The organism is Bradyrhizobium sp. MV1.5, assembly GCF_055807615.1.
This window is the reverse complement of sequence record NZ_JBVVPL010000029.1, coordinates 1-108265: the sequence shown is the minus strand read 5'-3', so window position 1 is coordinate 108265 and position 108265 is coordinate 1. Positions and strand designations below refer to the sequence as shown.

Here is a 108265-nt window from a genome sequence, read left to right as displayed (position 1 = left end):
CGCGAGCCAGACGTTCCTTGCGGCCGATGCCGCAATAGACCAGCGGCAGCGCGACGTTCTCGATCGCATTGTGGCGAGCGAGCAGATTGTAGGACTGGAACACGAAGCCGATGCTGCGGGCGCGCAGGGACGACCGGTGGTCTTCCGAGAGATCGGCGACGTCGGCGCCCTCGAGATAGAGCGCGCCCTCGCTCGGCAGGTCGAGCAGCCCGATCATGTTCATCAGCGTCGACTTTCCCGAGCCGGACGGTCCCATCACCGCGACGATCTCGCCTCGTTCGATGTCGAAGCTGACATTGCGCACCGCAGTCACCGCCACTCCATCGGCGCGATAGGTCCTGGAGACCGACTGCAGGCTGATGAGGGGCAGGGAGGCTGTCATGACCCAAACCTGATGCCGAGAAATTCCATGCCGGCGGGCCGAATCGCCTGTCCCACGGCGACCTGGCTACCCTCGACGAGGTCTCCGCTTCTGAGCGCGACCTGCTCGGTGCCGGCGGCGCCGACCGTCACGGGAATACGCCGGAGTGAGCCGCTTGCGGTGCGCGCCCACACCCCGCTGCGCGCCGCGGCATCCGGCTGCGTGCCGGAGGGCTGGAAGCGCAACGCGGCAAGCGGCACTTTCAGCACGTCGTCCTGCCGCTCGATCACGATCTTCACCAGGGCGGTCATGCCCGGCAGCAACGCGCCGTCGAGATTCGAGGTCGCCAGGACGACGGTATAGGTCACGACGTGCTGCTGGTTCTGCGGCGCCTTGCGCACCTGCCGCACCACCGCCTCGAAGCGGCGGTCCGGGTAGGCATCCACCGTGAAATGGGCGCGCTGGTCGGGCGCGATGCGCCCGATATCGGCTTCGTCGACCTGCGCGTGAATTTCCATGTCCTCCAGTCGGTGCGCGACCACGAAGGTGGTGCGCGATTCCAGTCCGACCGCGAGGGTCTGGCCCTCGTTGACGAACCTGCCGACGACGACGCCATCGATCGGCGAGCGGATCACGGTGCGGTCGAGATCGGCCTGGGCCGCAGCGAGAACAGCCGCCTTCTCCGGCACGGCCATTCGTGCCTGCTGCAATTCCGCCTCGATCCGGCGCACGTCGGCCTGCGCGCCGTCGACTGAGTAGGCGTTCAGGGACATGAGGACTTCGGCCTCGCGCTCTTGGGCAAGCCTCGCGGTGAACTCCGTCTGGGCGTCATCCACCGCCGTTACCGCCACGACGTTTTGTGACTGTAGAGCCAGCTTGCGCTGCAAGGTCTTCTGCGCCGACGCCTTGACCGCCTGCGCGCTGTCGAGCTTGGCCACGAGGACGTCTCTGCTGCCCCTGGCGTTTTGCAGATCGATCCTGGCGCGGTCGAGCTTGGCCCGCTCGATGTCGACAAAGGAGTTCGCCACCGCCACGGCCGCCCTGGCTTCGTCGACCTTGGCCGCAAAACTGCGCGGATCGATCAGGGCGAGCGGCTGATCCTTGCTGACCGTGTCGTTGAAATCGACATAGACCCGGGCGAGCTGCCCGGACAGTTGGGAACCGACCTCGATCGTCTTGACCGGCTGCAGGGCGCCGGTGACGGTGATGGTCTGCTCGATGCTGCCGCGCTGGATCGAGGCATAGCGGAATACGGGGGCGTCCGATCCGAAGGTCCGTGTTTCCCGCCCGACAGGTCCGAGCAGCCGCTGGGTCGATTCATAGGCGCGAGCCGCCTTCTGCGCTGCGGCCCCGGCCGCGTCGCTGATCACGGCTGGCCGGACGGCGTAGACCGCGGCGAGGCCACATGCAGTTCCGAGCAAGGCAATAACTGGCACAAATCGCATATCAAAAACCCGCCTCTTGAAATGGCATCGTTGGCGGCACGGAGAAAGATCGCGCTATGGTTGTAAATCTCTCAAAGCGCAGTCCATCGTCAGTGTGTCGCCGCTGCCGGGGCGACGGTCGGGTGCGCCTGATGATCCAGAAGTAAAATCCGCGGGCGCTGATTTTCATGGCTTGCCGGAGATGCATACGGAGCGTATCGATATGACGCGCGCGGTATCGAACTCGACAAGCTGACTTAACGTCCCGTCTGTTCTGGCTGAAGCGGCCAGCGCCTGGCGTTCAAGTCGGCACGTGGGTGGCGACGCCATGACGCAGCGGGCGATACCGAAGTTCCGACGCCAGATTGTCGCATTGTCGATATCGCGCCTCGCTGTGATTCCGCAGCTCCCGAGCGCGAATCCCCGCAATCACGAAACCCGATATGTGAACACCTTCACTCGTCTTGAACGGGTGTTGGCCCTAAGACGTCGAAGCGGCGGATCGCGGCGACTCGCCCGATCCCCGCGAATTCATCCAAGCACCTTGATCTCGCTTGCAAGAAGAATGGATGGCTCGTTGCGTGTTCATCGAGCCCCAAGCCGGGGAGCCCGTTGCCATGAGTTCAGGTCAAGCTACAGTTTATATCATTGATGACGAAATTCAGATTCGAACTGCGATAGGAAGTCTCTGCGAGGAGACCGGGCATCAGGTAAAATTGTTTGCATCGACGGACGAGTTCGTCGCGGGCAGTATTTCCGGCGGACCTTCATGCCTCGTGCTCGACGTCCGCTTTCCCGGCACGGCGCCGACCGGCCTCGAGCTTCAGCGCCGGCTCGCCGAGACGGGCGTGCTCATCCCGATCGTCTTCATCAGCGGCCATTCCGACGTCCGGGTCTCGGTCGAGGCCATGAAGCGCGGCGCAGTCGAGTTCCTTCCAAAACCGTTTCGCGAACAGGAGATCCTCGATGCGATCAGGCATGGCATCGAGCGCGACCGCAGGCGGCTCGAACGCGAAGATAGCGTGCGCGAGGCGCGCCAGCGCGTCGAGACGCTGACGTCAAGGGAGCGCGAGATCATGCTGTTGATGGCCGAAGGTCTCGTCGCCAAGCAGATCGCGGCGAAGCTTGGGGTGAGCGAAGTGACGGCCAAGGTCCATCGCGCCAGGATGATGCGAAAGCTGGAGCTTCGCTCGCCGATCGAGGTGGTGCGGTTGGTCGACAGCATGGGACGCGAAGACGAGACGACACGAACCGGCGCGGGACAACCCTACAGCTAGTACTGCGGGCACCAGGGCGCCGCGCAACGTCTAGTCCGTACCGATTAGCATGAACTGCAGTCTGTCGCACGCAGCACGATCGGTTCAATGTTGTCCTTGCGATGTCGGCCTCCTCCAAGACGGCATCCGAACCCAGTCAGAGATCTTAGCCAGAAAGGATATTCCATGCGCAAATTGTTTCTTGCTTCCGTTGCCGTGCTCGCCCTGTCCTCCGCCGCGCAGGCCGCCAACACCTCGACCACCGTGCAAGTGGGCCTCGTGAACGGTTCCAGCGTCTCGCAGCAGGGCCTCACCAACGACACCTCGTCGACCAGCCAGCTCGGCCTCGTCAACAGCGCGACCACGATGCAGGGCACCAGCGCGGCCTCGCTCAACAACGGCAGCACGGTCAACCAGATCGGCGTGCAGAACTCGGCGACGACCGGCCAGGTGGCGTTCGGCAACAACGGCAGCTCGATCACCCAGAACTCGTTCGGGCCTGCCCCGCTCCAGAACAACGCCGCCGCCGTCGGACAGCTCAGCGTGTTCGGCGTCAACGGCAGCACCGTCTCGCAGACGGCGCACTAAGCCAGCCCCGTTTGGCCGGACGCGCCAATTGCGGCGCGTCCGCGCCATTCTTGAAAGCACCGCCTCGGGCAGGACGACTCGGTGAGAGGTTGTCCGCCGACTTTTGCGGAGGAAATGTCATGCATCAGAAATATCTCGTCGCCACGATCGTCGCGTTCAGCCTGCTGACCGCCGTCGATGCCCAGGCCGGCAACTCTGCCAGCGTGCTGCAATTCGGCACCACCAACAACTCCTTCATCTCGCAGAGTGGCGGCACCAACAACAGCGCCACCACGATGCAATTCGGCGCCACCAATACTGCGACCACCCTGCAGACGGGTTCGCTCCTCACCGTCAACACCTCGGTGATCGGGCAGGGCGGTACGACCGCGACGGCGTCCAACACGGCGCTGGCCGGCCAGGCCGGTGGCTTCAATTCGAGCCTGATCGGCCAGATCGGCGCGAACAACGCGGCTGGCGTCGGACAGCTCGGAATCCTGAACGGCTCGACGATTTTGCAGCAGACTCCGTGATCGCAATCCTTTTCGATAGCGAGGCATTTCATGAGACATTTTTCAGGCGCCGCCTGTGGCGCACTTTTCACCTTGTGTTGCATGGCTGCCGGCTCGGCCAGTGCGCAGACCGCCGATATCAAGACCATCGTGTCGCTCGGCGGCCCGCCGGTGGTGCTGAACCAGAACAGCCAGCTCAACATGGCCGGCGTGTTCATGATCGGCGGCAGCACCAGCGCGACCGTCACTCAGAACGGCACGAACAATGCGACCGGAATCCTGCAATTCGGCGGGACGACGTCGGCATCGGTCGGGCAGGCGGGCGTGAACAATGTCGCGTTTGTCGGCCAGATCGGCCAGTCGACCAGCAGTTTCCTGTCGCAGTTCGGTGCGTTCAACTCGGCGACGGTTGTCCAGAATAGCCATTGAGCTGGGCGACCTCACCGCCATCAGAAATGTGATGGGGGCAAGGCGATGAAATGCGGTAGACTGCTCCTGGCATTGGCGGCATTGATCGCCGCTGTCAGCGTCGCGTCCGAGGCATCCGCCGGATCCGTCCAGCGCGGCGTGACGAACCGGAACGTGAGCATCGAAACGGTCGTGCAGTTCGGCAACGATGTCCAGCCTGTTACGATCGAGGAGAACAGCCGCATCAATATCGCGCGTGTCATCCAGATCGGTGGCACGGGAACGGTCGATGCGACGATCATCCAGAACGGCACGCGAAATTATGTCGACGTGATCCAGGTGGGTGGCACGACCAATTTGGCGATCGGTCAGTCGGGCGTGAGCAACATTGCCGATATCACTCAGGTCGGCACTTCCACCAACGCCCTCCTGCTCCAGATCGGAGATATGAACACGGGAACGGTGCGACAATTCGGGCGCTTCAACTGGCTGTCGATATTTCAGTTCAGCCGGTGATCGAAAAGGTGAGGTGCAATATGAGGTTCATCGCGCTCGCAGCAGGAATGAGCATCATGATGGCAACGACAACCGGGCCGGCCGGAGCCGGCGAGTCAGGTGACGGCCACACCACCGTAGTTCAGGACGAGAACGGCACGTCCGTGATTACCCAGAGCGGCGATCCGGCGCAGGCCGAGGTCAAGATCGAGAAGGAGCCTGGGCGCACCACGGTCTATCGCCGCAGCGGTGGCAACACCGCCATCGTGACGCAGGGCACCGGGAATCCGCAGGATATGCTGGACTGGCTGCGCAAGCAGCAGGGCCGCTGACGCACGAAGGCCCATCGTCCGTGATGGACGATGGGCCGCATCGTGAGCGAGCGTTACCAGCTGCGATAGACGCCGGTCAGGGTGCCGTTGTTGTTGCCCTCCGGGCCGACATCGCCCGTTTTCCCGGAACACGAGCGACATCAGCCGGGGATCCCGGGCGTCTTGCCGCAGCTTGTTCCCCGTTAATCCCGTGCCTTAACCAATAATTAATTATACGTTTGCGGGTGGGCGACAGCCCGGCCTAGCGTGCGGTGGGGAGCCGCTATCCGCGAAGCCAAACGAGTTGGTGCGTATCATGATGTCCAGATCATTTGGGGCGTTGCTCGCCTCGCTCAGCGCAGCCGCGCTGCTCCTTGCTCCCAGCGACAGTTTTGCCAGGCCCGGCGGCACCGTCGCACATGCCGCCACGCCTTCCGGTCCGGTGGCGCGCCCGCCGATTGCGCCAGGTGCCAGGTTCCGTGGACGCAACACGCCCTGGGTCTACTGGCCGGGCGGCGGCGGCTTCTTCTACGACAATGCAGGCTACGGCCAGCCTTTCGTAGAGACCGCCCAACCCGTCACCAGCGACGTGCGCTACACCTATACGTACGACGTTCCCTGGGATTGGACGCATCGCTTCCCGCCGAACGTGGTGCCGTCAGACCGGCCCTACGTGCCGAGCTGTCCGACGGAACAGGTGACTGTGCCCGGCCGCGGCGGCGGCGAGCACACCGTCAACATCATGCGCTGCTACTGAGCTAGCCCAGCTCAAAACTGGTCACGCCGAAGACGCGGTCGATCCGCAGCGGCGCGATCGGCCCCGTGTACATCCGCGCCGTCTCGAACATCGGCTTCAGCCCGAGCTTTTCCGCAAGTGCAATCGCCTCGCGATTGACGGCGGGGACGTCGAGGAAGATTTCACCGCCGTTTGCGCCCGCCAGCAAGGCCTGCACGATTGCGTCCGCCGCCGCGCGATCGTCGGCGACGAGCGGGCCGATCTTGCGGCCGGTCCGGCACGGCCGGATCACACCCCATGCAGCGAGCTTGCCGTCGCGCAGCAGCGCGCGACCGAGATGTCCCGATGTGCCGATCCAGGTACGCAGGAAGGCGCTGCGCGGAGCCGGGAACACCGTTGCATCGTCGGCTTCAACCAACGCGAACGGGATCGTGTCGAGCGCAACCACATCGCCGGGCGGCCTCGATGGCGCGGCGACGATGCCGCCATAGCGGACGTTCGCGTAAGCGAGCTGGAAGCCGGACTTTTTGTAATTGCCCTGCTGCGCCGCGACGCCGTCGAGGCCGATCACGCGAGCGCCTGCATGCGCGATCGCCGCGTTCCAGATGCGCAGGCCGTGGCCTCTGTCGCGAAAATCCGATCGCACGATGTAGAAGCCGAGAAAGGCGAAGCGATCGTCGTAGTTGACGCAGGAAACGGTCGCGACCGGCTCGCCGTCGATCTCGCCGACGAAGAAGCCCTTCGCGTCGGGGATGGCGAAACAGGCGGCGTCGGAGAGGCCCGGATTCCAGCCCTCCGCCGCGGCCCACTCGACGGCGGTGGCGATCTCCTCGGGGCGCAAATTGCGGATCTGCAAATCGCTCATCTTTCCAGTCGCTTTCGACGGTGGACCTTCCGGTCGGTCCGGCGGTAGAAGGCCTCATGATAGGCCGGGCCCGCGGCTCGCCTCAACGATATCACAGGGGATTATCGGTCATGGCAGCAGAGATGGCAGCGGAGAAGGTCGCACTCGTGACCGCCGGCGGCAGCGGCATGGGGGCGGGAGCCGCGCGTCGGCTCGCAGCCGACGGCTTTCGTGTCGCCATTCTGTCCTCCTCCGGCAAGGGCGAGGCGCTGGCAGCCGAGCTCGGCGGATTGGGGATCACCGGTTCCAACAAGTCGAACGACGATCTGAAGCGGCTTGTCGACGGGGCGATGGCCAAATGGGGACGCATCGACGTGCTCGTCAACAGCGCGGGCCATGGGCCCCGGGCGGCGATCACCGAGATCACCGACGAGCAGTGGCACACCGGCCTCGATACCTATCTGCTCAACGTAATCCGTCCGACCCGGCTGGTGATGCCGATCATGCAGACGCAGAAGGGCGGCGCCATCATCAACATCTCGACCGCCTGGGCATTCGAGCCGAGCGCGATGTTTCCGACGTCTGCGGTGTTCCGCGCTGGCCTCGCCGCCTTCACGAAGATCTTCACCGACACCCATGCCGCCGACAACATCCGCATGAACAATGTGCTGCCGGGCTGGATCGACAGCCTGCCGCAGCTAGATGCACGCCGTGACAGCGTGCCGATGCGGCGCTACGGCAAGGTCGAGGAGATCGCCGCGACGATCGCGTTCCTGGCATCCGAAGGTGCGGCCTACATCACGGGACAGAACATCCGTGTCGACGGCGGACTGACGCGTTCGGTCTGAGACGCGGGGGCTCGAATCGCGTTTCGCGCGCTTGTCGCGATGCGACACGGACGTGCGTCGTGCGCCGCGGATGCGTGGCCTCTCGGTCACACCAGTCACGCGTTCGCGTGCCGCACGGCGCGCACTACGTCGCAGTCCCTATGAACTTCGCCGCAGCCCAAGACGGCGAGGGACCGGTAGCCTATGCCCGATCTGCGCCGGACAAATTTCCGCCCGCGCGCATTCGAAACGCGAGATCAATCGCGTGAGGCAAGGAGACTGGAATGAAGAAGTTTTTGCTGGCAGTTGCCGCGGTCGTTTTGGGCTCCGCATCCGTGCAGGCGGCCGACCTCGCGGCGCACTACACCAAGGCGCCGATGATGGCGACGGCCTACAACTGGACCGGCTTTTACGTCGGCGGCAATGTCGGCGGGCAGTGGGGCAGCGCCGATCCGGCCACCTCGACCGCGTTCGATCCCGCTGCCTATTTCGCAAGTTCCAGTGTTTCCGCGATTGCGGCCGTCGGCGCCCAGCGGATCAACAGCTCCAGCGTCACGGGCGGTTTTACCGCCGGCTACAACTGGCAACTCAACAACGCCGTGCTCGGCCTGGAAGGCGACATCAACTATTTCGGCTTCAAGGGCAGTGCGTCCGGGTCGGCGCTCTATCCCTGCTGCGCGCCGACCGGCTTCACGGTGTCGTCGTCGGTCTCGGCCGACTGGCTCGCCACCATCCGCGGCCGCATCGGCTTCCTCGCGGCTCCGACCTGGTTGCTCTACGCCACCGGCGGCGCGGCGATCGCCGAGGTGAAGGGCAATTTCAACTTCACCGACACGTTCGCCGCGGCGACGGAGTCGGCCGCGTTCCGCGATACGCGCGTCGGCTGGACCGCAGGTGTGGGCACTGAATATGCCTTCGGCGGCGGCTGGTCGCTCAAGGCGGAATATCTCTATGTCGATCTCGGCCGCAGCACCGTGACCAGCACCAATCTGCTTGGCGGCGCATTTCCGACCAACGTCTTCACCCACTCGGTCGATCTCAAATCGAACATCGCGCGCGTCGGCGTGAACTACAAGTTCGGCGGACCGGTCGTCGCCAGATACTGAGCTTCATCCCGTTCCTGATCTGGCGTGGAAAGCCCCGGCTCAGCCGGGGCTTTCTCTTTTCAGGGATGTGTTCAGCGCGGGCCCATGAGCTTCGCCAGCGCCGGCAGGATCCTGTAGCGGGCGATCTCGTGCGCGTATTCGCCGCGATTGGCCAGCAACACGATGCCGATCCGCAGCGCCGGCACCAGGCCGATATAGCCGGAGGCGTTGTTGAGGCCGCCGGGCTTGTCGACGACGGTGACCTCGGGAAGATGCACCGTCTCCCAGGCCATGCCTTGGCCGAATTTCTCGTCGACCCGGAAGGCCTCGTGCTGAGTGATCCGGAGGGCCTCGCGCAACTGCGGATCGATCGACCGCCCGTCGACGCAGGCCGCAACGAATGTTGCGAGATCCCGCGGCGAGGAAAACATCTGGCCGGTGCCGGGGAAATCAAAATAACTCTGCTGGTTGCCGATGGGACCGATCGCCATGCCCTGATCCGAATAGCCCTGGACCGCGCGCTGCATCCGGGCCTCGTCCATGACGGCACGGCTGTCCTCGCCGCGTTCGGGCAAGGAGGTCGCATTCATGCCGATCGGCTTGAAGATGCGTTGTTCGAACAGGCGTGCGATCGGAGCGCCGTAGCAGCGCTCGAGCACCAGTTGAAGCAGCACATAGCCGGCATGGCTGTAGACGCGCTGCTTGCCCGGCACTTCGCCGGCTTGCGGTCTCCAGCTGTTGAACATGTCGATGAGTTGCGCGCGAGAAAAAGTGTCGCTCGGCCACGGCGGATGATCGGTCGGCAGCAGCATGCCTGAGGTGTGCGTGACGAGTTCGCCCACGGTGATGCGGCGGACATAGTCGCCGGTGAGCTCGGGGAGATATTTCGCCAGACGATCGTCGAGCTGCAGCTCGCCGTGGAGGGTGCCGAGCGCGACCAGCGTCGCCTCGAACGGCTTGCGCAGGGAACCGAGATTGAACAGGGTGTCCGGCGTGACCGGTCTTTGCGTGGCGTCGTCGGCAAAGCCGTAGTTGAAGAACTCGACATGGCCGCCGGCATAAAGCGCGGCGGCGAGACCGCCCGGCTGGTCCGGCGTCGCGGTCGGCGCCAGTTCGTTCGCGACGATGTCGCGCATCTGCGCGATCATGTCGGAATCCGCGGCGGCGCCGCGCGGCCAGGCAAGCGCGAGGGGAACGAGCGCCGCCCGGGCGAGCGCCCGTCGGGTGAGGTACGATGAGGTGACAACAGACGGCACGGCTCTGGCGCAGGATTCGATGCGCCCCCAGTCTCTTGTAGCGGGAAGGACCGCGCCTCCCTATTCACGATCGCGCGTGGTGGGTTCCGCGCGAGTGGTCCGTAGCCCGGATGGAGCGAAGCGCAATCCGGGAAAGTGCGGCAGGCGAGCGAGCGGCCCTGGATTACGCTTCGCTTCATCCAGACTACCAGTCGGTAAAAATTTAACTTAGCTAATTGGCTAACAATCGTTGACGCGGCACGGCGGCAACCATATAGTTAGCTCCATGGCTAACCAATTATCCCGGCTCGATCAGGTTTTTGCGGCCCTTGCCGATCCCACCCGGCGGGCGATCGTGATGCGGCTCTGCGCCGGCGAGGCGTCGGTCGGCGAGCTTGCCGAACCCTTCGAGATGGCGCTGCCGAGCTTCATGAAACACATCCACGTGCTGGAGACGAGCGGGCTCGTCCTGTCGGAGAAGTCCGGCCGGGTGCGCACCTGCCGTCTCAGTCCCGACGCACTCCTCAGCGCGGAGGACTGGTTCCAGCACCAGCGTGCGATCTGGGAGGCGCGGCTCGATCGCTTCGAAGCCTATGTGATGAAGCTGAAGAAGGAGCGGACGGCTGCCAAGCGGCCAACCAAGACAAGTAGCAAGACGATCAAGACAACCAAACGGAAAGGTTCCTGACGATGACGAATTCTGCCAATCCCGCCTTGTCGCAATGGTCGCTCGACCGCGAGATCGTGATGTCGCGTGTGATCGACGCGCCGCGCGATCTGGTGTTCGAAGCATGGTCCGACCCGAAGCACCTGCCGCAATGGTTCGGGCCGAAGGGTTTCAAGCTCGAGACCTTCGAGATCGACGTGCGCGTCGGCGGCGTCTGGCGCTTCAACATGATCGGCCCGGACGGCACGGTCTACCCGAACCGCATGCGCTTTCGCCGCATCGAGCGGCCGTCGCTGATGGAGATGGATCACGGTACCGACCAGGACGAGGATCCCGGAATGTTCCGTTTCACCGTCACCTTCGCCGAACAGAGCAACGGCAAGACGGTTCTGATGATGCGGCAGCTGGCGTCGAGCACGGCGCAGCGCGACGGCATGATCAGCTTCGGTGCCGTCGAATACGGCTACCAGACGCTCGACAAGCTCGTGGCTTATGTGGGTGGGATGAAGAGATAGGCGAGCAGCCACTTCCTCCCTCATGCCGGGGAGGCCGCGGAGCGGCCGCCTCGAAGCACGAGCACCACCGGTGATGCCTTCAGGCGAGCGCCCCTCAGGACGAGGGGCGCTTCATTCCTTCGCCTCGTCCGTGACGATGTCGCCGATTTTCTGCCAACGCTGGCCGTCGAACTGCACCATCTGGAACTGCTTGTTGACGCGGTAGTCGGTCGGCGTCGTCGTCACCGAGATGCCCGGCAGCGTCAGGTCGAGTGTGATGTTGTTCAGGCGGGCGGCCTGGCGCATCACGTTCTCGCGCGTGAGATCGTCGCCGCATTGCTTCAGCACCTGCACCAGCAGCTGCGCGGTGATATAGCCGTAGACGTTCAGGTTCGAATCCTTGTCGCCCTCTGGGTAGTACTTGGCCATGAAGGCGAGATATCGCTTCATGCCGGGATCGTCCTTCCATTCGGGATCGGCTGAATCCTTGACATAACCGACGCTGACGACGCCCTTGGCGTTGTCGAGTCCGGCGGGTTTCAGCACCGCGCTGACCGAGGAGGCGTTGATGTCGATGATGTGCAGCGGCTTCCAGCCGATCTCGGCGACCTTCTTGATGGCCTGCGCGGCCTGTTTCGGCGTCGTGGCGCTGAACAGCACGTCGGCACCTGCATCCTTCAAACGCAGGATCTGCGAGTCGATGGTCGGCTCGGTGATCTCGTAGGACGTCTCGGCGACGATCATCTTCGCTTTGTCACCGAGGCCTGCCTTGAAGCCGGCGAGGTAATCCTTGCCGAGATCGTCGTTCTGATAGAGCACGCCGATCCTGGCGTTCGGATGGTTCTTCAGAAGATATTGCGCGTAGATCCGGCCCTCGACGAGGTAGGAGGGGTTGAAGCCCATGGTCCAGGGGAAGTTCTTCGGATCGGTGAAACGCGCGGCACCGGTTGCCGCGAAGAGCTGCGGGACCTTCTTGGCGTTGAGATATTTTTGCACGGCGACATTCGGCGCCGTGCCGATGATCTGGAAGGTCAGCAGCACCTCGTCGCTTTCGACCAGCTTGCGGGTCTGCTCAACCGTCTTCGGAGGCGAATAGGCGTCGTCATACTGGATCAAGTCGACCTTGCGGCCGTTGACGCCGCCCTGATCGTTGATCATCTTCATGTAGGCGGCCTGGGTCTTGCCGATCACGGCATAGGCCGAGGCCGGGCCGCTGAGCGGGACGGTCTGGCCGACCTTGATCTCGGTGTCGGAAGCGCCGGGATCGTATTTCTTCTGCGCCTGTGCTCCCGGGATCGATAGCGCGAGAGCGATCGCGGCTGCCGCGACATGTTTGATAAGTATTGTTTTCATTTCCATTCCCTGTTCGTGACTGTCACTCGCCCTTGAGGCCGGCCTCGCGGATCAGCCCGGTCCACTTTTTTGTTTCGTTGTCGATGAACTGGCCGAACTCGGCCGCGGTGCCGGCGCGCACTTCGAGGCCCTGGGCGGTCAGCTTGCCCTTGATCGCCGGCTCGGCCAGCGCGCGCAAGACCTCGGTCTGCAGCTTGTCGACGATGGCGCGCGGCGTCGTCGAAGGCGCCATGAAGCCGTACCAGCCGGCCGCGGCCACGTTGGGAAAACCCTGCTCGCGCAGGGTCGGCGCTTGCGGATAGAGCGCGCTGCGTTCGGCGGAAGCGACGCCGAGCACGATGAACTTGCCGCTCTGGATGTAGGGCAGTGCGGTCGGCAGTGCCGTCAGCGTGGCATCGACGCGGCCGGCGAGCAGCTCGGTGTAGGACGCGGCATCGCCACGGAAGGGAATGTTGAGCCCCTTGACGCCGGCATCCCTGAACAGGAGTTCGCCGGCAAGATGCGGCTGCGAGCCGGCGCCGGGCGAAGCGAAGGTCAGGCCATCCGGCTTCGATTTGCCGTAGGCGATCAATTCGGGGAGCGTCTTGAACGGCGCGTCCGCGCTGATGATCAGGAACAGCGGCGCGATCACAGCCATCGCGACCGGCTGCAGATCCTTGCGCTCATAGGTCAGCTTGCCGAATAGCGCTTCGGCGGTGGCGTAGGGCGCCGCGACATAGAGCAGGGTATAGCCGTCGCCCGGCGCATGCGCGACCGTGTCGTTGGCGATGCGGGTGCCGGCACCCGGCTTGTTCTCGACGATGAACTGCTGGTGCAGGCTGCGGCCGAACTCTTCGGCCAGCAGCCGCAGCGAGATGTCGTTGGAGCCGCCGGGCCCGTAAGGGGAGATCAGCCGCACCATGCGCGACGGCCAGGCGTCCTCAGCGCGTGCGGCGAATGGAAGTCCCGATATCGAAAGGGCGAGGGTGCCCAGGAATGTTCGCCGTGTGACGGTCATGGTGGCCTCCCGGTGGCGGAGCGCCGATTGTCTTGTTCATCGTCTAGCGCTCTTCTTGTTTTGCTTCTGTGTTTCGGTCGCCGGCGCCGCCCCAATCATGGTGCGGATGCTGTCGGCAAGGGCGGCAATGCGCGGGCCGATCTCGCCCTCCAGCTGGCCGGGCTGGAGCCGGAATGCGGGAATGCCGCAATTGATCGAAAAGGCCTGCTTCGCCTCACGCGCAAGAAACAGCGGCGCGGCGACGGCGTGGATCGAGGCGATGTACTCGCCGAAGCAGGTGCAGAAGCCGCGGCTGGCGCATTGTGCGAGGCCGGCGCGGTAGGTCTCGCGGAACGCCGACCACAGCTCGGTGTCCTCGCTTGCAATGCGCTCTTCGAGCTGTGCGGCATCGGCTTGCGGCAAGGTCGCCGCCGCGGCACGGCCCATCGCCGTCATCACCACGGAAATGGGCATGCCGATGTCGGGGACGTGCGGGCCGACGTCGCCGGAGCGCGCGGTCTCGACATAGATCATGGAGGTCGCATCGAGCAGGCCAATCGAGACCGTGCCGCGCACGCTTTGTGCCAGCTCCTGCATCATGGGACGCGCGACCTGGCGGAACTGCATGTCGGCGAGCAGCGGATGCGCCATGCGAAGTGCGCGCGCGCCGACGCGATATTTGGCGCGTTCGGAATCGTAGCGGAGGTAGCCGAGTTCGGCGAGCGTATGCGTCAGCCGCGCCACCGTCGGGCGCGGAATTCCGGTCAGCGTCGACAGCTCCATGTTGCCGAGCTGCGTTGCCCCCGCCTTGAACGCTTCGAGCACCACGAGGCCTTTTGCGAGCGTCGTCGCGAACGCCGCGTCGTCGACGCTGTCCGCCAGCACGGCGGCGGCGGACGAGGAGGCGCGGATCGGTTTGGACGCGGTTCTGGCCATGCAGGCTTAATGAACCGGGCCGGGCTTGTTGTCCAATAGATTCAGAAAAGACCGTCTTATGTCCACTATCCGGACATGTGGCGCCTTTGCCGGCGGGGACAAATGTGCGCGAAGAGCCCCCGCCGCACACAGATTTTCGTCGCGATTCCGTGGCTTGTTGTGACAGGATTATTACGATTGAATGTCAGATCGATTACAGCGGAGCGATTCATGTTGCAGTGGCAGGCGCGGACAAATCCCCTCGCGTGGTGGTGGGGGTCCCTGACGCTGGTCAGTGCTGCCAACATTCTCGTCTGGTTCATGCTGTACCGCGAGTTCTACCCGACGCCTGCCGGCAGCATCGGTGGCGGCTCCGACATCGGGCTGATGTTCGTGCTCTGCGCCGGCTATGTCTTCGGCTGCGCCTTCCGCTCGTTCCTGCCGCGCGCCGACGTGCAGCGCATCTGTCTGTTCGACACCTGGCTCTCCAGCGTCTTCGTCGGCCGCACGGTCGCGACCGTGGCCGAACTGTGCTTCGCCGCGCAATGGGCAGTCATCCTGCATGAGCTCGGGACCATGACGGGCGCCGAGACGGTCGTGAACATCGCGTGGGTGATCGTGCCCATCATCATCATCGCGGAGTGCTTCTCCTGGTATGCGGTGGTGACGACCAACTTCCTCTTCAACGCGATCGAGAACTCGCTGTGGGCGGTGACATTCTTTCTCGCGGGCATCGCGCTGTGCCGGCTGATGCCGGAATTCCAGGGACCGGTGCGTTGGGCGTTGATTGCCGGCATCATCGGCATCGCCTGCTTCCTGGCCTTCCTCGTCACCGTCGACGTGCCGATGTATCTCAGCCGCTGGCGGGCAGGGCATGAAGAGGGCAACAGATTGCTCGGCTTCCTCGAAGGCCTGCATGACGTCTCGACGCGCTGGGTCGTGACCCACGACATCGCGCACTGGAAGGGCGAGCTGACCTGGATGTTCCTGTATTTCACCGCCGCGGTGTGGTCGAGCCTCGCGCTCTGTGCGCTCTACGCGATGGATGGCTATCTCACGCGCTATCTGGCCTGACGGTCGGAGCCCCATGCCGATGAATCGGCACTCACGCTTCGGCGATGACCTTGTTGCGCAAAATGCCGATGCCGGAGATCTCGACCTCGACGGTGTCGCCGGGGCGCATCCATAGCGGCGGCGTGCGCTTGGCGCCGACCCCGCCGGGCGTGCCTGTGATGATGACATCGCCGGGGTCGAGCGGGCAGATCGTGGAGATGTAGGCGATCAATTCGGGGATGGCGGTGATCAGGAGATCGGTCGTGGTGTCCTGCACTACAGTGCCGTTCAGGCGCGTCTGCAGAGAGAGTTTCGACGGATCCGGAATTTCGTCCGCCGTCACCAGCCACGGGCCGAAGCTGCCGCTTTCCGCAAAGGTCTTGCCGGAGAGGAATTGGCTGGTGTGGCGCTGCCAGTCGCGGATGCTGCCTTCGTTGTAGCAGGAATAGCCGGCGATATGGTCGAGCGCGCTGCTCGCAGGGATGTGACGGCCTTGCTTGCCGATGACGAGCGCCAGCTCACCCTCATAGTCGAAATCGTCGCTGACCTTCGGCTTCACGATCGGCTGGAGATGGCCGACCTGGCTGCAAGGGAAGCGCACGAACAAGGCTGGCTTCTCGGTGACGGTCCGGCCGGTTTCGGCGACATGGTCGCGATAGTTGAGGCCGACGCAGATGATTTTGCCGGGATCGGGGATGACGGGGGCAAAACTGATCCGGTCGAGGGCATGATCGGGCGCAGTCGACGCGACCAGCTTTGTCGCTTCTGCAACCCGACCGGCTTCGAGTACCTGTCGCAGCGTGGTGCAGGGCGCCATACGCGTGCCGAGATCGACCACGCCATTGTCCTTGACGGCTCCGAACGAGGGGCGTCCGTCGGCGATGAAAGAGAGCAGCTTCATGAGATATCCTCGAGAGACGTCGGTCAGGCCGCGGACGGCACGTGGGTTGAAGGCGTGATGGCGGCGATGAGACGGGCAAGCTCGCCGGTGTTGCGGGCGGCGCCACGGACGTAACGGTCGGGGCGGACGAGCGCGGCGATGATGCCGTGCTCGCGCAGCCAGCGTCCCACGCCGTTGGACTCGTCGCTGGTCAGGATCTTGATTCCCGGTGGCAGCGCAGCCGCGTTTTCGACGAGGAGAACATCGCCGTAGCCGACCATGTCGTCGCTGCGGCGGCCGTCCTTCAATTCGAATTGCGGCGCGAGATGCCCGGCCAACGGCAGGTCGCCGAGCGCGAGCCCGGGGCCGAGCAGGGGTTTCTTCACCTCCAGCTTGACCGGTGCGTTCTCGCGCGCTTCGCCGGCGGCCAGGCCCGCTTCGATCGCCTTGGTGTTGATGACGCCGCCGAGGCGGATGGCAAGTTCGATGAATTGGCGCACGTGGGGCTGGCGCTCGCTCTGATAGGTGTCGAGCAGATCTGCCTCCGCCCGTCCGTGCAGGACCGCCGCCAGCTTCCAGGCGAGGTTGGCGGCATCGCGGATGCCGGCACACATGCCCTGGCCGAGGAATGGCGGGGTCTGGTGCGCGGAATCGCCCGCCAGCAGCAGCCGTCCGCTGCGCCATTGCTGGGCGATGACGGAATGAAAAGTATAGACCGCGGCGCGCTCCAGCTCGGCATCGTCGGGCGTGATCCAGCGCGACAGCAGCTCCCAGACCTTTGCCGGCTGCGCGACCTCCTGGGAGTCTTCGCCGGGGAGGACCGTGATCTCCCAGCGCCGCCGCGTGCCGGTGCCGCGAACATAGGTCGCCGGCCGGCGCGGATCGCAATGCTGGATACTGTAGTCGCCGAGATCGTTGCGGCTCCGCTTGAGCAGCACGTCGATCACGAGCCAGCGCTCGTGAAAGCCGAGGTCGTCCATGCCGGAGCCGATGAAGCGGCGCACCAGCGAGCGGGCACCGTCGCTACCGATGACATAGCGGGCACGGACTTCGCTGAGCGTCCCGTTGGAAAGGTCCTCGTAGCGAACGCGCACGCCGGTCTCGTCCTGATCCAGCGCGAACACGTCGCAGCGGTTGCGCAAGGCGACGTGCGGCCAGCGCGAAAGGCCGGCGATCAGCACGTCCTCCAGCTCGGGCTGGTGGAAGCGATAGCTGAGATTCCATCCCATCGGCGTCAATGTCTGTGGCCGCGACCAGTCCAGCAGCATTTTGCCGTCGGCGTCGAGAAAGAGCATGCCGGGGCTGAGGATGACGTGCGGCAAGATCGCCTCGGCGAGGCCGATGGTCTGGAACACCCGCATGCATTCGTCGTCGAAATGCACCGCGCGCGGCAGATGATAGGTCCGCGCCTCGCGCTCCAGCACCAGCGTTCGCACGCCGCACAGGCCGAGCAGGTTGGCGAGCGTGGCGCCGACCGGGCCGCGGCCGACGATCACGACGTCGAAGAGCTCGAGGGTGGATTTATCTTGCATGGGATATTTCTTCCCCATGGCGCCGCGTCGCTTCAACACCGCCGCGCCAAGTGTCCGCCCAGCGGACGGATGCCGGCTGGTCGGCCATCCGAGGCAGATGCCGAGCTGTCCGCCAGCCGGACACCTTGGTGATGGCGCTACGCGCGGCGGCGTCGTTTGGCTAGGGACAATGAAAAGGAAGCGCGGGCCGCCCGAGAGCGGCCAAGGGGAGAAATGGTGATGCTGCGATCCGTGCTGAGCGTGTGTGTTGCGCTGCAAATGTTCGCGTCGCCGGCTGTTGCGGCCGATATCAAGGTCGGGATCATCCTGTCCGCCACCGGGCCGGCGGCCGCGATCGGCAATGCCGAACGTAACGGCACCGCTTTTGGCCCCACCGAAATCGCCGGCAAGAAGGTCGACTATCTCTTCCTCGACGAGGCATCCGACAGCACTGCGGCGGTGGCGGCGCTGCGCAAGCTGTTTCAGGAGAGCAGCATCGACATCCTGATTGGCCCGACCACCACGCCGGGCTCGTTCGCCGCCATCGACCCCGCGGTCGAATACAAGCTGCCGGTGATCACGCTCGCCCCCGTCAATGCGCTGGTCGCGCCGGTCGACGCACGGCGTCGCTGGATCTTCAAGACCACGACCAATGACGACCACGAAGCGACGCCGTTGTTTGCGAACATGAAAAAGACCGGAGTCAAGAAGCTGGCGCTGATCGGCTTTGGCGATTCCTATGGCGACGCCTGGAGCAAGGTCAGTGCCCAGATGTCCGCAGCCGCCGGCATCGCGCTCGTCGCCGACGAGAAATATGCGCGAACCGATACCACAGTGGTCGGGCAAATCCTCAAGATCATCGCGGCGGCACCCGATGCTGTGTTGATCGCCGCCTCCGGCGCGCCGGCGGCGCTTCCGCTGCTGCAATTGCGCGAGAAGGGGTTTACTGGGCAGATCTACGGGACGCTCGGCGCGACGTTCGGCGACTTTCGCAAGCTGACCGGCGCGCAGGGCAACGGCCTGTTGGTGCCGCTCAGTCCCGCTGTCGGTGCAGCGTCCTTCCCGGACGAGTATCCCGCGAAGAAGGCTGCGCTCGAATTCATTCGACGGTACGAGAGCAGGTTCGGCGCCGGCAGCCGCAACATTTTCGCCGGCAGTGCCTATGATGCATTGATCCTGATCGAGCAGGCCGCGCCCGCCGCGCTCAAAGTCGCAGAACCGGGCACGGCGGAGTTCCGTGAAGCGCTGCGTGGTGCAATCGAGGGCCTCAAGGGCGTCGCCGGCTCGCGTGGCGTCTACAATTACGGCTCTGACGATCACACCGGTCTGGACCAGACGGCGCTGACGCTGGGCAAGCTCGAGAACGGCGAGTGGATTGCCGTGCGCTGAGGTGACGGTCGCGATTTGGGAGGAGCGCGGAGGATGTCGACCGTAACGAACTGCCCGGCCTATGACGTCGATCTCTACGACGACGACGTGCTTCGCGATCCGTATCCGCACTATCGCGCATTGCGCGAGCTGGGCGCCGTGGTCTGGCTGTCGCGCAACGGCCTCTACGCACTCGGGCGGTTCGAGGATGTTCGCGCGGCATTGCGCAATCCCGGCTCGTTCTCGTCAGCCGAGGGGGTCGCCGCCAACGCGGCGGTCAACGAAATGTCGAAAGGCACCACGCTTGCGAGTGACGCGCCGCTGCACGACCGGTTGCGGGCGATCATCGCCGCGCCGATGCTGCCGCGGGCGCTGGAGGAGATCGGTCCTCAGATTCGTGCCGAGGCGAGGCAGTTGGTCGACGGCCTCGTGAGGCGCGGGCAGTTCGACGCGGTGGCGGATCTGGCGCGGCATCTGCCGCTCACCATCGTCTCGAAGCTGGTTGGGCTCGAGGACCATGGCCGCGGCAGCATGCTGCGTTGGGCGGCCGCGACGTTCAACGTGCTCGGTGCCATGAACGAGCGCGCCTGCGCGGCCATGACGGACGTGCAGGAGATGCGGGGCTATCTCGGCGGCGCTGCGATCCGCGAGCGGTTGCGGCCGGGCAGTTGGGGTGAGCGGATTTTCGAGGCTGGCGATCGCGGCGAGGTCGAGCCGGAACGATGTCCGGTCCTGATGCGCGACTATCTGGGGCCGAGCCTCGACACCACGATCTTCGCCACCGCGAACCTGATCCTGCTGTTTGGGCGGCATCCCGAGCAGTGGGACCTGGTGCGTCAGGACCCCGCGCTCATCCCGAATGCGATTAACGAGGCGTTGCGGCTGGAATCGCCGATCCGCGGCTTCACCCGTTACCTGGCCGCCGATACAAAGATCGGGGAAGCCGTCATTCCCGCCGGAAACCGGGTGCTGCTGCTCTATGCTTCGGCCAATCGCGACGAACGGAAATGGCAGGACCCGGAGCGCTTCGACGTGCGCCGCCGCGCCAGCGATCATCTCGGTTTCGGCAACGGCACGCATATGTGCGCGGGCCTGCACCTGGCCCGGCTGGAAATGACCGCGCTGCTGGAGGTGCTGGTGGAGAAGGTGGCGCGTTTCGACATCGGCGAGCCCGTGCTGGCGCTCAACAACGTGCTGCGCGGGCTCGCCTCGCTGCCGGTTCGCGTGGCCTAAGGGCTGACTGGAATTGCGGAGGCGGTCTCACCCAGCAATGACACGAATTGCGCGATGGCCTCCTCGATCCCCAACGCAGAGCGGATCCAGATGATCGAGATGCAGCCGAACACGGCGCCGTCACGGACGATGGGGACGGCGATCGAGGCCGTCTTCGGATTGTATTCGCCCTCGCTGCGGATCGCGTATCCGCGCACCTGCGTCTCGGCGATCATTCGGCCGAGGCGGCCTTCTTCGAGGAAGGGGCGGTCATCCGCTTCGTCGATCCGGCGCAGATGGTTGACGATCAGGTCGCGCTCGCGCGCGGGGCAGGCGGCGAGATAGGCGCGGCCCGCAGAGGTCCGCAGCATCGGCAGGCGCTTGCCGATCATGCCGCGGTCGATCGAGAGCGGGCTGCGGGAATGCGTGGTCTCCTGGACCACCATCGCGGCGTTCTCATACGTTGAAAGATCGACCGGCCAGACCAGGGTCTTGCTGAGCTCGGCGAGGTAGGGCGCCGCTGCTTGGCAGATCACCACGCCAGGGTCGTAGCCATCGCCGAGGCTGAGTGCGAGGCGAGTGACGCGAAAGCGGTCGTCGCTGGCACTTCGAGCGACATAGCCGAGTTCCTCCAGTGTCTCGAGCAGGCGGTAGACGGTCGGGCGAGGCAGGTCGAGCGCGCGGGCCACGTCGCCGGCGCGAATGCCGCCGGAGCGGTTGACTTCGTGCAGCACGTCCAGCCCGCGCTTGAAGGCGCGGACGCCTTCAGACTGCCGCGGCTGACCGTTCGTCCGCTCCTTGGACACTTCGCATTTCCTCCCTTGTGGCCGGCGGCCCCGCGCTTATCGTCTCTGCGAACGCGAAGCGATCGCGGGACGCCACCGTAGGATCGCGCGCGGCCGGTATCAAGTTCGCCGCAGTGCGGCGGACGCGATGTCCTCGGGAGGAATTCGATGGAAATCACCGCGCTCGGCTATGTCGGGGTCAACTCCTCCCAGCTCGATCAATGGAGCCGGATGGCGACCGAGCTGCTCGGCATGCAGCAGGTCGATCGCGGCGGCAAGATGCGCGCCTTCCGCATGGATGACCACAAGCAGCGCCTGGTCATCGACGGCAGCAGCGATGCCGGGCTCGCGGTGATGGGATGGGAGGTTCCCTCGGCCGCGGACATCGACCGTCTCGCCGGCCGTCTGGAAAGCCATGGCGTGAAGGTGACCCGCGGCTCGCGCGCGCTGGCCGACGAGCGGCATGTGGCCGAGCTGGTCGTGTTCAGCGATCCCGCCGGCAACCGGCTCGAGGCCTTCTGCGAACCGGAGCTTGCGATCGAGCCGTTCAAGCCTGGGCGGCCAATCTCCGGCTTCCGCACCGGTGCGCTCGGCATGGGGCACGTCGTGCTCAACGTCGAGGATGTCGAACTGCTGGTGCCGTTCTATCGCGACGTGCTCGGCTTTCAGGTTTCCGATTTCGGCCTCAAGCCCTACGGGCTCTATTTCTTCCACGTCAACGGCCGTCACCACTCCTTTGCAATGGTTGGCTCAGGGCGGAAAGCGCTGCACCATTTCATGGTCGAACTTGGCAGCCTCGATGATGTCGGGCAGGGCTACGACCTCGCGCAACTGGACGACGGCCGCGTCGCCTACACGCTGGGCCGGCACACCAACGACCACATGACCTCGTTCTACGTGAACACGCCGTCCGGCTTCTTCATCGAATATGGCTGGGGCGCGCGTGTCATCGACCCCGAAACCTGGCAGCCGCACGAGACCTTCGACGGGCCGTCGCTGTGGGGTCATGAGCGGCTCTACATGCCCGAGGAGCAGCGCAAGCGCCTGCGCGACATGAGACTGGATGCAGCGTCGCGCGGCGTCCGTGTGGCCGATCCCCGCGTGCCCCCACTGAATTGTGCGTGGCTGGATTCGGTGGTGGCGCGGGAGTAACCGGAGCGGACACGATCAGGCCTCGCCGAGATCGACCTCCGTCAAGATTCCCTGGCGCAGCGCCAGCCGGACCAGCTCGATGTCCGAGCCGACGCCGAGCTTGTCCTTGATCATGGAATGCAGGTTCGCCACCGTCTTCGGGCTGACATGGAGCGTCTCGGCGATCTCCTCTGTCGTGTTTTCGGCGAGCAGCAGCCGCAGCACCTCGAACTCGCGCGGCGTGAGGACGTCGGCGGCAGAGCTTTCCCCGGCGAGCCGGCTCAACGCGAGCTCATGGTCGATGTCGGGGCTGATCGCGATCTTGCCGGCGAGCACGTCCATCACGGCGCGCACCAGCGTCTCCGGCGGGCTGGTCTTGGTGACGTAGCCCCTGGCGCCGGCGCGGATCGCCTGCACGGCAAAGCCGGCATTCTCGTGCATGGTGAAGACCAGGATCCTCGCGCCCTTGTCCCATTGCCTGATGCGCCTGACCGCCTCGATGCCGCCGATGCCGGGCATGCTCAGGTCCATGATGACGAGGTCGGGTGCCTCCGATTTGTAGAGACGGTAGGCCTCGGCGCCGTCGGCGGCCTCGGCGATGACGCGCAATCCCGGCTGCTTCTGGAGCACGGAGCGATAGCCCTCGCGGACGACCGAATGGTCGTCGACCAGCAGAATGGTCGCGTCGGCCGCGCTCATGCGGCGTGCTCCAGCGGCGGCCGATCGGCGGCTGCGAGCGGAATGACCACGCGCAGTGCGGAGCCGCCGTTCGGCGCGGCCTCGAAGCTCAACTGGCCGCGCAAGGCTGCGACCCGTTCGCGCATGCCGAGCAGGCCCATTCCGGATTTCGCGACGGGATCGCTCGAGCGTCCGTCATCGTCGATCGCAAGCGCGATCTCGCCGGCGCCCATCGTCAATTCCAGGCTGACCCGCGTGGCGACGGCATGCTTGGCGGCGTTGGTGAGCGCCTCCTGCACGATCCGGTAGAGGCTGGCGCTGATCGTGGCCGGCAGGGTCTCGAATGCGCCGTCGAACCGGATCGAGAAACGCGTCTCGCCGCGGCTGCGCCCGTTCCAGCCCGCGACGAGGCCTTCGAGGCTGGCGACGAGCCCGAGCTCCTCGACATCGGGCGGCCGCAGCCGGAACAATGTGCCGCGCAACGTCTCCATCATGCCGGTTGCGGTCCGCGCGATGCCGTCGCATTCGCCAAGCAGGGAAGGGCAGTCCTGCGCGGCGGTCTGGCGGGCGGAGGAGGCGAGCGCGCGGATGGCGGCGAGCGACTGGCCGAACTCGTCATGCAGCTCGCGCGCGAGATGGCGGCGCTCCTCGTCCTGGAGCGCGATCAGCTTCCGCGTCAGCTCGCTGCGTTCGGCAAGCGCGGTCTCGAGGCTTTCGGCGAGATGGTTGAAGCCGTCGCGGATCGCGGAGAGCTCGGCAAGATCGAACGGCGGCAGCCGCGTGGTGAGGTCGTTGGCGGCGATCCGCTCGAGGCCGGTGCGGATCATGCGGGTGGGGCGCAGCGCGCGTGCCAGCGCGGCGTAGACCAGCCCGCAGAGCAGCGGCAGCGCGATCGCCAGCGCCAGCATCAGGCGGCCGGCCTCGTGCCAGGCCTCCGCGGTCTGCACGGCCGGCTCGACCGAGACCACGGCGTCGCCGAGCTTCGCTCCGCGCACGATCACAGGCCGTGCCGCTTCGCGGCCGGGGTCGAACAAGCTGCGATAGAAGGCCGTGAAGGCTTGCGGCGGCGGGTTCGCCGGGGCCGGCGCGCCGCTGCAGAAGCGCTGGAGGATGTCGCCGCTCGTGCCGCGAAACGCCAGGCACAGGCCGGGCGTCATCACATAGGCCGAAACGGGATCGAGGTTGGGAAAGTCCGAGCGCGGGCTGGCGACCCACTGGATCTTGCCCTGCTGCAGCTCCAGCGTCTTGGCCACGATCGCGGCGATATCGTCGAGGCGCGCATGCGCCTCGCGGTCGGACGTAATCAGGAAGTAGGCGGAGATGGCTGCGAAGCAGGCGGCCGATATCGCGGCCACGCGCAACGTCAGACGGACTTTGAGATCGAACCTCGGGCGGTTCCACATCGGCAGGCACCTGTTGCGAACGGGTTGTCGCGCCCGCATTAAACGGCAGAACGCATCCGGCGCAAAGCCGCCAGGCGCGAGTGCGGTGCACCGTCGTGAAATTTTCCCGGCCATCACCGGGACCGGCGCCGCTGCATGGCCTGATGTCGCCGTCCAGATTGGCGCGCCGCTCCGTCACACGAGGCACATTTATGCACCTCCGCCGGTTGATCCTGTCAGTCTGTCTCCTTGTCGTCCTCCCGGCGTCTTATGCGCTTGCCGAAACCGCCATCGGCGTCGCCATGGACGATTTCAGTTATACCGATACGTCGGCTGAACCCGCCAACCAGACCGCCGCCCACGAGCGACGGCTGGCGGCCTTCATGGCCGCGCTCCGGCAAGACATCGGCGAAGACCGGCGCTACCGGCTCGTGCCGTCGGCCCAGGACGGCGCGGCGTTCAAGGTCATCGGCGGCATCCAGAAGACGAGCACGCTGGTACAATGGGCCAAGGTCGCCGTGATCGACGTCGGCGCCAAAAAGGTCGTGATGGACAAGCTCTACACCTTCCGTGGCGACAATGATGAATCATGGCAGCGTGCCGAGATCTTCGTGTCGCGCGAGATCATGGCCGCACTCGGCACACCCGCGCCGATCGCACTCGCGGTGTTCGAATTCGAGCTCGACGACAACACCGCGGCGCCGGCCGCCGGCCTCGCGGCCGCGGATGCATCCTATCTGGCCGAAGTGACCGGGAGTGTCCGCGACGCCCTCGGCCGATCCGGCCGCTACCGCCTCGTCGATGTCGGCAGCACGAACGAGAAGGCGGTGAAGGCACGCGCTTTACGCGACTGCGGCGGCTGCGAGGCGGCGATTGCGCAAGGGCTCGGTGCGGATCAGTCGCTGATCGGGGTGGTGCGGCGGGTCAGCCGTACCGAATATACGCTCGGCTTCCAGGTGCGCGATGCCAGGACCGGCGCGGTGCTCGCACGCGGCGACAGCGGCCTGCGCCTGGGCGCGGACTATTCCTGGAAACGGGGCGCGGTGCGGCTGGTCAGTGATCGCATGATCGAGAACCAGCCGCAGCAATAGGCCTCAGGCGCGGCCTCAGAACGTCAGCTGCACCTTCATCGACTGCGAGCGGTCGCTGGCGAGCTCGAACGCCGCGACCGCGTTCTCGAACGGCATGGTCGCCGTGATCAGCGGCTTGACGTCGATCAGGCATTCGCCCATCAGCCGCACCGCCAGCTCGAACTCGGGATCGAAGCGGAAGGTGCCGCGCAGCTGCAATTCCTTGGCGACGATGGAGTTGATCGGTAGCGTCATCTCGCCGCCGAGGCCGAGCTGCACCAGCGTGGCACCAGGCCTGAGCACGTCGAGGGCGGTGCGGAGTGCGGCCTGGTTGCCCGAGGCTTCGAACAGCGTGTCGAAAACACCCTTGCCGATGCGCCACGGATCAAGCGCCGTGGCATCGGTCGCGACGTTGATGGCGTGAGTGGCGCCGAGCTTTTTGGCGACCGCGAGCGGCGCGTCGGCGACATCGGTCACGACGATCTCGGCGGCGCCGCCGAAGCGCGAGACCAGGATCATCAGCGCGCCGATCGGGCCGCAGCCGGTGATCAGGACGCGCTTGCCGAGCAGGGGGCCGGCCTGCTTGCCGGCATGCAGGCACACCGCGAGCGGTTCGGCGACCGCGGCTTCCGCCAGCGACAGCTTGTCGGCGATCGGAACGGCCTGCGCCGCATCGACCGTGATGAATTCGCGAAAGCCGCCCTGCACATGGGGAAAGCGCATCGCGCTGCCAAGGAAGCGCATGTCGAGGCACTGGTTGCGCATGCCTTCCTGGCAATGCAGGCACTGGCCGCACGGCTTGCTCGGATTGACTGCGACGCGGGTGCCCGGCTTCACGTTGGCGACGCCGTCACCGACGGCCGCGACCACGCCGGCGATCTCGTGCCCCAGCGCCATCGGCTGCTGGATCCGCACGACGCCGAAGCCGCCGTGATGATAATAGTGCAGATCGGACCCGCAGATGCCGCCGTTCGCGATCTTGACGCGGACTTCACCCGGACCGGGCGCTGCATCGGGATAGAGGTCGATCCGCAGATCTTTCGGTGCGTGAATGACGACGGCGCGCATGCTCTCGTTCCCTGTTCGCGATTACATCGCGGCGATCATGCCGCCATCGACATAGATGATCTGGCCGTTGACATAGGTCGAGGCATCCGACGCCAGGAAGATCGCAGCGCCCACCAGCTCGTCCGGTCGGCCCCAGCGCTTGGAGGGAACGCGGCCCATCAGCCAGGTGTTGAAGTCGGTGTTGTTGACCAGCGCCTCGTTCATGTCGGTCAGCATGTAGCCGGGGCCGATCGCGTTGGCCTGGATGCCGTGCTGGGCCCATTCCACCGCCATCGAGCGGGTCAGGTTCTTGATGCCGCCCTTGGCGGCGGTGTAGGGCGCAATCGTGGGACGCGCGAGCTCGCTGCCGAGCGAGCCGATATTGATGATCTTGCCGTGCTTGCGCGGGATCATGCGCTTGGCCGCCTCGCGGCCGATCACGAAGGCACTGGTGAGGTTGGTCTCGATCACCTTGCGCCACTCGTCGGTGGTGAACTCCACCAGCGGCTTGCGGTGCTGGATGCCGGCATTGTTGACGAGGATGTCGATCGCGATGCCCTTGTTGTCGAAGTCGTTGAAGGCGGCGACGATCGCGGGCTCGTCGGTGACGTTGAAAGCAGCACCCTCCGCCTGGTGGCCGGCGGCGCGAAACTCCGCGACGGCCTGCTCGACGCGCTTCGGATCGACGCCGTTGACGATGATCCTGGCGCCGGCCTTGGCCATGCCCTCGGCGATGGCGCGGCCAAGGCCGCGGGAGGAGCCGGTCACGAGCGCGGTGTGGCCGGAAAGGTCGAAGAGGGCGGTGCTCATCTCAAAATATCCTCACACGTTGGAACGGCGCACGGTCAAATCGGAACGGTCGAATACGGCGGGCAGAAGGTCGACGCCGAGGCCGGGGCCTTCCATCGGATAGACGAAACCATCTTTGATCGTGGGCATGGTGGTGACGAGCTCATTGTACCAGCCCTTGTAGAAGGCGCGCACCGATTCCTGGATCAGGGTGTTGGGCTGGCTGAACGACATGTGGATGGCGGCGATGAAGCCGATCGGGCCGATGCAGTCGTGCGGTGCGAAGGGCCGGTGATAGGTCTCGGCCATCGCCGCGATCTTGCGGCCCTCGGTGAGGCCGCCGGTCCAGCACAGATCCGCCATCACCACGTGCATGGCGTCGCGGTCGAGCATGTCCTTGTAGGGGAAGCGCGAGCCGAGCGTCTCGCTGGCGCAGACCCAGACGTCGGTGCAGCGGGCATATTCGGCCAGCGCCTGCGGCGAGTTCATCCGGATCGGGTCTTCGTACCAGGTCGGCTTGTAGGGCTCGAGCGCGCGCGCGATCTGTTTTGCGGTGGGCAGGTTCCACAGCGAATGGAGCTCGACCATGATCTCCATCTTGTCGCCGACGGCCTTGCGGATTTTTTCAAACGGCTCGATCGCGTGCTTCATCTGGGCGGCCGTGATGTACAGGCCCTTGTTCTCCTGCGCCGCCGGATCGAACGGCCAGATCTTCATCGCCGAGATGCCGCTCTCCAGCAGGTTTTCGGCAAGCGCATCGGCGTGGTGCATGAAGCCGTCGAGATCCTCATAGGGCCCCTTGGCAGCGCCAAGATTCCAGTTCGCGACCGGGCTGATATTGGTCGAGCGGACATATTGGGTGCCGGCGCAGGTGTTGTAGATGCGCTGCTTGTCGCGGCAGAGGCCGCCGAGCATCTGGTGCACCGGCTGATTGCAGACCTTTCCGAACAGGTCCCATAGCGCGATGTCGATTGCCGACGCCGCGCGATATTCGACGCCGGTGGACGACTGCGCCATCGGCAGGTTCAGCATGTCGCGGTGGATCGCCTCGATGTGCAGCGGGTTGCGGCCGAGCAGGCGGCCGGCAAAGGTGTCGTGGATCTGGGCCTCGACCGCGCCGGCGCCGTAGAAGGTTTCACCGAGACCGATCATGCCCGTGTCGGTGTGGACGCGCACCCAGATGACGTTGGAGAATTCTTCGGTGCGCAGCGTCTCGATCGACGTGATCTTCACGGCAATACTCCTCCCATCGCAGGCGCGCGCAGCGCCGTCTTGTTGTCATTCCGCACCGCAACATGGTGCGGGCGCATGCCAAGTCTTACGCTCGCTTGTAATATATCACAACATGTTTTAGGGATATCACCAACAAGGCGTCGCCCTGCAACGACGGCGCGGGCTGAGGGGAGAGACGACATGGCAACGCGCAAGCGCGCGCTCGGGGTGGTGAGGAACGACGATGCCGAGGGCAAGCCCTCCCGGCGCAACCGTCTCAACTTCTTCGAGCTGGCCTATCAGAGGATCGAAGAGCTGCTCGTCCATTGCGAGCTCAAGCCCGGCCAGTTCATGACGATGCTTGAATTGCAGCACATCACCGGATTCGGCCGCACGCCGGTTCATCACGCCGTCAATCGTCTCTCCGCCGATACGTTGATCATCATCCGTCCGCGTCACGGTCTTCGCATTGCGCCGATCGATCTGGCACGCGAGCGCATGCTGCTGGCTTTGCGCCGCGACATGGAGCGCTTCGTGATCCGGCTTGCGGCCGACCGCGCCAGCCTTTCGCACCGCAATCAGGCGCTGCACATCGAGCGCCTTCTGCGCGAGCGCCGCGCCAATCTGACCCTCGACGAGTTCAACCACATCGACCGCCGCATCGACGCGCTGGTGCTGGAGGCGGCAGGCGAACCGTTTCTGGTGCACACGCTGCGGCCGCTGCACACGCTGTACCGGCGCATCGGCTACATCCACCACCGTTTCATGCCGGGACAGGCCGAGCTTTCAGGAACAATCGATCATCATCTGGCTATTCTTAATGCGGTCGCCAGCCGCCGCGTCGAGGACGCGGTGAAGGCGAGCGATGCACTGATCGACTACATGGGCGAGATGTTCACCGGCATGGAGGTGGGGATCGACCCGCGCCTGCTCGATTGCAGCATCGAGCCGCTGCTCGGCACGTAAAAGTTCAGGAGGACCAAAGATGTCGACGATGGCGATGCCACAACCGACCGCGAGCGAAGCCGCGGTCCGCTACCTCATCACGAACTACAGCCCCAAGGGCAACAAGGTCGGCTGGCTGATGATGGCCTCGATCCTGGTCGAAGCCTGGGATCTCTATTCGATCGCCTTCGTGCTGATCTTCATCAAGGAGCAGTACAATCCCGATCCGCTGATGCTGGGCCTGGCCGCGGCAGGTACGCAAGGCGGCGCCATGATCGGCGCACTGCTCGGCGGCTGGCTTTCCGACAAGATCGGCCGCCGCGTCATGTTCCTGGTGACGATGGTGATGTTCATCGTGCTGGCGCTGGCGCAGGCCTTCGTGCCCAGCGTCGGCTGGCTCGTCGTGATCCGCTTCCTGCTCGGCATACCGCTCGGTTCGGACATCTCGACCGGCTACACCTACATCATGGAATCCATGGCCAAGGGTGAGCGCGAGGTCATGGGTAACCGCTGGCAGTTCATGTTCGCGGTCGGCGAGGTCTTGACGATCGGCGTCATCGTGATCTTCCTGCTGTTCGACATTCACCACGAGACGCTGTGGCGGGTGACGCTCGGCCTCGGCGCGCTGCCGGCGCTGATTATCCTGATCATGCGGCACGACGTGCCTGAGACGGCGGTGTGGCTGGTGCAGAAGGGACGCTACCGCGAGGCCAAGCAGGTCGCGCGCGAGATGTTCAACGACGATCTCGCCATGCTGCCGGACCGTGACGTGGAGGTGCCCAAGGTCTCCACCCGTGCGTTCCTCGCCGACCTCAAGAAGGATCCGATCCGCTGGCGCGCCACTATCTACGGCTGGATCGCCTGCTTCGCGCAGGCCAGCGAGTTCTCGACCTTCGCGTTCTACCTGCCGGTGCTCTTTGTGATGGTCGGCGTGTCGAGCGTGCTCGGCATCAATCTGGTGACGATGGCGCTATTCTCCTTCGCCGCCGTGTCGGGCTGGGTCGGTCCGCTGCTGACCCCGAAGATCGGCCACCGCGGCATCTCGATCGCGGGCTTCTCGATCGTGCTGGTCTCGCTGTTGGTCGCGGCCTTCGCGCTCTACACCGACAACAAGATCCTGCTGCCGTTCGCGGCCGCCGCGATGCTGTGGGGCCATTATTGGGATGCGTCGAACTGCATGACGATCCCGACCATGGTCGCCAAGCCGAAATATCGCGGCACCGCCAGCGGCTTCGCTTACATGTTCGTGAAGCTGCCGTCGTTCCTGGCGATCTTCCTGTTCCCGACGGTGTTCGCCGCGATTGGGCAGGCGAATGCCACGCTGATGGTCGCGATCTTCCCGCTGATCGGATTGCTCGCCGCAATCTTTATCCTGCCGGAAGTCTACGGCTACGAGAACGATTGACGATGCGTGACCCGGTCGCGGCCGTGGTGGCCGCGATCGGGCTTTTCCCGTGGACGCGCCGGCGCGAACGGCTACGGGCTCAGGAAGATGGAATCGATCCCGGCGCCATGGCTGAGCAGGCCGATCGCCTGAAGCTGTGCGCTGTGCAGGTCGATCTCCACGATGGCGAACAGGGTCAGCAGCACCACGACCGAAAAGACCAATAGCGGGTGGGATGTTTCGCCCCGGCCTTGGTCCGCTGTGGTGAAGCCTTGAAACGTGCGGCGCAGGGAGAAGCTCTGCGGCAATGCTTTCGACTGGATCTGCATGATGAACCTTCCTTGCCGCGCGGTATCAGGCCGCGCGACAAGGTGAAGTATAGGCCCGGCGTCAGCGGCGACATTGATGCGCCGCAAACTGCGCGCGATTACCAGATCGCGGCCGCAAGCGCCGCGATCAAGGCGGGCGGCGTCACCAGCAGTCCGAGCTTCAGGAACGGCCAGGCGCCGACTTCGATCTTCTCCCGCCGCAGCGCCACCAGCCACAGGATGGTGGCGAGCGAACCGGTCACCGACAGATTGGGCCCGAGATCGACGCCGATCAGGATGGCGCTCACGACCGGCGCGGGCAAGTGATCGCTGGCGGCAACCGAGCCGGCAACGAGGCCGACGGGAAGATTGTTCGCGATGTTGTCGGCGACCGCGGTGGCGATGCCGACGCTCCACGCCGCCTTCGTCACGGATTGCCCGACGGCTTCATGCAGCAGCGCGCTGAGCTGCCCGATCACGCCCGTCTTGATCAGCGCTTCCACCATCACGAACAGGCCGCCGACCAGCGGCAGCACGCTCCAGGAGACGCCGCGCAGCACGGGGAGCGGCGATTGCCGGTTGAGCAGCAGCACGATTGCGGCTGTCACCACGCCGCAAACGAAGGTCGGCAGGCCCAACTCCTTGTCCAACGCGGAGGCCGTGACCAGCACGATTCCGATCGCCACGATGCCGATGGCCGTCAGCTTGCCGCCGCGGCCGAGCTTTGGATGCGGCACGCTGCTTGCGATCGTCTCTTCCTTCAGGGCGCGGTGCTGGGTCAGGCGCAGCACGACATAGGTCAGAAGGATCGAGGCCGCCGAGGGCAGGGCGAACAGGCGCAGCCATTCGGTGAGCGCAGGCATGTGGGCCCCGAACACGACCAGATTGGCCGGATTGGAGATCGGCAGCACGAAGCTCGCGGCGTTGGCGATGAAGGCGCAGACGAACAGATACGGCAGCGGCTTGGCGCCGGCCGCGCGCGTCGCTGCATAGACGGCGGGCGTCAGCACGATCGCGGTGGCGTCGTTCGAGAGCAGGACGGTGACGAGCGTGCCGACGATGTAGATCAGCAGGAACAGCCGCTGCGGCGAGCCGCCGGCATATTCCACGGCGAGCGCTGCAAGGTAGTCGAACAGGCCTTCGAGCCGCGCCAGTTCGGCGATCAGCATCATGCCGATCAGGAAGAGATAGACATCCACGCCTTTCTCGATGCCGGTGAGCGCATCCCGCCAAGGCAGCAGGCCGAGCAGCACGAGCGCACCGGCGCCGATGACGGCCCAGATCGCCTCCGGCAGGCGAAAGGGCCGGATAATGACGCCTGCGGTCGCGGCGACGATGATGCTCCAGGCCAGGATGGCGTCAGACGGCACGTTCGATCCCTAGGATGTGTCGGTTCATTCGGCAGCGATAGCGGAAGCCGCCGCCGCTGTCTTCCCCCGCGGGCGCGGACCGCCGTCTGCGATCTGCCGCGTCTCGGTGCCGAGTTTCGGTCTATGATTTTGTTCAAAGCCTGTTGGGTTGGGGCGGCGCGATAGCGTCGTCATTGCGAGCGGAGCGAAGCAATCCAGACTGTCTCCGCGGAGCGAGTTCTGGATTGCTTCGTCGCAAGGGCTCCTCGCAATGACGGAATCTGTGGAGGCGTCTCGCGATGTTCACTCTCACCGCGCCATCGACGGCTTTGCCGTGATCGCCTTGCGCAAGATGCGCGACAGCGATTCGACCGAATACGGCTTCTGGATCAGCTCGAAACCGCGATCGGCGTTCTCGGCGAGAACGTTGCTGTAACCAGAGGTGAGCACGACGGGCAGGCCCGGATAGCGTTCGCGGATGATGCCGGCGAGCTCGACGCCGTTCATGCCGGGCATGATGACGTCGGAGAAGACGAGGTCGACGGCGAACTCGTTCTCGCCGAGGATGGCGAGCGCCGCATTGGCGTTGGCGGCACGGCGGACGACATAGCCGAGGTCTTCCAGCAACTCCGTGGAGAACCGGCCGACCTCGTCGTCGTCTTCCACCACGAGCACGCGATAGCCGCGCCCGGTGGCCGCGGCCTCATAGGTCAGCGCCGCCGCTTCCTGTTCCGTGGCGGGGCTTTGCGCCTGCGGCAGATAGATGGTGAAGGTCGCGCCTTCACCAAGCGTGCTCGTCACGGCGATGTCGCCCTCGGACTGCTTTGCGAAGCCGAAGGCCTGGCTCAGGCCGAGGCCGGTGCCCTTGCCGACCTCCTTGGTGGTGAAGAACGGCTCGAAGATGGCCTCGATGTTTTCCGGCGCGATGCCGCTGCCGGTGTCGGCGACCGAGATCGCGACATAGTCGCCGCCGCGCGCCGATTGCGCTCGCAGGTTGGGGATGCCCTGAACTTTCCGGACCGCTATCGTAAGGCGGCCTTCGCCGTCCATGGCGTCGCGTGCGTTGATCGCGAGGTTGATCAGCGCGGTCTCGAACTGCGCGATATCGGCGACCGTGAAGCAGTCGCCATCGTGAACCTCCACCGCGATGTCGATGCGGCCACCGACCAGCGGCCGCACCAGTTGCGCGACGCCTTCAACCTGGCTGGCGACGTTGAAGATCTGCGGTTTCAGCGGCTGCCGGCGCGCGAAGGCCAGCAGCTGGGCGGTCAGCTTGGAGGCACGCTCGACGGTGTCGGAGATGGCATCGACATAACGGCGGCGGCGCTCCTCCGGCAGCTCGCGGCGGCGCAGGAAATCGGTGGCCGAGCGGATGATGGTGAGCAGATTGTTGAAGTCGTGCGCGACGCCGCCGGTGAGCTGGCCGATCGCCTCCATCTTCTGCGATTGCCGCAACGCTTCCTCGCCGCGGCGGCGTTCGGTGATGTCGACAGCCTCGGGCACCGCGCCGGTGATGTTGCCGTGGCGGTCGAGCACCGGGCGCATGCCGAACTCGAAATCGCGCTCGCCGATGGGAAGGCGCAGGCGCATCTCCAGCCGCACGGCTTCGCCCTTGAGCACGGTGTCGAAGGCCTCGCGCACCAGCGCGCTCATGCCCTCCGTCGCGCTGAACCAGGGCGTCTGCCACAGCGGCTTTCCGATCACGTCCGCGGGGCTCGCCTTGATGCCGTCGAGTGCGTTCTTGTTGGCGTAAAGCAGCTCGCCCCTGAGATTGACGAGGCCCTGATACTGGTTGCTGGTCTCCAGGATCGCGCGCAGCCGCGCCTCGTTGGATTCGAGCTCGGCGGTGCGCTCGACGATGCGTTCTTCCAGCGTCTCGTTGAGCTGCCGGAGCTCGATCTCGGCCTGCTTGGCCACCGTGATGTCATGGGCAACGCCGATGAAGCCGATATGCCTGCCGGTCGGGTCCCAGCGCGGCTGCGATTCCGAACGTAGCCAGCGCCATTCGCCGGCGGCGTTCTTGTAGCGGGCTTCCAGCACGAACGGTTTGAGCGATGCTTCGCCCTGAACGGATTGCTGCAGCACGTGCGGCAGGTCGTCCGGATGCAGCACCTTGCGCCAGTCGAAGGCAATGGCCTGGTCGTAGGGCAGGCCGACGAAATCGACATAGGCCTGGTTGGCAAAGGACCGTGTGCGGTCGAGTTTCGTGACCCAGATCGGCACCGGCGCGCTGTTGGCGATCAGCCGGAAGCGCTCCTCGCTCTCGCGCAGGGTCTCGCGCACCAGCATCTGGTCGGTGACGTCGATATGGGCGCCGACGAGGCGGAGGGCGCGGCCGCCACCGTCGCGCTCGATCTTGGCAACGACTCGGATCCAGCGGGTCTCGCCGTCGCTGGGGCGGATGATGCGGTATTCGGCGGTGTAGTCCTCGCTGGTGCCGGACAGCGCGTCGATGAAATGCTTCACCGTAGCGTCGCGCTCGTCGGGATGAATGCGATTGACCCAGTCCTCGTGCGACTCGTCGGCGGCTTCCGGCGGCAAGCCGTGGAGCATCAGATATTCCGGCGAACGGCGGTTCTTGAAGCCTTCGCGGAAGTCGACTTCGAGACCGCCGACCTTGCCGATGCGCTGGATGCGCGCAAGCTCGGCTTCGCGCTCCTGGAGCGCGCGATAGGCGTTGTCGCGCTCGCGTGCGACGTCTTCCAGGTGCTGGCGCAGCCTTTCGGCGGCGAAGGTCTCGGGCAAAGGATCGTTCAAGGCGGTGGCCGTTGTGATGCGGGAGCGCACGTGGCCGACCGATATTCACACAGACGAAGCGTGATGGCCATTGCTCAAAGGAAATATGGAAAGAAAGACGTCGCCGAATGCAGTGTGGTGGGCATGAACGAACGCCGGGTCTGGCTATTTGTTCCGAACCTTGGAACGATGAGCCTTCCGGGCGCGTATCTCCGGGGCGCTACAACTTTCATTCCCAAAAGCTCCCTTTCCGAAGAGGCTAAATCTTGAAGCTTTTTGTCTGCCAGGCCTGCGGCAACGTCCTCTATTTCGAGAACCGCGCCTGCGAACGCTGCGGCCATCGGGTCGCGTTCCTGCCGGAGAAGGAGACGATGTCGGCGATCGAGCCCGACGGAGAGGCTCAAGGTGGGGCCTGGCGGACGCTGGCTACCAAGGGCGAAAGTCGCATGCTGTGCAGCAATGCCGAGCATGATGCATGCAACTGGCTGACGGATGCGGGCGATACCACCGGCTATTGCCGCGCCTGCCGCCATAACGGCGTCGTGCCGGACCTGTCGGATCCAGCGCAACTCGCTGGCTGGCGCGAGCTGGAGATGGCGAAGCACCGGCTGTTCTATTCCCTGATCCGCTGGAAGCTGCCGCTCCAGACCCGGCAGGACAATCCCGAACATGGCCTGATCTTCAATTTCCTCGCCGACGATCCGCAGAGCGGGCAGAAGGTCCTGACCGGCCACGACAACGGCCTGATCACGATCGCGCTGACCGAGGCGGACGACATCGAGCGCGAGCGGCGCAGGCTGGAGATGGGCGAGCCCTACCGGACGCTGCTCGGGCATTTCCGCCACGAGGTCGGGCACTATTTCTGGGATGTACTGGTGCGCGACGGCGGCAAGCTGGACGAATGCCGCGCCGTGTTCGGCGACGATTCCGCCGATTACGGCCAGGCCTTGCAGCGCCACTATGCCGAAGGCGCCCCGGCTGACTGGCAGCAGAACTACGTTTCAGCCTACGCGACCACGCATCCCTGGGAAGATTTCGCCGAGACCTGGGCGCACTATCTTCACATCGTCGACACCCTGGAGATGGCCAGCGAGTTCGGCATGGAGGTGCGGCCCAAGGTGGACCGCGACGGGGAGTTGACGACGCGCATCCGCTTCAACCCTTACGAGGCGAGGGACGTGGAGGCCATCGTCAACGCATGGCTGCCTTTCACCTTCGCCATGAACAGCGTCAACCGCGCCATGGGCATGCGCGACCTCTATCCATTCATCCTCTCGCCGGTCGTTGTCGACAAGCTCGGCTTCATTCATGGCCTGGTCCGGGACGTGGGCAAGGCCGGGAAGCCGTAGGCCGTCCGGGGCCTGCCAGGCCCGTTTCGGTCTTGCTTCGGTCTTGCGCTGGTACGCCAGAGGGGCCGGATTTTGACCGTTGCCTCCGGCCTATTTTGATGTACCACGGGAGCCACACGGCCCCTCCCATAGGCTCCAACGGCCAGGGAAGGGTCCCGCCCAAGGTCGAGACTCAAGAAAAGCATGTTCAAACGCATTCTGATCGCCAATCGCGGCGAAATCGCCTGCCGGGTCATCAAGACCGCTCGCCGCATGGGAGTTCAGACGGTCGCGGTCTATTCCGAGGCCGACCGCGACGCTCTCCACGTCGAGATGGCCGACGAGGCCGTGCTGATCGGCCCGCCGGCTGCGGCCGAGAGTTATCTGGTGATCGAGAAGATCGTGGAGGCCTGCCGCAAGACCGGCGCCGAGGCCGTGCATCCCGGTTACGGCTTCCTGTCCGAGCGCGAGGCGTTTCCGCGCGCGCTGGAGGCGGCCGGCATCGTCTTCATCGGCCCCAACCCGGGCGCGATCGCGGCGATGGGCGACAAGATCGAATCCAAAAGGGCTGCCGCGAAGGCAAAAGTCTCGACCGTGCCCGGCTATCTCGGCGTCATCGAGGACGCCACGCACGCGGTCAGGATCGCCGACGAGATCGGCTATCCCGTGATGATCAAGGCCTCCGCCGGCGGCGGCGGCAAGGGCATGCGCATCGCGCATTCGACCTCCGAGGTCGCCGAGGGTTTCAACCTCGCCAAGGCCGAGGCCAAGGCCTCGTTCGGCGACGACCGCGTCTTCATCGAGAAGTTCATCGTCGACCCCCGCCACATCGAGATCCAGCTGCTGGGCGACAAGCACGGCAACGTGATCTATCTCGGCGAGCGCGAATGCTCGATCCAGCGCCGCAACCAGAAGGTCATCGAGGAAGCACCGTCGCCGCTGCTCGACGAAGCCACCCGCCGCAAGATGGGCGAGCAGGCGGTCGCACTCGCCAAGGCCGTGAATTACGACTCCGCCGGCACCGTCGAATTCGTCGCGGGGCAGGACAAGAGCTTCTACTTCCTGGAGATGAACACGCGCCTCCAGGTCGAGCATCCCGTCACCGAGCTCGTCACCGGCGTCGACCTCGTCGAGCAGATGCTCCGCGTTGCCGCCGGCGAGAAGCTCGCCATTGCGCAGAAGGACGTCACGCTGACCGGCTGGGCAGTGGAGTCGCGCCTCTACGCGGAGGACCCGTTCCGCAACTTCCTGCCCTCGATCGGTCGCCTGGTGAAATACCGTCCGCCGGCGGAAGCGAGCCAGGACGGCATCACCGTGCGCAACGACACCGGCGTGCAGGAGGGCGGCGAGATCTCGATCCACTACGATCCGATGATCGCCAAGCTCGTCACCCACGCGCCGTCACGCGCGGCCGCGATCGAGGCGCAGGCCACCGCACTGGACTCGTTCTACGTGGACGGTATCCGTCACAACATCCCGTTCCTGTCGGCGCTGATGCATCACCCGCGCTGGCGCGAAGGCCGGCTCTCCACCGGCTTCATCGCCGAGGAATTCCCCAGGGGCTTTGCCGTGCGCGTGCCGGAAGGCGAGGTCGCACGGCGGCTTGCCGCGGTCGGCGCCGCCATCGATCACGTGCTCGGCGAGCGCAAGCGGCAGATTTCCGGTCAGATGGGCGGCCGCATCGTGCAGCGCGAGCGGCGCCGTGCGGTCTGGCTCGAGCGCCAGGAGATCCTGCTGGAGATCGCGCGCGAGGGCGAGGCGGTCGCGGTGCGTTTTGTCGATGCCGACGGCAAGGCTGGCAATGCGCATCTGTTGCAATCGCCGTGGAAGCCGGGCGATCCGGTCTGGCAGGGCACCATCGACGGGCACCTCGTGGCGGTGCAGGTGCGCCCGATCGCGAACGGCATCCGCCTCGCGCATCAGGGCGTCGAGGTGCCGGTCTATGTCTGGACCGAAGCGGAAGCTGCCTCGGCGCGGCTGATGCCGGTGACCACGGCTGCCGACACCGGCAAGAAGCTGCTATGTCCGATGCCCGGTCTCGTGGTCTCGATCGCGGTGACCGAGGGGCAGGAGGTCAAGGCCGGCGAGACGCTCGCGGTGGTCGAAGCCATGAAGATGCAGAACGTGCTGCGCGCCGAGCAGGACGGCACGGTGAAGAAGATCCACGCCAGCGCCGGCGCGACGCTCGCGGTGGATGCGCTGATTTTGGAATTTGCGTAGGGGCCCAATGTCGTCCTGGCGAAAGCCAGGACCCATTACCCCAGGGAGTAGTTGTTGATGGCGATGGTGGCCGTCATTTTCTGCCACCATATCCAATTGTGGTAATGGGTCCTGGCTTTCGCCAGGACGACGGCGGGGACGCAATTCGCACTAACCGAGACATCACCATGGCCTTTCGTTCCCGCCGCGAAAAATTGCGATCGATCCTGTCGGGCGCGACTTGCGTCCATCCCGGCTCGGTCTACGACGCCATCTCGATCCGCATCGCCGAGGATCTCGGTTTCCCGCTCGGCATGTTCGGCGGCTCGGTGGCTTCGCTCGCGGTGCTCGGCGACCCCGACATCACGTTGATCACGCTCACCGAGCTTGCCGAGCAGATGCGGCGGATGTCACGCGCGGCAACGCTTCCGGTGCTGGTCGATGCCGATCACGGCTATGGCAACGCGCTCAACGTGCGCCGCACGGTGCAGGAGCTGGAGATGGCGGGCGCCGCCGGCCTCACCATCGAGGACACGCTGCTGCCGGCTGGGTTCGGCGAGGCGAAGACGCAGCTGATCTCGCTGGAGGAGGGCGTCGGCAAGATGAAGGCGGCACTCGACGGCCGCGGCGATCCTTCGCTCGTCATCATGGGTCGCACCGGTGCGGCCTCGATCACTTCGACGGAGGATGCGATCCGCCGCGCCAGGGCTTATGAGGCTACTGGCGTCGATGCGCTGTTCTTCACCGGCATCAAGTCGCGCGCCGAGCTCGAGGCCGTCGCATCCGCCACGCATCTGCCGATCGTGCTCGGCGGCGCGCCGGAGGAGTTGAACGTGCTCGAATACCTCGCTGGCCAGCGCGTGCGCATCGCGCTTCAGGGCCATGCGCCGATCGCGGCCGCAACACAGGCCGTCTACGAGACACAGAAGGCGCTGCGCGACGGCACTGCGCCGAAGAATCTCAAAGGCCTCCCGTCATCGGACTTGACCAGCCGCATCACGCGGGAGGCCGACGTCAAGGCGCGGAGCGCCGACGTCCTCGGACTGCAACAATGAGCCGGGCGATCCTCCAGGTCATGATCCGCGGCCGCGTGCAGGGCGTCGGCTACCGGGCCTGGCTCGAGTATCAGGCGACGACGTGCGGTCTCGAAGGCTGGGTCCGCAACCGCCGCGACGGCAGCGTCGAAGCGCTGTTCGCAGGGCCGCCGAAGCACGTCGCCGACATGGTGGCGCTGTGCCGCCACGGCCCGCCGTCCTCGCGCGTCGACAGCGTCACCAGCGAGACGGCCGACGCCGATGAGCTGAACTTGCGCCGGGCAGGCGAGGCGTTTTCGGTGTTGCCGACGGTGTAGCTCAAGAATCACCGCGGCAGCTTGGCGATTGCCTCGCTCAATTCGTGGATCTCGTAGGGCTTGCGCAGGATCGGGAAATCGCCGCGCACGCCTGCGGCGACTTCGCTGTAGCCGGTGGCGAGCAGGATCGGCAGGCCGGGGCGGATCTGGCGGAGGTGATGGGCGAGGCTGAGCCCGTCCATCTTGCCGGGCATGACGATATCCGAGAACACGAAGTCGACGCCGTTCTTCTCGATCTCGCTCAAGGCGGCTTCGGCGTCCGCGACGCGACGCACCTGATAACCGAGCTGCTCCAGAAGACCGATGCTGACGGCGGCGACGTCCGGATTGTCCTCGACCAGCAGCACCGTGCCGCTGCCCTGGAACGCCGGTTCTCCCGCCGCCTCGCGCGATGGCTCGTCTTCTCCGCGCGGCAGGAGGATGGTGAAGGTCGTGCCCTTGCCGAGCGCGCTCGCGACCCGGATCGTGCCGCCGGCCTGATGGGCGAAGCCGTGCACCTGGGAGAGACCGAGGCCGGTGCCCTTTCCGATCGGCTTGGTCGTGAAGAACGGCTCGAAGATCTTGTCGAGAACGTCGGAGGGAATGCCGAGGCCGGTATCGCTGACGTCGATCGCGATGAATTCGCCCACGAGGGGATCCTCGTCGAGCACGAGATTGCGCGCTGCGATCGTCACCGTGCCTCCGTCGGGCATCGCGTCGCGGGCATTGATGACGAGGTTGAGCAGCGCGGTCTCGAGCTCGGAAACGTCGGTCCTGATCGGCCAGACGTCGTCGCTGACGTCGAAGGCCAGGCGCACGGAGCTGCCGACGCCGGCATCGAGCACCTCGCGGATCGCCGCGATGCGGTCGGCGAAGTCGATCGCCTGCGGATTGACGCTCTGCCGCCGCGCGAACGTAAGGAGCTGGTTGGTCAGCGCCGCGCCGCGCTTGGTAGCGGTCTCGATCGCCGAGATCGCGCGCTGAAGCTTGGGGTCGTCGTTGGCCCCTCGTTTCAGCATGTGGAGGCTGCCGCTGATGATCATCAGGAGGTTGTTGAAGTCGTGGGCGACCCCGCCGGTGAGCTGGCCGAGCGCATCGAATTTCTGGGATTCGGCGAGCTGCTTCTGCATCGCCTCGAGCTTGAGCTGGGTATTGCGGCGCTCGGTGATGTCGCGCGTGATCTTCGCGAAGCCGACCAGCTCGCCGGCCTCGTAGATCGGATCGATCACGACGCTGGCCCAGAAGAAGGTGCCGTCCTTGCGGACGCGCCAGCCTTCCTCCTCGTAGCGGCCCTTTTCCCGCGCAATCCCGAGCGCCCGGGCGGGCTTGCCGTTGGCGCGGTCGGTCTCGGTGTAGAAACGCGAAAAGTGCTGGCCGAGGATCTCCCCGGGCGAATAGCCCTTGATGCGCTCTCCGCCGATGTTCCAGCTGGTGATTCTCCCGGTGGGATCCAGCATGTACAGGGCGTAGTCCGCGACCCCTTCAACCAACAGGCGGAAACTGCGTTCGCTTTCGAACAAATCCCTCTGCTGACTAGACTTCTCGATCATTCCCGGACCCTGCCTTAACCGGGGCAAACGCGGTAGGTGGCGGATTGTTCCGAAGATTTGGAACCTTTTTAGGCAATATTGCGGGCCCGTATGCAGGGCGCAAGCTAGCGGACGCTCGCAGCGTTAGGCGATCTTGTAAACCGGTCTGGCGTCAGACCGCCGCCGCGCTCCGGAACGTCGCCGCCACCGCGCGCAGCGCCGCAAGCTTTGCGGGATCGCTGATCTTCGAATGCAGCATCACCTTGGAGCTGCCGAGTTTTGGCAGCTTCTGGACTGGCCCGATGTCGACCAGCCCAGGAGGTGCGATCCGTCGCGCCAGCGGCGCGATTGCAAGTCCGGCGAGCGCGGCTGCCACCACGGCGGTGACGCCACCGCCGACAAAACGCTCACGCCATTTGAGGCCGGCCTTGTCGAGCGCGCGTACGGCGATGGCACGGACGCCGCAGGGCGGAGCGAGGGTTGCGAGCGGCAAAGGCTGCCCCTTTGGCACGGTGAAGCGTCTTGACGCGAACCAGCCGAACTCGTCCTCGGCCAGCCTCTCGCCGCCGCGCCGGCTGCCTTCCTGGCGCACGATCACCGCATCCAGTTGGCCGGAATCATAGGCCTCCTGCATCTCGCGTGAGAAGCCGATGGTGACGGCGAGGGTGAGGTTCGACGACATCGCATGCAGGCGTTCGAGCAGCGGTACCAGCTCCGGCCCCGCGGCATGGTCGGAGATGCCGAGCGAGAGCGACTGCGCGAGCGAGGCCTCGCCCGACAGCGCGCGGTCATGTGCCGCGATCAGCGCGCGGGCGCGATCGAGGAACGTCGCGCCGTCTGCCGTGAGCCGGACCGCGCGCGGCGAGCGCTCGACGAGGCGCCTGCCGAGCAGCGTTTCCAGCCGTTGCAGCTTGAGGCTGACGGCCGCCTGGGTCGTGCCAAGGACCTCGGCAGTACGCGTAAAGCTCTGGAGGTCGGCGACCAGCAGGAAGGCCTGGACAGTGGCGATGTCGAGCGTTGCTGTCATTACGATATCTTATCACTGGTATCAACAGAGATAAGATACCAAAATGTAGAGGGCGGGTCTAGCTTCTCATCAACGCCGCGCAATACCTGCGCGACATCCGAGGAGAACGACCATGCCGCTGATCACCGTGTCCTACACCACCTCCCGCCAGTCGCCTTCGCTGAAGGCCGACATTGCGAGCGCCGTGTCCGAGCTCACCGCAAAGATCCTGCACAAGGATCCTGAGGTCACCGCCATCATCGTGAAGTCGGTGGAGGCGGGCGACTGGTTCGCCGGCGGCAAGTCGCTCGCAGAGCAGAAGCTCGCGAGCTACTGGATCGACATCCACGTCAGCGAAGGCACCAACACCAAGGACGAGAAGGCCGCCTATCTCGCCGCGATGTTCCAGCGCATGGCCGGGATCCTGGGCCCGCTGCATCACGAGACCTATCTGCATGTCGATGAGGTCAAGGGCGACGCCTACGGCTTTGGCGGCCTGACCCAGGAGCGGCGCTATATCGCCGGCAAGCTCGAGGTTTCCCCGAGAAGGCGTGAGGAGGGAGGCCGCGGGTGAACGATCTCACCCGCGGCCTGAACCGGTTGGGCCTCCTGATCGTCAGCTCGCTATGCGAAGCTGAACTTCGTCCTTGTTCAGGAAACAGGTCTTGTCGAACAGCTTCAAATCAAGCGGGTTCGGCAGCCTGACATCGTCCAGGTCAGGGCAGGGTTTGAGCGAGGGATCATAGGAGCGGTCGATCTGCGAGATGAAGACGACGATCAATCCCTTGTCGCGCGCGAATGATTTCAACGCGCGCACCTGAACGGTGAGATCGGGATTTTCCCGCCGCTGATCGAGCAGTTGCAGATAGTCGATCACCACGACCGTGCCGCGCGGTGCTGCGGCCATCTGCTTGACGACGTAATCGGCACTGATGGCGTCGGAGCAATCGACCTCGAGGAGTTTTTCGAATTGCGCCGGGTCTACGCCGACGCTCCGAAGGCGATCCAGAACGTCTTTCTCGGTGTATTCGAGCGAGAAGAACGCGGCGCGGTGGCCCGACCGCATCGCCTCCACCGCAAGCTCGAGGCTCATCAGGGTCTTGCCCTGGCCGGGGCGCGCCCCGACCAGCACCAGGTCACCCGGTTGGAATTGCGGGAAAAACCTGTTGGCCGGGCTCGCTGCGGCCGCTTTCGCCGCGAGCATGCTCCAGGCGGAAAAGCCTTCCGTCGCGGCGATGCGATCGAGCGCATCGTGCAGCGGGATGCCTTCCTCGCGGGACAGACGCTTCGCTTTCCGTTTCAGTTGATAAATGGGCGCAGACAGTTTCATCATGAGAACCTCCCATTGCGAGCATGATCGCAACCCCTCCTTATGCTTGGCGCTCGAACAGTCGGTCCGATGATCAATTCGCCCGGCATGACATCTACTTTCCCGGCGGAGGGGGGAGGCGTGGGCGACACCGGGATCAAGCGTAGCTGATTCCGGGTTTGCGGAGAATGAGGGAGACCGGAAGTTAGGCCGCTGCTTCCGGCATCAGCGCCCGGGTCGGCCCGAACAGCTCCTCGAAGGCCTGCCGGAGCGCGACGTCGACATCGGACATCGTCACGAGCTGGCCGAGATCGACCAGCGAGGTGACGCCGTAGCGGGGATCGGCGACGCCGCAGGGCACGATGCCGGCGAAATGCGACAGCTCCGGCTCGACATTGATGGCGATGCCGTGAAACGAGACCCAGCGCTTCAGTCGGACGCCGATCGCCGCGATCTTGTCCTCGTGCTCGGGTCCCTTGTCGGGCCGCTTCACCCAGACGCCGACCCGGTCCTCGCGCCGCTCGCCACGGATGTTGAAGGCGGCGAGCGTCCGCAGGATCAATTCCTCCAGGCTCGCGACATAGGCCCGGACATCCGGCCGGCGGCGCTTCAGGTCGAGCATGACATAGGCCACCCGCTGGCCGGGCCCGTGATAGGTGAGCTGGCCGCCGCGCCCGGTGGCAAAGGTCGGGAATCGGGCATCGAGCAGGTCGGTGGCCTTGCCCGAGGTGCCGGAGGTGTAGAGCGGGGGATGTTCCAGCAGCCAGACCAGCTCCGGAGCTTCACCCGCTGCGATCGCCGCGACGCGCGCCTCCATTTCGGCCACGGCCTCCGGATAGGGCACGGGCGCGTCCGAAATCCGCCACTCCACGGGCTCGCCGGAGGAGGCGGAAAACGCCGTCAAATCGAGCTCTTGACGCTGGTTTTGGCGGGGGTTTTGGGGTGAATTAACCATTGGCTAACCATAACCGGGTGATGATCCCAGGTGCAAATATCAAGTCCCTAGTCCTAGTCCCAAGTTGCGGTGGTGCTGCAGTGCCTACTCTCGACAAAGTCACCGTGGATCTCATGGTCGTCCTCGGGACGACCACCATGCCGATCCATCAGGTATTACGTCTTTCCCGCGGCGCCATCATCGAGCTGGACGCAACCGAGGCCGACGAGGTCAAGGTTCTGGCCAATAATTTGCCGGTCGCCTCCGGCGTCGTGCTGGTCGACCGCAACCGGATCGCGGTCGAGGTCAAGCAGATGCTGCCACGTATCCCGGGCACGCGGTAGCGGCCTGGGCATACGGTAGCGGCCCGGGCAGGCGGAAAAGGCCGATCCCGGCGCGAGGAGCCGGAACTTTCCTGCCAAGCTTGTGGAATTCAGGGCCTTTGGAGGCTTGTACCCCTCTGACGGATTTGTTAGATCGGCGCCGTTGATCCGGTTGGCCTTCAAGCCTCAAGCCGGCATCCCCAAAAGCGCTCGTGGCGGAATTGGTAGACGCGCTGCCTTGAGGTGGCAGTGAGTAAAATCGTGGGGGTTCGAGTCCCTCCGAGCGCACCATTTGGCCACCTCGGTATTGATATTCCTTGGTTATTGATGCCCTCCGGGGGCGTTGCTGCGCAGGGCCCGAATGGCGCTGCCGACGTGAGCCGGGGTCCCGAGCACCGTTCCGATAAAGCGATGATCGTCCTCATTCCATGGCTCCGGCATTGTTCGATTCGGCGCTGCGGCTGGATCGCGCGTGATGGGGAACGATGATCGTCGGGATCGCATTTGCAGTCGGTGAGGTCGCTGCGCAAATGCCGGCTGCGGCGCGTGGCTATGGTTCGACGGTGAAGGACGATGAGAGACAGCGCGTCGGAAGTGACCGACATCGGCGACGCCGTTCACTTGTGCATCGACATGCAGAACATCTTCGCTCCGGGCGGTCTCTGGGAGACGCCATGGATGGCGCGAGTGTTGCCGACGATCGCCTCGATCGTTTCGCGCCATCAGGCCAGAACGATCTTCACGCGATTTATCACGCCCGAGAACCCGGAGGATCGGCCCGGACAGTGGCAGCGCTATTTTCGTCGCTGGCAAGAGGCGACCCGCAAGCATCTGCCGCCATCCGGTCTCGAGCTTGTGCCGGCCCTGGGCCGCTTCGTTCCGCCGGCTGCCGTCATCGACAAGCCGGCCTATTCGGCGTTCAGCAATCCCGGCCTCGCCGGTCTGTTGATCGACAAGAATGTCGGCACAGTCGTGATCACGGGCGCAGAGACGGACGTCTGCGTGCTCTCGACGGTCTTGAGCGCCGTCGATCTCGGCTTTCGGGTCGTCATCGTCGAGGATGCGCTGTGCAGCTCGTCCGACGTCGGCCATGATGCACTGATGACGATGTACCGCACCCGCTTTCACGGTCAGGTCGATCTGATGACCGCCGAGGAATTGGCCGAGTTCTGGCGCGAGTAGGGGACGATCCGCTCAATTGACATTGTCGCCGAGCATGTTGCGGAAGGCGGTGGCGACGACGGCAATGCCGCTGGCGCCGTGCATCAGCGCGATCTCGCCCTGCTGCTCGTGGCGGATGGCGTGGGCCATCACACGCAGGCGCAGATCGCCGCCGCTATGCCACATCTGGTCGGCCATCCTGACCGCGCCGGCGTGATGCTTGCTCATGGTCTCGACGAACAGCGTGTCGAATTGGTCCGCCGGCGCGGCCTTGACCTGTCGCATCTCGGCCTGTGTCAGGAAGCCCGGCATGGCGGCACGTTCGTCCGAGCTGCAATCGGGCATCTCGGTGTCGAACCAGCTCAGCCACCAGGTCTCGAAAATCCGGTTCTCGCCGGTCTGGCTTGCGACCATCAGCATCGCCAGCTTTCGCAGATGCGGGTCCTGCGCGCGCTCCGCGGCGATCCGCGCCAGGTCGATGCCCTGGGCGTGATGCGCGGTCATATGACGGATGTAAGTCTGGTCCGCGTCCCTGTCGCGGCCCATCCATGGCGGCTCGTAACCATGGCTGCCGAACAACGCGGCCGCGCCGAGCAGTACGATCAAAGCCATCGCGCCGGTGGTCCAGGCATTGGTGAAGCGAACATCGCGCGCGGGTGCCGCGCCTCGTCTCCAGCGCAACCGGGCGAACAGGGGATACATCACGGCGGAGGAGCCATGGACGAGCAGGCCGATCCAGTACGGCTGCTGCAGCGTGAACAGCGGCTGCCAGAACGGAAACAGCGGCACCAGCACGAACCATTCCATGCTTGACGAGAACACGGCCCAGGGCAGGGCGAGCAGCAGGATCGCCAGCGGCCGCAGGTCGGCGGTCCAGCGCCCGAGCACGCCGAAGAACACCAGCGCCCAGGAGAAGTCCGCCCATTGGTGGAAGGCGATCCCGGCAAGGATCGCGCTCCACGACGGCTCTGCGCTGATCGCCCAATCGCGCGCGGGGATGGCGGCGACCGTCATCCAGTCGACGGCGGCATCGCGTCCGATGCGTGCGGCGAAGAGCTGGCTGACGATGGTCGAGATGGTGCTGCTGATCAGGCCGAGTTCGGCAGCGGCGATCCAGCGAGAGCGTCGCCGTGAGGCGGCTTCATCACCGGGACGAATTGAACTGGAAATGGTTGACGGCGCGGCGGCGTTCACGTCAGCTGATTGAGTTTCTTCAACGGATTGAGTTCGCTCGGCTTGCTCTGTTCGTCCCGGCCGCGCTCCGCTTGCTCCTTGCCTTCCTCATGGAGATCCTGATCGCCGACGATCTCGCCGACCGCCTGTTTCGCCTTGCCAGCGATCCGCTGACCGAGGCCCTTGGTCCTGCTCATGGTCTGCCTCCAGGCTCACGCCGCGGCGCCGGCGCTTGAAGGGGATGAGCGCCGGGGCCGCGGTTTCCTCTATTCAGCCTCCGGCAGGGGGGACGTCGGAAGCGTTGATGAGACGCGCTGACCCGCGGATGGTTCCTCGGCCGTCATCTTGGCTCGAGTTCGATGATCACGCCTTCATTGCCGCGGAGCAGGATGGTGGCGCCCGGCAACGGCTCGGACGGCAGGTCGAGATGCGTCGACATCAGCAGGCGGCCGCGACCTTGCCAATGCCATTTCCGCGGCTCGGCGGCGATGTTGAGCGCGACCAGAATTTCCTTGCCGCCATCCGTCCGCCTGTAGGCAAGAACGTCGTTCTGCGAGCGAGCGGCTCGTAGCCGCCGTGGCGCAGGCACGCGTGCTCGCGCCGCAGCGTCATGAGCGCGCGAAACAGCGCCAGGATCGAACGCGCATCGCGCTGCTGCGTGGCCACGTTGGCCGCGCCGTCGGGCGGCTCGAGCGGCAGCCATGGATTGCCGGTCGTAAAGCCGCCGTTGCTGCTGTCATCCCATCGCATCGGCGCGCGTTCGGGATCACGGCAAAGGCCATAGCCCGGCACGAGCTTCTCGAAGGGATCGCGGACGCGGTCGGCCGGAATGGGAACGCGCTTGCGGCCGATCTCGTCGCCCATGAAGAAGAACGGCGTTCCCCGCAGCGTCAGCAGCAGCATCGCCAGCACGCGCATTTGCGGCTCGCCGATCTTGCTCGCGATCCGTTGCTTGTCGTGACCACCGATCACCCAGACCGGCCATGCATGATCCGGGATGGCGTTGAAATAGGCATCGATCGTTGCCTGCAGGGACAGCGCGTCCCATTGCGAGTCCAGCAGTGCGAAATTGAGCGGCAGATGCAGGCGCGGACGGTCGTTGCCGTAGAAGTGGCCGATGCGGTCGGTCTTGCCCTGGACTTCACCGCACAACATCCGCCCAGGATAACCGTCGATCATCTCGCGGATGAATTCGATGCAGTCCATCGTCTCCGGCCGATCGTCGGTAAAGACGGGCGTCTGGCGCTGCGGCGGCGGCTTGCCTTTCGCTTGCGGGTTATGCGGATTGTCGCGCAGCAGCGCGTCCTTGATCAGCACCGCGCTGGCATCGACGCGAAATCCGTCGACGCCGCGATCGAGCCAGAAGCGCATGGCATCGGCAATCGCGGCGCGCAGCTGCGGGTTGCGCCAGTTCAGATCGGGCTGCTCAACCAGGAATGAATGGTAGTAATATTGCCGCCGCGCTTCGCACCATTCCCAGCCGCTGCCGCCGAAGCGGCTCAGCCAGTTGTTGGGCGGGCCGCCATTCTCGGCCGCGTCGGCCCAGATGTACCAATCGGCCTTCGCGCTGTTTCGTGAGCTGCTGCTCTCGACGAACCATGCGTGATCGTTCGCGGTATGGTTGGGCACGAGATCGAGGATCACGCGGATCTCCGCGGCGTGCAGGGCCTTGAGCAGGCGGTCGAAGGCCTCGAGGCTGCCGAACGCAGGGTCGATGGAGCAGTAGTCGGAGATGTCGTAGCCGAGGTCGCGGAACGGACTCTTGTAGACCGGCGTCAGCCACACCGCGTCGACGCCGAGCCATTTCAGATAGTCGATCCGCGACGTCAGGCCCGCAAGGTCACCCTTGCCGTCGCCATCCGAGTCCTGGAACGAGATCAGTGCGATTTCGTAGATGACGGCGGATTCCCACCACGCACCTTCGTCACGGGACGCCTCGCTCATTGTCTTGCATCACCTCGTCGTGCGTCCTCAGGTCCGTCCCGCCGTGGCGTGCGCCGCGATCTGCTTGGCCGCGGTTCTGGCGCTCTCGATGCCATTGGGAAAGCCGCTGCGGTTCGGATACAGCTTGCGTCGGGCATCGCGCGGCGGCCGTTGCGGCTTGGTGTCCTGCGCGGCGCGGTAGTCGAGCATCGCGATTCCGCCGACCATCAGCAGCGCCAGCGCAATATTGCCCTTTTTGGGATTGTCCGCGGTCATGCCCGAGAGCAGCGCGGCGGCATCGAGGCCGTCGCCGCCGACGCGGGCCCACAGGCCGGCGTTCTTCTCGACCGAGAGGGTCATGACCCCGGCAAGGATTTCCCGCACGCCGAAGGCACGGACCAGCGTCTCGCTACCTTCCATGCCCAGCGTTTCCGTGACGCGCCGCGGCGCGAAGAATTCGACGACGCCGAGACCGATGCTGAACCAGCCGAGCGCACGGGCGAGCTGGTCTTCGGGCCGCTTCAGGCTCGGGCCACCCTCGACGATTTTCGGATCGCCCTTGGTGCGAACGATGTTGGAGAAATGAAACATGGGCCTTGCTCCTCAGGGCTTCAGCACGACCTTGACGCAGGAGTCGCGCTTGTCGCGAAACACCTGATACATCTCGGGGCCTTGGCTGAGCGGGACGGTGTGGGTGATGACGAAGGACGGATCGATCTGGCCTTCTTCGATGCGATGGAGCAGGTCGTCGGTCCAGCGGTTGACGTGGGTCTGGCCGGTGCGCATCTGCAGGCCCTTGTTCATGAAGGCGCCCATCGGAAGCATGTCGGAGAATCCGCTGTACACGCCCGGCACCGAAATGATGCCGCCGGGGCGGCAAACATAGATCATCTCGCGCAGCACATGCGGCCGGTCGCTCTCCACCATGACCATCTGCTTGGCGCGATCGAGCAGCGTGTCGGGCAGGGAGGCCATCACATGCGACTCCATCCCGACGCAGTCGATACATTTTTCGGGGCCTCTGCCGTCGGTGAGCTCCTCGAGCCGCTCCAGGACGCTTTCGGTTTCGAAGTTGATGGTGGTGGCGCCGCCGGCTTCGGCCATGCTGAGACGTTCGGGCAGGCAGTCGATCGCGATCACCTGGTTGGCGCCGAGCAGGATGGCGCTGCGGATCGCCATCTGTCCCACGGGACCGCAGCCCCAGATCGCGACCGTATCGGTCGGCTCGATGTCGCATTGCGCGGCGGCCTGCCAGCCGGTCGGGAAGATGTCGCTGAGAAACAGCAGCTTCTCGTCGGGAATGCCGTCGGGCACCTTGATGTGGGTGGCGTCGGCGAACGGCACGCGCAGATATTCGGCCTGGCCGCCGGGATAGCCGCCGGTCAGATGGGTGTAGCCGAACAGGCCGGCCGTCGTGTGTCCGAACGCCTTGTCCGCCAGATGGCGCTTGCGATTGGTGGTTTCGCAGACCGAGAAATTGCCACGCTTGCACTGGTCGCATTCGCCGCAAATGATCGTGAAGGGAACGACGACGCGGTCGCCCTTCTTCAGCTTGCCGTCGACGCCTGAGCCGACCTCGACCACTTCGCCCATGGTCTCGTGGCCCATGATGTCGCCGGGCAGCATGCCCGGAATGTAGTTGTGAAAGAGGTGCAGGTCGGAGCCGCAGATGGCGCAGCTCGTGACTTTAATGATCGCGTCGCGCGGATCCTGAATCTCAGGATCGGTGACGGTGTCGCAGCGAATATCTTCCTTGCCGTGCCAGACCAGCGCCTTCATCTCTGTCCTCCCGCGAGCTACGAGGCATCCAAGTCGAACAACGAACGATGGTTGCTATCGCACGGTGCAAAATCTTTGCGCCGCACCGGCGTGCGTCCCGATAGGAACGAGCGGCCATTGCGGTGATTGGAGCGTCATCAATCCCATCTCAAGGACTAGCGAAGGATACGCTCATGGCCGCCAATCAACTCGCCGTCGTCACCGGCGCCTCCACCGGCATCGGCCTGGAACTCGCCAGATGTTGCGCCCAAGGAGGCTTCAACCTTGTCATCGCGGCGGACGAGCCCGAGATCGAGAGGGTGGCCGTCGATCTCCGCAGGCTCGGCGGCGGCGTCGAGGCGGTCGAGGCCGACCTCGCCACCACCGAAGGCGTCGACAAGCTTTGCGCCGCGGTCGGCGACCGGCCGATCGACGCGCTTCTGGCCAATGCCGGGGTCGGCCTCGGCAAGGCCTTCCTCGATCAGGATTTTGCCAGGATCAAGCACCTCGTCGACACCAACATCACCGGCACGCTGTATCTGATCCATCGCGCCGGCAACGAGATGCTCCGCCGCAATTCGGGGCGCATCCTGATCACGGGCTCGATCGCCGGATTCACGCCGGGCAGTTTTCAGGCGGTCTACAACGCCAGCAAGGCCTTCCTCGATTCATTCTCGTTTGCACTGCGCGAGGAGCTGCGCGACAGCGGCGTCACCGTCACCTGCCTGATGCCGGGCGCCACCGAGACGGAGTTCTTCCGCCGCGCCGACATGATGGACACCAAGGTCGGCACCGAGCCGAAGGACAGTGCCTACGACGTCGCGAAGGCCGGCTTCGACGCCATGTTGCGCGGCGAATCCGACATCGTGACCGGAATGAAGAACAAGCTTCAGACCACCATCGCCAACGTCACGCCGAACGAGATGCTGGCCAAGCAGCATCGCAAGATGGCGGAACCGGGCACGGCGAACTCGTAGAACGACGCCGTCGCAATCTAAGCTGAGGGCCCGGCCGCTCCCGCGGACCGACAAAGGAGCACGCCGATTCACATAGCCTAATGCGCAAGGCTCCCCGAGCGCTCAGACTGGTCCGGCTGGAGTGAGGGGGCTGTGTTACCGATGGATCGCGTTGAACAGGCCTTTGTCGCAACGGCAATCACAGGTTTCCTCGTGATGATGGCGGCGATCGTCTGGATGATGATGGGCTGATGGCCGGGAGGGTTGCTGATTGCGGATCGCGTTGCCGTATGCTGCAGTGCTCCTGTGCCTGGCGGTCACCGCCTGGCTCGCTTTCGCGCATCTGCTCTGATCGCCGTCCGGCTCAACCGTGCTGATCGGCGATCAGCGCGGCCAGCCTGTGGGCCATCGCCGGCATATCGATCGGTTTCTCCAGGATTGGCACGTCGTGGAATTCCGGACTGATGCTGATCTTGTCGTAACCGGTCGTGAACAGGAAGGGTATGCTGCGGGCCTTCAGTTCGCGCGCGACGGGGAAGATCATCTCGCTGTGGAGATTCACGTCAAGCACGGCGGCATCCAGGATGCCGCCATCTTGCAGGATCCTGAGTGCTTCATTGAGATCGCCGACTGGCCCCGCGACCTCGGCACCGAGCGCCTGACATGCCTTGCCAATGTCATCGGCGAGAAAATATTCGTCCTCGACAATGAATATCCGCCGCCCCGTGAGCGGCGACTGCGGATCTGACGATGTGGGCGCTATCGCCATGGCGCTTCCGTGGCTTCCTTCCGGTCCGTAGGAACATCGGGCGGTGACTGGCCTTGGTATAACCATACAACCGAAAGCGGGTTCCATGAGCAACCGCGATATCATCGTCATAGGTGGCTCGGCCGGCGCGACCGCACCGTTGAAGCAGATCCTCGGCCGGCTGCCGCCGGATCTGCCCGCGGCGGTGTTCATCGTGCTGCACATCCCGGCGCAGGGCATCGGCATCCTCTCGACGGTCGCCAGCAGCGCCGGTCCGCTCCCGGTCCGGCAGGCCGAAAACGGCATGAAGATCGAGCCCGGCCAGGTTTATCTGGCCGCACCGGACCATCATCTGCTGCTGTCCGGGGATCACCTGTTCCTCGGGCGCGGTCCGCGCGAGAACATGGTCCGGCCGGCCATCGACGCCTTGTTCCGCTCGGCCGCCATCAACTACGGCCCGCGCGTGATCGGTGTGCTCCTCAGCGGGCTGTTGTCCGACGGTGCGGCCGGTCTCAACGCCATCAAGCGTTGCGGCGGAATCTCGGTGGTTCAGGACCCCTCGGATGCCATCGCCGATGAAATGCCAAGGAGCGCCCTGGAGGCGAGCATCATCGATCTTTGCGTCCCCGGTGCCGGAATGGGGGACGTTCTGTCCGATCTCGCCAGGGAAGTTGCGGGTGCCGCGCTGCCGATCCCGCCCGAGATCCGGCTCGAGGTCGAGATCGCGGCGGGCGAACGGATCGGCAGTGACAAGCTCCTCTCGGTGGCTGATCCAGTTGCACTGACCTGTCCGGCCTGCGGGGGCGTGCTATCCGAGATCAAGGAGTCGCACCCGATGCGCTTCCGTTGCCAAGTCGGTCACGCCTACGCCGCCGACATCCTCGCAAAAGAGCAGGAGGGGCAAGTGGATGAAGCCCTGCGGGTCGCACTTCGCATCATCGAGGAGCGGGCTGAGTTGGTGCAGCGCATGGCCGCGGACGGACGGCGCAACGGCCGGCCCGCGGTTGCCGAGATGTACCAGGCGCGGGCTGCCGAATATCGCGAATATGCCGACATGATCCGGCGCGTGGTGCTAAAGTCGCTCGATCCTCCGGTTCGCAAGCGGGAGGCCTGAGGAGGTCGCCATGACCATTTCCCAGTCCGAATGGACCGAGCAGCTCGATACCGAGCGCCGCCATCTGATCAAGGCCGATCGGGATATCGAGGAAGGCTCTGAGCGCATTCGCGATCAGGAGAATCGGATCCGTGAACTCAGTGCCGGTGGTCACGACGCGGGCGAGGCGGAACGGTTGGCCGAGGTGCTGAAGCAGACCCTGACGGAATGGCTCCGGCATCGCGTCCTGATCGAGCAGCGGATTGCCTATCTTCGGCAGCAAGTCGGTCCGGAGTGATCCGGGGGACGTTGGCAGGCCACCTAAGCTCAATGCCGAACACCCAATGCTCGCTGTACGGAACGCAGCGTGACGTTTCCGCCTTGCATCTGTTGGGATAATATCAATTCTGCTATTTGCGGCGAGCGGGCGTCCTCTGGTTCCCGTCACTGAATGAGGCTATCGAGACCATGCATGAAATCGGCGACCAGCCGGTCGAAAGAGAGCGCCAGACCAGGTCTCCGCTGATCATCGGGGTGGGCGCCGCGCCGACAGCTCTGGATAGCGTCGAGCGGTTCTTGTCCAAGCTGACCGTGAGCGCCGACCAGGCCGTCGTGCTGGCGCTGCAACATCACGAGGCGCTCGACGAGCCGCGGCTGCGTCGGATCGTGCAGGATACCACCGGCGGCAAGATCGCCGACATCAGTGACGGCCAGACCGTCGAGGGCGGCACGATCTATCTGTGCCCGCCGGCGATGATCACGACGATCCATGGCGGTCGCTTCGCGGTCCGCCAGGCCGAGCAGGCCCCCGGCGAGCGGGCCACGATCGACAGCTTCCTGGTGTCTCTGGCGGAAGAACGCGCCGAGCAATCGATCGGCGTGATCCTGTCCGGCGTCGGCGGCGATGGCACGCTGGGTACCGCGACTCTGAAGGATCACGGTGGCCTCGCCATCGCCGAGAAGGGCGCGAGCGACGAGGCTGATCATCTGAAAGAAGCCAACACGCCGGCGGCGATCGCCGACTACGTGCTCTCTCCGGAAGAGATCGCCGAGCACATCCAGGTCTATGCCCGTCACCTGCGGCGGCTGGAGGAGAAGCAGGGGTTCGACGAGGTGCTGGCCGCTGCGGCGACCTCGCTGTCGCGCATCGCCGACATCCTGCGCAGCAAGACCGGTAATGATTTTCACGGCTACAAGCAGAACACCTTCCTGCGTCGCGTGCAGCGACGGATGCAGGTGGTCCAGATCGCCGACATCGCCGCCTATGTCGATTTCCTGCGCAACGACCAGGACGAGGCGCAGCATCTGTTCAACGACCTCTTGATCGGCGTCACCGAATTCTTCCGCGACAAGCGCGAATTCGATGTGCTCGAGAGTCAGATCGTCCCGAAGCTCTTCGAAGGCAAGGACGCGCGCCAGCAGGTTCGCGTCTGGGTGCTCGGATGCGCCACCGGAGAGGAGGCCTATTCCATCGCTATCCTCCTGCGCGAGCACATGGCCAAGATGGACTCGCCACCGCAGGTTCAGATCTTCGCGACCGACATTGACGGACGGGCTCTGGCGACCGCTCGCGTCGGCCGCTACCGCACCAATATCGAGGCGGACATGACCAGCGAGCGTCTGGCGCGCTGGTTCGTGCGGGAAGGCGATACCTATTGCGTCGTCAAGGAACTGCGCGAGATGTGCATCTTCTCGCAGCATAACGTGATCAAGGACGCGCCGTTCTCGAAGCTCGATCTCGTCTCCTGCCGCAACCTGCTGATCTATCTCAATGCCGAATTGCAAAATCGGGTGATCCCGCTATTCCACTTCGCGCTTCTGCCGGATCGATTCCTGTTTCTCGGCAATTCCGAGAACGTCACGCGGCATCCAATACTTTTCGTGCCGATCGACCGCCGCGCCCGCATCTTCAAGAAGCTGGAGACCGGAACACGGCTGCCACCGGAATTTCCAATCACGACCGCTGCCGGGAGGGCGCCCGCCGAGGTGCCGCCGCTGCGCTCGTTCCGCCCCGACATCGGCCTGGAGCGCCGCGCACAGCGGATCGCCGAGCGCTACGCGCCCGCCTATGTCATTACCGACAGTAATTTTCAGGTGCTGCACTTTTCCGGGCGCACCGGCCGCTACATCGAGCCGACGGCAGGCGCTGCCACGCTCGATCTGCTCCAGCTCGTCCACCGCGATCTCCGCCTGGACCTGCGCGCGGTGCTCAGCCGCGCGACGGAGACCAACGAGCCGGCCCATGCCGAGCAGGTACAGCTCGGCGCCAACGGTCAGCACATTTCCGTCGACATCATGGTGGAGCCGATCCAGGAGGGCGGCAGCGACAACCGCAATTTCGTCGTCCTGTTCAAGGACGGCCCGGTGCGCGCAGTAGATGCCGGCGAGGGCAAGCCCAATGCGCTGGTCCAGTCCGAGCATGTCGAGCGTATCGAAGGCGAGCTGCGGGCAACACGGGAGCGCCTTCAGGCAACCATCGAAGAGCTCGAAAGCACCAACGAGGAGCTGAAGTCCTCGAACGAGGAATACCAGTCGCTCAATGAAGAGCTTCAGTCCGCGAACGAAGAGCTCGAAACCTCACGCGAGGAATTACAATCGGTCAACGAAGAATTGACCACCGTGAACGGCGAGCTGGCTCACCGCGTCCAGGAATTGACGCGCGCCACCAGCGATCTTCAGAACTTCCTGGAGAGCACGCAGATCGCGACCGTATTCCTCGACAACGATTTGCGCGTCATGAACTTCACGCCGGCGATCACGCAGGTACTGCATCTCGTCGAGACCGACACGGGCCGCCCCATCGCGCACATCAAGGCGCGCATCCCGATCGAGGAGCTCTATGACGACATTCGCGGCGTGTTGCGGACGCTTGCCACCGCCGAGCGCGAGCTCAGGGATCCGGACACCGGCACGCGCTACATCGTGCGCATCCTGCCCTATCGCAGCATCGACAATTTCATCGCGGGGGTCGTGATCACGTTCGTCGACGTCACCGCGATTACCCGCGCCGAGGAGCGGCAGCGCCTGCTGCTGGCCGAGCTCCAGCACCGGGTCCGCAACACGCTGGGCGTGGTGCGCTCGATCGCCCGTCGCACGGCCGATAGCAGTTCGACGGTCGAGGAGTTTGCTTCCCATCTCGATGGCCGGCTCAACGCATTCGCCCGAACCCAGGCGCTGGTGACCCGCGATCCCGAGGGCGGCGTTGATCTCGAATACCTCGCGGTCGAGGAACTGCTGGCCTATAACGCCAGGGAAGGGGAGCAGGTACGGGTCAGCGGCCCCACGGTGCGTTTTCAGTCGAAGGCCGCGGAAACCTTTGCCCTTGCCATTCACGAATTGGCGACCAACGCGCTCAAATACGGCGCCCTGAGCCGGCCGACCGGTCGCATCGAGATTTCCTGGCGCCTTGAGCAGGGCACCGACCCGGCGGAGCTGGTGTTCGAGTGGCGGGAGCGCGGTGGGCCGCCGGTTGCGCCGCCGCCGCACAAGGGATTTGGGACCGAGCTTCTGGAGCGCACACTCGGGTTCGAGTTCAAGGGGCAGACCAGGTTGGCATTCAATCCCAGGGGACTGGAATGCACGATCACCATTCCTCTCAGCAAACGGGCGTTTCATACACCGGCGGTGGCCAACTGATGCCCTTGTCGACGCTCGATCGCAGCCAGGTGGACCCGGTCATTCGCCGGCTGAACGTGCTGAGGCCGTTGTCGATGGAGGCCCGCACCTCGCTCGAATACGCAATGCTCGAAGGAATCCAGCGTGCAGGGGCGGGCGAGGATCTGATCTCGGAGGGAGATCCGGTCGACAGCGTGCGCCTCGTGCTGTCGGGCTGGCTCTGCCGCTACAAGACGCTTGAGGACGGGCGGCGCCAGATCGTCAATTTTCTCTTTCCCGGCGAAAGTTGCGATGCACACGCGTTCCTGCTGTCGGTGATGGATCATTCCATCGCGGCGATGACGCCGGTCGTCTACACCGAAATCAAGCGCGCGCGGTTTGAAAGTCTGGTGGCGGGCGACCGCGCGCTGGCGGAAGCGTTCTGGTGCGAGACGCTCGTCAACAACGCGATCCAGCGCGAATGGGCCATCAATCTCGGCCGCCGGGTGGCCTTTGAACGCGTGGCCCATCTGTTCTGCGAGATCATCGAGCGGCTGCGTCCTGTCGGCATGGTCGAGGGCAATTCCTGCGTGATGCCGGTAACGCAAATGGATCTTGCGGACGCCACCGGCCTGTCGGTGGTCCACCTCAACCGCACGGTTCAGGAGCTGCGCGCCTCCGGCCTGATCGTGCTGCGCGATCGCACGCTGACCATCACCGATCTCGATGCGCTCAAGGACGCGGCGCTGTTCTCGCCGAGCTATTTGCAACTCTATCGGCGGGCCTAAGCGCCTTCTCGGCTGTTCCGAGATACTTGATCCAGGTTAGCGCTCGCGAATGTTTTTGAGCGGATGGCTGGTTTTGAGTAATCGACGTAACTTACGTAAAGGCGGTTTCGTCCCGAATCTTCTATCGTCGTTCCATGAACGACGTCCTGCTTGCCCGCGCTGAGCGCGCGATCGAAGCAAGCCGCGCCCTCCGGGCGCAGCGCAGAGCGGTCGCGGATCAGCTTGATGATGCCACGCGCGAGGTGCGCCGGGTGGTGATGGAAAGCGCGATGCTGCGCTCGGAGCTCAAGGCCCTTCGCGACAACCGGGAAGAGTAGGACCTCCGGCACCGCGTGCCGCCGGACTAGGGGCCGACGACACCAAACTTGCGGTACGCGCCGCGATGGTGCCTCGCTCAGCGCCGCTTCGCTGCTTTGGATCGCCTGTTGTAAGGCGAGCGGTTGACGGGCTTGAGCGAAATGCCTTCGCGTTGCGCCTTGCTGCGAATGGCCGCCACCGGGCGCTGCAGCTTGATGCTCATGACGCCCGTGGGCGTGTTTCCTTTTGCGAGCTGCTTCAGCTTGCTCACGTCCGCAGGTGTCCACCGTTCGCGCGCCCGGCGCTTGTACGCGGGATTGGCCTTGCGCGGGCCTTTGCGGCCGATTGGTGAGCCCGGCCGCTTCCATGCTGCTTTCGCCATGATGATCCTCCTTCAAGTCCTTCGTCAATCAGCGAATCAGCATTTCGGTTCCGGCGCAGACGAGGTGGCGCCGGCGCGCGAAGGGAATGCGCGCATCCGTCGCTGCTCGGCCGCTTCGTTTCGCACCGGCAAAATCACGCACTGTTAACTTATTGAAATGCCGGAACCTGCGGTTGCGGCCGAAGCTGCCAACACTGCCGGGCTGGGCCGCCCCAACCGGCATGAAGTGTGGCCCCGGCGCCGACCTCCCGCCGGGGCCAATTCCTCCCCTCCCAATTCCTTCCATCTGAAGGGCTTTGTGAAAGTACAATGACCGCGAAACGCAACCGCAGGAAACAGACCCAATCGCTCCAGGAGCGGTTGGCGGCATTCGCCCAAACCGCTCGCGAGCGCGCGCGCAGCCTGCCCCCCGGCAAGGAGCGCGACATGCTGCTTCAGCGCGCCATGCAGAACGAGGTGACCTCGAACCTGACGGACTGGTTGAGCGAACCCGTCTACCCGAGGCGAGGACCTTGACGATGCGGAGCATCAAGCACTACCGCGCGTTCCAGATCGATCCGGACGGGCATGTGTTTGGGTGCATCAATTTGGCCTGCGACGATGATGAGCAGGCCAAGCGCGAGGCCGCCTCGCTGGTGCTGGTGCACCGCATCGAACTGTGGCGGCTGGACCAGCGCATCGCGCAGTTCGATGTGCCGCCGGTAATTGTCCGCCAGTAGGGCGACGAGAGGAGAGCGAGAAGGAACCGCGCGCCGCGCCCCGGGTTGGTCGAACTGTACCGACCTCGCGAGGAGCCAGCATGACGGAAGCCGACATTCGCAAGGGGATGCCGCCCGTCAAGCTCTCGCGCGAGGCCTTCGAGCGCCGCTACAGGAGCCGGTTCGTCGATCCCGCCTTTGCACCGCTCCAGCGCGAGCTCGACGCCATCGTTGATGCTGCCTGGGATGCCTACAGCAATTCACGCAAGGCCCCGCTGACGCGAAAGGCGGGCGCGGGTTTCTCCGATCCCGATTACGACATCGCCATCGACTGGCTCGATGCGCGCGCGAAGATCCTGGCGGCGCAGCGACGCCATGACGATGCGGACGAGACGCCGCGTATCCTCATCATCAACGGCTCGGCGCGCAGCGAGCACACCTGTCCCGGCGAGATGTCCAAGACCTGGCGTCTGGTCGAGCTCGCCGAGCCGGTCTTTGCCGAGCTTGGCTTCGCCGTCGACATCCTCGATCTGTCGCGCCTGGCTTCGGAGTTCGGCAAGACGATCCATCCCTGCAAATCCTGCGTCGGAACCGCGATGCCGCTCTGCCACTGGCCGTGCAGCTGCTATCCGAACTATTCGCTGGGGCAGACCGACGACTGGATGAACGATATCTATCCGCTGTGGGTCGCAGCCCACGGCATTCTGATCGTGACGCCGGTGAACTGGTATCACGTGCCCGCCGGCCTTAAGGCGATGATGGATCGCATGGTCTGCGCCGACGGCGGCAATCCCGATCCGACCTCGACCCACGGCAAGAACGCGGACGAAGCCAAGGCGCTGGAGCTGAAGGGCTGGTCTTATCCACGCCATCTCGCCGGCCGTCATTTCGGCCTCGTTGTTCACGGCGATGCGGTCGGTGCCGAGGGCGTGCGCCGCGCCTTGTCGGACTGGTTGACCGACATGCAGTTGATCTCGGCCGGCCGCTTCGCCGAGCTCGATGGCTATGTTGGCTACATGGAGCCATACGCCACCTCGCACCGCGCGCTCGATGACGACAGCGCATTCCAGACAGAGGTGCAGAACGTCGCGCGCGCACTCGGCAATGCGGTCCGGCTGGCGCGGAGCGGACAGCTTCGCACGCCCGGTGCGGGCCTGTCGGATCCAAACCCCAAATGACGGCGAATGATCAGTCGTATGATTGCCTGATCGTCGGCGGCGGCCCCGCCGGGCTGATGGCTGCGATCTACCTCGCGCGATTTCGGCGCCGCGTCTGTGTCGTGGACGCAGGCGCGAGCCGGGCGGCGCTGATCCCGCGCAGTCACAATGTGCCGGGCTTCGTCCACGGCCTTTCCGGTACCGACCTGCTCGCGCGCATGTCCGCGCAACTGGGCGAGCTCGCGATCACGCGCGTTGACGCCGAGGTCACCGCATTGCGCCGACACGAGCGAGGCTTTCAGGCGATCTGGAACGGCGGCGCGCATACCGCCGCCACCGTCATCCTTGCCAGCGGCATCGTCGATGCCCATCCGCCGTTCGATGAATGGCGCGCGGCGGTCGCAGACGGGCTGTTGCGCTACTGTCCCGTCTGCGACGCCTACGAGGCGATCGGCCGTCGCATCGGCATCGTCGGTCCGCTTCAACGCGCCGCCGGCAAGGCGCTCTTCATGCGCGGCTACTCGCGAGACGTGACGTTGCTGGCAACGGGCGAGGATGACGGGAAGGCCGCGGCACCGGAGCTGATGGAAGCGGGTGTCGAGATCGTCGTCGCGCCCGGCCTGCGCCTGAGGCGGAGAGACGACGGCGTCGAAGCCGTTTTCGCCGACGGCCGGACGGCGCAATTCGAGATGGTCTACCCGGTGATGGGAGCGGAGGTGCGCTCGCAACTCGCGATGACACTGGGGGCCGAACATACCGGGGAGGGATACCTGAAAGTCGACGACCATCAGCGCAGCTCGGTCGACGGGCTCTACGGGATCGGCGACGTCGTCACCGACCTGCACCAGATCTCGGTCGCGTTCGGCCACGCCGCGCTCGCCGCCTGCACGATCCACCACAGCCTGCCGCGGCGGCTGGCATGAGGAACGGGGTATCGGACATTGGCAACAGAATCATCCTCGAAGACCGCGGTCTATGCGGCGCTCTTCGGCAATGTCCTGGTCACGGTCACGAAGATCGGCGCCGCCGCCTGGACGGGAAGTTCGGCCATGACGAGCGAAGCGGTGCATTCGCTCGTCGACACGACCAACGAGATCCTGCTGCTCTACGGCTACCGGCGCGCAAGCCGTTCGCCCGACGAATCCCATCCGCTCGGCTATGGGCGCGAGCTGTATTTCTGGAGCTTCATCGTTGCGCTGCTGATCTTCGCGCTGGGCGCCGGTGTCTCGCTTTATCAGGGCATCCTGCATGTCGCCGCACCCGAGCCGATCGAAAGTCCGATCGTCAGCTTCGTGGTGCTCGGGCTGTCGTTCCTGTTTGAAGGCGGCTCTTGGCTGGTTGCCCTGCGGCGCTTCAGTTCGGACGGCCAGCGGTTCGGATATTATCAGGCTTTCGTTCGCAGCAAGGATCCTCCGGCATTCATGGTGCTGCTCGAGGACAGCGCGGCGCTGATCGGCATCGCCATTGCCGCGGCGGCCACTGCAGCGGCCGTATGGCTGCGCCAGCCGGTCTGGGACGGGATCGGTTCGATCCTGATCGGGATATTGCTGGCGATCGTGTCGATCGGCCTCGCGCGCGAGAGCAAGAGCCTGCTGATCGGCGAGCCCGCCGATCCGGAGCTTGCGCGATCGGTCCTCGACATCGCAAGGCGGTCGCCCGGCGTGCTCAGGGCCAACGGCCTCCTGACGGTGCAGCTGTCGCCGGTCGAAATCGTTGCGGCGCTGAGCATCGAATTTGCGGATGACAAGCGCGCCGACGACATCGAGCGATGCGTCGTTGCGATCGAGACCGAGATACGCAAACGCCATCCAAGCGTGGCGGCGCTGTTCATCAAGCCGCAGACCGATGCTCGCTACCGGGCGGTGCGCGCGAGGCGTTACGGCTAGCTTTGCGAGGTTCCCCCTAAGCCACAATCGGCACGACAGCAGGAACGATCACAACATCCCACGGGTTGAGCGGTGCAGGGGCGAGCATTGGAGAAACCGGATGGCTCAATCCGAAGACATGACGCGATGCATCGCGCTATGCATGAGCTGCTATCAGACCTGCCTCGGCACGGCGATGAACCATTGCCTCGAGACCGGCGGCAAGCACGTCGAGCCCAAGCATTTCCGCCTGATGATGGCGTGCGCCGAAATGTGCCGGACGGCGGCGCATTTCATGCTGATCAACACGCCGCGTCACCGGCACACCTGCGGCGAATGCGCCGAAATCTGCAGCGAATGCGCCGAGGATTGCGAGCGGGTCGGCGGCATGGACGAGTGCGTCGCCATGTGCCGCTCCTGCGCACAATCCTGCCGTGCGATGGCGGCCTGAGGACAAGCCCATGCTGGAAGAGAAACTCACGGAAGCCATCGTCGAGGAGCTGAAGCGGCAGGCGGCCAACCGGCCGCAATTGCTGAAGGTCGAACGCGCGGACGATGCGAAAGCCACGGAGGAGCTGATCGTCAACGGCCAGATCGACTTGGCCGCGCTGGTCATGGTGATCGCGGGATCGGTCGCCGGCGGGCCCTAAGTCCGGCCGTCAACGGCGCCCTCAGCCATATTCCTCGCCGATGCCGTATTCCCGGTAGATCTCCAACGGATCGAGGTCGGGAAACAGCCGGCATTTGGCCTGGGCGAGATGCAGGGTCACCGCCGCCGGCTCCTTGCCGTTCGAGAGCATCTTGCGGATGTCGTCCATATGCGCGCTCGGCTGGTGCTTGGTGTCGAGCTGCTCCAGCGCGACCAGCGCAGTCGCCAGCGCCTCGGTCAGAACCCAGTCGTCGTGGCCGGTGATTCCCTTCTTCGGCATCGGCAGACCCCGCATGTGGCGGCCCCATTCTATCGGGACTTCGGCCAAATCTCCAAGGAGCCGTTGCAGCCAGCAGGTCCGCGGAACGGACCGGCGGCCGTGCTCCGGCTTGCATTATGGCCGGGCGTGGCTAAAAGGCGGCATTGCCGGGGCAATAGTATCTTTGTCGAAACAAAGTTGGCGTAGACGGGCCTGCATTGGCATTCAGGCCGGCTGTTCCGGTTTGGGCTCCTGATCCCCGCATTTGCAACACGGTCCGGTTGCGCCACCCTTCAAGGCTTGAGCCCGCATGGTCTTTTTAAGCTTCGTCTATCGCTTCGTGACCAATTTCGCATTCATGGCGATGGTCTATTTCAGCCTGAATTTCATGGAGAAGTACCAGAACCGGGCGATCATCGCGATCCTGGTGCTGATCTATAGCGGCATGCGCGCGGCTTCGACGCTGCGGGCGTTTTACTTCTACCAGAAGATCGAGCGGCTGGAGGCTGAGACCAAGCGGCTACAAGGCCCGATCAATGACGGTGCGGGCGGCACGAACACGCGCAAGCAGGTCGTGGTTGACGTCGCGCGGCTGCGGCGCGACGGCGAGGTCAAGTCCTATATGGACCTGTTCTTCCTGGCGCTGATCGTCTTGCTCTGCGTCGCCAACATCATGCGACAGTAGGGTCTGCTAGGCGCGCTTCTTCAGGCTCGCCACACGGGTCGGGCGCGGCGCGGTGCTCTTTGGCGCGGCGCTCTTGGCTGCAGTGCCTTCGGTCTCTGCGGCATGCTTCGGTGTGCCATGAGCAGCGCGCGCGGTGCGGGGAGCGTGCGACTTGCCGGCTTTGCCCCTGGCCGTACGAGGCGTCTCGGCCGCCATGGCCAGGCGCGGGGGGGGGGGGCCCCCCCCCCCGGGGGGCCCCCCCCCCCGGGGGGCCCCACCCCCTTTCCCTTCCGGTCCGCTTCGATGCGCATGATCCGCGCGCCGACGGATATGTCCGGCAGATCGAACTTCATCGCGAACGTGTCGTGCTGCACCGTGCCGTCCGCGGCATGCGGATGGCGATCAACGTCCGCGTCAGCGACTTCACCGGCGTCGCGCTGCGCGGCAACGACGAGGCCCAGACCCTCGTCCTCGTGCATCGCGATCCCTCGCTCTCCATTCCGCTGCTGGTCAGCGCCGATGGTGACGAACTCGTTGAAGCCTGGGCGATCTGGAGCGAGCTGTTCGCGCTTCCGCAGCTCGACGAAGGCGCACGCAAACCCGCGCCGCGCCGTCGCCGCGCCAACGCGATCCGCGACCGCCGTCCAAAATTTCTGATGCGTCGCCGCACCGGTGTCGCACGGGAGTTGTCGGTGCATCGCGATGAGCACGAGATCATCGCCCGGACTTAAGCCGCCCGTATCACCGCGTCGGCCAGCAAACCCGCAAACAGCAGAAATCCCGCATCTCGGTTCGAATAGAACAGGCGCTTGCAGAGATCGCCGTCGCTGATATTCAGCCGCGCGATCTGCGAGGCCAGATGCACGGCGAAGGCCCCAAGTCCGAGCCAGGCCGGCCAGCGCGCATCGCCCGACGCCAGCGCCACGCCGATCAGCAGCACCGCCAGGCCGTAGAACAGGATCAGCGCCTGGTGCGTATGCGTGCCGAACAGGCGCGCGGTGGACTTGATGCCGATCAGCGCATCGTCCTCGGCGTCCTGATGCGCGTAGATCGTGTCGTAGCCGATCACCCAGGAAATCGCGCCGGCATAGAGCACGAGCGCGGTGACGTCGATCCGTCCGAAGGTGACGGCAAATCCCATCAGGGCGCCCCAGGAGAACGCGAGCCCGAGCACGATCTGCGGCCACCAGGTGATGCGCTTCATGAACGGGTAGATCGCGACGATCAGCAGCGAGGCAATGCCGGTCAGGATCGCAAAGCGGTTGAACTGCAGCAACACCACGAGCCCGATCAGCGCTTGCGCGACCATGAAGGCCAGCGCCTGCTTCGCACTCACCTGGCCCGACGGCAGCGGCCGCGAGCGGGTGCGCTCGACCTTGTCGTCGAGGTCACGGTCGGTGATGTCGTTCCAGGTACAGCCTGCCCCTCGCATCACGAAGGCGCCGATGAAGAAAAGGATGATGGTGAGCGGCAGGCCGCGGACGTCATGCGCCATTCCGGCGGCGAGCGCCGCCGACCACCAGCACGGCATCAACAGAAGCCAGGAGCCGATCGGACGATCGAAGCGGGACAAGCGCAGATAAGGCCGCGCCCATTGCGGTGCGCGCGTATCAACCCAGTTGCCGGTAGAATCGGCAACGCGGGCGGATGTGCTAGTGCCCAGTTTTCGAAGTTCGTATTCCATCGCGGCGTATTCCGGTACGAACTTCGAAAACTACAAGGGCACTAGCAAGAAATTATAATTCACGTGCCGCTTATCGATTTGAAGTTCCTAAGAGGATCTCGCGGCAGGCACCGTAGGAACTTCAAATCGGCGGCACGTGTATCATCGGGTCAGGACGTTGCCGTTGAGTGTATCGAAGGTGCTGCCGCCCTTCTTGCCCGCATTGGCCTCGGGCGCCGAGCCCGAACCCAGCACTTCGCTCAGCGACGGACCGGCCGGACCGCGCGGCTGGTTCTGCATCTGCTGCGCAACATTGCAGACCTTCGCCGCCATGGTTTCGGTGTTCTTGTGGCCGTCCTTCATCTGCGCGCCGACCTGCGCCGGAATCCCGCACTTCGAGGCGTTGGCCTCGATGAACTTGATCATCTTGGTCTCAGCGTGGCTGAAATTGCGGATCAGCTTGCAGGCCTCGTCGGGCGGGGCGTGACGGTCGCTCGCGGCCTTGATCAGCTTGCCGCGCTTTTCGGCATCCTCGCGCAGAGGCATGAAGGCCTTCATGCAGTCCTCGCTGGGACCGGCTTGCGTCGGCGGGGCCGCGCTGAAGGCGCCGGCGCCACCGACCGGTGCGGCGCCGTTCACGGGAAAGGACGATTGCGGCGCGCCGCCGACAGAGGCGACGGGCGCCGAGCCATTCACGGGCGGGAAGGCGGAACTCGTTTGGGCCTGGCTCGGCAGCGGCGCGGGGAAACCCTGCGCATAGGCACCAACGGCGCCCATCGTGACCATGGCGGCAGTGATCGGAACCATCAAATGACGGATCATCAAGGCAGTCTCTCCGGCAGGAGCTTGCGGGGTTCGGCGTCTTCCCAATAGAAGCGCAACCAGCGTGCTCGCGATTTTACGATTCCCGCCGGCCCTTAACAACCCGTTGAATAGGGCGAGAGCGCGGCGCGCCGACGCACCGTTTTGGCAAAATTTACCCCGAAAGTACTGCTTTCGGTTAAGAACGGCGGCAAATCGGACCTTTGACAATGCCTTCCTACGATTTCCGCGGCCCCCGCCTGTTCGTTGATGCCCCCCTGGCCCAGGACGGCAGGGTCGAGCTCGACCGCGACCAGAGCAATTATCTCGGCAATGTACTGCGGCTTACCGCCGGGGCCGAGGTTTTGGCGTTCAACGGCCGCGACGGCGAATGGCAGGCCGCCATTGAAGGCCGCAAGCGGCCGGACGGCCTCGTCATCCTCCAGCAGACCCGGCCGCAGGACCGGCTGCCCGACCTCGCCTACGTCTTCGCCCCGCTCAAGCATGCCCGGCTCGACTACATGGTGCAGAAGGCCATCGAGATGGGCGCCGCCAGCCTTCAGCCGGTGCTGACCCGGTTTACCCAGGCTTCCCGCGTCAATACCGAGCGGATGCGCGCCAATGTCGTCGAGGCGGCCGAGCAATGCGGCATTCTCAGCATCGCCACCGTTGCCGAACCGATGCCGCTGGAGCGCTTCCTCAGCCAGCGCGCCGTCGGCAGGCTGCTGATCTTCTGCGACGAGGCGGCGGAGCTCGAAAACCCCGTTCGAAGCCTGCAAGGCGCAGGCACGGCGGAGGGCATCGACGTGCTGATCGGCCCCGAAGGCGGCTTTGCCGAGGAAGAGCGGGCGCTGCTGCTGCGGCAGCCGAAAATCCTGCGGCTGGCGCTGGGACCCCGGATTATGCGGGCCGACACGGCCGCGGTGGCCGCGCTGGCGCTGGTGCAGGCGGTGCTGGGCGACTGGGGTGGTGAACGCGGCTAAGGCAATATTTGGTTGGCCTTCAGCTGCCGATCATCCGAGCAGCCCAAGGCCACCGAACCAGGTAGAGGGCGACCGCACCTTGCTATTCGCCTCGTAGCGATCGGTTCAGAGTCTCGGAAGGCAACTCTCCGAAAGCCTCTCTGTAGCTGGCTGCGAACTCGCTGAGATGCCAGAAACCATGCGCAAGCGCACAGGACTTCACACTCCGGCCTACTCGACCGGTGCGCAGTTGCTTGCGCACCGACCAGAGGCGTAAGACTCGGCTATAGCGATGTGGGCTCATGCCGCAGATGGCCCGTGTCGCACTCTGGAGAGTCCGGACCGACACGCCCGCCTGTTCCGCCAGTTCGGTCGTCTTGTGCCAGATCATCAGATCGCGCCGGATCAGTTTCTCCATATCGGCTACGATCCGCCGATAATGCTCGGTGGTGGATGACACAGGTCCGCTTGCGACGCTGGACCAGATCGCCGCATCCATCGTGCTGAGCAGTGACTGTTCGACAATCGTTTGCGAAGCCGGCTCGTTCAGGAAGTCTGGGTCATTTGCTGCGGTTTCAAGCGATATCGAGATCAGACGGCGCAGCGAGGCAAGCACGTCCGGCGCCGGATTCAGCAAATGGCATCCATCGCCTAATTCAGGCCATGGCTCACGCCCGGATGGGCTGAAGTAGACGACAGCCAGCAGACGCCCCTCCGGCTCATGCACCAGGCAATCTGAACCTCCTTTTAGAATGATGACAGAGCCGCCGATCGCATGCCCGTTGATGCGGGCAGAGGTCACGTGATCCATCGGGACCACCACTGCGGCAGCATTGGTGAGCTGATAGCCGCGAATGATGCGGGGGAAGGTTTTCAACAGCGACAGGGTCAGGGTCGGCAAGGTGAGCCGGGCACGCATGATCGCGGTCGCCCCGGCCGACAACGGCATGCTCGATGCGCCGGCGTATTTCTCGGTCTCGCCGAAATGATCAATGTCATACGATTTGAGCTCGAGCGCCGAGGACGGCTTGAGATCCTGGAACGACATCAAGCGATCCGCCGCACTCTTTTGCATTCCCTCGCGAGCAGGGACTAGACGGCTTTGATCCATGTTCTACTGCTTACCTAGGCTTCTTCTTGGAAACGGCGACTTAGGGCCACGCAAATCATTCGGCTCGTTGACGCCGGCGCGCCGCAGGTCGCGCGGCATTGAGAGTGGCATGAACGATCAGAAGGTCGAGCGGATCGAATTCGTCGTAGTGCCGGAACGTCTTGCAGATCGAAATCAGCGGCCAGCGCGTGTCACGAGACCGAACGGATAACATCTGTTGCGTTGCGTATGAATCGGAAACCAACTTTCGCATTGTAAACGAAGGTTCCGCGAACGGATCGTCCCCCTACCCAAATTGAGTATGCGACCTGTGGAGCGTTCTCAAACGGGCCGAGCAGCTCGCGGATGAGTTGCGGAGGAGGCGGCCGAGCTTTCCGCCCCAGGCGACCCATGGAAGCGCCCCGGAGACGTCCCTGCCCCGAAATGAATGAGGGTGAGGCCTCCCTGTCCATCTGGGTCGATGCAGCGGGATAATAAGGTATTATATTACCTGAGTTGGCGCGAGACCTAATTTAAGCTTCGCCTCCTGTGATGACTGCGCGTCGCTCCGACACTGTTAAGCGATTGATCCTTTGGAGGTCGAAACCGCTTTCGGGCCATGCTAAGGCCTGCGGCAATTCGCTTCCCTTGCTTGCCCTGCCCGGTTCCACCGGGATGATGGACCCCGAGATGACTCCGACTGCCACCTCAAATGCTGCCGGCTCCGCCGCCTGGGCGGACACGCTGCTGCTGTCGTTCGCGCAGGCCGGCTATGTCAGGGCCGAGCCTGCCATCCTGCAGCCGGCCGAACCGTTCCTTGATCTCTCCGGCGAGGATATCCGCAAGAGCCTGTACCTGACCACGGACCTCTCCGGCGAGGAGCTCTGCCTGCGCCCGGACCTGACCATTCCGGTGGCCCGCGATTACCTCAGCTCTGGCCGTGCCCGCCAGCCGGCCGGGTTCAGTTATCTCGGTCCGGTGTTCCGCTACCGCAATGGCCAGAGCAGCGAATTCCTGCAGGCTGGCATCGAATCGTTCGGCCGCCAGGACCGCGCCGCGGCCGATGCCGAGATGCTGGCACTGGCGCTGGAGGCGACCGCCGCCTTCGGGGTCCGCGACGTCGAGATCCGCACCGGCGACGTGGCGCTGTTCAACGCGCTGCTCGACGCGCTCGACCTCTATCCAGTCTGGCGCCGCCGCCTGGTCAAGGATTTCAACCGCAAGATCAGCCTGGAGCAGGATCTGGAGCGGCTGGCAGCCGCGACCACCGCGACCCGCAGCGAATATGAGGGCGTGCTTGCGGCGCTCGCCGGCTCCGACCGCAAGGCGGCGCTCGCTTTCGTTACCGATCTGATGTCGATCGCCGGCACCACCAATGTCGGCGGCCGCACCACCGCCGAGATTGCCGACCGCTTCCTCGAGCAGTCGACGCTGAAGGGCGGCGCGCTGCCGCGCGAGGCCATCGCCGTGCTCAAGCGTTTCCTGTCGATATCGGGTAACCCCGATGACGCCGTCGCCGAGCTGCGCGCGCTCACCAATGACGCGAAGCTCGACCTCAGTGCTGCGGTCGACCAGTTCGAAAGCCGGGTCGGCTTCATGGCGGCGCGCGGCATCGATGTGAAGGGGACGCGCTTTTCGACCGCGTTCGGACGCGGGCTCGACTACTACACCGGCTTCGAATTCGAGCTGCATCATCGCGGCAACGGCGCCGAGCCGCTGGTCGCCGGCGGCCGCTATGACGGGCTGATGACCCAGCTTGGATCGGCCGAGCCGATTCCCGCGGTCGGTTTCTCGGTCTGGGTGGATGCGCTGACCCGGATCGGCCGCAAGGTGGGAGCTTAAGTCATGAGCGCGCCATTCGTTCTGGCCGTTCCCTCCAAGGGCCGCCTGCAGGAAAACACCGAGGCCTTCTTCGCCCGCGCCGGGCTCAAGCTGGCGAAGGCGGGCGGCGCCCGCGACTATCGCGGCACGCTCGCGGGCCTCGACAATGTCGAGGTCGCCTATCTCTCGGCGAGCGAGATCGCCTCGCAACTGTCCCGCGGCTCGGCGCATCTCGGCGTCACCGGCGAGGATCTGGTGCGCGAGACCATCGCGGACGCCGACAAGCGCGTCTCCCTGATCGAAGGCCTCGGCTTCGGCTGTGCCGACGTCGTCGTCGCGGTGCCGCAGGCGTGGATCGACGTCCGCACCATGGCCGACCTCGACGATGTCACCACCGGCTTCCGCGAGCAGCATCACATGCGGATGCGGGTCGCGACCAAGTTCATCAATCTCACCCGCGCCTTCTTCCAGAGCCAGGGCATCACCGATTACCGCATTGTCGAAAGCACGGGCGCGACCGAAGGCGCACCGGCCGCCGGCAGTGCCGAGTTGATCGTCGACATCACCACGACCGGCGCGACACTCGCCGCCAACGGATTGCGGGTGCTCGACGACGGCGTGATCCTGCGCAGCCAGGCCAATCTGGTCGCCTCAAGGGACGCCGATTGGTCGCCGCAGGCGCGGGAGACCGCGCGAATCATCCTCGATCACATCGCGGCGCGGGCGCGGGCCAACAAATACCGGGAAGTCCGCACCCGCTTCCGCCAGTGCGACGCGGCCATGCTCACCGAGGCCCACGAGCGCTTCGGCGTCGAAGCCCCGTTCGGCGGGCCGACCTCGTCAGGCATGCTCACGCTGCACTGCCCGCCGGGCCAGCTCTATGCACTCGCGAGCTTCCTGCGCGGGCATGGCGCCGAGACCGTCTCGGTGGTTTCGCTGGATTACGTGTTCGACCGGGAGAACCCGCTGTTCGCCAGGCTCGAGGCGTTCCTGCGACAGTGAGCCCAAAGTTTGTTGAGCAATTCCGTTCAGCGTAGCGACAGCAAACGGCAGCTACCATATGCTGTCGAGATGACCTTGCAAGAGAACCTGATCGCCTCTGGAACCTTGATCGATGACGCTGGGCTCTGACGTTTCCGGCATGACGACCACCGCGGCAAGCGCCGCCGCGAAGGGACTGTCGATTGTCGTCCCGCTCTACAACGAAGCGGCCGGTCTCGCCGCCTTGCACCAGCGCATCTGCGATCTCGCAAAGACCTTGCGGCAACGCTATCGCTTGGCTTGCGAGATCGTCTATGTCGACGACGGCAGTGCGGACGCGACGCTGTCGATCGCCCGCTCACTGCCGGCCGACGCGGTCGACGTCCAGGTGGTGTCGCTATCGCGTAATTTCGGCAAGGAGGCCGCGCTGATGGCCGGCCTCGACCATGCCAAGCTCGGCGCGGTGCTGTTCATGGACGGCGACGGCCAGCATCCGCCGTCGCTGGTCGAGCGACTGGTGCGGCACTGGATCGAGGACGGCTACGACGTCGTCTATACTGCCAAGGCGCATCGCGACAACGAACCGTTCCTGCGGCGGCTTGCCGGTCGCGGCTTCTATGCGCTGATCAATTGGGGCGCGCGCCAGAAGATTCCCGAAGACGCCGGCGACTTCCGCCTGCTGTCGCCGCGCGCGGTCGCAGCGCTGAGGCAGTTGCCGGAGCGCAACCGCTTCTTCAAGGGCCTCGCGAGCTGGATCGGCTTCCGCCAGATCCGCGTCGATTACGAGCCCGCGCCGCGCACCCATGGCGTGACGACCTTCAGCGCCGCGCGTCTGCTTGGTCTTTCGATCGAAGGCGTCACCTCGTTCTCGGTGGCCCCGCTGCGCTTCGCCAGCCTGCTCGGCGTGATCCTCGCAGGCGGAGCGTTCCTGTTTGGTCTGTCGATCCTGTGGGAGGTCTTGACCACCGGCAAGCAGGTGCCCGGCTATCCCTCACTCGTGATCGGCCTGATGACGATCGGCGGCGTGCAGCTCATCATGATCGGCATCGTCGGCGAATATATCGGCAAGATCCTGTCCGAGCTGAAGGCGCGGCCGATCTACTTCGTCGCCGAGCACAGTGAAAAGCATTTCGAGACCGACAAGGCCCAGGATGCTTCAAGCCAGGACGCTTCAAGCCTGGACGCCTCGAAGAGGACGGCGGCCGAATGAGCGCGGCCGCGCCGCCGCGGCGGATCTGGCTCTGCGCCGACGATTACGGCATCAGCCCGGGCGTCAATCGCGCCATCCGCGACCTGATCGAACGCGGCCGTCTCAACGCCACCTCGGTGATGATGGTGGGACCTGCGGTCGAGCGCAGCGAGATCGAGGCGCTCCAGACGGCGGCGCAAGCGAGCCCGCGCTGCGCGATCGGATTGCACGTGACGTTGTCGGCACCGTTCCGGCCGCTCACCATGCATTTCCGTCCGCTCGACGGCGACATGTTTCTCCCGTTTCCGAAGCTGCTGCGCGCGGGTCTTGCGCGAAGGCTCGACCGCGAATTCTTTCGCAACGAGGTCAAGGCGCAGCTGGCAGCCTTCGCGAAAGCGTTCGGACGCGCGCCTGACTTCGTCGACGGTCATCAGCATGTGCAGCTCTACCCGCAGGTGCGCGACGGCTTTGTCGAGGCAGTCGCCGAAGCCGCGCCAAAAGCCTGGGTGCGCCAGGGCGGCCGCGACCTGCCGCTGATGCAGCGGCTGGCCTCACCGAAAGCCATGGTGCTCGATATCCTCAGCGCGCAATTCCGCCGCCGCGCCGGCAGCGCGGGCCTCCGCTTCAATCCCGGTTTCGCCGGCGCCTATGATTTCACGCAGGCGGCCGATTTCGGCGCGCTGATGCGGCAATTCCTCGAAGGCCTGCCGGATGGCGGCCTCATCATGTGCCATCCCGGCTTCGTCGACGACATCCTCACCGGGCTCGACCCGATGACGGATGTCCGCGAACGCGAGCACGCCTATCTCGCCGGCGATGCCTTCGCGCGCCTGCTGACGGACAGCGGCGTCACGCTGGGGTGAACCGGCGAAAGTTTGCGAGAAAGCCGCCGGCGAGCCAGCTTGTCGCATACCGAAATTTAATCCAGCCGGCACTGTTGGGGCCACAATGGAACCCTACATCTGCCTCGCGCTTGTTTTGCGCGAGGGAGACTGACCATGACGCCGCAGGAACGCCAACTCGTCGACGAGCTTTTCGACCGGCTTTCGAAACTGGAAAATGCACCGCGCGATCCCGACGCGATCGCCGCGATCTCCGACGGCCTGCGCAAGGCGCCCGGCGCGATCTATGCGCTGGTGCAGACCACGCTGTTGCAGGACGAGGCGCTGAAGCGTGCTCACAATCGCATCCAGGAGCTGGAGGCGGCGCAGGCGCCCGAGCAGGCGCAGTCTGGTGGTTTCCTGGACACCATGCGCGACACGCTATTCGGCGGGGGCCCGTCGCGCGGCTCGGTTCCGAACGTGCCGCCGCGTGATTCGCGGCCGGTGTGGAACAGCGGCCAGGCGATGCAGCAGACCCAGCCCGGTTACGGCCAGCCGCCTTATGGGCAGGCATACGGTCAGGGCCCAGGCCAGGGCTATGGCGCGCCGCCGGTCGGCGGTGGCGGCGGCTCGTTCCTCGGCACGGCGGCGGCAGCCGCGGCCGGCGTCGTCGGCGGCTCGCTGCTGCTCTCCAGCATCCGCGGCATGATGGGCGGATCGCATCAGCAGGCCTTCGGCGACACCAATGCTCTGGGCGATCGCAGCGCTGGTGGAGGTCCCTGGAGCGGCAGCGATCAGTCCGGCGGCTCGCTCGCGCGCGATGCCGGCCTCGACGACATCGGGTCGAACCGCGACCGTGGTGATGCGTCCCGGCAGGGCTTCGCCGACCACGCTTCGAACGACGACCAGAATTACAACGATCAGAACGACAATGGCGACGATAATATCGACCTCGCCGACGACAGCGATTTCGGCGGCGGAGATGATGGCGGCAGCGATTACGCCTGACGCTTTTTATCCTTGCTCCAAAGCGAAACGGCCGCCCATCGAGCGGCCGTCTTGTTTCAAAGGGTAATTGAGGTCAGCCGCCCCAGTGCTGGCTTTGGTAAGGATCGCTGTATCCGCCCGATGACGAGTACGGGGCCGCGTAGGGAACATAGGCAAAGCCCGCAGCCGCACGCGGCGTGACATGGGGGGCGAAACTTTGTGTGGCAGGCGCGACATGCCGCTTATGATTTGCCGTCCCGGCACTGGCCGAGGCGGTCAGGGCGACAAGGATACCCAACGCCAAGATCGTACGCATCGCAATTGCTCCTATTGAGTTGCCATGCGTAGCTAGGCTTCGGCCCTTGCCGCACCAGTCCGCCATCCCTTCACGATCGTTCACTTCCCCGGCATCAAAGCATGCCGTCAGGTCTCACATCACCACGACCTTGGTGCCGACATTGACGCGGCCGTAGAGGTCGATGACGTCCTCGTTGCGCATGCGGATGCAGCCTGAGGAGACGTTGGTGCCGATGGTCCAGGGCTCGTTGGAGCCGTGGATGCGGTAGAGCGTGGAGCCCAGATACATCGCGCGCGCGCCAAGCGGATTTTCCGGGCCGCCTTCCATGTGCCTCGGCAGGTCAGGACGGCGCGCGATCATTTCCGCCGGCGGGGTCCACGCCGGCCATTCGCGCTTCGCCGTGATCGACTTCACGCCGGACCAGGTGAAGCCGGGGCGGCCGACGCCGATGCCGTAGCGCATCGCGCGGCCATTGCCCTCGACCAGATAGAGGAATTTGTTCGGCGTATCGACCACGACCGTGCCGGCGCTTTCGTTGCCGCTATAGTCAACGAGTTGTTTCTCGAATCTCGGGTCGAACTGACGCTGCCGCGGATCCACCGCCTCCTGCTGGAGACCTGCGCCCTGCATCTGCGGCTCGCCCATCGGCGGCAGGCGACGCTGGTCATAGTAACCTGGCTGCTGCTGATACACCGGCTGCTGCGGAGCGTAGGCCGGACCGCGACCGGGCCCGTCGCCGAAGATGAACTCGATGAAGCCGCCGCCCATGTTCGAATTGGAGGCGACGCGCACCGGCGCAGGCGGCACCTGCGGCTGGTAGAGCACCGTGGGCGGATCGTTCGGCACGCTATTGTCGAAGGCGCTGGCGCTGTTGGCGCCGGCAATGAAGGTGCAAGCGCTGCCAAGCAGCGCAACAGACATTTTCTTGAACATCGACGTACTCTGTACTGTTTCGTCTAGATCACACGCGTCGTGGCGAGGTGATGGCTGATCCGCACCCGCGACGTGGTCAATAAAGAGCAAAAGCCGTTTTGTTTGGTAAACGGAAACGCCGTTTCGATTCACCACGTCGTCGGCAGCGGTGCAATTTGGCGATCAGCGTTTATTTTCGATGAACGCCGCGCACGCATGGTTAATCGCTCGTTTGCAAGCTGTCGCGCACAACCGGGACGATAGTTCCGGCTGTGAACTTCGTGTTAAATCGCTTCTGCCTACAAAGACGCGTGAGTGAGGTGGGGGGAGTTCTTGATGGCTATTCACCGCAAACGTTTTCGTGTCGAGGAGGCTATTGTCGGCGAGATGCCCAGCCCCGAAATGATTGAGGAGGCTGCGCCGATGCATAGCGAGATCATGGCCGAGTTGCGTGCGATCCGTGCACAGATGGCGAAGGGCACCGCGCCCTTGTCCGGCAGCGCCGCCATGGCGGCGATCGACGCCTCCACGGCCCACGAGCTCTCCGAAGCCCGCACCATGCTCGATACCTACCGGGCGCAGATCGAGCAGTGCGAGAAGCTGAAGGTCGAGCTCGACCTCATCCACGACGCCATCGACCGTACCAAGCGCGAGATCGCGACACTGCATGGCAAGAGCTTCGACGGCGGCGAAATGGCCAAGGTCAATGGCGAGCTCGGCGCGGTCGTCGGCGGCACCGAACAGGCAACCCAGCAGATCCTCGAAGCCGCCGAGTCGATCGACCAGGCGGCCAGCGCGATGGCCAAGGTGCAATCGGCCGATCAGCAGAAGCGGCTCGCCGACGATATCCAGGAACGCGTCATCTCGATCTTCGAAGCCTGCAACTTCCAGGACCTGACCGGCCAGCGCATCAGCAAGGTCATGAGCACGATGAAGTTCATCGAGCAGCACATCAATTCCATGATGGAGATCTGGGGCGGCGTCGACGCGATCAAGTCCCACGTCGTGCCGCAGGTCGACACCCGCAGCGATGACGACAAGCTTCTCAACGGCCCGAAGCTCGCCGGCGACGTCGGCCACGCCTCGCAGGACGACATCGACGCGCTGTTCGACTGAGCGGACGCGGCACTCTGAAAAAACAAAACGCCGGCGCAAGCCGGCGTTTTTTTCGTCATTGCGGGCGAAGCGAAGCAATCCAGACTGTATCCGCGGAGGCAGCCTGGATTGCTTCGTCGCTTCGCTTCTCGCAATGACGAGTGGCTAGGCCGGCGCCGCGATCACGCCCTCGGCGCGCAGCGGACGTAGACCATGTTGCCGTAGCGGGTGGCGGCGTCCTTGTCGATGAAGCGGGTGATGAGGACGCGGCCGTCGAAGGAGACGATCTCGCGGTCCTGCTCGCCGGGCGTCGGACCCGCCGGCCCGATATAGTTCTTGCCGCTGGGCGAACCCTTCAGCCGCAGCTCCTGCGGTGTTGCCTGGTCCGCCAGATGCATGATCACGCCGCCGGAGGAGCCGGCGGTGATCACGTAAGGATTTTTGCATTGGGCCCGGGCGGCAGCCTCGGTGCGGGCGCGGTCGGCCGGGTTCTGGAACGAGGCGAGGCCCCAGCGCCCGACGATCTCGTCGGCGCGGATCGACGCGGGCATTTCCGGACCGGTGCCGGGCTCGGCCTCGGGGGGCGGTGAGGACGAAGAAAAGGACGGCAGGCTCATGCCGCCCCCGCAGGCGCCAAGCAGCAGCGCCAGGCAAGAAGCCGCCGCCAGATTGGCGACCGTGCGCGCGTGAGCCGAACTGATCATGGCATTCCCCCGGACAAAACCATGGCCGCACCCCTGACGCAGCCAAGCGCAAAACCGCTGCCGGAGCAATGACGTCCTTTAATACGCCGGCGCCCCGAACAAGTTTCCAATGTCACCATCCTATATCCGTCTCACCAATCGCTTAACCACCTTTGCTTGACAGGATCGCGGCCAAGCCATATTCCCGGACGCACCATTAGCACTCTGAAAGATGGATTGCTAACGCGCGCCGATCGATCCTCGGGAAGGGTGGACGGAAGCGCCGCCCGCCCACTTTCACTCCTTCCGAAGCGAGCCTCCAAAGGGAAACGTCATGACTAAATCCAAATTTCGTCCGCTGCATGACCGTGTCGTGGTCAAACGTATCGACGCCGAGTCAAAGACCAAGGGCGGCATCATCATTCCGGACACGGCCAAGGAAAAGCCGTCCCAGGGCGAAGTCGTCGCCGTCGGCCCCGGTGGCCGCGACGAGGCTGGCAAGCTGATCCCGATCGACCTCAAGGTCGGCGACCGTGTGCTGTTTGGCAAGTGGTCGGGCACCGAGGTCAAGATCGACAACGATGAGCTCCTGATCATGAAGGAGTCGGACATTATGGGCGTGATGGCCTAAGGCCAGACGCCTGAACGGCCGCTGAATGCATGCCCGGGTCACTCGATCCGGGCATGCATCATTCCGCCGGGTTCGATCGCGGACCCCGGAATGAGGCGACCCAATAAGCAAGACACATCACGAAAAAAGAAGAGGAATTGCAGACCATGGCTGCCAAAGACGTCAAGTTTTCCGGAGACGCGCGCGATCGCATGCTGCGCGGCGTCGACATTCTCGCCAATGCCGTCAAGGTGACGCTCGGCCCGAAGGGCCGCAACGTGCTCATCGAGAAGTCGTTCGGCGCGCCCCGCATCACCAAGGACGGCGTCACCGTCGCCAAGGAGATCGAGCTCGAGGACAAGTTCGAGAACATGGGCGCCCAGATGGTGCGTGAGGTCGCTTCCAAGACCAACGACCTGGCCGGCGACGGCACCACCACCGCGACCGTGCTGGCCCAGTCCATCGTACGCGAAGGCGCCAAGTCGGTTGCCGCCGGCATGAACCCGATGGACCTCAAGCGCGGCATCGACATCGCGGTTGCGGCCGTCGTCAAGGACATCGAGAAGCGCGCCAAGCCGGTCGCCGCCTCTTCCGAGGTCGCCCAGGTCGGCACCATCTCGGCCAACGGCGACGCCGCCATCGGCAAGATGATCGCGCAGGCGATGCAGAAGGTCGGCAACGAGGGCGTCATCACCGTCGAGGAGAACAAGTCGCTCGACACCGAGGTGGACATCGTCGAGGGCATGAAGTTCGACCGCGGCTATCTGTCACCCTATTTCGTCACCAACCCCGAGAAGATGACCGCCGAGCTCGAGGACGCCTACATCCTCCTGCACGAGAAGAAGCTGTCCGGCCTGCAGGCCATGCTGCCGGTGCTGGAAGCCGTGGTGCAGTCGGGCAAGCCGCTCGTCATCATCGCCGAGGACGTCGAGGGCGAGGCGCTGGCCACCCTGGTCGTCAACCGCCTCCGTGGCGGCCTGAAGGTCGCCGCCGTCAAGGCGCCGGGCTTCGGGGACCGCCGCAAGGCCATGCTCGAGGACCTCGCGATCCTCACCGGCGGCCAGCTGATCTCCGAAGATCTCGGCATGAAGCTCGAGAACGTCACGGTGAAGATGCTTGGGCGCGCGGGCAAGGTGGTGATCGACAAGGAGAACACCACGATCGTCAAGGGCGCCGGCAAGAAGCCGGAGATCGAGGCCCGCGTCGGCCAGATCAAGGCCCAGATCGAGGAAACCACCTCGGATTACGACCGTGAGAAGCTCCAGGAGCGCCTCGCCAAGCTCGCAGGCGGCGTCGCGGTGATCCGCGTCGGCGGCGCCACCGAGATCGAGGTCAAGGAGAAGAAGGACCGCGTCGAGGACGCGCTGAACGCCACCCGCGCCGCGGTGCAGGAAGGCATCGTCCCCGGCGGCGGCGTCGCGCTGCTCCGCGCCAAGAAGGCGGTCGGTCGTCTGACCAACGCCAATGCCGACGTCCAGGCCGGCATCAACATCGTGCTGAAGGCGCTGGAAGCCCCGATCCGCCAGATCTCCGAGAACGCGGGCGTGGAAGGCTCGATCGTCGTCGGCAAGATCCTGGAGAACAAGTCCGAGACCTTCGGCTTCGACGCCCAGACCGAGGAGTATGTCGACATGGTCGAGAAGGGCATCATCGACCCCGCCAAGGTGGTGCGCACCGCGCTCCAGGATGCCGCCTCGATCGCCGGCCTGCTGGTGACCACCGAGGCCATGGTCGCGGAGTCGCCGAAGAAGGAAGCCAACTCCGGCATGCCGGCCGGTGGCGGTATGGGCGGCTTCTAAGGCCGATCCTTAGCCCACAGTGTTGCGAAGGCCGCCTCCGGGCGGCCTTCTTTTTGCCGATCATGGCCCGTGCTTTCCAATTCAACCGGCGGCCAAAACCCACTACGGTGACGCCCGATTCGAATTGTTTGGGCCTGATCTGATCGGAAAACCGCTTCACATTTTTCCGGATCATGCCCCATTGCCTCGGGGATTTCATCGATGCGCGCGCTTCTGTTTTGCTCCACGGCCGTTCTGGCGGCTCTGCTTGCAGTTTCGCCTGAGGTCGCATCCGCCCAGATGAAGCTGGCGCCGAAGGCCACGGCGCCCGGCGGCGTCGAGACGCGCTATTTCACCTCGATCGACGGGCTGATGGACGGCAATGCCGATGTGATCCTGAAGGAGACACGCCAGGGCAAGACCGTCACCGCAGCCGTGCTCGACGTCTGTTATCCCGTCGCGAAGAATTCCGACCGCAAGGACCGCTTCGTCGTCAATCTCCAGGTCGCGGGCCAGAACCTGACGGGTACGACGCAGAGCCTCGGCGCGAAGGCGCCAGTCACCGTCAAGCTGCTGCGCAAACAGGCCGGAGACACGTTCGAATTCCGCGGCCAGATCAGCATTGGCCAGGCCGTGACCGAGGTCACCTCGCCGGACAATTCCGATCTCAGCGAGAAGGAATTCCTCGACAATCAGACCTCCGACGATGGCATCACGCCGCAGCCGAAGGATTTCACCGACGTCTCGCCGGAAGCGATCGCGGTCAAGGTCAAGCTGGATGCCGCGACCGAGTTCCTGAAGAGCCTGAAGGGCCAGGACGTCGAGGTGACGCTGGCGAGCCTCGCCGTCGGCTGCGACGCGCTGCGCGCGGGCGAGCAGACCATCAACATGTCGGTCGATCCGGAGCGCGCCGGCGGCCTGCTGGCAAAATTCAAGGCGATGCCCGGCGTCACCGCCGCGGGCTGGACCGCGGGCATGACCGAGATGGACCGCACCATCCGCATTCCCGCCGCCGACTGGCGCGACGGCGACAAGATCAACCGCGACAAGCTCGCGGCCGCGGTGGCTGGCGTGCTGAGCAGGACGCTCGCGGCAAAGCCGGTCTCGCAGAGCTTCAACCCGGCGACCGGCAAGCTCAAGCTGGTGTTCAAGCGGCCGAACCAGGACTTTCCCGCGCTCGAGCTCACCGACACGATCGAGGTCGCGGGCCTCGTCTCGCCCGACAAGCCCGGCACGACCGACAAGCTCATGCTCTGGATCGGGAGTCCCGCGACCACGACCGCCGACGAGAGCAGCGGCGCCAAGCTCAATCTCTCGGATGATGCTTCGGCCGACGAGGAAGGCGATCAGCCCGACGACAACGGTTCGGTCGAGGCGCTCGCCAAGGAGCTGAAAGGCCAGCGCTGGGACGCCGACAAGTCGGTGTGGAAGTAGACCCTCGTGCCCCGGACGCAGCGCAGCACGTCAGTGATGCGCTGCTGAGCCGGGGCCCAAAAGCCGCGCACGAGATCGACGACAGATACCTGGGTCCCGGCTCTGCGCAGCAGCGTGCACGCTGCAGCGCGTCCGGGACATGAGAGACCTAATTCCCGTTGACGCGGAAGCGCAGCGGCTTGGGGCCGACGAGCGTGAGCACGTCGCCCTGGCGCTTCCAGGTCTCGACGCTGCCCAGGGCTGCAACGAGATCGTCGTCGGACTGGGCCCTTGCCGGCGGGCAGGATCGGTCCTGGATCTGGCCGGGGACGAAGATCACGGTGTTGCCGGCAACCGAGAACTGGCCCTTGCCGCCCTTGCACCAGAGCTCCAGCACGACCTCGCCATTGTCGCCGATCTCGATGTTCGGAATCCGCTTCGAGCCCGGCTGCGGCAGCGCCTCCAGCGTCATCTCGGTGCCGAACGGAAAACCGTCCTCCGCCCGCGCGAGCGTCGACATCGCGAGCATTGCAACCGCCGCACACACCGTCTGCCTGAACGAAACCATGAGACCTCTCGACCGACCTGATTTGCGGCACCTTCTATAAGACGGCGGCGCCGTTGAGAAGGTTCGCCCATGCACAACGCAAAAATCCCCGCGAGGACCAACCTCGCGGGGATTTGCGTTGAAGCCGGGCGTGGCCTGCTACTTCAGCACCATCGCCGTGAACGGATAGACATAGGCCTGCAGCGTCACGAGCACACCGACGAGACAGGCCAGCACGATCGAGTGCCAGAACACGAAGCGCAGGATGGTGCCCTCGTGGCCGTACCAGTTGGTGGCCGTGGATGCGACCACGATCGATTGCGCGTCGATCATCTTGCCCATCACACCGCCGGACGAGTTCGCCGCGCCCATCAGGATCGGCGACAGGCCGAGTTGCTCGGAGGTGATCTTCTGCAGGTTTCCGAACAGCACGTTGGAGGCGGTGTCCGATCCCGTCAGCGCCACGCCCAACCAGCCGAGCAGCGTGCCGAAGAAGGGATACAGCACGCCGGTTGCAGCGAAGGCGAGGCCGAGCGTCGCGTCGACGCCGGAGAGCCGCGTCAGCGTGCCGATGGCAAGCATCGCCGAGATCGTGATCAGCGAGATCGCGCACAGCCGGATTGTGCGGCCGTACTGGATCAAGAGCTTGCCGGGCCCGACGCCCATCAGGAAGCCGGAGATGATCGCGGCGATCAGCATGCCCGTGCCGGTGAAAGAGAGATAGGTGAAGCCGAACACCGCGCTCTCTTTCGTCGGCCCTGGCGCAACCGGCGGCATCTTGTTGATCATCTGATGCAGCTCGGGAACGGGATAGCTCCAGGTGAAGATCGAGTTCGCCCAGGTCTTGAATCCACCATTGCCCCAGATCAGCATCACGATACAGACGATGATCCACGGCAGCAGCGCGCTGAACAGCTCGCTTTGCGTCAGCGGCGTCTTGTCCATCGGTTTTGCCGCGGCCATGGTGGCGGCCGATTCATCGCGGCCGCGCAGCGCCGGGGACAGCCAGAGCTGCCTGGGTTGCCAGACCTTCAGGAACAGGATCAGCGCCCCCATCGAGATCAGCGACGCACCGATGTCGACGATCCAGGGATTGACGTAGTTGGAGATCACGAATTGTGGGACCGCGAACGACACGCCGGTGACCAGGATGGCCGGCCAGACATCCTTCATGCCCCTCCAGCCCGCGAACGCCCACACCACCCAGAACGGCACGATCAGCGAGAAGAACGGCAATTGCCGGCCGACCATCGCGCCGAGGATGTAGGGATCAAGCCCGGTGACCGAGGCAAGGCCCTGGATCGGCGTACCCAGCGCGCCATAGGCGACCGGCGCGGTGTTGGCGATCAGCGACAGGCCGCTTGCAGCAAGCGGCGAGAAGCCGAGGCCGATCAGGACGGCGCCCGTGATCGCGACCGGCGTGCCGAAGCCCGAGGCGCCTTCGAAGAAGGCGCCGAACGAGAATGCGATCAGCAGCAATTGCAACCGCCGGTCCTCGGTGACGCCGCCGACCGCGCGCTTGAGCAATTCGAAGCGTCCGGTGGTCACCGTCACCTGGTAGAGGAAGATGACGTTGAGAACGATCCAGCCGATCGGGAAGAAGCCGGTGACGATGCCCAGCACCGAGGCGCGGATCGACATGTTCGCCGGCATGGTGAAGACGAAGATCGTGATCAAATTGGCCACGATCACGGCAATGACCGCCGCGATATGAGCCTGGACGCGGCCGCTCGCGATCAGGACCAGCAATGTGACGACAGGGACTGCCGCCGCGATCGTCGACAGCACAGGGCTGTGCAACGGGTCATAAACTTGATTCCACATGATCTTCCTCCCCACGCATGTGTGCTGCAGGCGGCCCGCGTGGACAGCCGATCCTGCTTGACGCTGAAGCGATAACCCCCGAGCTGGACGCGAATTCCTCGCGAATGCAGCGGTTCCCGTCCGCTCACAAGCTCGCGAAATCCCGGAGGCCCCCACCCCGCGCCGATGGGCCCATGCTAGGGTTGCAAGCTGCGACAAGCCAACGCAAATTGCAGGACTTGCGACTTTAGTCTAAGCGCGCCGATTTCCGCCATCGTCCCAGGTCTTTGGCCCGGGCAGTTGTGCACATCCCCTCAGGAGACAGAGCTCTGTGAAGAACATCAGCGCCACGCTCGCGATCGTCTGGCGAATCGCCGCCCCGTATTTCCGGTCGGAGGACAAATGGGCCGGCCGCGGCCTGCTCGCCGCTGTCATCGCAATGGAGCTGGCGCTGGTCGCGATCGACGTCCTGGTCAATCAATGGCAGAACCGGTTCTACAGCTCGCTGCAGGCAAGTGACTGGGATAGCTTCGTCAGGGAGATCTGGATCTTCATCGGCCTCGCCTCCGCCTTCATCGCGCTGGCGGTCTACAAGCTGTACCTGAACCAGTGGCTCCAGATCCGCTGGCGGCAATGGCTGACCCGGCACTATTTGGGCGAATGGCTGCAAGGCGCCACCCACTACCGCATGCAGCTCAAGGGCGATGCGGCCGACAACCCGGACCAGCGCATCACCGAGGACGTCAAGAACTTCGTCGAGCAGACCCTGACCATCGGGCTTGGCCTGCTCTCATCGATCGTGACGCTGTTCTCCTTCGTGATCATCCTCTGGGGGCTTTCCAACGCCGCGCCGTTGCACCTGTTCGGCACCGATCTCATGATCCCCGGCTATCTGTGCTGGGGCGCGTTGGTCTACGCGATCTTCGGCACCGCGCTGACGCATTGGATCGGTGCTCCGCTGGTCAATCTCAATTTCGAGCAGCAGCGCTATGAGGCCGACTTCCGCTTCAACCTCGTCCGCGTCCGCGAGAATTCCGAGCAGATCGCGCTGCTGAAGGGCGAAGGCGCCGAGCGCGGCCGCCTGCTGGATCGCTTCGGCTTCGTGATCGGCAATTGGTACGCCATCATGAGCCGTACCAAGCGCCTCACCGCGTTCACCGCGAGCTATCAGCAGGCCGCCGTGATCTTTCCCTACGTGCTGGTGGCGCCGGCCTTCTTCGCCAAGAAGATCCAGCTCGGCGACATGATGCAAACCGCCTCCGCCTTCTCGAGCGTACAGGGCGCATTGTCGTTCTTCGTGACGGCGTACCGGTCGCTGGCGGAATGGCGCTCGATCGTCGCCCGCCTCGACGGCTTCGAGATGTCGGTCGATGCGGCCGCGAACCTGCCGCCGCACGAGCCTGCGATTGCCCTCAAGGCCGCCGGCGGCAATCGCAATATCGCCCTCGAGCAGCTCTGCGTGAACCTGCCGAGCGGCACGCCGCTGGTCGCCGCCGACGCCTTCTCCGTCCAGACGCCGGAGCGCGTGCTGGTGACCGGACCATCGGGCTCCGGCAAGTCGACGCTGTTCCGGGCCATCGCCGGCATCTGGCCGTTCGGCACCGGCAGCATCTTCGTCCCGGAAAAGGCGAAGCTGATGATGCTGCCCCAGCGCCCCTATTTCCCGGTCGGCGTGCTGCGCGACGCGGTGGTCTACCCGGCCGCGCCGGGCGCGTTCGAAACCTCACGCGTCAGGGATGCGTTGATCGCGGTCGGGCTGCCCGACCTCGCCGAGCGGCTTGAGGAGGACGGTCATTGGAACCGGATGCTGTCGCTCGGCGAGCAGCAGCGCCTCGGGCTCGCCCGCGCGCTGCTGCACGCGCCGGACTATCTGTTCCTGGACGAGGCCACGGCCTCGCTGGACGAGCCGTCCGAGGCCCGCCTGTACCGGTTGCTGGCGGAGAAGCTGCCACAGGCCACCCTCGTCTCGATCGGCCACCGCTCGACGCTGGAAGCCTTCCATACCCGCAAGGTGACGATGGTGAAGCACGGCGCGATCCACGTCCTCGATGACGGTGGTGTGCCGGTCGAGAAGGAGCCGAGCGCGGCACGTTGAGGCGGCTCGAATAGCCTGACGCTATGGCCCTTCGTTGCGGCCATCTTTCGAGACGTCCGCCTTTGGCAGGCTCTCAGGAGGAGGTCTGTCGTCGGGGTGAAATCTGTGAGCCCTCGTGGTGAGGAGCCCGCCGGGCGGGCTTCTCGAACCATGCAGGCCCGTGGCCTGCACCCCAAAGCCCCAAAAACAAAAGGGCGGCAGGTTGCCCTGCCGCCCTCATCAAGTCGCTTCGGGAAGAAGCTTACTTCAGGTTGCTCATTGCCGTCAGGTCGAACGACAGCTTGGCAATGCCGGCCGCGCCGCACCAGTTGGAGCCGACGCCTGACGGATTGATTGCGGTCACGAAGGTGCCGGTCGAAGCGGTCAGGTTGCCGCGAGCCGCGTAGTCGCTGGTGAAGGCGTTGCAATCACCCTTGGAGAGATTGGTGTCGGAATAGCGCAGGTCCAGCGTCGCCACCTTATAGGTGAAGCCGATGCCGAGATTCCAGGTGTTGTAGTCGGCATACTTGATGCCGTTCGGGAACGCGACAGTGCCGTAGAAACTGTCGGAGGTGCCGAGCCATTGACGACCGAACTCACCCGAGACGTACATGCCGACGCCGCTGGGACCGAAGACGGTGGACGGCGCGGTGTACTTGCCGGTGACCGAAGCGTAGTTGCCCCAGGCACCCGAGTTCAGATAGCTCGGGGTGTAGTATTCGGTGATGCCGAACGTCCAGTTGTCGTTCACCGTGTAGGTGGCCTTGCCGTAAACTTCGAAGAAGCTCAGATCCTTCTTGATCACGTTGGTGTTCAGAAGGGCCTTCTCGGCGCAGCCAGCGCCCTGGAACACGCCGGCGTTGTCGATACCGGTGCCGCCGAAGTAGCAGGTGCCACCCGGATATAAGTAGCCCCAGACGCCGATGTCGAAGGCGAAGGCGCCGAAGGTCGGGCGGATACCGCCGTAGATGTCGATTTCGCCGGCAGCACGGTTCGGGAACGAGATGCTCTCACCGGCCACGCCAACGTAGAGCTGGAGGTCCTTGGTCAGGTTGTAGCGCGGCTCGAAATAGGCGGCGACCGACGGCTTGTGATTCGACTGGGTGATGCCGCGGAAGACGTAGTCGCTCATGATCGCGCCACCGAAGGCGACATCCCAGGGGTCAAAGGCGGGCGGCGGCGGCGCCTTCAGTGCCTTCACATGCATGTCTGCCGCGAAAGCCGAGCCCGTCACCATTGCCAGCGCCGTTGCCAACAAAGCCACTTTTTTCATTTCGATCCCCATCACCAGTTCTAAGACCCCAGCCGGATCCCGGAAGCCCCCCGGAACGCACGACCTGATTGCAAATTTCGTAACTGCGGCAATCTGGATGCAGTGGCGTAAACCGAGAAGCAAAAAACGCGGGCATCTGCCGACTTTTTGGGCGTTCTGACGATTCCACGGAAGGTTGTCAGCCTGTGTGTCTTCTCGAACACATTATTTGCATTCCAAAGTGCACTGGGAGGCCCGGGTTAGTACGGGTCCTGCGGTACCGTGCTGCCCCCACCACGAATCAGGCTGCTTCCGGACAAGACCATCCTCCGCCCGCCGGCGCGCCGATGCAAAAAAGGCCGCAGCATCACCGCTGCGGCCTTCCTGTTGTCGATCGTGGTCGTCGGATGGGATCCAGCCTTCGGCCTGACCTTGGGCTTACCCTTGTCCTTCGGCCGGTGTCGTGTCCGCAGAAGACGAAGGCATCGCCCAGCTTGTCTCGGCGGCGGCCTCGGGAGCCGGAGCTGCCGGCGTTGACGGCTTCGGCGCGGGAGCTGCCTTCGCCTTCTTCGGCGTCGCTTTCTTCGCAGCCTTCTTGGCGGCCTTCTTAGGGGCAGCCTGCTTAGCGGCTTTCTTGGCCGACTTCTTGGCGGCCTTCTTCGGCGCGGCCTTCTTGGCAGATTTCTTTGTGGCTTTCTTGGCAGACTTCTTCGCGGACTTCTTGGCTGCCTTCTTTGAGGTCTTCTTCGCCGCTACCGCCTTCTTGGCCTTTTTGGCCTTCTTGCTTTTTTTCTTCTTCGCTTTCGCCATCGTGGTCCTCCTGTTGCCGCCGAACAATGGTCGATCGGGTGTCTTCAACCGTCACCTCCGGACGAAAGCTCAGCCCTCGAAAGCTCAGTCTTCGAAAGCTCAGTCTTGCGCGTTCAATGCCGGCCGCGATCCGCCCGTAGCCCAATCGAGAAGCTCAATCGTGTGTACGACCGGAACTGACGTGCCACTGGCAATCTGCACCATGCAGCCGATATTGCCTGCGGCAATCATGTCCGGCTTGACGCTCGCGATGTTGGCGACCTTGCGATCGCGCAACCGGCCCGCAAGCTCGGGCTGGAGAATGTTGTAAGTCCCCGCCGAACCGCAACACAAATGGCTCTCCGGCACATCTTTCACCACGAATCCATTATTGGAAAGCAATTCTTTCGGAAGGCCCGTGATTTTCTGCCCGTGCTGCAACGAACACGCAGAGTGATAGGCGACGACGATGTTGTCCTGTCGCGCGGTGGCCGCGAGTCCAAGGCCGGCGACGTATTCAGTGATGTCCTTGGCGAGCGCGGAGACCTTCGCCGCATCGGCGGCAAACGCAGCGTCCTCTCGCAGAAGATAGCCGTAGTCCTTGATCACGGTGCCGCAGCCTGACGCCGTCACCAGGATGGCGTCGAGCCCCTCGCCGGCCGCTTCCGCGCGCCACGCCGCGACATTGGCGCGAGCCCGCCCCAATGCGTCCTGGTCGTTGCCGAGGTGATGGGTCAGCGCGCCGCAGCACTGCTCGTCCCTGACGAGGACGACCTCGATGCCGTGGCGCGTGAGGAGACTGATGGCGGCCTGGTTGATGCGCGGCGCCAGCACCTGCTGGGCGCAGCCCTGGAGCAGCGCGACCCGGCCGCGCTTCTTGCCGAGTGCCGCGAACACACTGCCGGCGGCGGGCCCCGGTGGCGGCAGCCGGTCCGGCGCCAGCGCCAGCATCGCCTTGAGGCGCAGGATCAGGCCGGGTGTCGCCGACGGCCGGGGCGTCGGCAGGAACGCGGCCAGCGGGCGGGCCAGCCGCGCCAGCCACATGCTGGCGCGGAAACGCTGCGGGTCCGGCAGGACGAAGGCCAGCACCCGGCGCAGCAACCGCTCGGCAGGCGGCCGCTCGTAACGCTGCTCGATCCTGACCCGGGCCTGATCGACCAGATGCATGTAGTTCACCCCCGAGGGGCAGGTCGTCATACAGGCCAGGCACGACAGGCAGCGGTCGACATGTTTGACAACTTCGGCCGTCGGCGTCTGGTCCTTCTCCAGCATCTCCTTGATCAGATAGATGCGGCCGCGCGGGCTATCGAGCTCATCGCCAAGCAGCACGTAGGTCGGGCAGGTTGCGGTGCAGAAGCCGCAATGGACGCAGGCGCGCAGGATCTTGTCGGCTTCCGCGATGTCGGGATCGGCGAGCTGCGCGAGTGAGAATTCCGTCTTCATACCGCAGCGCCCCGCGTCAGCCGGCCCCGGTTGAGGATGGTCTTCGGATCGAAACTGGCGCGGACCCGCTCGCTCAACGCGGCAAGGCCAGGGGCCTGCGGGGGGAATACATCGATCGTGCGCCTGATGTCCTCGGCCGCCCGGATCAGCGTGGCGTGCCCGCCGGCCGCATTGACACGTTCGCGCACGGCCGGGGCATGCGCGTCCGGCGTCGGTGGCAAAGCCGCCCAGACCAGTCCACCGCCCCAATCGTAGATCAATTCACCACCGGTCTCGCGCGCCAGCAGCGTCCCGAGCGCCGCGCCCGACGCCGGCGGACAGACGATCCGCCAGACCGGCCAGGCCCCCAGCGCGCCGTCAGCCGCGAACGGCAGGACATCGCGGATCGTGGTCCACAGCGCCGCTGACGCGACGTCCTCGACCAGCGTCGCGGTTCCGAACGGCGCCAGCAATTCGCGCAGCGAGCCGGCACGGTGGGCGGCCGAGGCGGTAATGCCCTCGAGCCGCAGCATGGTCAACGCCTCGCTTTGACCTGCGATATCGCCGAGGCCTTCGATCTTGGTCCGGAACGCCGATGTCGGCAGGTGCGCGGCCCCGGAGACGTCGAAGGGCGAGCCGAGCGCCGCCGTCATCGCCTTGTTGGCGGCGGCATCGTCGAGCCCGCGCAGCAACAGCGTCCGCTCGGCCTCCGGCTTCGGCATCACCTTCAGCGTGACCTCGGTCATGACCGACAGCGTGCCCCAGGAACCGGCGAGAAGCTTGCAGAGGTCGTAACCGGTGACGTTCTTCACCACCTTGCCGCCGGTCTTGAAGCTGTCGCCGAAACCGGAGACGGCATGCGCCCCGAGCAGATGGTCGCGCGCTCCGCCCGCCTTGATCCGGCGCGGACCGGCCAGGCCAGCCGCGATCATGCCGCCGATGGTGCCGAGCGCGGGCGTGCCGAGCAGCGGCGCGGTGTTCATCGGCTCGAAGGCGAATTGCTGGTTCTTGGCATCGATCAGCGACAGCACGTCGGCCAGCGGCGCCCCGGCCTGGAGCGTGACAATGAGTTCGTTGGGCTCGTAGGCGGTGATGGCGTTCAGCGCGGAGACGTCGAGCACGGCGTTGGTCGCCATCGCATGACCGATGCCGCGCTTGGAACCATGGCCGATGATCTCGAGCGGCTGCTCATTGGCAATCGCCGCGCGCACCACCTCTTCGACGTCTTTGGCGTCTCGTACCTTGAGCGTATCCACGACTGAGGCGGTAGCGAAATTTGCAGCGAAAATCAAATTTGGCGCGTTGCAGCGAGGCGACGCTAGAATCGCGGGATGTCGGGAAACGCCAGCTTGCCGGCGTGGACGTGCATGCGGCCGAGCTCGGCGCAGCGATGGAGGGTCGGAAACACCTTTCCGGGATTGAGCAGGCCCTGCGCATCGAAGGCGCATTTCAGGCGCTGCTGCTGATTGAGGTCGATCTCGCTGAACATCTCCGGCATCAGATCGCGCTTCTCGATGCCGACGCCGTGCTCGCCGGTGAGCACGCCGCCGAACTCGACGCAGGCGCGCAGGATATCGGCGCCGAAGGCTTCGGCGCGCTCGATCTCGCCGGGCTTGTTGGCGTCATAGAGGATCAGCGGATGCAGATTGCCGTCGCCGGCATGGAACACGTTGGCGCAGCCGAGCTGGTATTTTTCCGATAGCTCGCGGATGCGCGCCAGCGCCTTCGGCAGCGCGCCGCGCGGAATCGTACCGTCCATGCAGAGATAGTCCGGCGAGATGCGGCCGACGGCGGGGAACGCGGCTTTCCGACCGGCCCAGAACAGATTGCGCTCGGCCTCCGAGGTCGAAATCTGGCAGGTGGTCGAGCCGCAAGCGTTCGCAATCGTCTCGACTCGCGTGATCAGCTCGTCGACCTCGATCTTGGGACCATCGAGCTCGATGATGAGGAGGGCTTCGACATCGAGCGGATAGCCGGCATGGACGAAGGCCTCCGCGGCGTGGATCGCGGGCTTGTCCATCATCTCCATCCCGCCGGGAATGATGCCAGCGCCGATGATGCGCGCCACGCATTCGCCGGCCGCCTCGACTTGCGCGAATCCGACCATCAGCGCGCGCGCCGTCTCCGGCTTTTGCAGGATGCGCACCGTGATCTCGGTGATGACGCCGAGCAGGCCTTCCGAGCCGGTGATGACGCCCATCAGGTCGTAGCCGGAATTCTCCGCCGATTTGCCGCCGATGCGCAGGATCTCGCCGCTCATCAGCACGATCTCGCAGCCGAGCACGTTGTTGGTGGTCATGCCGTATTTCAGGCAGTGCACGCCGCCGGAATTCTCCGCGACATTGCCGCCGATCGAGCAGGCGATCTGCGAGGACGGATCCGGCGCGTAGTAGAACCCGGCATGCGCAACCGCCTGGCTGATCGCGAGGTTGGTGACGCCGGGCTCGGTGACGACGGCGCGGTTGTCGAAATCGATCTCGCGGATGCGCTTGAACTTGCCGAGGCCCAGGAGCACGCCGTCTTCCAGCGGTAGCGCGCCGCCGGACAGCGAGGTGCCGGAGCCGCGCGGCACCACCTTGATGCCCTGCCCTGCACAATATTTCAGGACGAGCGAAACCTGCTCGGTCGTGTCGGGCAGCACCACGACCATCGGCGGCTGCCGATAGGCCGTCAATCCGTCGGATTCATAGGCCCGCATCTCGGCAGGCGTATCGATCACGCCTTCGCCCGGCACGATTGCGCGCAATGCAGCCACGATCTCAGCGCGGCGCGCAAGCACGGCCTGGTCGCTCGCGGGCATCATGATGGCCATAACATTTCCTTCATGGCATATCCTTCCGGTCAAGGCCGCACGATCGATTTGTCGCGATAAATCAACCACGTCCGCGGTGGTTTGGGTAGGCCATCCGAAAGTCGGATCGACGATCTTGCGCGAGTTCGCTCTGGGACAAGTAGGAAATCGTGAAACCTGCCATGGTTTGGCGGCTTGTCCAATCCGAGCAGGCCTGCCAAAACCGGCAGGTCCGACCATTGCCGATCAGGCATGCAACTGACCAGCCCCCAGGGAAGAGACGAAGAGCACCCGATGACAAAACTGATTTTTGGCGCCTTGACCATCCTCACCGCGATTGCCACCGCACCTGCCGCGATGGCGCAGGATGCCGCGGCCGGCAAGTCTTCGTTCAACAAATGCCTGGCCTGTCACGCGATCGGCGAAGGCGCCAAGAACAAGGTCGGCCCCGAGCTCAACGGCCTCGACGGCCGCAAGTCCGGCACCGCGCCGGACTACAATTACTCGGATGCGAACAAGAATTCCGGCATCACCTGGAACGAGGCGCAGTTCAAGGAATACATCAAGGACCCCAAGGCCAAGATCCCCGGCACCAAGATGGCATTCGCCGGCATCAAGAACGAAACCGAGATCAACAATCTCTGGGCCTACGTGTCGCAGTTCGACAAGGACGGGAAGGTCAAGCAGTAAGCGCGCGACAAGCGGCGTCCTCGCCGCCAAATCCAGGGGTATTTTCCTGAAAAGAAGCCCCGCCGGCTATGAGCGTTGCCATTGTACCACTATGTGGTACAATGGTTCAACCGGCGGGGCTTGTTGATGATCTCGGGTTTCCGTGACGAATGGCTGCACGCCTTCTTCGTTCACGACGTCAGATCAAGACGGATTCCCGCCGATATCGAGGACAGACTTTTTCGCAAGCTTCAGATGCTCGACGACGCGACGTCGGATCAGGACCTTCGGGTGCCCCCAAGCAATCATTTCGAGAAGCTGCGCGGCAATCTGGCAGGATTGCATTCGATCCGCATCAACAAGCAATGGCGGCTGGTCTTTCGATGGTCCAGCAGCCGGGGCGAGGCCGAAGAAGTCTATTTGGACGATCACAGCTACAGATAGGCAGACCGCATGCTGATGACCAAGCGCAAGCCTGCAACGGTCGGGCAAATTCTAACCGAAGAGTTTATGGACCCATTTGGCCTGACCCAAGGAGCGCTCGCTGAGGCCATGGGCGTGCCGCGCAAGCACGTCAACGAGCTTTGCAACGATCGCCGGAACGTGACCGCGGCAACGGCCCTCATTCTCGCGCGCGTCTTCGGCAATAGTCCCGATTTCTGGCTGAACGTCCAACGCCGCACAGATCTTTGGGAAGCAATGAATTCGCCGCGTGAGCGCAAGCGGATCGAGCGTGCCAGACCTCTCGCGGAGAAGGCTGCTTAGCCGCTTACCGCCTTTATGGAAGCTATTTTCCCGATCATCATCTCGATCTCCGTCTTCACGAGATCCGGCACCGCGTTCTGCACCATGTGGCCGAGATCGGGCAGCACGATCAGCTTGGCATTCTGCACGGCGGCGGCGAACAGGCGCGCGTGAATGTCGGTCTTCACCGTCTTGTCGGGTTCGCCGGCGATGATCGTGACCGGCGCCGATATCTCGCCGTAGCGGACGACCTGCGCGGCGACCGCGTCCTTCAGCGTCACCAGATCATAGGCATTGGCGATGAACTCGCGCGGGCGCAGCAGCAGCGGCGTCGCGGAGTCCTGCACGAAACCATCCGGCATCATTTGCGGCAGGAAGACGTTGCGCGCGCCGGGCTCGCTCAGGAAGTAGCCCAGCGGCAGGGTTATGGTGTAGGCGAGCAGCGGGCCGATTACGGGCGTTGCGATGATCTCGTTGTAGCGCCCGACGCCGCCGCACCAGGGATGGGTGACCGGCGCGAGCATCACAAGGCCCGCGACGCGGCCGGGATGATCGAGCGCCAGCCGCGCGCCGAGCGCGCCGCTCCAGGAATGCACCACGAAGACCGCGCGATCGATCCCGAGCTTGCCAAGCGCCTCATCGATCATCCGCGCCTGCACCTCCGGCGTCGAATCCTGCCGCCGCGCCCGCGTGCTCCAGCCGTGGCCGGGACGGTCGATCAGGATGACGCGATGATCCCTGGCAAGGAGGTCGCCGAGCGGCCGCCGCATCGCTTCGAGGTTGGAGCTCGCGCCGTGCAGCATCACGATCGGCAGGCCCGAATCGTGCGGGCCGATATCGACGAGGTGAAGCACGGCGCCATCGACCTCGATCATCCGGCCCTGCGGTGGAAAGGCGCGTTGCACGGCGAGGACGCCGGCCTGCGTGACCAGCGCCAGCAGAACCAGCGCGGTCACGACTGACATCACGATCATGGATGGAATCCGGGCGATCCAGGGCACAGGGCAGTTACGCGGCTTACGGGCGGCAGTTTCGCCCGGGGAGCCCCCGCGCTCCACTTGAAATGGCGGGGCTGTGGATATGTGCATAATTCAAGCGGGAAAAACGCAACGAAATCAATACCGCTCCCCGAAGCACGCAGGCTTCGAAACAGCTTCATGCCGTCGTCATCGCGGCTTCCTTATAATCGCCACGGTCGGTTCCGCCATTTAGACGCGGGTGGGCGCCGATCGTGCTCGCAACCCTCGGGGATGCGGGAAAGACCGGCAGGATTTATCCTGATTTGAACCGGAGAATTTCGATGAGCCTGAGATCCAAAGACACTGCGATCGACGAGATCGTGGCAAGCTGCCACGGCGACCTGCGCGGTGCCGTGCGCGCGCTGCTGCTGATCAACGAGCACCTCGAGACGGAGCTGGCAAAGGCCTACGCCGCAGCGGTCGATCGCGGCCTCGCCGAGCGTGAAGGCAGCGTTTTGCACTAGGTCGCTGTCGACCTAGTTCGTGGTGTCCTCGTCCTTTTCCTCGTCAGCCGTGGGTGCGGGACAGGCGCGGATGGTCGAACGGGCAAGCTTGGCGTCGGCCTTCGACTTGTAGGGACCGTCCCCGAACCAGACGTCGCCGATGATCACGGGATTGCTGGTCACGATGTTGCATTGTCCGGTGGCGCGGTTGCCGACCACCCAGAACAGTCCGTCGGCAAGGCTCGCCGTGCTCGATGCCAACAGCAACATACCTGCAAAGATCAAACGCTTCATGGCTGTGCTCCCGCGATGAAGGTAGGCCTGCGGCGGGGCCACCCATACCCCTCGTAACGCGGCGCGTGTCATCGTGGTTAATCGGCTAGCGCCGCATTCGCTCGAGCAATGATCGACTTGTCCGCTAAATGTCGCGGCCTTCGACCTTCTCGGTCAGCGCCTTGACCTGATCGGGGATCTTCTCGAGGTGCGGATTGACGGCGAGCGCCTTGCGGTAGGCCTCGAGCGCACGCTTTTCGTCGCCGACTTCCTGCATGATCATGCCGAGGCCTGCGAGCGCGCCGAAATGGCGGGGCTCGCGGATCAACACCTCGCGAATGTCGGCGAGCGAGCGGCCATAATCGTTCTGCATGTAGTAGAGCGTCGCGCGACGATTCCAGGCTTCGATGTAATCGGGCCTGAGCTTCACGACCGAATCCAGCAGCTTGATCGCAACCTCGATCTTCTTTGCGTCGACCGCCGTCTTGGCCCGCGCCATCAGCAGCGCCGCGGTGTCGCTCGGGGTCTGGATCCAGATCGCCCAGATCCGCGCCTCGACGTGCTTGGCGCTGGCCTCGTCGGGCGCAGCTTTCAGCGCGCCGAACAGGAAATCGAGATTCTTGGTGCGATCGACCTTGGGCAGCTTGGCCGGCGCTTCCGGAAGTTTCTTCTGCTTGCCGGGCGGGGCCGGCGGATCAGCCTGCGCCAGCGCCGGACCGAGTCCGGCGGCTCCCAGCACAAGAGCCAGACACAGGGTGCGCGCGACGAGGAATCTCACTGCCATGGTCGAAGTCTAAACGCGCAAAGCCGCCCTTGCAAAGCAGGGCGGCGTCAAACTCGTGTGAGACCGTGGTCTTGCGGGGCGCGCGCGCGGGCGTCCGGCAGGGCAATATCAGCCCTGGCGCGCCTTGAAACGGCGCTGCACCTTGTTGATCACATAGACCCGGCCCTTGCGGCGGACCAGGCGGTTGGCGCGATGGCGACCGCGCAGCGATTTCAGCGAGTTACGGACCTTCATGGCAGAATCCTGAACGTTCGAAAGGCCGTGTTCGGCACTACCGTTTCGGCACGCGCGAATGAGGCATAATGAGATTTTCCCGCTGGCGGACCGACCGCCCGGGACGGGGCGGTTCTTAAGGCATGGGAGGACCGGATGTCAATGTTAACTGGCCCCGATCCCACCCACCAAATTCTGGAAAACAACCCCATGCAAAGTAGAAACGGCCGGATCGGCCCAATCTGGCTCGGACGACGCCGGTCCTACAACGCCTTATCCCACAATACCTTGCCAAGTTCGTTATATCATATAATCAATTCGACAACCCGTCGGGAGGAAACCCATGCCGAAGCTGAAGCTGCCCAATATCGACGACGTCGTCGCCATCGATATCCACACCCACGCCGAGGAGCCCTGCGGCACCCATCCCGACGACGGCTATGACGACTTCCAAGCGCAGATGGCGGACTATTTCAAGTCGCCGCACAAGCATCCGCCGACCGTGCCGGAGACCGCCGCCTACTATCGATCCAAGAACATCGCCGCCGTGATCTTCCCGGTCGATGCCGAACGCGAGACCGGCTTCCGCCGCTACAAGAATGAGGAGATGCTGGAGATCGCCTCCGACCATCTCGACGTCCTCATCCCCTTCGTCTCGATCGATCCGCACAAGGGCAAGCTCGGGGTGCGCGAGGCGCGCAAGCTGATCGAGGAATACGGCGTGCGCGGCTTCAAATTCCACCCGACCATGCAGGGCTTCTACGCCAACGACCGCATGGCCTATCCGCTCTACGAAGAAATCAACAATGGCGGCGCGATCGCGCTATTCCACACCGGCCAGACCGGCGTTGGCTCGGGCATGCCCGGCGGCATGGGCATGCGGCTGAAATATTCCAACCCGATGTACATGGACGACGTCGCGGCCGACTTCCCCGACCTCAAGATCATCCTCGCCCATCCCTCCTTCCCCTGGCAGGAGGAAGCACTGTCGGTCGCGACCCACAAGCCGAACGTCTATATCGACCTCTCGGGCTGGTCTCCGAAATATTTCCCGCCGATCCTGGTGCGCTACATCAACTCGATCCTGCAGGACAAGATGCTGTTCGGCTCGGACTGGCCGGTGATCACACCGGACCGCTGGCTGTCGGATTTCGCCAAGATCGAGATCCGCGACGAGATCCGGCCGAAGGTGCTGAAGGCGAACGCGCGGAAGCTGCTGGGGATCTAGGGGCGATCCCGTCAGCGCATCGAGGGCTTCGACGCTGCTATCGAAGCCCTCACGCTCAGGCCCTCAAGGCCTAAGACTTGAGCGGATGCCGCCGCGCAGGTCTAAATCGCGGATGGCGGCCTTGACGCGCTGAATCCGACGGCCGCGTTATGCGATCAGTTCACGCTTGCCAGATAGCCCGCCAAGATTGTCCGGCTTTCGCTGAGCGTCTCGATACGTTCATCGATCAGGCCGACCTGCTGCGTGAGTATTTTTCGCAGCTCGTTGCATGGCGTGAAAGCTGGATCGTTGTTCCTGACGCAGGGAAGCAAGCGCTTGATGGTTTCGAGTGTCATCCCCGCGCCGCCGAGCATCTTGATGCGCCGTACGGTTTCCTCTTCGGCCGGGCCATAGTCGCGATAGCCGGAGTTCGTCCGCAGCGGCGCAAGCAGTCCTTCGCCTTCGTAGTAGCGCAGCATTCGGACGCTGACCCCCGTCCGCCGGGAGAGTTCGCCGATTTTCATCTGAAGCCTCTTGACCCTGACAGCACTGTCAGACCTTACAGACTTTGCTCGTCCAAGTGAATCCACTTGTGAAGGGAGCCAACGATGAAAGCCTACCATTTGAATGCTGGTGCTGGCCGCCTTGCGCGCGCCGAAATCAGCAAACCTGAACCCGCCAATGGCGAGGTCCGCATGCGGGTCGAAGCGGCAAGTCTGAATTACCGCGACCTCCTGATCCTCGACCGCGCAGGCCAAGGCGAGTTCAACGGCCGCGTGCCACTCTCCGACGGTGCGGGTGTCGTTGACGCCATCGGCGCCGACGTCGCGCAATGGCGGCTCGGAGACCGCGTCGCTGCATCGTTCTTCCGCGACTGGATCTCGGGGCCGTTCAAGTCCAGCTATATTCCGTCATCCCTCGGTGGCAACACGATGGACGGAATGCTGGCTGAGTATGTCGTGCTGCCGGCAACCGCGCTGGTCTCGGTGCCGGCACATTTGTCTGCGGTGGAGGCCGCGACCCTGCCCTGCGCCGGCGTCACGGCTTTCCACGGCCTGATCGCACGCGGCGGGATGCGCAAAGGCGACACGCTGCTGGTCCAGGGAACAGGCGGCGTTGCGCTGTTCGGTCTTCAATTCGCATCCGCGCTGGGAGCGCGTGCGATCGTGATATCCTCCTCGGACGAAAAACTCGCCCGCGCCAAGACGCTGGGCGGCTCGATCCTCATCAACTACCGCGATACGCCTGACTGGGATGTCGCCCTGATGAAGGCAACGGATGGCGCAGGGGCCAGTCATATCCTCGAACTCGGCGGTCCCGGCACTTACGACAGATCGCTGCGATCGGTCGCTTCAGGTGGCAAGATCGTCCAGATCGGGGTTTTGACGGGTTTCGGCCCCAAGCCCGACCTCGCGCGCCTTCAGTGGGAGAATGCCGACATCATCGGCGTCACCGTCGGATCGGTGGAACACTTTGCCGCGATGAATCGCTTCCTGACCGAACATGCGATCCACCCGATCGTCGATCGGATCTACGAATTCGACGACGTCCCCGAAGCATATGCGCACCTGCGGACCGGCTCACATTTCGGCAAGATCGTGATCAGATTCTAGAAAACAGAGGCCCAAGTCGCTATTGCGTCTTGGACCGATTTCGCGGCGCCTTGTATAGTCCGTGGACCGCAACGATCCCGGAGGACAGGTCAATTGAGCCTCAAAGCCGTTGTCTTCGACGCCTACGGAACGCTCTACGACATCCAGTCGGTCGCCGAGACCACCGAGGATGCGTTTCCGGGCTATGGCGAGATCATCACGCAGATCTGGCGGATCAAGCAGCTCGAATACACCTGGTTGCGCTCGCTGATGCGGCGCTACCAGGACTTTGCAGCCATCACCCGCGACTCGCTTGCTTATACGCTGCGCGTGCTCGGGCTCGCTTACGAGAACGAGTCGTTCGAGCGGGTGGTCGAGAAGTACCTGCATCTCGATCTCTATCCGGATGCGACCGCAGCGCTCACGGCTCTGAAACCGCGAAAACTCGCCATCCTCTCCAACGGCAGTCCGGACATGCTGAATGCGCTCGTGCGCAACTCCGGTCTCGACGCCCTGCTCGATGCCACGATCAGCGTCGACGCGAAGAAGATCTTCAAGCCGAGCCCGGAGGCCTATGAGCTGATCGGCGAGGCGCTCGGCACCGCGCCTGACGAGGTGCTGTTCGTCTCCTCCAATCCCTGGGATGTCGCGGGCGCGAAAGCATTCGGACTGAACGTTGCCTGGATCGAACGGGTGACGCCGGAAGCGATGGCGCTGGCTTGCGTCGAGAACGAACTCGTGGCACCGCTGACGATGTTCAAGGCGATCCGCACCCAGATGGACGAGCTCGGCTTTACGCCGGATCATCGTGTCCGGGCGCTCTCGGAGCTGCCAGAGATTGCTTAGGCATCGCCGCCCGCCCATAAGTCTGGAATGAGCCGACCTGAATGAGCCTTCAATCCGTTCGCGATTTCTTCGCCGAAAAAGCCCCCGACATATCAGTCATCGAATCCCCGATCAGCTCCGCCACCGTGGCGCTGGCCGCCGAGGCCTATGGCGTCGAGCCCGGAATGATCGCCAAGACGCTGTCGTTGCGGATCGGCGAGCGCGTCATCCTGATCGTCGCGGCCGGCACCTCGCGCATGGACAACAAGAAGGTGAAGGCGGCGTTCGGCGGCAAGCCGAAGATGCTGGGGCTGGAAGAGGTCGCGGAGGTCACCGGCCACGAGGTCGGCGGTGTCTGCCCGTTCGGACTGAAGGCGCCGCTGCCGGTCTATTGCGACGTCTCGCTGAAAGCCTTCGACGTGGTGGTGCCGGCCGCCGGCTCGACCCATAGCGCGGTGCGCATCACGCCGGAACGGATGGCCGAGCTGACCGCAGCGGAATGGGTCGATGTCTGCGAGGTCAGGCCGTAAGGCAGCTGCGGGATGCCTGATGCATTTGCCGGTCAGGGAGGCTAATGTACGGACCATGCCCGACGATAAGGTCAAACGGCGGCTGACCACCGTGCTATGCGCTGATGTGCACGGCTATTCTCGTCTCATGGAAGCAGACGAGGCGGGAACGCTGGAGACACTCCGCCGCTACCGCACGGCCATCGCGCGATTGGTGGAGCGCCATGACGGCCGGATCGTGAATACCTGGGGCGATGCTGTCATCGCCGAATTCGCTAGCGTCGTCGAAGCCGTGCAGTGTGCGGTCGAGATTCAGCAGGAAATTTCCAACCAGGATGCGGGCCCACCTCCCCCGATGCGGTTTCGCATCGGCATCAATCTCGGCGATGTGATGGTGGATGGTTCCGACCTCTACGGAGACGGGGTCAATATCGCGGCGCGTCTGCAGGAACTTGCCGAGCCCGGCGGCATCGTGATCTCCAGCTCCGCCTATGATCAGGTGCACAACAAATTATCTGTTGGCTTCGACTGCCTCGGCCAGCGTCCAATGAAAAACATTGCGCCCGTGACCAGCTATCGTGTGACCATGAGCGGCCAAACCGCTCAAGCACGGAGCTTTCCGCCTGGCGAACGCCCGACGTCTCAGACCGCAATGGCGGGGTCGCAAACTGACGCCGCGCGCCGCGACAGATCCGAGTCATCCAATTGGATGGGCTTCGTTTCAGACGGGCTGGCGAAGCTGCCCCGCCCGATTGCGGGGGCCCTCACGGTGTCGGCCTTTCTGATTCTGATCAATATTTTCACCGGCATGCACAAGATCTGGTTCCATTGGCCGGTGGCAGCTTTGCTCTTCGGCGCCATCATGCGGACGGCGCTCCGGGATCGACCTGAGTCGGGCGGCAAGGGCGAGCGCTGAACTAGGCGGCACGGCCGCATCTTCGCGCCCACTGCTGTGCGGGCGCCCGGATCATGCCTTGGGCAGCACTAATCGTCGCTATCGTCATAAGGCCGCGGCTGCGCCTGCGGAGGTGGTGGCGGCACATTGTTGTATCGCGGCGCCGGCGCCACGCGGTTGCCCGGAACCTGCTGCTGCGAGGGCATCTGGTTGTTGGACTGGAACACCGCGCGACAACCGCTGGAGAGCTGCGGCGTGTTCTGCCGCAAGCAGGCCGTGATGCGGCTCACGTCAGGAATCTGGTCGCTACACAGCCGCCACACATCCGGCGTGCAGGCCATCTGCTGCTCCATGGTTCCGCGATACTCTTCAGCGGATGCAACGCCCTGCGCGACGATGCCCCCAATCGCAAGCGCCACACCCAGCGCAATCCGCTCTGTTCGCATGTCCGATTCCTTCGCGAGTCTCTCAAATTCTGTTCAATCAATGAGACGCGGAGAGGTTCTGGACCAACAAAAAATTGTGAAAACGGGCCAGGAACCTATTGGACCTTGCCGATCTTCTTGACCGCCGTAATCAGCCGCGCGCTGTCGACCGCCACGAACTCGGCGAACGCCGGCGCGTCCTGATAAGCGACGAGACTGCCCGACGTTTCGAAGGCCTTGAGCACGTCCGGGCTCGTCATCACCTGCGCCATCGCCTCGCGCAGGCGAGTCGCGATCGGTGCAGGAAGAGCATTCTGTGCAAAGAGTCCGGCCCAGATGTACATCTCGACGTCCTTGTAGCCGAGCTCCTGGAACGTCGGCACATCGGGGAAGCTTGCGATTCGCTTGGCGCCGCAATTGCCGAGCACGCGCAGCTTGCCGTCCTCCACTTGCGGCTTCAGCGTTCCCGGTGCGGCGGCGATCGCCTGCACGGTGCCGCCGAGCAGCGCGGTCAGTGCGGGACCTGCGCCGCGAAATGGCACATGCAGCAGCTTGATGTCGGCGCTGTTTGCGAACATCTCCATCGCCACATGCAGCGTGCCGTAAGGCCCCGACGAGCCATAGGTGATCTGGCCGGGGCGCTTCCTGGCGTCCTCGACGAAATCCTGCGCCGTCTTCCACGGCGCCGAGGCCGGCACAGCGAGCAGCGTGGGATCGGCCAGCACCCGTGCGATCGGCATGAACTGCGAGAGCTCGTAGGCGACCGGACGGTCGAACAGCCGGTCGGCCTCGGGCAGCACTGCAAGAGAGGACAGCGTCATCAGCAGCGTGTAGCCGTCAGGCTCGGCGCGCGCCGCCGCGGCATTGCCGACGGATCCACCGCCACCGCCGGCGCGGTTGTCGACGATGACCGCCTTGCCGAGGATTCGCTCCAGCGCCTGTGCGACGGGGCGGGCCGCGAGGTCCGCCTGGCCGCCGGCCGGAAACGGCACGATCATGGTGACGTTGCGAGAGGGATAGGTTTGCGCGAAAGCCGCACTCGACAACACAGGCAACAACGGCAATGCGGCAGCGGCGCGCAGGACATCGCGTCGATCCATGGCAGACTTCCTCCCCCTGTTTTTTCTTGTGTCGCTGCCAGCCTAGCGTGACCGTCCACAAGAACAAGCCGCGCGGCGGGATTAACCAAGCATTAGCCATGTTCCGCCCGGTCAGGAACGCCCCCCGGACTCTACCGTTGCCTCCCAGGGAGTGAAGCGATGAATAGACTTCAGACCATTGACGTGGCGCTGGACGAGATGCTGGTGAATCTCGCCGCTATCGTGTTGCGGCTTTCAAAGCCCGAATTGACGCGAACGCCGGAAGCGCGCCGCGCCTTGGCGCAATCCGTGCATCAATACGCGGTCTGCGCGAAGAGATCGAGCGACCCGCGTGTTCATGAATTGAAGTCGCAACTGGAAGAGACGTTGAAGCCGAGCTTGCGCGTGGTCGCGAAGGATGGCGTGAAGGTGTCTTAGTCGTACTACTGGGCGATATGCCGTAGGGTGGGCAAAGGCGCAAAGCGCCGTGCCCACCAATCATTCGCCGAAGTGTCCTGCGATGTCACGCGCATCCCCTCCCCAATCCATAGGAAGGGCGCCTTGATCAACATAGCGATGGAAGCTGCTGAAAGACCAATCGCGCACACGCGCGACGAGGCCATGCTTCACAGGATTGAAATGTATGTAATCAACGTGCCGCTCCAAGTCAGCATCGTCGCGAATTGCGTGCTCCCAGAACCGGCGTTGCCAAATGCCCTTCTCTCGCTTCCTCGATTTACTGATTGAACGCTCGCCGATCTCCAAGCCTCGCGAAAAGCTGCCCTTGATCAGATTCCATCGCGACGAAAAGTCGGCGTCATCCTCAGGCAACGCCCAGATCGCATGGAGGTGGTCCGGCAAGATACAGATAGCGACGGTCTCGAACGGCCGGCGTTGCACGACCGTTCGGTAAATCTGGCGTAGGCGATCAACCTGGTCGACGAGTAGCGTACTTGACCGATCGGCTAGCACGACGGTGAAGAAGAACATGTTGCCTTGCGCTCGGCGATACTGAGGCACTTGCGGTCCCTCGCATGAATTGGTGGGCACGCTTCGCTTTGCCCACCCTACGGCACCTACGCTGTTCGCTCGCTCTTCTTTGCCCGCTGCTTGCACGTACCGGGCAGCTTCGCCGCAAGAAAATCGCCGAGCGCCTCGACGCGTGCGGGGCGCGGGCCGCCAGGTGGCGTCACCAGATGCACGGCGCCTTCGGCCTGCTTCCAGTCCTTCAGGATCACCTCGACGTCGCCGGAGGAGATGGCGTCACCGACGATGAATTCCGGAAGGTCTGCGATGCCGAAGCCGGCGATCAGCGCCGGCATCACCGCTTCGCCGTTGTTGACGCGGAGCTGGCCGCCTGGGCGTACACTCGCCTGCTCGCCGGCCGCATTGGTGTAGTGCCAGACGTTCGGCGTAGAGAGATAGGTATAGCTGAAGCATTTGTGCGCGGCCAGATGCATCGGATGCGTCGGTCGTCCCTCGCGCTTCAGATAGGACGGCGCAGCTACCGTAAAGCGCGGCATCGTGAAGAGCCGCCGCGCAATCAGCGAGGAGTCCGGCAGCCGTGCGATCCGCACTGCCATGTCAAAGCCCTCGCCGATCAAATCGATGGTCGCATCGCTCAGATGCAGATCGACCGAGACCTCTGGATAAGCCTCGAAGAACTCCGGCAGCAACGGCGCCACCGCCTTGATCCCGAACGACATGGGCACAGCGAGCCGCACTAAGCCCCGCGGCGCGACCGACTGCGCCAGCGCCTCGTTCTCCGCCGCCTCGCCGTCGGACAGCAGTCGCGTCGCACGCTCGGCGAGCTTGTGCCCGGCGTCGGTCAGCGCAAGCCGGCGTGAGGTGCGGTTGAACAGCCGGGCGCCGAGCCGCTCTTCGAGGCGCGTAACCGCCTTGGACACCGTCGCCTTCGACATCGCGAGCTCGCCCGCGGCCCCCGCAAACGACCGTAATTCCACGACTTTTGCGAAAATCGCGAGTGCCTCGAAATCGGGGAGCTTGGCCATGAAAGCGGATCCAATTGGGCTGCTTAAGGAAACAATGTGTTTCGACAGTTTCTATTTCTATACCACAGGCGGAGGCTTATCCAAGGGTCATCAGAAATTCAGGACTGGAGAAATCCAATGACCAAGAAGCTCTCAGGCAAGGTTGCCCTCGTCACCGGCGGCTCGCGCGGTATCGGCGCGGCCTCTGCCCGCGCCCTCGCCGATGAAGGTGCTGATGTCGCCATCAGCTATGTCGCCTCTCCCGAAAAGGCGGAAGCGGTTGTCACCGAGTTGAAGGCCCGGGGCGTCAAGGCCCGCGCCTTCAGGGCGGACCAGGTTTCGGCCAAGGACGTGACGCAGCTCGTCAACGATGTCGCAAAGGAGTTCGGCCATCTCGACATCCTCGTCAACAATGCCGGCGTCGCGAGCGGCGGCGCGATCGACGATGCCAATGCCGACACCGAGGCGCTCGCCCGCCAGGACGCCGTCAACGTGCATGGCGTGATCGCGGCGATCCGTGCCGCTTCGCAATTGATGGGCGAAGGCGGCCGCATCGTCACCGTCGGCTCGATGCTCGCCGACCGCGCCTCGTTCCCCGGCCTTGCGGACTACGTCGCCACCAAGGCGGCCGTGGTCGGTTACACCAAGGGCGCAGCGCGCGACCTCGGCCCGCGCGGCATCACCGTGAATGTGGTGCAGCCCGGCTCGATCGACACCGACATGAACCCGAAGGACGGCGGCGAGTTCGCCGAGACCCAGCGCAAGCAGCACGCGTTGCAGCGCTTCGGCCGCCCCGAGGAAGTCGCCGCCGGAATCGTCTTCCTCGCAAGCCCGGAAGCCTCCTTCGTCACCGGCACGGTGCTCAACGTCGACGGCGGTTTCGGCGCCTGATCAAGCCGCCACCCGCTCAAACAAGGAATTACGCAGATGATCGAACTCAGACCTTTCGCAAAGCTCGGCGGCGCCGATCACGGTTGGCTCAACGCCAAGCATCATTTCTCCTTCGCAAGCCATTATGACCCTGACAACATGGGTCACGGCGCCTTGCGGGTGTGGAACGACGACGAGATCGCGCCGAACACCGGCTTTCCAGCCCATCCCCACGCCAACATGGAAATCATCACCTATGTGCGCGAGGGCGCGATCACCCATCAGGACAGCCTCGGCAACGAGGGACGCACCGAAGCGGGCGACGTGCAAGTGATGAGCGCCGGCAGCGGCATCCGCCACTCCGAGTACAATCTCGAGCCGACCAAGACACGCATCTTCCAGATCTGGATCGAGCCGACCGCACGCGGGGGACAGCCAACCTGGGGCTCGAAGCCTTTTCCGAAAGGAGATCGCTCGGGCAAGCTCGTCACCATCGCGAGCGGCTTCGAGCATGACACGGACGCGCTGCCGATCCGCGCCGATGCGCGGGTGCTCGCCACCACGCTGAAGGCCGGTGAGAGTGCGGAGTACGTGCCGCACAAGTCGCGACACCTCTATCTGGTGCCCGCGGCGGGATCAGTCGAGATCAACGGTGTGCGCGTCAACGCCCGCGACGGCGCCGCGATCCGCGACGAGGACAGGTTGAAGATCACGGCACTGGAAGATTCCGAGATCGTGCTCGTCGACGCGGCTTAGCACCACCTTCGTCATGGCGGGCTTGCCCCGGCATGACGCTCCCGACACCGACGAATCAAATCTGGATCCAACGGAGACCATCATGACCAAAGTTCTCGTCTTGTATTATTCCGCGTATGGCCACATCGAAGCGATGGCCAATGCCGTTGCCGAAGGCGCCCGCGAAGCCGGTGCCACCGTCGACATCAAGCGCGTGCCCGAACTGGTGCCGGCCGAGGTCGCCAAGGCGTCCTATTACAAGCTCGACCAGGCCGCCCCCGTCGCCAAGATCGAGGACCTCGCAAACTACGACGCGATCATCGTCGGCACCGGCACCCGCTTCGGCCGCATGGCCTCGCAGATGGCGAACTTCCTCGACCAGGCCGGCGGGCTCTGGGCCAAGGGCGCGCTGCACGGCAAGGTGGGCGGCGCCTTCACGGCGACCGCGACCCAGCATGGCGGCCAGGAGACGACGCTGTTCTCGATCATCACCAACCTGTTGCATTTCGGCATGGTCGTGGTCGGCCTGAACTACGGCTTTGCCGGCCAGATGAAGCTCGACGAGGTCACCGGCGGCGCGCCTTACGGCGCCACCACGATCACCGGAGGCGACGGCAGCCGGCAGCCCAGCGCCAACGAGCTCGCCGGTGCGCGCTATCAGGGCCGCCAGATCGCGGAGACAGCCAAGAAGCTGCACGGCTGAGCGCGGTTAAGCTTTACGTCCGAACCACTGCATGGCAGGTGCGATCTGGGCGGCATTCTCTTCTGGGGATGCCGCCCCATCTCTGTGGTCAGGATATTTCACGACAAGCGATATGAATGGCTTTCGAACTCTTGTTGATCGCGCAGATGATCCGCAGGCCCGCTCAGGCGCTGGCGCGGCGCTGGTATTGCCGCAGCCTGTTCAGGGCCTCACGCGGCCGCTTTCACTGTGCCGGCTGCGCGAAGTCATGATGGCTCTAGCCACTAGGCCTGCGTGATGTCCGCGTTGGGCTTGATGGGCGCAGTCGCGACAGGCGCCGGTGCCGTCGACAGCCACCAGCCTTCACCGGCGAACCAGCACGTCTCGTCGGGAGCGCCCTCTCTCCTCAACGACTGCATGCCCTCCCATCCCCCTGCGAACGCCTCGGCCAGTCGCCGGGCGGCATCGGCATCCTGCAGTCCCGCGCAGCCGATGAATTGGGCACGCCCGAGGAATTTGGCGGGCCAGACCGCACCGTCGTCCGGGCGCGTGATCATCAGCATGCCGCCGAGCATGCCTTCGGGCGCGAGCGGAAACACCAGCCGCCCGCCGGGCCGGAGCGCATCGAGCCATTCGGTGGCCGGCTGCGCCGCGCCCGCGCAGACATAGACCACGTCGGCTTTGGGCAGATCGGACGCCACGCCCGAACGTTCCCGCACATCCACATGGACGATCTCCTTCAGATTCTCGCGCGCGAGTCCCGCCAGACGTTCGTCGATCTCGTAGGCATGGACGTGGCCGCCGGGGCCGACGAGATGCGCGAGGATCGCGGTGTAATAGCCGCTCCCCGCGCCGATCTGGATCACGGTCTCGCCTTCCTTTACCGCGCAACCGCTGAGCCAATAGGCGTGCGCGCCGGGCATCCCGATGTTGAGACTCCGCGTGCTGTCGAGCGCAAGCAGCGTGTTCTGATAGAGGTAGGCGGGATCATCATCGGGCGTCACGACATAGGGGTGACCGCCGAGAGAGATCGACCACGGTCCAGGTCCGACGAACGGCTCGCGCCTGACGGTGCGAAAGGCTTCCTCGATACGGGGGT

General features: G+C 64.6%; 115 protein-coding genes, 1 tRNA gene and 3 pseudogenes (1 of these 119 cut by a window edge). 66 read left to right on the top strand and 53 right to left on the bottom strand.

Annotated features, from left to right (window positions below; genetic code table 11):
• Positions 1 to 382, bottom strand: the 5' portion of a protein-coding gene (locus AC0L2J_RS24895; protein WP_063995970.1) for an ABC transporter ATP-binding protein. 344 nt of this gene lie to the left of the window's left edge; 382 of the gene's 726 nt are visible here — the first part of the coding sequence; it begins with the start codon at positions 380 to 382; its stop codon lies beyond the left edge, outside the window.
• On the bottom strand, positions 379 to 1806 hold the full coding sequence (locus AC0L2J_RS24890) for an efflux RND transporter periplasmic adaptor subunit (protein ID WP_063995971.1): 1428 nt from the start codon (positions 1804 to 1806) through the stop codon (positions 379 to 381). The genes AC0L2J_RS24895 and AC0L2J_RS24890 overlap by 4 nt, the downstream gene beginning before the upstream one ends.
• Positions 1807 to 2402: 596 nt before the next feature.
• On the opposite strand from AC0L2J_RS24890, the gene AC0L2J_RS24885 reads away from it, so the two are divergent.
• From AC0L2J_RS24885 to AC0L2J_RS24855, 7 genes are all read left to right on the top strand, one after another.
• Positions 2403 to 3062, top strand: coding sequence for a response regulator transcription factor (locus tag AC0L2J_RS24885; protein ID WP_063996925.1), 660 nt, complete (start codon positions 2403 to 2405; stop codon positions 3060 to 3062).
• A gap of 165 nt (positions 3063 to 3227) precedes the next feature.
• The gene (locus AC0L2J_RS24880) at positions 3228 to 3629 is read left to right on the top strand and encodes a hypothetical protein (protein ID WP_063995972.1); all 402 of its coding nucleotides are present in this window, start codon (positions 3228 to 3230) and stop codon (positions 3627 to 3629) included.
• A 119-nt stretch (positions 3630 to 3748) separates the two neighbouring features.
• On the top strand, positions 3749 to 4141 hold the full coding sequence (locus tag AC0L2J_RS24875) for a hypothetical protein (RefSeq protein WP_007611483.1): 393 nt from the start codon (positions 3749 to 3751) through the stop codon (positions 4139 to 4141).
• Between the two features lie 30 nt (positions 4142 to 4171).
• Positions 4172 to 4549 (top strand): curlin, encoded by a 378-nt coding sequence (locus AC0L2J_RS24870; RefSeq protein WP_063995973.1) that lies wholly within the window; start codon positions 4172 to 4174, stop codon positions 4547 to 4549.
• 72 nt (positions 4550 to 4621) lie between these two features.
• On the top strand, positions 4622 to 5044 hold the full coding sequence (locus AC0L2J_RS24865) for a curlin (RefSeq protein WP_305764335.1): 423 nt from the start codon (positions 4622 to 4624) through the stop codon (positions 5042 to 5044).
• Between the two features lie 20 nt (positions 5045 to 5064).
• The gene (locus AC0L2J_RS24860) at positions 5065 to 5355 is read left to right on the top strand and encodes a hypothetical protein (protein ID WP_007611480.1); all 291 of its coding nucleotides are present in this window, start codon (positions 5065 to 5067) and stop codon (positions 5353 to 5355) included.
• 295 nt (positions 5356 to 5650) lie between these two features.
• Positions 5651 to 6091: a hypothetical protein gene (locus tag AC0L2J_RS24855; protein ID WP_063995976.1), complete on the top strand. Its 441-nt coding sequence runs from the start codon at positions 5651 to 5653 to the stop codon at positions 6089 to 6091.
• A 1-nt stretch (position 6092) separates the two neighbouring features.
• Here the strand turns inward: AC0L2J_RS24855 and AC0L2J_RS24850 are convergent, their stop codons facing one another.
• Positions 6093 to 6935, bottom strand: coding sequence for a GNAT family N-acetyltransferase (locus tag AC0L2J_RS24850; RefSeq protein WP_063995977.1), 843 nt, complete (start codon positions 6933 to 6935; stop codon positions 6093 to 6095).
• A gap of 122 nt (positions 6936 to 7057) precedes the next feature.
• Between AC0L2J_RS24850 and AC0L2J_RS24845 the strand changes: the two genes are divergently transcribed.
• Positions 7058 to 7762 (top strand): SDR family oxidoreductase, encoded by a 705-nt coding sequence (locus tag AC0L2J_RS24845; protein ID WP_473394826.1) that lies wholly within the window; start codon positions 7058 to 7060, stop codon positions 7760 to 7762.
• Between the two features lie 263 nt (positions 7763 to 8025).
• The gene (locus AC0L2J_RS24840) at positions 8026 to 8847 is read left to right on the top strand and encodes an outer membrane protein (protein ID WP_473394823.1); all 822 of its coding nucleotides are present in this window, start codon (positions 8026 to 8028) and stop codon (positions 8845 to 8847) included.
• A 71-nt stretch (positions 8848 to 8918) separates the two neighbouring features.
• On the opposite strand, the gene AC0L2J_RS24835 is transcribed toward AC0L2J_RS24840, so the two are convergent.
• Positions 8919 to 10082, bottom strand: coding sequence for a serine hydrolase (locus AC0L2J_RS24835; protein ID WP_473394822.1), 1164 nt, complete (start codon positions 10080 to 10082; stop codon positions 8919 to 8921).
• Positions 10083 to 10347: 265 nt separating this feature from the next.
• Here AC0L2J_RS24835 and AC0L2J_RS24830 point away from each other — a divergent pair, with 265 nt between their 5' ends.
• A complete protein-coding gene (locus AC0L2J_RS24830; RefSeq protein WP_473394821.1) occupies positions 10348 to 10749 on the top strand; it encodes an ArsR/SmtB family transcription factor in 402 nt (133 codons plus the stop codon).
• A gap of 2 nt (positions 10750 to 10751) precedes the next feature.
• A complete protein-coding gene (locus AC0L2J_RS24825; protein WP_007611469.1) occupies positions 10752 to 11243 on the top strand; it encodes an SRPBCC family protein in 492 nt (163 codons plus the stop codon).
• Positions 11244 to 11354: 111 nt separating this feature from the next.
• On the opposite strand, the gene AC0L2J_RS24820 is transcribed toward AC0L2J_RS24825, so the two are convergent.
• Genes AC0L2J_RS24820 through AC0L2J_RS24810 form a run of 3 tightly spaced genes read right to left on the bottom strand, consistent with a single transcriptional unit; the run spans position 11355 to position 14487 of the window.
• On the bottom strand, positions 11355 to 12575 hold the full coding sequence (locus AC0L2J_RS24820) for an ABC transporter substrate-binding protein (RefSeq protein WP_473394820.1): 1221 nt from the start codon (positions 12573 to 12575) through the stop codon (positions 11355 to 11357).
• Between the two features lie 22 nt (positions 12576 to 12597).
• Entirely contained in the window at positions 12598 to 13572 is a 975-nt protein-coding gene (locus AC0L2J_RS24815) for a Bug family tripartite tricarboxylate transporter substrate binding protein (protein ID WP_473394819.1), read from the bottom strand.
• Positions 13573 to 13608: 36 nt separating this feature from the next.
• Complete coding sequence (locus AC0L2J_RS24810; RefSeq protein ID WP_007611456.1) at positions 13609 to 14487, bottom strand: IclR family transcriptional regulator; 879 nt, start codon at positions 14485 to 14487, stop codon at positions 13609 to 13611.
• A 210-nt stretch (positions 14488 to 14697) separates the two neighbouring features.
• Here AC0L2J_RS24810 and AC0L2J_RS24805 point away from each other — a divergent pair, with 210 nt between their 5' ends.
• Positions 14698 to 15540 carry a hypothetical protein gene (locus AC0L2J_RS24805; protein ID WP_473394818.1) on the top strand — a complete coding sequence of 281 codons (843 nt, stop codon included), beginning with the start codon at positions 14698 to 14700 and terminating at the stop codon, positions 15538 to 15540.
• A 31-nt stretch (positions 15541 to 15571) separates the two neighbouring features.
• On the opposite strand, the gene AC0L2J_RS24800 is transcribed toward AC0L2J_RS24805, so the two are convergent.
• Both AC0L2J_RS24800 and mhpA read right to left on the bottom strand, forming a co-directional pair.
• Positions 15572 to 16420 (bottom strand): fumarylacetoacetate hydrolase family protein, encoded by an 849-nt coding sequence (locus AC0L2J_RS24800; RefSeq protein ID WP_473394817.1) that lies wholly within the window; start codon positions 16418 to 16420, stop codon positions 15572 to 15574.
• Between the two features lie 23 nt (positions 16421 to 16443).
• Positions 16444 to 17931 carry a bifunctional 3-(3-hydroxy-phenyl)propionate/3-hydroxycinnamic acid hydroxylase MhpA gene (gene mhpA, locus AC0L2J_RS24795; RefSeq protein WP_063996926.1) on the bottom strand — a complete coding sequence of 496 codons (1488 nt, stop codon included), beginning with the start codon at positions 17929 to 17931 and terminating at the stop codon, positions 16444 to 16446.
• A 219-nt stretch (positions 17932 to 18150) separates the two neighbouring features.
• On the opposite strand from mhpA, the gene AC0L2J_RS24790 reads away from it, so the two are divergent.
• Together AC0L2J_RS24790 and AC0L2J_RS24785 are read left to right on the top strand one after the other, a co-directional pair.
• A complete protein-coding gene (locus AC0L2J_RS24790; protein WP_473394816.1) occupies positions 18151 to 19299 on the top strand; it encodes an ABC transporter substrate-binding protein in 1149 nt (382 codons plus the stop codon).
• A 33-nt stretch (positions 19300 to 19332) separates the two neighbouring features.
• Positions 19333 to 20511 (top strand): cytochrome P450, encoded by a 1179-nt coding sequence (locus tag AC0L2J_RS24785; protein WP_007611444.1) that lies wholly within the window; start codon positions 19333 to 19335, stop codon positions 20509 to 20511.
• Here the strand turns inward: AC0L2J_RS24785 and AC0L2J_RS24780 are convergent.
• Complete coding sequence (locus AC0L2J_RS24780; protein WP_007611436.1) at positions 20508 to 21296, bottom strand: DNA-binding transcriptional regulator; 789 nt, start codon at positions 21294 to 21296, stop codon at positions 20508 to 20510. The genes AC0L2J_RS24785 and AC0L2J_RS24780 overlap by 4 nt on opposite strands.
• 147 nt (positions 21297 to 21443) lie before the next feature.
• On the opposite strand from AC0L2J_RS24780, the gene AC0L2J_RS24775 reads away from it, so the two are divergent.
• Positions 21444 to 22427 (top strand): VOC family protein, encoded by a 984-nt coding sequence (locus tag AC0L2J_RS24775; RefSeq protein WP_473394815.1) that lies wholly within the window; start codon positions 21444 to 21446, stop codon positions 22425 to 22427.
• A gap of 15 nt (positions 22428 to 22442) precedes the next feature.
• Here the strand turns inward: AC0L2J_RS24775 and AC0L2J_RS24770 are convergent, their stop codons facing one another.
• Together AC0L2J_RS24770 and AC0L2J_RS24765 are read right to left on the bottom strand one after the other, a co-directional pair.
• Positions 22443 to 23105 carry a response regulator gene (locus AC0L2J_RS24770; protein WP_007611428.1) on the bottom strand — a complete coding sequence of 221 codons (663 nt, stop codon included), beginning with the start codon at positions 23103 to 23105 and terminating at the stop codon, positions 22443 to 22445.
• Positions 23102 to 24487 carry a HAMP domain-containing sensor histidine kinase gene (locus AC0L2J_RS24765; protein WP_473394814.1) on the bottom strand — a complete coding sequence of 462 codons (1386 nt, stop codon included), beginning with the start codon at positions 24485 to 24487 and terminating at the stop codon, positions 23102 to 23104. Before AC0L2J_RS24765 ends, AC0L2J_RS24770 begins: the two co-directional genes overlap by 4 nt.
• A gap of 191 nt (positions 24488 to 24678) precedes the next feature.
• Here AC0L2J_RS24765 and AC0L2J_RS24760 point away from each other — a divergent pair, with 191 nt between their 5' ends.
• On the top strand, positions 24679 to 25557 hold the full coding sequence (locus tag AC0L2J_RS24760) for a DUF3280 domain-containing protein (protein WP_473394813.1): 879 nt from the start codon (positions 24679 to 24681) through the stop codon (positions 25555 to 25557).
• A gap of 15 nt (positions 25558 to 25572) precedes the next feature.
• Here AC0L2J_RS24760 and AC0L2J_RS24755 read toward each other — a convergent pair whose 3' ends face one another.
• From AC0L2J_RS24755 to AC0L2J_RS24745, 3 genes are read right to left on the bottom strand one after another with little or no spacing between them, the layout of a single operon-like run.
• Entirely contained in the window at positions 25573 to 26604 is a 1032-nt protein-coding gene (locus AC0L2J_RS24755; protein WP_473394812.1) for an L-idonate 5-dehydrogenase, read from the bottom strand.
• A gap of 21 nt (positions 26605 to 26625) precedes the next feature.
• On the bottom strand, positions 26626 to 27393 hold the full coding sequence (locus AC0L2J_RS24750; protein WP_473394811.1) for an SDR family oxidoreductase: 768 nt from the start codon (positions 27391 to 27393) through the stop codon (positions 26626 to 26628).
• A gap of 12 nt (positions 27394 to 27405) precedes the next feature.
• On the bottom strand, positions 27406 to 28605 hold the full coding sequence (locus tag AC0L2J_RS24745) for a mandelate racemase/muconate lactonizing enzyme family protein (RefSeq protein WP_007611423.1): 1200 nt from the start codon (positions 28603 to 28605) through the stop codon (positions 27406 to 27408).
• A gap of 180 nt (positions 28606 to 28785) precedes the next feature.
• Here AC0L2J_RS24745 and AC0L2J_RS24740 point away from each other — a divergent pair, with 180 nt between their 5' ends.
• On the top strand, positions 28786 to 29550 hold the full coding sequence (locus AC0L2J_RS24740; protein WP_473250840.1) for a GntR family transcriptional regulator: 765 nt from the start codon (positions 28786 to 28788) through the stop codon (positions 29548 to 29550).
• Between the two features lie 19 nt (positions 29551 to 29569).
• Positions 29570 to 30934 carry an MFS transporter gene (locus AC0L2J_RS24735; RefSeq protein ID WP_007611420.1) on the top strand — a complete coding sequence of 455 codons (1365 nt, stop codon included), beginning with the start codon at positions 29570 to 29572 and terminating at the stop codon, positions 30932 to 30934.
• A gap of 71 nt (positions 30935 to 31005) precedes the next feature.
• On the opposite strand, the gene AC0L2J_RS24730 is transcribed toward AC0L2J_RS24735, so the two are convergent.
• From AC0L2J_RS24730 to AC0L2J_RS24720, 3 genes are all read right to left on the bottom strand, one after another.
• Positions 31006 to 31242 carry a hypothetical protein gene (locus tag AC0L2J_RS24730; protein WP_007611419.1) on the bottom strand — a complete coding sequence of 79 codons (237 nt, stop codon included), beginning with the start codon at positions 31240 to 31242 and terminating at the stop codon, positions 31006 to 31008.
• A gap of 98 nt (positions 31243 to 31340) precedes the next feature.
• Complete coding sequence (locus AC0L2J_RS24725; protein ID WP_473394810.1) at positions 31341 to 32591, bottom strand: arsenic transporter; 1251 nt, start codon at positions 32589 to 32591, stop codon at positions 31341 to 31343.
• Positions 32592 to 32879: 288 nt separating this feature from the next.
• Positions 32880 to 35357 carry a PAS domain S-box protein gene (locus tag AC0L2J_RS24720; protein WP_473394809.1) on the bottom strand — a complete coding sequence of 826 codons (2478 nt, stop codon included), beginning with the start codon at positions 35355 to 35357 and terminating at the stop codon, positions 32880 to 32882.
• Here AC0L2J_RS24720 and AC0L2J_RS24715 point away from each other — a divergent pair, their 5' ends adjacent.
• From AC0L2J_RS24715 to AC0L2J_RS24695, 5 genes are all read left to right on the top strand, one after another.
• Positions 35358 to 35576, top strand: coding sequence for a hypothetical protein (locus tag AC0L2J_RS24715; protein ID WP_473250836.1), 219 nt, complete (start codon positions 35358 to 35360; stop codon positions 35574 to 35576).
• Entirely contained in the window at positions 35573 to 36655 is a 1083-nt protein-coding gene (locus AC0L2J_RS24710) for a zinc-binding metallopeptidase family protein (RefSeq protein ID WP_473394808.1), read from the top strand. Before AC0L2J_RS24715 ends, AC0L2J_RS24710 begins: the two co-directional genes overlap by 4 nt.
• 183 nt (positions 36656 to 36838) lie before the next feature.
• Positions 36839 to 38854 carry an acetyl-CoA carboxylase biotin carboxylase subunit gene (locus AC0L2J_RS24705; protein WP_007611415.1) on the top strand — a complete coding sequence of 672 codons (2016 nt, stop codon included), beginning with the start codon at positions 36839 to 36841 and terminating at the stop codon, positions 38852 to 38854.
• Between the two features lie 167 nt (positions 38855 to 39021).
• A complete protein-coding gene (locus tag AC0L2J_RS24700; protein WP_473394807.1) occupies positions 39022 to 39888 on the top strand; it encodes an isocitrate lyase/PEP mutase family protein in 867 nt (288 codons plus the stop codon).
• Positions 39885 to 40184 (top strand): acylphosphatase, encoded by a 300-nt coding sequence (locus tag AC0L2J_RS24695; protein WP_007611410.1) that lies wholly within the window; start codon positions 39885 to 39887, stop codon positions 40182 to 40184. Before AC0L2J_RS24700 ends, AC0L2J_RS24695 begins: the two co-directional genes overlap by 4 nt.
• Before the next feature lie 8 nt (positions 40185 to 40192).
• On the opposite strand, the gene AC0L2J_RS24690 is transcribed toward AC0L2J_RS24695, so the two are convergent.
• Both AC0L2J_RS24690 and AC0L2J_RS24685 read right to left on the bottom strand, forming a co-directional pair.
• Positions 40193 to 41713 carry an ATP-binding protein gene (locus AC0L2J_RS24690; protein WP_473394806.1) on the bottom strand — a complete coding sequence of 507 codons (1521 nt, stop codon included), beginning with the start codon at positions 41711 to 41713 and terminating at the stop codon, positions 40193 to 40195.
• A 151-nt stretch (positions 41714 to 41864) separates the two neighbouring features.
• Positions 41865 to 42719: a LysR family transcriptional regulator gene (locus tag AC0L2J_RS24685; RefSeq protein ID WP_473394805.1), complete on the bottom strand. Its 855-nt coding sequence runs from the start codon at positions 42717 to 42719 to the stop codon at positions 41865 to 41867.
• 112 nt (positions 42720 to 42831) lie between these two features.
• Here AC0L2J_RS24685 and AC0L2J_RS24680 point away from each other — a divergent pair, with 112 nt between their 5' ends.
• A complete protein-coding gene (locus AC0L2J_RS24680; protein ID WP_473394804.1) occupies positions 42832 to 43272 on the top strand; it encodes a tautomerase family protein in 441 nt (146 codons plus the stop codon).
• A gap of 42 nt (positions 43273 to 43314) precedes the next feature.
• On the opposite strand, the gene AC0L2J_RS24675 is transcribed toward AC0L2J_RS24680, so the two are convergent.
• On the bottom strand, positions 43315 to 44028 hold the full coding sequence (locus AC0L2J_RS24675) for a DNA helicase (RefSeq protein ID WP_473394825.1): 714 nt from the start codon (positions 44026 to 44028) through the stop codon (positions 43315 to 43317).
• 184 nt (positions 44029 to 44212) lie between these two features.
• Entirely contained in the window at positions 44213 to 44962 is a 750-nt protein-coding gene (lipB, locus tag AC0L2J_RS24670; protein WP_473394803.1) for a lipoyl(octanoyl) transferase LipB, read from the bottom strand.
• Between the two features lie 80 nt (positions 44963 to 45042).
• Between lipB and AC0L2J_RS24665 the strand changes: the two genes are divergently transcribed.
• The 3 genes from AC0L2J_RS24665 to AC0L2J_RS24655 all read left to right on the top strand — a co-directional run bounded on the left by AC0L2J_RS24665 (position 45043) and on the right by AC0L2J_RS24655 (position 46446).
• A complete protein-coding gene (locus AC0L2J_RS24665) occupies positions 45043 to 45285 on the top strand; it encodes a FliM/FliN family flagellar motor switch protein (protein WP_007603171.1) in 243 nt (80 codons plus the stop codon).
• Between the two features lie 185 nt (positions 45286 to 45470).
• A tRNA-Leu gene (locus AC0L2J_RS24660) sits at positions 45471 to 45555 on the top strand.
• Positions 45556 to 45837: 282 nt separating this feature from the next.
• Positions 45838 to 46446 carry a cysteine hydrolase family protein gene (locus tag AC0L2J_RS24655; protein ID WP_473250832.1) on the top strand — a complete coding sequence of 203 codons (609 nt, stop codon included), beginning with the start codon at positions 45838 to 45840 and terminating at the stop codon, positions 46444 to 46446.
• A 12-nt stretch (positions 46447 to 46458) separates the two neighbouring features.
• Here the strand turns inward: AC0L2J_RS24655 and AC0L2J_RS24650 are convergent, their stop codons facing one another.
• The 5 genes and pseudogenes from AC0L2J_RS24650 to AC0L2J_RS24630 form a co-directional block, all read right to left on the bottom strand.
• On the bottom strand, positions 46459 to 47619 hold the full coding sequence (locus AC0L2J_RS24650; protein ID WP_473394802.1) for a DUF305 domain-containing protein: 1161 nt from the start codon (positions 47617 to 47619) through the stop codon (positions 46459 to 46461).
• Complete coding sequence (locus AC0L2J_RS24645; RefSeq protein WP_473394801.1) at positions 47616 to 47795, bottom strand: CsbD family protein; 180 nt, start codon at positions 47793 to 47795, stop codon at positions 47616 to 47618. The genes AC0L2J_RS24650 and AC0L2J_RS24645 overlap by 4 nt, the downstream gene beginning before the upstream one ends.
• A gap of 143 nt (positions 47796 to 47938) precedes the next feature.
• A pseudogene (locus tag AC0L2J_RS24640) lies at positions 47939 to 49542 on the bottom strand (alpha-amylase family glycosyl hydrolase).
• Positions 49543 to 49569: 27 nt separating this feature from the next.
• The gene (locus AC0L2J_RS24635) at positions 49570 to 50112 is read right to left on the bottom strand and encodes a hypothetical protein (RefSeq protein ID WP_473394800.1); all 543 of its coding nucleotides are present in this window, start codon (positions 50110 to 50112) and stop codon (positions 49570 to 49572) included.
• Between the two features lie 12 nt (positions 50113 to 50124).
• The gene (locus AC0L2J_RS24630) at positions 50125 to 51300 is read right to left on the bottom strand and encodes a zinc-dependent alcohol dehydrogenase (RefSeq protein ID WP_007611391.1); all 1176 of its coding nucleotides are present in this window, start codon (positions 51298 to 51300) and stop codon (positions 50125 to 50127) included.
• Positions 51301 to 51473: 173 nt separating this feature from the next.
• On the opposite strand from AC0L2J_RS24630, the gene AC0L2J_RS24625 reads away from it, so the two are divergent.
• Positions 51474 to 52256, top strand: coding sequence for an SDR family NAD(P)-dependent oxidoreductase (locus tag AC0L2J_RS24625; RefSeq protein WP_473394799.1), 783 nt, complete (start codon positions 51474 to 51476; stop codon positions 52254 to 52256).
• 343 nt (positions 52257 to 52599) lie between these two features.
• Here AC0L2J_RS24625 and AC0L2J_RS24620 read toward each other — a convergent pair whose 3' ends face one another.
• A complete protein-coding gene (locus tag AC0L2J_RS24620; RefSeq protein ID WP_007611389.1) occupies positions 52600 to 53004 on the bottom strand; it encodes a response regulator in 405 nt (134 codons plus the stop codon).
• 85 nt (positions 53005 to 53089) lie between these two features.
• On the opposite strand from AC0L2J_RS24620, the gene AC0L2J_RS24615 reads away from it, so the two are divergent.
• The 5 genes from AC0L2J_RS24615 to AC0L2J_RS24595 all read left to right on the top strand — a co-directional run bounded on the left by AC0L2J_RS24615 (position 53090) and on the right by AC0L2J_RS24595 (position 58775).
• A complete protein-coding gene (locus AC0L2J_RS24615; RefSeq protein WP_007611388.1) occupies positions 53090 to 54097 on the top strand; it encodes a chemotaxis protein CheB in 1008 nt (335 codons plus the stop codon).
• A gap of 10 nt (positions 54098 to 54107) precedes the next feature.
• Positions 54108 to 54374 carry a hypothetical protein gene (locus AC0L2J_RS24610; protein WP_063996006.1) on the top strand — a complete coding sequence of 89 codons (267 nt, stop codon included), beginning with the start codon at positions 54108 to 54110 and terminating at the stop codon, positions 54372 to 54374.
• A 170-nt stretch (positions 54375 to 54544) separates the two neighbouring features.
• Positions 54545 to 57712, top strand: a complete 3168-nt coding sequence (locus tag AC0L2J_RS24605) for a CheR family methyltransferase (protein WP_473394798.1) — start codon at positions 54545 to 54547, stop codon at positions 57710 to 57712.
• A complete protein-coding gene (locus AC0L2J_RS24600) occupies positions 57712 to 58458 on the top strand; it encodes a Crp/Fnr family transcriptional regulator (protein ID WP_473250826.1) in 747 nt (248 codons plus the stop codon). The genes AC0L2J_RS24605 and AC0L2J_RS24600 overlap by 1 nt, the downstream gene beginning before the upstream one ends.
• Positions 58459 to 58592: 134 nt before the next feature.
• Positions 58593 to 58775 carry a hypothetical protein gene (locus AC0L2J_RS24595; RefSeq protein ID WP_007611379.1) on the top strand — a complete coding sequence of 61 codons (183 nt, stop codon included), beginning with the start codon at positions 58593 to 58595 and terminating at the stop codon, positions 58773 to 58775.
• Between the two features lie 77 nt (positions 58776 to 58852).
• Here AC0L2J_RS24595 and AC0L2J_RS24590 read toward each other — a convergent pair whose 3' ends face one another.
• Positions 58853 to 59137 (bottom strand): hypothetical protein, encoded by a 285-nt coding sequence (locus AC0L2J_RS24590; protein WP_007611375.1) that lies wholly within the window; start codon positions 59135 to 59137, stop codon positions 58853 to 58855.
• Positions 59138 to 59446: 309 nt separating this feature from the next.
• Between AC0L2J_RS24590 and AC0L2J_RS24585 the strand changes: the two genes are divergently transcribed.
• The 7 genes from AC0L2J_RS24585 to AC0L2J_RS24555 all read left to right on the top strand — a co-directional run bounded on the left by AC0L2J_RS24585 (position 59447) and on the right by AC0L2J_RS24555 (position 63507).
• A complete protein-coding gene (locus AC0L2J_RS24585; protein ID WP_007611373.1) occupies positions 59447 to 59653 on the top strand; it encodes a hypothetical protein in 207 nt (68 codons plus the stop codon).
• A 2-nt stretch (positions 59654 to 59655) separates the two neighbouring features.
• Entirely contained in the window at positions 59656 to 59856 is a 201-nt protein-coding gene (locus AC0L2J_RS24580; protein WP_473394797.1) for a hypothetical protein, read from the top strand.
• A gap of 80 nt (positions 59857 to 59936) precedes the next feature.
• Positions 59937 to 61013, top strand: a complete 1077-nt coding sequence (locus tag AC0L2J_RS24575) for a flavodoxin family protein (RefSeq protein ID WP_473394796.1) — start codon at positions 59937 to 59939, stop codon at positions 61011 to 61013.
• Positions 61010 to 61915, top strand: a complete 906-nt coding sequence (locus AC0L2J_RS24570) for an NAD(P)/FAD-dependent oxidoreductase (RefSeq protein WP_473394795.1) — start codon at positions 61010 to 61012, stop codon at positions 61913 to 61915. The genes AC0L2J_RS24575 and AC0L2J_RS24570 overlap by 4 nt, the downstream gene beginning before the upstream one ends.
• An 18-nt stretch (positions 61916 to 61933) precedes the next feature.
• Positions 61934 to 62878, top strand: a complete 945-nt coding sequence (locus tag AC0L2J_RS24565) for a cation diffusion facilitator family transporter (protein ID WP_473394794.1) — start codon at positions 61934 to 61936, stop codon at positions 62876 to 62878.
• Positions 62879 to 62978: 100 nt separating this feature from the next.
• Complete coding sequence (locus tag AC0L2J_RS24560) at positions 62979 to 63308, top strand: four-helix bundle copper-binding protein (protein WP_473394793.1); 330 nt, start codon at positions 62979 to 62981, stop codon at positions 63306 to 63308.
• A gap of 10 nt (positions 63309 to 63318) precedes the next feature.
• On the top strand, positions 63319 to 63507 hold the full coding sequence (locus tag AC0L2J_RS24555) for a hypothetical protein (RefSeq protein WP_473394792.1): 189 nt from the start codon (positions 63319 to 63321) through the stop codon (positions 63505 to 63507).
• A gap of 21 nt (positions 63508 to 63528) precedes the next feature.
• Here the strand turns inward: AC0L2J_RS24555 and AC0L2J_RS24550 are convergent, their stop codons facing one another.
• Complete coding sequence (locus AC0L2J_RS24550) at positions 63529 to 63786, bottom strand: hypothetical protein (protein WP_179950104.1); 258 nt, start codon at positions 63784 to 63786, stop codon at positions 63529 to 63531.
• A gap of 289 nt (positions 63787 to 64075) precedes the next feature.
• On the opposite strand from AC0L2J_RS24550, the gene AC0L2J_RS24545 reads away from it, so the two are divergent.
• On the top strand, positions 64076 to 64450 hold the full coding sequence (locus tag AC0L2J_RS24545) for a hypothetical protein (RefSeq protein WP_007611365.1): 375 nt from the start codon (positions 64076 to 64078) through the stop codon (positions 64448 to 64450).
• Positions 64451 to 64456: 6 nt separating this feature from the next.
• Here AC0L2J_RS24545 and AC0L2J_RS24540 read toward each other — a convergent pair.
• Positions 64457 to 64654, bottom strand: a pseudogene (locus AC0L2J_RS24540) (polysaccharide deacetylase family protein); the annotation flags it as partial.
• Positions 64655 to 64704: 50 nt separating this feature from the next.
• On the opposite strand from AC0L2J_RS24540, the pseudogene AC0L2J_RS24535 reads away from it, so the two are divergent.
• Positions 64705 to 65160 (top strand): annotated as a pseudogene (locus AC0L2J_RS24535) (DUF6101 family protein); the annotation flags it as partial.
• Here the strand turns inward: AC0L2J_RS24535 and ubiA are convergent.
• On the bottom strand, positions 65157 to 66113 hold the full coding sequence (gene ubiA / locus AC0L2J_RS24530) for a 4-hydroxybenzoate octaprenyltransferase (RefSeq protein ID WP_007614955.1): 957 nt from the start codon (positions 66111 to 66113) through the stop codon (positions 65157 to 65159). The pseudogene AC0L2J_RS24535 and the gene ubiA sit on opposite strands and share 4 nt — an antisense overlap.
• A gap of 141 nt (positions 66114 to 66254) precedes the next feature.
• Positions 66255 to 66914, bottom strand: coding sequence for a hypothetical protein (locus AC0L2J_RS24525; protein WP_007614958.1), 660 nt, complete (start codon positions 66912 to 66914; stop codon positions 66255 to 66257).
• Positions 66915 to 67123: 209 nt separating this feature from the next.
• Here AC0L2J_RS24525 and AC0L2J_RS24520 point away from each other — a divergent pair, with 209 nt between their 5' ends.
• Positions 67124 to 67876, top strand: a complete 753-nt coding sequence (locus AC0L2J_RS24520) for a 16S rRNA (uracil(1498)-N(3))-methyltransferase (protein ID WP_007614960.1) — start codon at positions 67124 to 67126, stop codon at positions 67874 to 67876.
• Between the two features lie 82 nt (positions 67877 to 67958).
• Here AC0L2J_RS24520 and AC0L2J_RS24515 read toward each other — a convergent pair whose 3' ends face one another.
• On the bottom strand, positions 67959 to 68903 hold the full coding sequence (locus AC0L2J_RS24515) for a helix-turn-helix domain-containing protein (protein WP_473394791.1): 945 nt from the start codon (positions 68901 to 68903) through the stop codon (positions 67959 to 67961).
• Between the two features lie 732 nt (positions 68904 to 69635).
• Between AC0L2J_RS24515 and AC0L2J_RS24510 the strand changes: the two genes are divergently transcribed.
• The 5 genes from AC0L2J_RS24510 (at position 69636) to AC0L2J_RS24490 (ending at position 74765) form a co-directional block, all read left to right on the top strand.
• Positions 69636 to 70787 (top strand): ATP phosphoribosyltransferase regulatory subunit, encoded by a 1152-nt coding sequence (locus AC0L2J_RS24510; protein WP_473394790.1) that lies wholly within the window; start codon positions 69636 to 69638, stop codon positions 70785 to 70787.
• 3 nt (positions 70788 to 70790) lie between these two features.
• Complete coding sequence (gene hisG, locus AC0L2J_RS24505) at positions 70791 to 71768, top strand: ATP phosphoribosyltransferase (protein WP_473394789.1); 978 nt, start codon at positions 70791 to 70793, stop codon at positions 71766 to 71768.
• Positions 71769 to 71880: 112 nt separating this feature from the next.
• The gene (locus AC0L2J_RS24500) at positions 71881 to 72957 is read left to right on the top strand and encodes a glycosyltransferase family 2 protein (protein ID WP_473394788.1); all 1077 of its coding nucleotides are present in this window, start codon (positions 71881 to 71883) and stop codon (positions 72955 to 72957) included.
• Entirely contained in the window at positions 72954 to 73799 is an 846-nt protein-coding gene (locus tag AC0L2J_RS24495) for a ChbG/HpnK family deacetylase (protein ID WP_473394787.1), read from the top strand. The genes AC0L2J_RS24500 and AC0L2J_RS24495 overlap by 4 nt, the downstream gene beginning before the upstream one ends.
• Positions 73800 to 73934: 135 nt before the next feature.
• Positions 73935 to 74765, top strand: a complete 831-nt coding sequence (locus AC0L2J_RS24490; protein WP_473394786.1) for a DUF2076 domain-containing protein — start codon at positions 73935 to 73937, stop codon at positions 74763 to 74765.
• A gap of 409 nt (positions 74766 to 75174) precedes the next feature.
• On the opposite strand, the gene AC0L2J_RS24485 is transcribed toward AC0L2J_RS24490, so the two are convergent.
• Positions 75175 to 75975, bottom strand: a complete 801-nt coding sequence (locus tag AC0L2J_RS24485) for a L,D-transpeptidase (RefSeq protein ID WP_473394785.1) — start codon at positions 75973 to 75975, stop codon at positions 75175 to 75177.
• Between the two features lie 315 nt (positions 75976 to 76290).
• On the opposite strand from AC0L2J_RS24485, the gene AC0L2J_RS24480 reads away from it, so the two are divergent.
• Positions 76291 to 77070 (top strand): protein phosphatase CheZ, encoded by a 780-nt coding sequence (locus tag AC0L2J_RS24480; RefSeq protein ID WP_007614982.1) that lies wholly within the window; start codon positions 76291 to 76293, stop codon positions 77068 to 77070.
• Positions 77071 to 77231: 161 nt separating this feature from the next.
• Here AC0L2J_RS24480 and AC0L2J_RS24475 read toward each other — a convergent pair whose 3' ends face one another.
• Positions 77232 to 77753, bottom strand: a complete 522-nt coding sequence (locus AC0L2J_RS24475) for a hypothetical protein (protein ID WP_007596953.1) — start codon at positions 77751 to 77753, stop codon at positions 77232 to 77234.
• 313 nt (positions 77754 to 78066) lie between these two features.
• Between AC0L2J_RS24475 and AC0L2J_RS24470 the strand changes: the two genes are divergently transcribed.
• From AC0L2J_RS24470 to AC0L2J_RS24460, 3 genes are all read left to right on the top strand, one after another.
• Positions 78067 to 78363 (top strand): co-chaperone GroES, encoded by a 297-nt coding sequence (locus AC0L2J_RS24470; RefSeq protein ID WP_007596954.1) that lies wholly within the window; start codon positions 78067 to 78069, stop codon positions 78361 to 78363.
• Positions 78364 to 78509: 146 nt separating this feature from the next.
• Entirely contained in the window at positions 78510 to 80141 is a 1632-nt protein-coding gene (gene groL / locus AC0L2J_RS24465; RefSeq protein WP_473394784.1) for a chaperonin GroEL, read from the top strand.
• Between the two features lie 201 nt (positions 80142 to 80342).
• A complete protein-coding gene (locus AC0L2J_RS24460) occupies positions 80343 to 81554 on the top strand; it encodes a hypothetical protein (protein WP_473394783.1) in 1212 nt (403 codons plus the stop codon).
• A gap of 148 nt (positions 81555 to 81702) precedes the next feature.
• On the opposite strand, the gene AC0L2J_RS24455 is transcribed toward AC0L2J_RS24460, so the two are convergent.
• Both AC0L2J_RS24455 and AC0L2J_RS24450 read right to left on the bottom strand, forming a co-directional pair.
• A complete protein-coding gene (locus AC0L2J_RS24455) occupies positions 81703 to 82101 on the bottom strand; it encodes an META domain-containing protein (protein ID WP_473247231.1) in 399 nt (132 codons plus the stop codon).
• Between the two features lie 138 nt (positions 82102 to 82239).
• Entirely contained in the window at positions 82240 to 83904 is a 1665-nt protein-coding gene (locus AC0L2J_RS24450; protein ID WP_007614990.1) for an L-lactate permease, read from the bottom strand.
• Between the two features lie 310 nt (positions 83905 to 84214).
• Between AC0L2J_RS24450 and AC0L2J_RS24445 the strand changes: the two genes are divergently transcribed.
• Entirely contained in the window at positions 84215 to 85978 is a 1764-nt protein-coding gene (locus AC0L2J_RS24445) for an ABC transporter ATP-binding protein/permease (protein WP_473394782.1), read from the top strand.
• A gap of 241 nt (positions 85979 to 86219) precedes the next feature.
• On the opposite strand, the gene AC0L2J_RS24440 is transcribed toward AC0L2J_RS24445, so the two are convergent.
• From AC0L2J_RS24440 to AC0L2J_RS24420, 5 genes are all read right to left on the bottom strand, one after another.
• The gene (locus tag AC0L2J_RS24440) at positions 86220 to 87230 is read right to left on the bottom strand and encodes a TorF family putative porin (RefSeq protein WP_007614994.1); all 1011 of its coding nucleotides are present in this window, start codon (positions 87228 to 87230) and stop codon (positions 86220 to 86222) included.
• Between the two features lie 417 nt (positions 87231 to 87647).
• The gene (locus AC0L2J_RS24435; protein WP_007614995.1) at positions 87648 to 88019 is read right to left on the bottom strand and encodes a hypothetical protein; all 372 of its coding nucleotides are present in this window, start codon (positions 88017 to 88019) and stop codon (positions 87648 to 87650) included.
• Between the two features lie 99 nt (positions 88020 to 88118).
• Positions 88119 to 89441, bottom strand: a complete 1323-nt coding sequence (gene glcF / locus AC0L2J_RS24430) for a glycolate oxidase subunit GlcF (protein WP_473394781.1) — start codon at positions 89439 to 89441, stop codon at positions 88119 to 88121.
• On the bottom strand, positions 89438 to 90676 hold the full coding sequence (locus AC0L2J_RS24425) for an FAD-binding protein (protein ID WP_473394780.1): 1239 nt from the start codon (positions 90674 to 90676) through the stop codon (positions 89438 to 89440). The genes glcF and AC0L2J_RS24425 overlap by 4 nt, the downstream gene beginning before the upstream one ends.
• 62 nt (positions 90677 to 90738) lie before the next feature.
• Positions 90739 to 92232: an FAD-linked oxidase C-terminal domain-containing protein gene (locus tag AC0L2J_RS24420; RefSeq protein WP_007596965.1), complete on the bottom strand. Its 1494-nt coding sequence runs from the start codon at positions 92230 to 92232 to the stop codon at positions 90739 to 90741.
• Between the two features lie 273 nt (positions 92233 to 92505).
• Here AC0L2J_RS24420 and cycA point away from each other — a divergent pair, with 273 nt between their 5' ends.
• The 3 genes from cycA (at position 92506) to AC0L2J_RS24405 (ending at position 93645) form a co-directional block, all read left to right on the top strand.
• Complete coding sequence (cycA, locus tag AC0L2J_RS24415; protein WP_007615001.1) at positions 92506 to 92901, top strand: cytochrome c-550 CycA; 396 nt, start codon at positions 92506 to 92508, stop codon at positions 92899 to 92901.
• Between the two features lie 126 nt (positions 92902 to 93027).
• Positions 93028 to 93324, top strand: a complete 297-nt coding sequence (locus tag AC0L2J_RS24410; RefSeq protein WP_063993978.1) for a type II toxin-antitoxin system RelE/ParE family toxin — start codon at positions 93028 to 93030, stop codon at positions 93322 to 93324.
• Between the two features lie 9 nt (positions 93325 to 93333).
• Positions 93334 to 93645 (top strand): HigA family addiction module antitoxin, encoded by a 312-nt coding sequence (locus tag AC0L2J_RS24405; RefSeq protein WP_063993979.1) that lies wholly within the window; start codon positions 93334 to 93336, stop codon positions 93643 to 93645.
• Here the strand turns inward: AC0L2J_RS24405 and AC0L2J_RS24400 are convergent.
• Positions 93642 to 94598 (bottom strand): alpha/beta fold hydrolase, encoded by a 957-nt coding sequence (locus tag AC0L2J_RS24400; protein ID WP_473394779.1) that lies wholly within the window; start codon positions 94596 to 94598, stop codon positions 93642 to 93644. The genes AC0L2J_RS24405 and AC0L2J_RS24400 overlap by 4 nt on opposite strands.
• A 326-nt stretch (positions 94599 to 94924) precedes the next feature.
• Between AC0L2J_RS24400 and AC0L2J_RS24395 the strand changes: the two genes are divergently transcribed.
• The gene (locus AC0L2J_RS24395; protein WP_007596968.1) at positions 94925 to 95107 is read left to right on the top strand and encodes a hypothetical protein; all 183 of its coding nucleotides are present in this window, start codon (positions 94925 to 94927) and stop codon (positions 95105 to 95107) included.
• Between the two features lie 12 nt (positions 95108 to 95119).
• Here the strand turns inward: AC0L2J_RS24395 and AC0L2J_RS24390 are convergent, their stop codons facing one another.
• From AC0L2J_RS24390 to ykgO, 3 genes are all read right to left on the bottom strand, one after another.
• Positions 95120 to 95380, bottom strand: a complete 261-nt coding sequence (locus AC0L2J_RS24390; RefSeq protein ID WP_473247237.1) for a hypothetical protein — start codon at positions 95378 to 95380, stop codon at positions 95120 to 95122.
• Between the two features lie 124 nt (positions 95381 to 95504).
• On the bottom strand, positions 95505 to 96143 hold the full coding sequence (locus AC0L2J_RS24385; protein WP_063993982.1) for a tetratricopeptide repeat protein: 639 nt from the start codon (positions 96141 to 96143) through the stop codon (positions 95505 to 95507).
• Positions 96144 to 96251: 108 nt separating this feature from the next.
• Positions 96252 to 96377: a type B 50S ribosomal protein L36 gene (gene ykgO, locus AC0L2J_RS24380; protein WP_006611362.1), complete on the bottom strand. Its 126-nt coding sequence runs from the start codon at positions 96375 to 96377 to the stop codon at positions 96252 to 96254.
• Positions 96378 to 96699: 322 nt separating this feature from the next.
• On the opposite strand from ykgO, the gene AC0L2J_RS24375 reads away from it, so the two are divergent.
• Complete coding sequence (locus tag AC0L2J_RS24375; RefSeq protein WP_027565452.1) at positions 96700 to 97584, top strand: amidohydrolase family protein; 885 nt, start codon at positions 96700 to 96702, stop codon at positions 97582 to 97584.
• Positions 97585 to 97739: 155 nt separating this feature from the next.
• Here AC0L2J_RS24375 and AC0L2J_RS24370 read toward each other — a convergent pair whose 3' ends face one another.
• Positions 97740 to 98087 (bottom strand): MerR family transcriptional regulator, encoded by a 348-nt coding sequence (locus tag AC0L2J_RS24370; RefSeq protein ID WP_063993983.1) that lies wholly within the window; start codon positions 98085 to 98087, stop codon positions 97740 to 97742.
• An 84-nt stretch (positions 98088 to 98171) separates the two neighbouring features.
• Here AC0L2J_RS24370 and AC0L2J_RS24365 point away from each other — a divergent pair, with 84 nt between their 5' ends.
• The 4 genes from AC0L2J_RS24365 to AC0L2J_RS24350 all read left to right on the top strand — a co-directional run bounded on the left by AC0L2J_RS24365 (position 98172) and on the right by AC0L2J_RS24350 (position 101405).
• Positions 98172 to 99176, top strand: a complete 1005-nt coding sequence (locus AC0L2J_RS24365; RefSeq protein ID WP_007615007.1) for a zinc-dependent alcohol dehydrogenase family protein — start codon at positions 98172 to 98174, stop codon at positions 99174 to 99176.
• Positions 99177 to 99269: 93 nt separating this feature from the next.
• On the top strand, positions 99270 to 100001 hold the full coding sequence (locus AC0L2J_RS24360; RefSeq protein ID WP_473394778.1) for a haloacid dehalogenase type II: 732 nt from the start codon (positions 99270 to 99272) through the stop codon (positions 99999 to 100001).
• A gap of 41 nt (positions 100002 to 100042) precedes the next feature.
• Positions 100043 to 100510 carry a YbaK/EbsC family protein gene (locus tag AC0L2J_RS24355; protein ID WP_473394777.1) on the top strand — a complete coding sequence of 156 codons (468 nt, stop codon included), beginning with the start codon at positions 100043 to 100045 and terminating at the stop codon, positions 100508 to 100510.
• A 55-nt stretch (positions 100511 to 100565) separates the two neighbouring features.
• Positions 100566 to 101405 carry an adenylate/guanylate cyclase domain-containing protein gene (locus AC0L2J_RS24350; RefSeq protein WP_473394824.1) on the top strand — a complete coding sequence of 280 codons (840 nt, stop codon included), beginning with the start codon at positions 100566 to 100568 and terminating at the stop codon, positions 101403 to 101405.
• 68 nt (positions 101406 to 101473) lie between these two features.
• Here the strand turns inward: AC0L2J_RS24350 and AC0L2J_RS24345 are convergent, their stop codons facing one another.
• Both AC0L2J_RS24345 and AC0L2J_RS24340 read right to left on the bottom strand, forming a co-directional pair.
• Positions 101474 to 101830, bottom strand: coding sequence for a hypothetical protein (locus tag AC0L2J_RS24345; protein WP_007615013.1), 357 nt, complete (start codon positions 101828 to 101830; stop codon positions 101474 to 101476).
• Positions 101831 to 101925: 95 nt separating this feature from the next.
• The gene (locus AC0L2J_RS24340) at positions 101926 to 102909 is read right to left on the bottom strand and encodes a tripartite tricarboxylate transporter substrate binding protein (protein ID WP_007615015.1); all 984 of its coding nucleotides are present in this window, start codon (positions 102907 to 102909) and stop codon (positions 101926 to 101928) included.
• A gap of 159 nt (positions 102910 to 103068) precedes the next feature.
• Here AC0L2J_RS24340 and AC0L2J_RS24335 point away from each other — a divergent pair, with 159 nt between their 5' ends.
• Positions 103069 to 103326 carry a hypothetical protein gene (locus AC0L2J_RS24335; protein WP_007615018.1) on the top strand — a complete coding sequence of 86 codons (258 nt, stop codon included), beginning with the start codon at positions 103069 to 103071 and terminating at the stop codon, positions 103324 to 103326.
• A gap of 60 nt (positions 103327 to 103386) precedes the next feature.
• On the opposite strand, the gene AC0L2J_RS24330 is transcribed toward AC0L2J_RS24335, so the two are convergent.
• Positions 103387 to 103908: an REP-associated tyrosine transposase gene (locus AC0L2J_RS24330; RefSeq protein WP_007615024.1), complete on the bottom strand. Its 522-nt coding sequence runs from the start codon at positions 103906 to 103908 to the stop codon at positions 103387 to 103389.
• 56 nt (positions 103909 to 103964) lie between these two features.
• Positions 103965 to 104900 (bottom strand): LysR family transcriptional regulator, encoded by a 936-nt coding sequence (locus AC0L2J_RS24325; protein ID WP_473394776.1) that lies wholly within the window; start codon positions 104898 to 104900, stop codon positions 103965 to 103967.
• Positions 104901 to 105017: 117 nt separating this feature from the next.
• On the opposite strand from AC0L2J_RS24325, the gene AC0L2J_RS24320 reads away from it, so the two are divergent.
• The 3 genes from AC0L2J_RS24320 to wrbA all read left to right on the top strand — a co-directional run bounded on the left by AC0L2J_RS24320 (position 105018) and on the right by wrbA (position 107187).
• Entirely contained in the window at positions 105018 to 105770 is a 753-nt protein-coding gene (locus AC0L2J_RS24320; RefSeq protein WP_473394775.1) for an SDR family NAD(P)-dependent oxidoreductase, read from the top strand.
• A 36-nt stretch (positions 105771 to 105806) separates the two neighbouring features.
• Entirely contained in the window at positions 105807 to 106505 is a 699-nt protein-coding gene (locus AC0L2J_RS24315; protein WP_007615027.1) for a pirin family protein, read from the top strand.
• A gap of 82 nt (positions 106506 to 106587) precedes the next feature.
• Positions 106588 to 107187: an NAD(P)H:quinone oxidoreductase gene (gene wrbA, locus AC0L2J_RS24310; protein WP_473394774.1), complete on the top strand. Its 600-nt coding sequence runs from the start codon at positions 106588 to 106590 to the stop codon at positions 107185 to 107187.
• Between the two features lie 263 nt (positions 107188 to 107450).
• Here the strand turns inward: wrbA and AC0L2J_RS24305 are convergent.
• Positions 107451 to 108265, bottom strand: an 815-nt coding sequence (locus tag AC0L2J_RS24305; protein ID WP_473394773.1) for a protein-L-isoaspartate O-methyltransferase family protein, incomplete at its 5' end; no start/stop codon positions are given.

Bases quoted from the DNA above. Each gene is read 5' to 3' on its own strand.
- AC0L2J_RS24890 (WP_063995971.1), bottom strand. From the start codon at position 1,806: ATGCGATTTGTGCCAGTTATTGCCTTGCTCGGAACTGCATGTGGCCTC.
- AC0L2J_RS24885 (WP_063996925.1), top strand. From the start codon at position 2,403: ATGAGTTCAGGTCAAGCTACAGTTTATATCATTGATGACGAAATTCAG.
- AC0L2J_RS24880 (WP_063995972.1), top strand. From the start codon at position 3,228: ATGCGCAAATTGTTTCTTGCTTCCGTTGCCGTGCTCGCCCTGTCCTCC.
- AC0L2J_RS24875 (WP_007611483.1), top strand. From the start codon at position 3,749: ATGCATCAGAAATATCTCGTCGCCACGATCGTCGCGTTCAGCCTGCTG.
- AC0L2J_RS24870 (WP_063995973.1), top strand. From the start codon at position 4,172: ATGAGACATTTTTCAGGCGCCGCCTGTGGCGCACTTTTCACCTTGTGT.
- AC0L2J_RS24860 (WP_007611480.1), top strand. From the start codon at position 5,065: ATGAGGTTCATCGCGCTCGCAGCAGGAATGAGCATCATGATGGCAACG.
- AC0L2J_RS24855 (WP_063995976.1), top strand. From the start codon at position 5,651: ATGATGTCCAGATCATTTGGGGCGTTGCTCGCCTCGCTCAGCGCAGCC.
- AC0L2J_RS24850 (WP_063995977.1), bottom strand. From the start codon at position 6,935: ATGAGCGATTTGCAGATCCGCAATTTGCGCCCCGAGGAGATCGCCACC.
- AC0L2J_RS24845 (WP_473394826.1), top strand. From the start codon at position 7,058: ATGGCAGCGGAGAAGGTCGCACTCGTGACCGCCGGCGGCAGCGGCATG.
- AC0L2J_RS24840 (WP_473394823.1), top strand. From the start codon at position 8,026: ATGAAGAAGTTTTTGCTGGCAGTTGCCGCGGTCGTTTTGGGCTCCGCA.
- AC0L2J_RS24830 (WP_473394821.1), top strand. From the start codon at position 10,348: ATGGCTAACCAATTATCCCGGCTCGATCAGGTTTTTGCGGCCCTTGCC.
- AC0L2J_RS24825 (WP_007611469.1), top strand. From the start codon at position 10,752: ATGACGAATTCTGCCAATCCCGCCTTGTCGCAATGGTCGCTCGACCGC.
- AC0L2J_RS24820 (WP_473394820.1), bottom strand. From the start codon at position 12,575: ATGAAAACAATACTTATCAAACATGTCGCGGCAGCCGCGATCGCTCTC.
- AC0L2J_RS24815 (WP_473394819.1), bottom strand. From the start codon at position 13,572: ATGACCGTCACACGGCGAACATTCCTGGGCACCCTCGCCCTTTCGATA.
- AC0L2J_RS24810 (WP_007611456.1), bottom strand. From the start codon at position 14,487: ATGGCCAGAACCGCGTCCAAACCGATCCGCGCCTCCTCGTCCGCCGCC.
- AC0L2J_RS24805 (WP_473394818.1), top strand. From the start codon at position 14,698: ATGTTGCAGTGGCAGGCGCGGACAAATCCCCTCGCGTGGTGGTGGGGG.
- AC0L2J_RS24800 (WP_473394817.1), bottom strand. From the start codon at position 16,420: ATGAAGCTGCTCTCTTTCATCGCCGACGGACGCCCCTCGTTCGGAGCC.
- mhpA (WP_063996926.1), bottom strand. From the start codon at position 17,931: ATGCAAGATAAATCCACCCTCGAGCTCTTCGACGTCGTGATCGTCGGC.
- AC0L2J_RS24790 (WP_473394816.1), top strand. From the start codon at position 18,151: ATGCTGCGATCCGTGCTGAGCGTGTGTGTTGCGCTGCAAATGTTCGCG.
- AC0L2J_RS24785 (WP_007611444.1), top strand. From the start codon at position 19,333: ATGTCGACCGTAACGAACTGCCCGGCCTATGACGTCGATCTCTACGAC.
- AC0L2J_RS24775 (WP_473394815.1), top strand. From the start codon at position 21,444: ATGGAAATCACCGCGCTCGGCTATGTCGGGGTCAACTCCTCCCAGCTC.
- AC0L2J_RS24770 (WP_007611428.1), bottom strand. From the start codon at position 23,105: ATGAGCGCGGCCGACGCGACCATTCTGCTGGTCGACGACCATTCGGTC.
- AC0L2J_RS24765 (WP_473394814.1), bottom strand. From the start codon at position 24,487: ATGTGGAACCGCCCGAGGTTCGATCTCAAAGTCCGTCTGACGTTGCGC.
- AC0L2J_RS24760 (WP_473394813.1), top strand. From the start codon at position 24,679: ATGCACCTCCGCCGGTTGATCCTGTCAGTCTGTCTCCTTGTCGTCCTC.
- AC0L2J_RS24755 (WP_473394812.1), bottom strand. From the start codon at position 26,604: ATGCGCGCCGTCGTCATTCACGCACCGAAAGATCTGCGGATCGACCTC.
- AC0L2J_RS24750 (WP_473394811.1), bottom strand. From the start codon at position 27,393: ATGAGCACCGCCCTCTTCGACCTTTCCGGCCACACCGCGCTCGTGACC.
- AC0L2J_RS24740 (WP_473250840.1), top strand. From the start codon at position 28,786: ATGGCAACGCGCAAGCGCGCGCTCGGGGTGGTGAGGAACGACGATGCC.
- AC0L2J_RS24735 (WP_007611420.1), top strand. From the start codon at position 29,570: ATGTCGACGATGGCGATGCCACAACCGACCGCGAGCGAAGCCGCGGTC.
- AC0L2J_RS24730 (WP_007611419.1), bottom strand. From the start codon at position 31,242: ATGCAGATCCAGTCGAAAGCATTGCCGCAGAGCTTCTCCCTGCGCCGC.
- AC0L2J_RS24705 (WP_007611415.1), top strand. From the start codon at position 36,839: ATGTTCAAACGCATTCTGATCGCCAATCGCGGCGAAATCGCCTGCCGG.
- AC0L2J_RS24700 (WP_473394807.1), top strand. From the start codon at position 39,022: ATGGCCTTTCGTTCCCGCCGCGAAAAATTGCGATCGATCCTGTCGGGC.
- AC0L2J_RS24695 (WP_007611410.1), top strand. From the start codon at position 39,885: ATGAGCCGGGCGATCCTCCAGGTCATGATCCGCGGCCGCGTGCAGGGC.
- AC0L2J_RS24690 (WP_473394806.1), bottom strand. From the start codon at position 41,713: ATGATCGAGAAGTCTAGTCAGCAGAGGGATTTGTTCGAAAGCGAACGC.
- AC0L2J_RS24685 (WP_473394805.1), bottom strand. From the start codon at position 42,719: ATGACAGCAACGCTCGACATCGCCACTGTCCAGGCCTTCCTGCTGGTC.
- AC0L2J_RS24680 (WP_473394804.1), top strand. From the start codon at position 42,832: ATGCCGCTGATCACCGTGTCCTACACCACCTCCCGCCAGTCGCCTTCG.
- AC0L2J_RS24675 (WP_473394825.1), bottom strand. From the start codon at position 44,028: ATGAAACTGTCTGCGCCCATTTATCAACTGAAACGGAAAGCGAAGCGT.
- lipB (WP_473394803.1), bottom strand. From the start codon at position 44,962: ATGGTTAATTCACCCCAAAACCCCCGCCAAAACCAGCGTCAAGAGCTC.
- AC0L2J_RS24655 (WP_473250832.1), top strand. From the start codon at position 45,838: ATGAGAGACAGCGCGTCGGAAGTGACCGACATCGGCGACGCCGTTCAC.
- AC0L2J_RS24645 (WP_473394801.1), bottom strand. From the start codon at position 47,795: ATGAGCAGGACCAAGGGCCTCGGTCAGCGGATCGCTGGCAAGGCGAAA.
- AC0L2J_RS24635 (WP_473394800.1), bottom strand. From the start codon at position 50,112: ATGTTTCATTTCTCCAACATCGTTCGCACCAAGGGCGATCCGAAAATC.
- AC0L2J_RS24630 (WP_007611391.1), bottom strand. From the start codon at position 51,300: ATGAAGGCGCTGGTCTGGCACGGCAAGGAAGATATTCGCTGCGACACC.
- AC0L2J_RS24625 (WP_473394799.1), top strand. From the start codon at position 51,474: ATGGCCGCCAATCAACTCGCCGTCGTCACCGGCGCCTCCACCGGCATC.
- AC0L2J_RS24620 (WP_007611389.1), bottom strand. From the start codon at position 53,004: ATGGCGATAGCGCCCACATCGTCAGATCCGCAGTCGCCGCTCACGGGG.
- AC0L2J_RS24615 (WP_007611388.1), top strand. From the start codon at position 53,090: ATGAGCAACCGCGATATCATCGTCATAGGTGGCTCGGCCGGCGCGACC.
- AC0L2J_RS24610 (WP_063996006.1), top strand. From the start codon at position 54,108: ATGACCATTTCCCAGTCCGAATGGACCGAGCAGCTCGATACCGAGCGC.
- AC0L2J_RS24605 (WP_473394798.1), top strand. From the start codon at position 54,545: ATGCATGAAATCGGCGACCAGCCGGTCGAAAGAGAGCGCCAGACCAGG.
- AC0L2J_RS24600 (WP_473250826.1), top strand. From the start codon at position 57,712: ATGCCCTTGTCGACGCTCGATCGCAGCCAGGTGGACCCGGTCATTCGC.
- AC0L2J_RS24595 (WP_007611379.1), top strand. From the start codon at position 58,593: ATGAACGACGTCCTGCTTGCCCGCGCTGAGCGCGCGATCGAAGCAAGC.
- AC0L2J_RS24590 (WP_007611375.1), bottom strand. From the start codon at position 59,137: ATGGCGAAAGCAGCATGGAAGCGGCCGGGCTCACCAATCGGCCGCAAA.
- AC0L2J_RS24585 (WP_007611373.1), top strand. From the start codon at position 59,447: ATGACCGCGAAACGCAACCGCAGGAAACAGACCCAATCGCTCCAGGAG.
- AC0L2J_RS24580 (WP_473394797.1), top strand. From the start codon at position 59,656: ATGCGGAGCATCAAGCACTACCGCGCGTTCCAGATCGATCCGGACGGG.
- AC0L2J_RS24575 (WP_473394796.1), top strand. From the start codon at position 59,937: ATGACGGAAGCCGACATTCGCAAGGGGATGCCGCCCGTCAAGCTCTCG.
- AC0L2J_RS24570 (WP_473394795.1), top strand. From the start codon at position 61,010: ATGACGGCGAATGATCAGTCGTATGATTGCCTGATCGTCGGCGGCGGC.
- AC0L2J_RS24560 (WP_473394793.1), top strand. From the start codon at position 62,979: ATGGCTCAATCCGAAGACATGACGCGATGCATCGCGCTATGCATGAGC.
- AC0L2J_RS24555 (WP_473394792.1), top strand. From the start codon at position 63,319: ATGCTGGAAGAGAAACTCACGGAAGCCATCGTCGAGGAGCTGAAGCGG.
- AC0L2J_RS24550 (WP_179950104.1), bottom strand. From the start codon at position 63,786: ATGCCGAAGAAGGGAATCACCGGCCACGACGACTGGGTTCTGACCGAG.
- AC0L2J_RS24545 (WP_007611365.1), top strand. From the start codon at position 64,076: ATGGTCTTTTTAAGCTTCGTCTATCGCTTCGTGACCAATTTCGCATTC.
- ubiA (WP_007614955.1), bottom strand. From the start codon at position 66,113: ATGGAATACGAACTTCGAAAACTGGGCACTAGCACATCCGCCCGCGTT.
- AC0L2J_RS24525 (WP_007614958.1), bottom strand. From the start codon at position 66,914: ATGATCCGTCATTTGATGGTTCCGATCACTGCCGCCATGGTCACGATG.
- AC0L2J_RS24520 (WP_007614960.1), top strand. From the start codon at position 67,124: ATGCCTTCCTACGATTTCCGCGGCCCCCGCCTGTTCGTTGATGCCCCC.
- AC0L2J_RS24515 (WP_473394791.1), bottom strand. From the start codon at position 68,903: ATGTCGTTCCAGGATCTCAAGCCGTCCTCGGCGCTCGAGCTCAAATCG.
- AC0L2J_RS24510 (WP_473394790.1), top strand. From the start codon at position 69,636: ATGACTCCGACTGCCACCTCAAATGCTGCCGGCTCCGCCGCCTGGGCG.
- hisG (WP_473394789.1), top strand. From the start codon at position 70,791: ATGAGCGCGCCATTCGTTCTGGCCGTTCCCTCCAAGGGCCGCCTGCAG.
- AC0L2J_RS24500 (WP_473394788.1), top strand. From the start codon at position 71,881: ATGACGCTGGGCTCTGACGTTTCCGGCATGACGACCACCGCGGCAAGC.
- AC0L2J_RS24495 (WP_473394787.1), top strand. From the start codon at position 72,954: ATGAGCGCGGCCGCGCCGCCGCGGCGGATCTGGCTCTGCGCCGACGAT.
- AC0L2J_RS24490 (WP_473394786.1), top strand. From the start codon at position 73,935: ATGACGCCGCAGGAACGCCAACTCGTCGACGAGCTTTTCGACCGGCTT.
- AC0L2J_RS24485 (WP_473394785.1), bottom strand. From the start codon at position 75,975: ATGTTCAAGAAAATGTCTGTTGCGCTGCTTGGCAGCGCTTGCACCTTC.
- AC0L2J_RS24480 (WP_007614982.1), top strand. From the start codon at position 76,291: ATGGCTATTCACCGCAAACGTTTTCGTGTCGAGGAGGCTATTGTCGGC.
- AC0L2J_RS24475 (WP_007596953.1), bottom strand. From the start codon at position 77,753: ATGATCAGTTCGGCTCACGCGCGCACGGTCGCCAATCTGGCGGCGGCT.
- AC0L2J_RS24470 (WP_007596954.1), top strand. From the start codon at position 78,067: ATGACTAAATCCAAATTTCGTCCGCTGCATGACCGTGTCGTGGTCAAA.
- groL (WP_473394784.1), top strand. From the start codon at position 78,510: ATGGCTGCCAAAGACGTCAAGTTTTCCGGAGACGCGCGCGATCGCATG.
- AC0L2J_RS24460 (WP_473394783.1), top strand. From the start codon at position 80,343: ATGCGCGCGCTTCTGTTTTGCTCCACGGCCGTTCTGGCGGCTCTGCTT.
- AC0L2J_RS24455 (WP_473247231.1), bottom strand. From the start codon at position 82,101: ATGGTTTCGTTCAGGCAGACGGTGTGTGCGGCGGTTGCAATGCTCGCG.
- AC0L2J_RS24450 (WP_007614990.1), bottom strand. From the start codon at position 83,904: ATGTGGAATCAAGTTTATGACCCGTTGCACAGCCCTGTGCTGTCGACG.
- AC0L2J_RS24440 (WP_007614994.1), bottom strand. From the start codon at position 87,230: ATGAAAAAAGTGGCTTTGTTGGCAACGGCGCTGGCAATGGTGACGGGC.
- AC0L2J_RS24435 (WP_007614995.1), bottom strand. From the start codon at position 88,019: ATGGCGAAAGCGAAGAAGAAAAAAAGCAAGAAGGCCAAAAAGGCCAAG.
- glcF (WP_473394781.1), bottom strand. From the start codon at position 89,441: ATGAAGACGGAATTCTCACTCGCGCAGCTCGCCGATCCCGACATCGCG.
- AC0L2J_RS24420 (WP_007596965.1), bottom strand. From the start codon at position 92,232: ATGGCCATCATGATGCCCGCGAGCGACCAGGCCGTGCTTGCGCGCCGC.
- cycA (WP_007615001.1), top strand. From the start codon at position 92,506: ATGACAAAACTGATTTTTGGCGCCTTGACCATCCTCACCGCGATTGCC.
- AC0L2J_RS24410 (WP_063993978.1), top strand. From the start codon at position 93,028: ATGATCTCGGGTTTCCGTGACGAATGGCTGCACGCCTTCTTCGTTCAC.
- AC0L2J_RS24405 (WP_063993979.1), top strand. From the start codon at position 93,334: ATGCTGATGACCAAGCGCAAGCCTGCAACGGTCGGGCAAATTCTAACC.
- AC0L2J_RS24400 (WP_473394779.1), bottom strand. From the start codon at position 94,598: ATGATCGTGATGTCAGTCGTGACCGCGCTGGTTCTGCTGGCGCTGGTC.
- AC0L2J_RS24395 (WP_007596968.1), top strand. From the start codon at position 94,925: ATGAGCCTGAGATCCAAAGACACTGCGATCGACGAGATCGTGGCAAGC.
- AC0L2J_RS24390 (WP_473247237.1), bottom strand. From the start codon at position 95,380: ATGAAGCGTTTGATCTTTGCAGGTATGTTGCTGTTGGCATCGAGCACG.
- AC0L2J_RS24385 (WP_063993982.1), bottom strand. From the start codon at position 96,143: ATGGCAGTGAGATTCCTCGTCGCGCGCACCCTGTGTCTGGCTCTTGTG.
- ykgO (WP_006611362.1), bottom strand. From the start codon at position 96,377: ATGAAGGTCCGTAACTCGCTGAAATCGCTGCGCGGTCGCCATCGCGCC.
- AC0L2J_RS24375 (WP_027565452.1), top strand. From the start codon at position 96,700: ATGCCGAAGCTGAAGCTGCCCAATATCGACGACGTCGTCGCCATCGAT.
- AC0L2J_RS24370 (WP_063993983.1), bottom strand. From the start codon at position 98,087: ATGAAAATCGGCGAACTCTCCCGGCGGACGGGGGTCAGCGTCCGAATG.
- AC0L2J_RS24365 (WP_007615007.1), top strand. From the start codon at position 98,172: ATGAAAGCCTACCATTTGAATGCTGGTGCTGGCCGCCTTGCGCGCGCC.
- AC0L2J_RS24355 (WP_473394777.1), top strand. From the start codon at position 100,043: ATGAGCCTTCAATCCGTTCGCGATTTCTTCGCCGAAAAAGCCCCCGAC.
- AC0L2J_RS24350 (WP_473394824.1), top strand. From the start codon at position 100,566: ATGCCCGACGATAAGGTCAAACGGCGGCTGACCACCGTGCTATGCGCT.
- AC0L2J_RS24345 (WP_007615013.1), bottom strand. From the start codon at position 101,830: ATGCGAACAGAGCGGATTGCGCTGGGTGTGGCGCTTGCGATTGGGGGC.
- AC0L2J_RS24340 (WP_007615015.1), bottom strand. From the start codon at position 102,909: ATGGATCGACGCGATGTCCTGCGCGCCGCTGCCGCATTGCCGTTGTTG.
- AC0L2J_RS24335 (WP_007615018.1), top strand. From the start codon at position 103,069: ATGAATAGACTTCAGACCATTGACGTGGCGCTGGACGAGATGCTGGTG.
- AC0L2J_RS24325 (WP_473394776.1), bottom strand. From the start codon at position 104,900: ATGGCCAAGCTCCCCGATTTCGAGGCACTCGCGATTTTCGCAAAAGTC.
- AC0L2J_RS24320 (WP_473394775.1), top strand. From the start codon at position 105,018: ATGACCAAGAAGCTCTCAGGCAAGGTTGCCCTCGTCACCGGCGGCTCG.
- AC0L2J_RS24315 (WP_007615027.1), top strand. From the start codon at position 105,807: ATGATCGAACTCAGACCTTTCGCAAAGCTCGGCGGCGCCGATCACGGT.
- wrbA (WP_473394774.1), top strand. From the start codon at position 106,588: ATGACCAAAGTTCTCGTCTTGTATTATTCCGCGTATGGCCACATCGAA.